A 113,195-nucleotide genomic window follows, 5' to 3' on the forward strand; every position below is an offset into this window, starting at 1 on the left:
GCTCCGGCGGGGGCTGACTCTCACCCCGGGCGGAGCTGACTGTCCCCAGGGCGGGGGCTTGTCTCCCCGGCGGTGGCCGCCACTCGCCCGAGCGGGGGCGGACTCGCGTCTGGGTGGGGAGCTGTTCTCCCCGGTGGGGGCTGACTCGCGCCTGGGCGGTGGCCGACTCTCGTCCGGGCGGGGGCTGATCTCTCCGGCGGGGGCTGACTCTCACCCCGGGCGGAGCTGACTGTCCCCAGGGCGGGGGCTTGTCTCCCCGGCGGTGGCCGCCACTCGCCCGAGCGGGGGCCGACTCTGACCTGGGCGGTGGCCGACTCTCGTCCGGGCGGCGGCCGCCACTCGCCGGAGCGGGGGCCGACTCCCACCCCGGCGGGGGCCGACACTCGTCCGAGCGGGGGGCCGACCCTCACCCCGGCGGGGGCCGACTCCCGCCCAGGCGGGGGCGCACCCTCACCCCGGCGGTGGCCCCGCCGCCGTCTTTGGTAGGCGCATCGCCAGCAGCGCCCCCGCCGCCACGAAGCCCGCCGTCACCAGGACCGCCACGCGGTACGGGCCGGCGTCCGTGAAGCTCACTCCGTGGCCGCCGATCACCGCCGCGCACGCCGCGATGCCGAGCGCGCCGCCCAGTGTGCGGACGATCTGGAAGAGGCCCATCGCCTGGCCCATGTCGGCGGGGGCGATGTCCTCGAAACCGGCGATCTGGATGGTCAGTACCGCCGTGCCGAGGACCAGGCCCACCGCGAACATCAGCGCCCGCACGGCCCAGGCGTTCTCCGCCACCCCGGGCGCGGCCAGCGCCGCGAAGACGCCCGCCGCGAGGAGCAGCGCCGGGACCGCGAGGCGGCGCGGGCCGAGCCTCGGCAGCAGGCGGTCCACCGCCTGGGACGCCAGCATCAGGCCGAGCGCCTCGGGGAAGACGCTCAGCCCGGCGTCCAGCGCGGACGCCCCGAGCGCGGCCTGGTAGAGCAGCGGGAAGACGAAGAGGACGCCCATCAGGCCCGCCGCGCTGACCAGGGCGAGCCCGGAGGCCGCTCCGTACACGCGGTCGCCGAGCAGCCGGAGGCGCAGAAGCGGCTCGCGTACGCGGAGTTGGTGGACGGCCGTGGCGACCAGCAGGGCCACGCCCGCCACCGCGCTGACGGCCACCGACGGCTGGGACCAGCCGTGCGAGGGGCCGAAGCCGAGCGCGTACGTGAGGAGGCCGAGCGCCGGGGTGGCGAGGAGGAAGCCGACGCGGTCGAAGGGGCCCGGCGCGCCCTCGACGTGCTCACGCAGGGACACGGCACCCAGCAGCACGGCCGCCGCGCCGACCGGCACGTTCACGAAGAACAGCCAGTGCCACGAGAGGTGTTCTGTGAGGAAGCCGCCGAGCGGCGGGCCGAGCGCGGGCATCAGCGCGGTCGGCACGATCAGGACCTTCGACAGCCTCACCCGCTCCTCCGGCGGGAACGCGCGGAAGAGCAGCGTCATGCCGACCGGCGTGAGCAGCCCGCCCGCCAGGCCCTGCGCCGCCCTCGCCACCACCAGGGTGGTGAGGTCCGGCGCGAGACCGCAGACCGCGGAGGCCGCCGTGAAGACGGCCAGCGAGCCGAGGAAGACCCGCTTCGTGCCGAGGCGGTCGCCGAGCCAGCCCGCCACGGGGAGGGCGAGGGCGAGCGCGACGAGGAACGCCGTCTCGACCGTGTTCGCCGCCGACACCGGGCGGCCGAAGTCGCCCGCGATGGTGAACAGGGCCGGGTTGACGATCGTCGAGTCCAGGCCGTTCATGCACATCGCGGCCGTGTAGACGAGGACGACGGCGACCTTCGGGCGTATCCGGGGTCTGACCAGCAGGCCGCCGCTCACCGGCTGTTGACCCAGTCCAGGGCGTCCTGACGCGGGCACGGGCCGTGGGCCGTGGACCAGCCCTCGGGCACGGCGGCGAAGAGCGGCCACAGCGAGTGCTCGCCGCGGTCGTTGGCCAGGACCAGGAACTCCCCTTCGCGGTCGAAGGGGTTGGCGGGGGCGTCACTCATGATCGCGGGGTCTCCAGCTCGGTCAGTCGGTCGGCGAGTACGCGCGCGATGTGCGCGATCGGCTCGGGCAGGGTCATGTCCTTGTGCGAGCAGGCGACGTTCGTGTTCGCGATGCGCCCGCCGACGTACGGTGCCCACGTCTCGGGCGTGAGCGTCTCGTCGATCGTGTCGACGGTCGCCCGGAAGAACAGCACGTCGCCGTCGAAGCGGCGGTGGTCGTAGGCCCGTACGAGATGGTTCGTGTTGAGGTAGATGTCGCGCAGCGCCTCGAACGTGACGGGCGGCAGGGCGGCCAGCGGGCTGCCTTCGCGGCGCAGTACGTCGATGACATTCCCGGTGGTCAGCTCCTTGCCCGCGAGACTGTCGGGGCCGTAACCGCCCATCGTGAGCAGCGACTCCAGGGCCTCGGCCTCGTCGGACTCGGGCAGTTCGCGGAAGCCCTCCGCCGGGTAGGCGTCGAGGATGGCGAGGAGCTCCACCTCGTGGCCCAGCTCCTGGAGGTACGTGGCCATGGCGTGCGCGATGATGCCGCCGGTCGACCAGCCGAGGAGGCGGTAGGGGCCGGTGGGCTGCACCTCGCGAAGGCGGGAGACGTAGTGGGCGGCCAGCTCCTCCAGGGTGCGGGGCAGCGCGTCGGCGGCGGTGGCCGCTCCCACGCCCTGCGCCTGGAGGCCGTAGATCGGCACGTCCGGCGGGAGGTGGCGGATCAGGCCCGCGTAGCACCAGCTCAGGCCGCCCGCCGGGTGGACGCAGTGGACCGGCGCGCGGTCGCCGTCGCGGGCGGGGCGCAGGGGCAGCAGAACGTCCAGGGGGTCGGCCTGCCCGCTCCCGGAGTCCAGGAACGCGTCGAGCCCGGCAGGTGTCGGCGACTGGAAGACCGTACCGATGGAGACCTCCGTGCCGAACGCGGCCCTGACGCGGCCCGCGAGGCGCACGGCGAGCAGCGAATGCCCGCCCAGCTCGAAGAAGTTGTCGTCGATGCCCACGGTCGTGACGCCGAGCACCTCCGCGAAGATCGCACAGAGCTGTTCCTCGCGCGGGGTGCGCGGGGCGCGGCCCGCGTCGGTGGCGGCGGGCCGCTCCGGCGCGGGGAGGGCCTTGCGGTCCAGCTTGCCGTTGCTGGTGAGCGGCAGCCGGTCCAGGAGGACGACGGCGGAGGGGACCATGTGGACGGGCAGTTCGCCGGCCGTGTGTTCACGCAGTTCGACGGCGGTCGTGGTCGCGGTCGTGGTCGTGGTTGTGGTCCCGCCGTCGGAGACGACCGCGTAGCCGACGAGCCGCTTGTCGCCGGGCACGTCCTCGCGTACGACGACGGCCGCGTCCGAGACGGCGGGGTGCGCGGCGAGGACGGCCTCGATCTCGCCGAGTTCGATGCGGAAGCCGCGGATCTTCACCTGGTGGTCGGCGCGCCCGAAGTACTCCAGGTTTCCGTCGGCGCGGCGGCGCGCGAGGTCGCCCGAGCGGTACATGCGGGCGCCGCGCTCGCCGAAGAGATGCGCGTACGGGTCGGCGACGAAGCGGGTCGCGGTCAGGTCGGGCCGGCCCAGATAGCCGCGGGCCAGGCCCTCACCGGCGACGTACATCTCGCCGGTGACGCCGGGCGGGCACGGCTGGAGGCGGTCGTCGAGGACGTAGACGCGCAGGTCGGGAATGTTGACGCCGATGGTGCTCGACGTGGAGGCGGCGGCTTTCGCGCGGTCGAGCGCGAAGTAGGAGACGTGCACGGTCGTCTCGGTGATGCCGTACATGTTGACGAGGGTGGGCGCGGCGTCGCCGTGCCGTTCGTACCAGTCGTCGAGCCGGGCCAGTTCGAGCGCCTCACCGCCGAACACCACGTAGCGAAGGGCCAGTGCACGGCCGTCGCGCGCCTCCCGGTCGGCGGCGGCGAGCTGGTAGAAGGCGGACGGTGTCTGGTTGAGGACGGTGACGCCCTCGTCGGCGAGGAGCGTACGGAAGGCGCCAGGGTCGCGGCTGGTCAGATGCGGTACGACGACGACCTTGCCGCCGTGACTGAGCGCGCCCCACAGCTCCCACACCGAGAAGTCGAAGGCGTACGAGTGGAAGAGCGTCCACACGTCGTTCTCGTCGAAGCCGAACCAGTGGTCGGTCGCGGTCAGCAGCCGCGTCACGTTGTGGTGCGTGACGACGACTCCCTTGGGGCGGCCCGTCGATCCCGAGGTGTAGATGACGTACGCGGGGTCGTCGGGGGTGAGCGGGCGGGTGCGGTCGCTCTGGGCCAGGGGGGTCTCGTCGTACGCGGCCGGGGCGTCGCCGTCGACCGCGATCACGGGCAGCGCGTGGGCCTCGGTGGGCAGCCGGGGCGCCGTCGCGGTGTCGGTGAGCAGCGCGGCGGGGCGGGCGTCGCCGAGCATGTACGAGAGGCGGTCGGCGGGGTAGTCCGGGTCCAGGGGGAGGTAGGCGGCGCCGGAGAGCGCGGCCGCGAGCAGGCCCGTGACCAGGTCGGCGGAGCGGGGCAGGGCGAGCGCCACGATGGAGCCGGGGCCGATGCCGCGGGCGGCGAGGAGGCGGGCCAGGCGGTGGGCGCGGGCGGACAGTTCGGCGTAGGTGAGGGCGTGGCCGTCGTGGGAGACGGCGGTGCGGTGCGGGTGCCGGGCGGCGGCTGATTCGTAGACGTCGGCGAGGGTGGCGGGTTCTTCTGTACGTGCCTGTACGGCCTGCTGGTTGACGGCGACCAGGGCGTGGTGGTGCTCCTCGGCACTGAGGAGGGGGAGGAGGCCGAGGGGGGTGTCGGGGGCCTCGGCCGCGGCGGTGAGGAGGCGGGCCAGGCGGGCGGCCAGGGCCTCGGCGGTGGCGCGGTCGAAGAGGTCCGTACGGAATTCGAGGAAGCCGGATATGCCCTGCTCGTCGGCCAGTTCGCCGGCGTTCAGGGTCAGGTCGAACTTGGCCGTGCCCGACGGGACGGCGGTCAGCCGGGCCGTGGTGTCCGGGCCGAGCGCGAACCGCCCGTCCGGGATCGACTGCCAGGCCAGCATCACCTGGAAGAGGGGGTGACGGGCGAGGGAGCGGGGCGGGTTCAGCTCCTCGACGAGCTGGTCGAAGGGGAGTACGTCGTGCTCGTACGCGGCGAGTGTCCCGCCCCGCACGCGGTCGAGGAGCGCACGGAAGCCGGGGTCGCCGGAGGTGTCCGTGCGCAGCACGACGGTGTTGGTGAAGAACCCGACGAGGTCGGCGGTCGCGTCGTCGTCGCGCCCGGCGACGGGCGTGCCGAGCGGGATGTCGGTGCCGCAGCCGTGCCGGGTGAGGAGCGCGGCAAGACCGGCCTGGACGGTCATGAAGACGGTGGTGCCGGTGGCGGCCGCGAGACGCTTCAGGGCGCGGTGGGTGGCGGGGGTGAGGCGGAAGGGTACGGTGCCGCCCTGGGACGAGGCGACGGGCGGGCGCGGCCGGTCGGCGGGCAGCTCCAGCTGGTCGGGCAGGCCCGCGAGGGCGCCCTTCCAGTACGCGAGGTGGGTCTGCGCCAGGCCGTCCGCGAGGAGTTTCTGCTGGTGGGCGGCGAGGTCGGCGTACTGGAAGGGGAGCGGCGCGAACTCCGGCGCCCGGCCGGCCGCGCGGGCGGTGTAGGCGGTCGCGAGGTCGCGGGCGAGGGGGGTGGTGGAGGCGCCGTCGCCCGCTATGTGGTGCAGGAGGAGCAGCAGGGTGTGACGGGCGGGGTTCGCCGGGTCGGTGAACAGGGTGGCGCGGAGCGGGGGTTCGGCGCCGAGGTCGAAGCAGTGGCGCACGGCGTGGCTGAGGGCGTCCGCGTCGTCCGCGCCGAGGGGCTCGCGGTGCAGGGTCGGGCGGGCCAGGGGGTGGTCGGCGGCGAGAATGCGCTGGTGGGGCTGGTCCTCAGGGGCGTTGTCAGTGGCGGGATATACCGTTCTGAGTGTCTCGTGGCGCGCGGTCAGATCGTGCAGGGCGAGCTGGAGCGCGGCGTGGTCGACGGGGCCGTTCAGGGTGAGGACGAGCGGGATGTTGTAGGTGGGGCTGGGTCCTTCGAGGCGGTGCAGGAACCACAGGCGCTGCTGGGCGGGGGAGAGGGGGAGGGTGTCGGTGCGGGGGACGGGGACGAGCGGGGCCGCTTCGCTGCCGGAGGCGGCCGAGGCGCGCACCAGCGCGGCGAGAGCGGCGGGAGTCGGCGCCTTGAAGACGTCGGCGATACCGACGGCGGCGGTGAACCGCTCACGAATACGGGCGGCCAGGCGCCCCGCGAGCAGCGAGTGACCGCCGAGATCGAAGAACCCGGCGTCGGCTGAGGGCCACCCGGACTCCAGCCCGAGGACATCGGCGAAGAGCCCGCGGAGGATCTCGGTGTACGGGTCGCTCGGGCGCCTGCCGGCGTCCCCTCCGGGGGTGACCGCGGGCTCCGGGTCGGGCAGGGCCCGATGGTCCAACTTGTCGTTGGCGGTGCGCGGCAGCTCGGCGAGGAGGGTGACCGTGGCCGGGACCATGTGCTCGGGGAGGGCCGCGGCGAGGTGGGCGCGGAGTTCGTCGGGGGTGACGGTGGGGGGTCCGTCCGGGGTGACGGTGGAGACTCCGTCCGGGGTGACGGCGCGGGCGTCGCGCGGCACCGCGTAGGCCAGGAGTCGCTTGCCATGCGCGGTGTCGCGGGCGATTACGGCGGCCTGGGCGACCGCCGGGTGGTCCGCCAGGCGCGCCTGGATCTCGCCGAGTTCGATGCGGAAGCCGCGGATCTTCACCTGGTCGTCGCCGCGTCCCAGGAACTCCAGGGTGCCGTCCGCGCGACGGCGCACGAGGTCCCCGGTGCGGTACATGCGGCCGCCGGGGTCGCCGTGCAGCGCCCCGAACGGGTCGGCGACGAAGCGCTCGGCGGTCAGGTCCGGGCGCCCGAGATAGCCGCGGGCGAGGCACGCCCCGGCGACGTACAGCTCACCGGTGACGCCGGGGGGCGTCGGACGGAGGGAGGAGTCGAGGACGTAGACGCGCGAGGCGCGCACCGGGTGCCCGGTGGTGCTCCCGTCGGGCTCCGGCAGCCAGTAGTACGCGTCGACGGTCGTCTCTGTCGGTCCGTACAGGTTGATGGGCCGCGACCCTGCCGTGGACGCGAGCCGCTCCCACAGCGGTGCGGGGACGCTCTCGCCGCCCACGACCAGGACGGCGGGGTGGTGCCTGCCCTCGTCGAGGAGGCCCTCGGCGACGAGCGCCTCGGCGTAGGACGGGGTGACGTCGAGGTAGTCGACGCGGTGCTCGTCGACGTACGCGGCGAGCACCGACGGATCGCGGTACGCGGCGTCGTCGAGGAGATGCAGCTCGTGGCCGTGGACCATCCACAGGACGGGGTCCCACGACGCGTCGAAGGCGAACGACGCGCTGTGCGCGACCCGCAGCCGCTCCCGGCCCGCGCGCTCGACCGCGGGCGCGATGTGGTCGGAGCCGTGCCCGGCGAGGAGGTTGGCGAGCGAGGCGTGGGTGACGACGACGCCCTTGGGGCGTCCCGTGGAACCGGAGGTGTGAATGATGTAGGCGGGGTCAGCGAGGCGCGGGGAGGCGGCGGGCGCGTCACAGGGGAGGGCGGCGAGCGCGGCCGACGTGTCCGGGTCGTCGAGCGCCAGTACGGGCAGGCCGTGGTCCGGGAGCGCGGCGAGCGTCGCCCGGGTCCCGATGACGTACGCGGGGCGGGCGTCGGCCAGCACGTCCAGGGTCCGCGCGGCGGGATGGCCGAGGTCCAGCGGCTGGCAGACGCCGCGCGCCTTCAGTACGGCGAGCAGCGCCACGACCGTGTCGGTGCTGCGGGGCAGGGCGAGGGCGACGGGCGTGCCGGGTGCCACGTCGGCGGCCAGACGGTGGGCGAGCCGGTTCGCCGCCGCGTCGAGCCCGCCGAAGGTCAGCGTGGCGCCGCCGCTGCGGACGGCCACCGCCTCGGGGGTGCGGGCGGCCTGCGCGGCGAACACCTCGGGCAGCGTGTGCTCGGCGGGCGCCTCCGCGCGCCCGGCGGTGGCCGCGCGGACCTCGTCGGGGGTGAGCAGGTCGAGGGTGCCGATGGGCCGGTGCGGGTCGCAGAGGAGCAGCTCGGCGAGACCGTCCAGGTACGTGACCAACGCACGCTCGTGACGGGCGAGTTCGGCGTCCTCGTACCGTCCTGCGTTGGCGTCCAGGGTGATGCGCAGGGTGCCGTCGGCGCGGGGTGCGGCGCCGACGGCGAGGTCCTCGACGGGGCCCGCGGCGAGGTTGCGGACGGTGCCGGGCAGGCCCGCGAAGTCCAGGTCGGTCTCGAACGGCTTGATGTTGACCATGGGCCCGGTCAGCGGCTCGCCCGCCGTGCCGAGTGCGAGGTCGCGGCGCAGGTCGGCCTGCGGGTAGCGCTGGTGGCGGCGGACGGCGCGGACCTCCAGGACGACGCGGCGCAGGAGTTCGGCGCCGGTGTCGCGGGGGCGTACGGCGATGCGCAGCGGCAGGACGTTGACGGTCATCGCCGGGGTGCGCAGGGCGGCGGGGCCGCGGCGGTTGGTCAGCGGAAGGCCGAGCACGATGTCCTTGGCGCCGGTGACGCGGTGCAGATGCCCGGCGGTGGCGGCGATGACCAGCTCGGCCCAGGTGGCCTTCACGGCCTGCGCGGCACGGCTGACGCGGTCGAAGGAGCCGTCGAGCAGGTCGGTGGCGCGGCGGTGCGGCAGATCGGAGGTTCCGGCGCGGGCGGCGAGGGTGGCGGGGGTGGTGTGCCCGGCGGTGCGCTCGGCCCAGAAGGCGCGGTCGGTGGCGTACTGCTCGCTGCCGAGGTAGTGCCGCTCCTCGTCGGCCAGCTCGGCCAGCGGCGCGAACCGGCGTTCGGGCAGCTCCTCCTGCCCGGTCGCGAGGGCGGTGTACAGCTCGGCGACGCGGCTGCCGATGAGCTGGAGGGCGTAGGCGTCGACGGCGAAGTGGTGGACGCGCTGGTACCACCAGTGGCGGTCGTCGGCGAGGCGGATCAGGGCCTGGGTGACGAGGCCGCTCGCGGCATGGCCCTGGGCCTGACCCTGGGCCTGCGCTTGGGCCTGGGCTCGGTCGCCGGTGAGGTCCACGGGTCTCGCGAGGTCGGCGCGCATCCAAGCCTCGGCGGCCTGCTCCGGGTGTGCCTCGGCGCGCAGGTCCAGGTGGTGCAGCGTCACCGGCACGGCGTCGGGGCGGACCTCCTGCCAGGGGGTACCGGCCGCGTCCTCGCCCGCCCGCAGCGACAGCGTCTCGGCCTCGGCCATGGTGCGCAGGAGCGCTGCCTCGAAGAGGCCGGTGTCCAGGGGGCCTTGGATCTCCACGCGGTCCGCCGTGTTGAGCGCGGTGCTCTGCGGGGCCAGCTGCTGCGCGTAGAGGATGCCGGCCTGCGCGGTGAGCAGGGGAAGGCGGTCAGGGCGCTGATGCATGTGTGTGACGACTCCCGTGAACCTGAACATGAACCTGGACCTGGACCTGGACCGGAACCTGGACCTACCGGTATGAACTTAGGTTAGCCTAAGTTATCTTGCTCGCCATGGAGAAGACGACCGCCCCCACGGACATCAAGACCGCCCTGCGCAAGGGCGTTGAGGCCCACCGCGACGCCCTGCTCGCCCTCAGCGGCCGCATCCACGCCCACCCCGAGACCGCCTTCGAGGAGCACCGCGCCGCCGCCTGGTGCGCCGAACTCCTCGCCGGACACGGCTTCGCCGTGACCACGCCCGCCTTCGGCCTGGAGACCGCCGTGAGTGCGACCGTCGGCTCCGGACCCGTCACGGTCGCCATCGTCTGCGAGTACGACGCGCTGCCCGGCCTGGGCCACGCCTGCGGCCACAACCTGATCGCCGCCGCCGGTGTCGGAGCGGCCCTCGCCCTCGCCCCGTACGCCGATGAACTCGGGCTCACCGTACGCGTGCTCGGGACACCCGCCGAGGAGCGCGGCGCGGGCAAGGCGCTGCTCATCGACGCGGGCGCCTTCGACGGCGTGGACGCGGCGATGATGGTGCACCCCTGCCCGTTCGAGATGGCCGACTTCCGCTCCTTCGCGCTCGGCACGCTCTCGGTGACGTACACGGGCAGGTCCGCGCATCCCAGCCTCAACCCGCACGAGGGCCGCAACGCCGCCGACGCCCTGACCGTCGCGCAGGTCGCGCTCGGCCTGCTGCGCCAGCAGCTCCCGCCGCAGTGGCGGGTGCACGGCATCACCACCGCCGCGGGCACGGCACCGAACGCGATACCGGACCGCGCCACGGCCGAGTACGAGATCCGCGCCCTGGCCGCCGAGGACCTGCGCGAACTGCGGGAGCGGGTCGAGAACTGCTTCCGCGCCGGGGCTCTCGCCACCGGCTGCGACGTCACCCTGGAGCGGCCCGAGCCCGACTACCTCGACTTCCGCGGCGACCCGGAACTGATCGCCCTGTGGAAGGCGAACGCCCGGACGCTCGGCCGTGCCGAACCCGTCGAGCGCGAGCCGTTCGCCTGCACGGACATGGGCAACGTCTCGCACCTCGTGCCGTCCATCCACCCCGTCCTGGACATCAGCGGCGGCGCCTGCGGCCCGCACGAACCGGAGTTCGCGGCGGCCGCCGTCTCGCCGGCCGCCGAGCAGGCACTGCTCGACGGCGCGCTGGGGATGGCCTGGACGGCGGCGGACTTCGCGAACGCCCGCTCCGGGCGCGCTACTTCTTCTTGAGCGCCTCGCTGATGTCGTTCATGACCTCGTCGGCGGCCAGCGGGCCGCCGCGGGTCGACCAGACCGAGCCGTCCACGGTCACGACCTGCTTCTTCTTGACCGCGCCGAGGTCCTTGTAGGCGGGCTTCTTCTGGACGTCCTTGAGGGCCTTCTCGCCGTCCGACGTGAGCGTGGAGAGGAACAGCCAGTCGCCGTCGATCTCGTTGATCTTCTCCAGGCTGAGCGAGGGGGTGTGCGCGTTGCCGTCCTTGTTCTGGTTCTTGGGCCGCTTCAGGCCCATCTCCAGGGCGACACCGCTGGCGAACTGCTTGTTCTCCATCCAGCTCGGGCCGTCCGGGTTCCAGCGGACGATGGAGACCTCGGCGCCCTTGTTCGCGCCCAGCTCCTTGCCGGCCTTCTTGGCGGCGGCCTCGTGGTCGCCGATGACCTTGTTGGCCTTGGGGAGTTCGCCCACGGCGTTGCCGATGCCCCGCAGGGTCAGCTTCCAGTCGTCGGTGGGCGCCATCGTGACGACGGTCGCGGGCGTGATCTCGCGCAGCTGCTTGAGCACCTGCTCGTCCTGCATGTCACCGGCGAGGATCAGGTCGGGCTTGGCCGCGACGACCTTGTCCATGACGGGCTGCAGCAGATTGCCGACCACGTCGATGCCCTCGACCTTGTCGGCGAGGTAGGCCGGCGGCTTGTCCAGGCCCTGGCCGTTGGTGATGCCGACCGGCTTCACGCCGAGCGCGAGGACGGCGTCCAGGTCCTCCTGGGTCAGCGTCACGACGCGCTTGGGGTGGGCCGGGACCTTCACGGCCTTGCCGGTGGCGTCCTTGATGGTGCGGGTGTCCGAGGAGCCGGAGCCGCCCTTGGCGGAGTCCTTGTCGGAGCCGTCGTCCGAGCCGCAGCCCGTCAGGAGCAGCGCCGCCGCGCCGAGCGCGGCGACCGACTGGGTCGCGCGTCGGGAGGCGGTGGAGAGGGGGCGGCGGGGGACGGTCATCAACAGCTCCGGGTTCAAGGGGACATGATGGAGTGGTCGTCAGCGACCATGGTTTTGGCTAAGGTTAGCCTTACCTTAGGTCAAATTGGCAAGGGGTGAGCCCCTCGAAGCCGGAAAGGCACATCCGTGGAACTCCGCGTCGAGCAGCTCACCGCCGGATACGGCGGCACGCACACCGCCGTCGACGGCGTCGACCTCACGGTCGAATCCGGCCAGGTCGTGGCCATCGTCGGCCCCAACGGCTGCGGCAAGTCCACACTCCTGCGCTGCATGGCGCGGCTCCACCAGCCCCTGTCCGGGCGGGTGTTCGCGGGCGACGCGGACCTCTGGAAGCTCAAGCAGCGCGAGACGGCGCATCGCGTCGCCCTGCTCCCGCAGTCGCCGCAGGCGCCCGAGGCGGTGACCGTCGCGGGTCTCGTACGGTACGGGCGCCACCCCCACCAGGGGCTGTTCCGCCAGTGGTCCGCCGAGGACGAGCGCGCCGTGACGCGGGCGCTCGAAGCCACCGGCACGGCGGAACTCGCCGAGCGGCGCCTCGACCAGCTGTCCGGCGGGCAGCGGCAGCGGTGCTGGCTCGCCATGGCGCTGGCCCAGGAGACGCCGGTCGTCCTCCTCGACGAGCCGACCAGCGCGCTCGACATCGGGCACGCGGTGGAAGTACTCGACCTGGTGCGGGAGGTCGCGGCGGAGGGCCGGACCATCGTGATGGTCGTCCACGACCTCGCGGCGGCGGCGCGGTACGCGGACGTCGTCGTCGCCATGCTGGCGGGGCGGATCGTGGCGACGGGCGCGCCGCGGGACGTGGTCGACGCGGGGCTCGTCAAGACGCTCTACGGGATCGACGCGGAGATTCTGCGGTCGGCGGTGGATGGGGCGCCGGTGGTGGTCCCGGCGGTTCGGGCTCCCGCCCGGGGGTGACCTTGCTCTGAACCCGCCGCTTCGCGGCGGGGTGTTCCCCGCCCACCTGCCCGTTGCTCCGCATCATGCGGCGGCGTAGGGCTTTTTCGGTGCGTGCGCGTTCTTCGTCTCGTGTGCTACCTTGCCATCAGTACGTGTGTACGCCCCGGCTCGTATCAGGGCGCCCGTACCGGTTTTTCTTCTCCCTCTTCCGGGATCCGGCAGGCCGATCAGGCCTTCTCCCTCACTGCTCACGCAGCAGTTTCCCTTCTGCCCGTCGTACGGGGCGTGGTCATCGCCGCCCCGTCGGGCCCCCTCATTCGCATGTCCGCGAAAGGACCACTCTCATGACCGCCACCGCGACCGAACGAGTCACGCGTACCGCTTCCACCACCCGCTCCACCGTCCTGACCTGCACCGGGGTTCTCGACATCGCCCGCGACGGGCGCGGGTTCCTCCGCGGTGACGGGTGTCTGCCCGGCTCCGACGACGTGCAGGTGCCCGCCCCGCTCATCCATCAACTGGCCCTGCGCGGCGGTGACTTCGTCGAGGGCGAGTGCGCCGGGCGGGCCCGGACCCTCACCGGCGTCCACCGGGTCAACGGGCGCGTGCCCGAGGAGCTGCGGGGGCGGCCCCGCTTCGGGGACCTCACCCCGCTGCACCCCCGCGAAAGGCTCCGCCTGGAGACCACCGGCGCGGGCGTCGCCGGGCGGCTCGTCGACCTCGTCGCGCCCGTCGGCAAGGGGCAGCGCGGCCTGATCGTCGCGCCCCCGAGGACCGGCAAGACCGTACTGCTCCAGCAGATCGCCGCGGCGGTCGCGGAGAACCACCCCGAGTGCCACCTCATGGTGGTCCTCCTCGACGAACGGCCCGAGGAGGTCACCGACATGCGGCGCTCGGTCCACGGCGAGGTGCTCTCCTCGACCTTCGACCGGCCCGCCAGGCAGCACATCGCGCTCGCCGAACTCGCCGTGGAGCGCGCCAAGCGCCTGGTCGAGCAGGGACGCGACGTCGTCATGCTCTTCGACTCGCTGACGCGGCTGTGCCGGGCGTACAACAACGCGGCGGCCGGCGGCGGCAAGACCCTCAGCGGCGGCGTCGACGCGGCGGCGATCCAGGGCCCGAAGCGGCTCTTCGGTGCCGCACGCCTCGCTGAGGAGGGTGGCTCCCTGACGATGCTCGCGACCGTCCTCGTGGAGACCGGATCGCGCGCCGACGACTACTACTTCGAGGAGCTGAAGGGCACCGGCAACATGGAGCTGCGGCTCGACCGCACCCTCGCCGACCGGCGCCTCTTCCCGGCCGTCGACGTCACGCCCTCCGGCACGCGACGCGAGGAACTGCTCGTGCCGGGCGATGAGTTGACTGCCGTACGCGGGCTGCGGCGCGCCCTGCTCGGCCGGGACGGCGCGAGCTCCCTGGAGACGCTGCTGGACCGCATCAAGAAGACCCCGAGCAACGCCGCGTTCCTGCGGCAGGTGCAGCAGACCGTGCCGGGAGCGGGCACGAACGCCGGGGCAGGAAGCGGAAACGGCGCTACGGCCGCGTGACGTGCACGCGGTAGTCGCCGTCGTCCGTCACGTCCGCCACCGCGACCCGCACGCCCGTCTCGCGGTCGGTGAAGGTCTCGCCGGCCCCGTAGGGGGCGTCGGAGAGTTCGGCGTGGACGTTGGGCCGGCGGGTGCAACCGCCGCTCTCCGCCGTGGAGTCGGAGACCGTGACCGGGCCGTGGCCCGTGTCGACGTCCGCGTCCACGCGGTAGACCAGGACGCCCGCCTTGCAGACCGCCTCGTCGTTGCCGTCCCGGGTGCGGACCTCGACCGCGTACCCCGTCTTCGCGTTCAGCGGGACGAAGGCGAGCTTGGTGCCGCCGGAGCGGGCCAGCGGGGTCAGGACGTGCTGGGTGGTGCCGGGCTTCGACGCGCAGCCGACCTGGTCGTCGTCGAGCCAGCCCAGCTTCCACTTGTGCCAGGCGAGCAGGTCGTTGTTGGCGCCCCAGTCCTCGCTCATGATGTCCCAGTGGCCGACCGCGCCGCCGCCGTCCTGCGTATAGAGGTCGGGCAGGCCGAAGACGTGGCCGTTCTCGTGGGGCAGGACGCGGTAGCCCGTCTCGTGGTAGCTGCCCGATCCGTCGTCCTGACGGCTGTAGACGAAGGACGCGTTGGAGACGGGCACGCCGTCCGCGACCGGCGCCTCGTGGTTGCCCGCGAAGGTCACCGACAGGACCGTGTCGAGCGCGGAGGGCCCCGCGTTCGGGGTGACCAGGATGTTCACGAGGTCGTACGACCGGAAGTCCACGTCCGGGTCGGCGGCCGCCACGATGTCCTCCACGAGTCCCCGGTAGCCCGGGTCGAAGGGGGCGCCGCGCTCTATCCCGTACTCCGCGAAGGGCTTCGGCATCCGCAGCCAGTCCGGCACGGGGGATTCGGGGCGGTAGTCGAGGCGCCCGTAGGAACTGGTGCGGAACCACTGCGCGGTCTGCGGGAAGAACTCCGCGAGACGGTCCATCGCGCTGCCCTGACCGGGCGCGTCGGAGAAGTCGACCATGAGGTTCAGGGCCCGGACGGTGCCGGTGGAGCGGGTGTAGCCGGGCGGAGTGGGCACGCCCTCCGACATCTGTACGCCCATCGCGCCGCTGATCATGCACGGGCCGAGCGTGGTGCCCCGGGCCATCGACACCGGGCCCGCCGCGCTGGGCGAGTCCTCCATCAGGCGTCCGGTGCTCGCCGAGGTCGTGACCGCGAGGGCGAGTGCCGTGACCGAGGCGAGGGCGACACCGCGGCGGGTGGAGCGTATCCGCCGCCAAATCGGCTGCTGCATACGTTGCCCTTCACTCCGCGGCAGCCGCCGGTCCTGGCTGCACCCTGTCCGATCACCCTGTGCCGGGGGGTGCGCGGGCGCTCGCTGGGCGGGACCGATCGTGGGTTTCTCGCCGGTTCATATGTGACTCAGGTCACATGAAGTTCAGGGCGGGGCGGGAAATATCCGGGGAGTCCTTCCCCGTTTAGAAGTGTGTTCGCGCGAAACGGGGACTGGCTCCCCGCATCGTCCGCGGCCCCCCGCACCGCCCGCATCGCACCGCCGACATCCGACGACCAGAGGAGAAGCCGCAGTGGACACCGCCACCGCCCCGCAGCGCCGGGCCCCCCGCCCGCGGGCCGACGCCCTGCGCAACCGGGAGCGGATCGTCGCCGCCGCACGCGAGATGTTCGTGGAGTACGGACCCGACGTACCCCTCGACGAGGTCGCGCGCCGGGCGGGCGTCGGCAACGCCACGGTCTACCGCAACTTCGCCGACCGCGCCGAGCTGGTGCGCGAGGTCGTCCTCTTCGTCACCGACCGCGTCGCGGCCCACGCCGAGCAGGGCATCGCCACGGCCGCCGCCGACGCGAGCGCCTCCTTCGCGGCGCTGCGCACCTTCGTGCACGCCGCGGCCGACGAACGGATCGGCGCCCTGTGCCCGATGCTGTCGTCCGTCTTCGACCACGACCACCCCGACCTGCTGGATGCCCGTGAGCGCCTGGAGCAGTCCATCGAGGACCTCGTGGGCCGGGCCCGCGCGGCCGGACAGCTGCGCACCGACATCGCCGTCGGCGATCTCATGATCGCCCTCTCCCAGCTCGGACGGCCGCTGCCCGGCACGGCCTGCCCGAACATGGACCGCTTCGTCCACCGCCATCTCCAGCTGTTCCTGGACGGCCTGATGGCTCCCGCCCGTTCGGAGCTTCCGGGGGAGGCGGCGACCTTGGAAGACCTCCGGCGGAGCTGACTTTCCGCGAACGCTCATCACCGTTACCGCCGTTACTGACTCATCACTTTCGTACCGCTAGGTGGCCACCTCCATGTCTGAAACAGATCCGAGGCGCTGGAAAGCCCTCGTCTTCATCGCGCTCGCGCAGCTGATGGTCGTCCTCGACGCGACCATCGTGAACATCGCGCTGCCCTCCGCCCAGCAGGACCTCGGCATATCCGACGGCAACCGCCAGTGGGTCATCACGGCCTACGCGCTCGCCTTCGGCGGCCTGCTGCTCTTCGGCGGCCGCATCTCCGACCTGTGGGGCCGCAAGCGCACCTTCGTGACCGGCCTCATCGGCTTCGCCGCGGCCTCCGCCCTCGGCGGCGCCGCGACCGGCGAGGCCATGATGCTCGGCGCCCGCGCCCTCCAGGGCGTGTTCGGCGCGCTGCTCGCGCCCGCCGCGCTCTCCCTGCTCGCGGTGATGTTCACCGACGCCAAGGAGCGCGCCAAGGCCTTCGGCATCTACGGCGCGATCGCCGGTGGCGGCGGCGCCGTCGGCCTGATCCTCGGCGGCTTCCTCACCGAGTACCTGAACTGGCGCTGGACCTTCTTCGTCAACATCCCGTTCGCGGTGGTCGCCGCCCTCGGCGCGTACTTCGTCATCCGTGAGCCGGCCGGCGGCCGCAACCGCTCGCCGCTCGACATCCCCGGCGTGGTCCTGTCCACCCTCGGCCTGGTCGCGCTCGTCTACGGCTTCACCCGCGCCGAGTCCGAGGGCTGGTCGGACACCGTGACCATCACCATGTTCGTGGCGTCGGTCGTGCTGCTCGCCGCGTTCGTCCTCACCGAGGCCAAGGTCAAGTCGCCGCTGCTCCCGCTGCGCGTCCTGACCGAGCGCAACCGCGGTGGCGTCTACCTCTCGCTGGGCCTCGCCATCATCTCGATGTTCGGCCTGTTCCTGTTCCTCACGTACTACCTGCAGATCGTCGAGGGCTACTCGCCGGTCAAGACCGGCTTCGCCTTCCTGCCGATGATCGCGGGCATGATCGTGGGCTCCACGCAGATCGGCGCCCGCCTCATGACGCGCGTACCGCCGCGTCTGCTGATGGGCCCGGGCTTCCTGCTCGCCGCCGTCGGCATGCTGCTCCTGACGCAGCTGGAGGTCGGCTCCTCGTACACCGGGCTGATCATGCCGGCGCAGCTGATGCTCGGCCTCGGCATGGGTACGGCGTTCATGCCCGCCATGTCGCTCGCCACGCACGGCGTCGAGGCCCGTGACTCCGGTGTCGCCTCCGCGATGGTCAACACCTCGCAGCAGGTCGGCGGCGCCATCGGCACGGCCCTCCTGAACACCATCGCCGCCTCCGCGACCTCCGCGTACATCGCGGACCACGCGGCCGGTGCCGCCAACCCGAAGCTCGTCCAGGCGCAGGCCATGGTCGAGGGGTACACCAGTGCCATCTGGTGGGCGGTCGGCATCCTGGCGGTCTCCGCGCTGATCGCGGCGACGTTCATCAACACCGGGCACCAGGGCGGCCCCTCGGCCTCCGGGGACCCGGCGGAAGGCGCCGAGGACGAGGTGAAGATCCCGGTGATGGCCCACTGAGCCCGGCGGCCTCCTAGCGGAGCCAGGGGAGGTCGGCTCCGGCCTCCTCCGGCTGAAGTCCCTCGGCGACGATCGTCATGATCTCGCCGAGGGACTTCTGCTGTTCCGGGGTGAGCCGGTCGAAGAGGGCCTGGCGTACGGCGGTGACATGGCCGGGGGCGGTCCTGCCGAGCACCTCGAAGCCCTGGTCGGTCAGGATCGCGAGCTGCCCGCGCTTGTCGGAGGGGCAGTCCTCGCGCCGCACCCAGCCGCTCTTCTCCAGACGCGCGATCGCGTGCGAGAGCCGGGAGCGGGTGATCTTCATGAGCTTGGCCAGCTCGGTCATCCGCAGCCGCCGCCGGGGGGCGTCGGACAACTGGACCAATAGCCCGTAATACATGTGCGGCATTCCCGCGTCGCGCTGCAGCTGACGGTCGAGGAAGTCGTCGAGGAGCGTCGTCGCCTGGAGGTAGGCCCGCCAGACGCGCTGCTCGTCGCGGTCCAGCCAGCGCGGCTCGCCGTCCGGGGAAGGAGTGGGTGCCATATCCATGTACTCCACTGTACGAGGCCCTTCCTTGAACTTTGAACGAACCACGCGTACGGTCGCACCATAGAGCTTGAGACTTCAAGTAGCTACCCTCACGAAGAGCCCTGAGCCCTGGAGGCGCGCGATGACCCGCATGCCCGCCCTGTACCTCAGCCACGGCGCCCCACCGCTCGCCGACGACCCGCTGTGGCCCGCCGAGCTGGCCGCCTGGTCCGCGCGGCTGCCGCGCCCCCGGGCGATCCTCATGGTCTCCGCCCACTGGGAAGAGGCCCCGCTGGCGCTGGCCGCCACCGGGACGCTGCCGCTCGTGTACGACTTCTGGGGCTTCCCCGAGCACTACTACCAGGTGACGTACGCGGCCCCGGGCGCGCCGGAACTGGCCGAGTCCGTACGCGGACTGCTGCGCGCACCCGGCGTTCCCGTACAGGACGTGCCGGACCGGGGACTCGACCACGGCGCGTACGTCCCGCTGGTGGAGATGTACCCCGACGCGGACATCCCCGTACTCCAGATCTCCCTGCCGACCCTGGACCCGCGCCGCCTCATGGACCTCGGCCGCAGGCTCGCGCCGCTGCGCGACGAGGGCGTACTGGTCGTCGGCAGCGGCTTCTTCACCCACAACCTGGCCGCGCTGCGACAGGGCGGCGTCCCGTCCTGGTCGGCCGAGTTCGACGCCTGGGGCCAGGAGGCCCTGGCGGCGGGCGACGTCGACGCGCTGCTCGACTTCGCCCACAAGTCCCCGTCCGGACAGCTCGCGCACCCCCGCACCGAGCACTTCGCCCCACTCTTCGTGACGCTGGGCGCGGCGGAGGCCACGGGGGACCTCGCTGGGCAGCGCAGTGTGATCGAGGGTTTCTGGATGGGTCTGGCGAAGAGGTCGGTGCAGTTCGGCTGAGGCAAGGGGGCCGACGGGGAGTACCTAACTGAGCGGCTCGCTCAGTTCAACCGCCCGCAGGGCCGCTGCCAGAGCCCGCTCGTCGCCGACGTCCAACGCGGTATCCGTCAGCTTGATGACATGCTCGTCACCGTGCGCGAGTGCCCGCTCCACAACCTCTTCGGGGGAGAACGTGCCGGGCGGCTCATACGCGAGGGGCGCGTCCGGCGCGTACATGGCCGTGACCGCCGCCGAGGCCGTCCAGGCCGCCCGCAGGCTGGGCACCCACAGGCCGCGCGGCAGGGCGGGCAGCACACGGAGCACGGCGTTGGGCGCGGTCGCCGCGTGCACCAGCATCGTCTCCTCGCCGTGGCCGTGCGTGGCGTACCGGTGGGTGGCCGCCCGCACCAGCTCGGTCAGCCTGCGCCGCGCCTCCTCGGGGCCGTCCACGGAGGCCGCCCACACCGGCAGCCCCCGGACGCGGCCGAGGCGGGCGGGGAAGCCGCCTTCGGTCCGGTCGGCGATGGGCGGCACCGCGTCCAGGGCGTCGGCCGCGCTGTCGGCGCCCGGCAGCGGGGTGACGCCGGTGACCGGGCGGTGCCGGGCGGCCCAGTAGCCGAGGCCGTGCGCGAGTTCGGCGAGGCGGGGCCCGGTGGCGCCCCGCTCCAGGGACCGCGCGGCGTGACCGACCCGGATCACCGGGTGCGTCGAACCTCCGTACATCCCGGGCAGCAGCAGCGGCCACCACTCGGCGAGCACGTCGCGCCAGGGCCTCTCCTCGACCTCGCGGCGGAAGTGGGCGATCCAGTCGGCCGCCCGGCGCGGATCTCCGAGCGCGGTGTGCCGGTCGGCGCCGGTGATCGGTGCGACGGGAGCGGGAAATTCCTCCAATTTCGGGGCGTAGAGATCGAGCCACCGGTGGACCGCCCCCGACTGCCCGCGCGCGGCGAGCGCCTCGACGGCCATCGGCGCGTGATTGGTGAGCCGCCCCAGCCGCTCGGGCCCGAAGCCGTGCAGCCGCTCAAGGGCTTCGTCGAGGACGCCTGTGGTGTCGGTGCCGGTGTTGGCATCGGTGCCGGTCTCGGTGTCGGTCATGCGGGGACGGTAGGCCCTTGACGCGTCGGCCCGTAACGGCCTTGCGCCCTAGGTCCGGGGGCCGAGGGGACGCTCGTACCAGTCGACGTCCCAGTACCGCCCGAACTTCCTGCCGACTTCCTCGTACGTCCCCACGTGCCGGAACCCGAAGCGTTCGTGGAGCCGGACCGAGGCCTCGTTCGGCCGGGCGATCCCCGCGTAGGCGCGGTGCAGATCCTCCCCCTCCAAGGCCTCGAAGAGTGCCTTGTAGAGCAGCGTGCCGATGCCGCGGCCCGCGGCGTCCGGCGCGCAGTAGACGCTTGCTTCCACGGAAGTGGAGTAAGCGGGCTTCGGGCGGAAAGGGCTACTGGTCGTGTACCCGAGCAGCCGGCCCGGGTGGGCGCCGGAATCCCGCTCCTGAGCAACCAAGAGGCGGTGAGGGCCGTCTTCGGGATGGGAGAGCAGCCAAGGGCGGCGCTCTTCCGGCAGGAAGACGACGGTGTCGAAGGTGACGGCCGTCTCACGTACGTAGTGGTTGTAGAGGTCGGTGAGAGCTTCGAGATCGCTCTCGACCCCCGGCCTGACCTGCACCTCTGTACGCTCTGACATCATCCGGCCTCCCCCTGTGGCGCGACAGGGTACTGCACCGTCAGGAAAAAAGATGTGCGGCTTGGGAATTCTGTCCGGATTCCAGTCGTTGTTTCCATCGGATGCAGGGCACCCGAGGGTGTGCCATCCGCCACAGAGGTCCCAGTAAAGGGCCGACCAGGACAACCACACGCAAGGGAGCACGCATGGCAACCCGTGCCGTCGCCCGTCGCAAGTCCGCCTCCGGCGAGACCAACGCGGCACGCAGTGTTCGCGCTGTAGGCGGGGAGATCGCCGACCGCGACCTGGTCGGCATGTACCTCGACGAGATCGCCCGTACGCCACTGCTCGACGCCGCCAAGGAAGTGGAGCTGTCCCAGATCATCGAGGCGGGTGTCTACGCCCGCAAGATCCTGGACGGCGAGGTCGAGGAGAGCAGGATCACCGCGGACCGCGAGGAGCTCGAAGCCCTCGTCGCCGACGGTGAGCGCGCCAAGGACGTCTTCATCCGCTCGAACCTCCGCCTCGTCGTCGCGGTCGCCCGCCGCTATCCGCGCAGTGGACTGCCCCTCCTCGACCTCATCCAGGAGGGGAACGCGGGCCTGGTGCGAGCGGTCGAGAAGTTCGACTACGCCAAGGGCTTCAAGTTCTCCACGTACGCCACATGGTGGATCCGCCAGGCAATCACCCGCTCGATAGCCGACCAGTCCCGCACCATCCGCCTCCCCGTCCACCTGGTGGAGGAGCTGGGCCGCATCCGCCGCGTGCAGCGCGAGTTCAACCGCGAGCACGGCCGGGAGCCGGAGCCCGCGGAGATCGCCGCCGAGCTGGCCTCGACGCCCGCGCGCGTCATCGACGTCCTGGACTGGGCGCGCGACCCGGTCTCGCTGAACATGGGCGTGGACGACACGGGCGACACCCAGTTCGGTGACCTCCTTGAGGACACCTCGGCCGTCTCGCCCGAGCAGTCCGTCCTCTCGCTGCTGCGCAGCGAGGAGCTGGGCGGCCTCCTCGGCCGCCTCGACCAGCGCACGGCCTCCATCATCAAGATGCGGTACGGCATCGAGGACGGGCGGGAGCGGACGCTGACGGAGGTCGGCAAGGAGCACGGGCTCACCCGTGAGCGGATCCGGCAGATAGAGAAGCACGCGCTTCTCGAGCTGAAGAAGCTGGCGCGGGACACCGGGTTCGACGCGGTGGCCTAGGCGGCCGGCCTTGGGCGGGCCATTGGCTGGGCCGCCCCGGGTTTTGCCGTTCGGGTACGGCGCTTGTGCTGCCGGGGGCGTTGGTGGCTGCCTCCTCACCCCGGCGGGCCCGGCGGCTGTTCCGTCGCCCGGGACAGGCGGGTGCCCAGGTCTCTGAGGCAGCTCACCAGGTCCGCGGGGCCGTGCGCCGTGAAGTCGCAGTCCACCAGGGCCAGGCGGACCGCCAGCCATTCGATGGAGTCCGTCGCCGTGCCGCGCAGACGGCAGCGGTGCTCGTCCAGCGGTTCCACCGTGCCGAGCGCCGAGGGCAGCCGCGCCACGACGAACTCCGCGGGCGCGGCGAAGGTCACATCGATCTCGTACGACTGCTGCCCCCGCCAGACCGACTGGCGGATGAACTCCGCGGCGTCCCCCTTCGGCAGCTCCCGCGGCACGAACCGCGCCCCCGTGGCGAACGGGTCGGCCACCCGGTCGACGCGGAAGGTCCGCCAGTCCTCGCGGTCGATGTCGTACGCCACGAGATACCAGCGCCGCCCCGTCGAGACCAGGCGGTACGGCTCCGTCAGGCGGCGCGACTCCGTCCCGTCACCCGCCCGGTAGGCGAACCGCAGCCGTTCCTGGCCCGCCGCGGCCGACGCCATCACCGTCAGCGTCTCCGGCGCGATACTCGCCCCGTCTCCGCTGGTCAGCGGGGTCGTCGCGATCTGTAGCGCGGAGACCCGGTGGCGCAGACGGGCGGGCAACACCTGCTCCAGCTTGGCGAGCGCCCGTACGGACGCCTCCTCCACGCCCTCCACCGCGTGCCCCGCCCCGGCCCGCAGCCCCACCGCGATCGCCACCGCCTCCTCGTCGTCGAGGACCAGCGGCGGCATGGCCTTGCCCGCGACCAGCCGGTAGCCGCCGGCCGCGCCCTGACTGGCCCGCACCGGATAACCGAGGTCCCGCAGCCGGTCGATGTCCCGCCGCACGGTACGCCTGCTGACACCGAGCCGCTCGGATAGCTCACCGCCGGGCCACTCCCGGGGCGTCTGAAGAAGGGACAGCAACTGGAACAGCCGCGCGGGGGTATCGGCCCCGGCCGCGCTCACGCGGCGCCCCCCGGGCTGCCCGAAGTCACGGCCTCCGGGCCGCCCCAAGTCACGGCGTCCGGGAAGGCCGAAGCCGCGTCCGTCGTCACGCCCGCCATCTCATCCATCGTCATGACGTCCACGATGCCGCAGAACTAGGACACGAGCTGACCTATACGCGTCCTAGCCTCCTCCCATGACTTCACCGAGCACCACTTCCGCCCCCGTGGGGCAGGAGGCCACCGCCGACCGGCGACGTTGGTTCGCCCTGGCCATCGTGATGACCGCCGCCTTCATGGACCTGGTCGACGTCACGATCGTCAACATCGCGATTCCGTCGATCCAGCGGGACGCGGGCGCCTCGTTCAGCCAGATCCAGTGGATCACCGCGGGTTACACCCTCGCCTTCGCCGCCGGGCTCATCACGGGCGGGCGGCTCGGAGACATCCACGGACGCAAGCGGCTCTTCCTGATCGGCATCACCGGCTTCACCGTCGCCTCCGCGCTCTGCGGCTTCGCCGCCAACCCGGAGATGCTGGTCGCCTCGCGCATCCTGCAGGGCGGCATGGCCGCGCTGATGGTCCCGCAGGTGCTGTCCATCGTCCACGCGACCTTCCCCGCCCACGAGCGCGGCAAGGTCTTCGGGCTCTTCGGCATGGTCGTCGGGCTCGGCGCGGTCTCCGGACCGCTGCTGGGCGCGCTGCTCACCGAGTGGAACATCCTCGGCCTGGAGTGGAGGCCGATCTTCCTCATCAATCTGCCGGTCGGCATCGCCGGAATCATCCTCGGCCGGAAGTTCATCACCGAGTCCAAGGCCCCGAGGGCCCTCAAGCTCGACCTCGTCGGCGTCGTCCTGGTCACGCTCGGCCTGCTCATGCTCATCTACCCCCTGACCCGTGGGCGCGAGCTGGGCTGGCCGACCTGGGGATACGTCATGATGGCCGGCGCGCTCGTCGTCTTCGGCGCCCTCATCGCGTACGAGAAGTGGAAGACCGCGAAGGACGGCTCGCCGCTCATCGAGCTGTCGCTGTTCAAGGTGAAGAGCTTCGCCGCGGGCATCGCCGTACAGACCGTCTTCGGCGTCGTGATGGGCATCTTCTTCCTCGTCTGGACCCTGTACATGCAGTTCGGCCTCGGCTGGACCCCGCTGCGCGCCGGCCTGACCGGTGTGCCGTTCTCGATCGCCGTCTCGGCGGCCGCCGGCCTGTCCGTACAGAAGCTCGTGCCCCGCTTCGGCCGCAAGGTCCTCCAGGCCGGGGCCCTGGCCATGGCCGCCGGCCTGCTGATCTACATCTGGGAGGCGGACCGGTACGGCGCGGACATCGCGCCCTGGCAGATGACGCTGCCACTGGTCGTGATGGGCGTCGGCATGGGCCTGATCGTGGCGCCGCTGACGGACGCGGTCCTCTCGGACGTGCCGCAGGAGCACGCGGGTTCGGCCTCCGGGCTCATCAACACCGTGCAGCAGATGGGCACCGCGCTCGGCCTCGGCCTGGTGTCGGTGGTCTTCTTCGGGGTGATCGACGAGCGGGTCGCGCCGAGCCGGCTCCCCGCGGAGTACATGGCCGGGTTCCAGAACGCGCTGTGGTGGGCGGCGGGCGTGCTCGCGGTCATCTTCCTGATCATGTTCGCGCTCCCGGCGAAGCCGAGGCAGCACGTGGAGGGCGGCGACGAGCCGATGCCCGCGGCCGAACTCCCGGAGAAGGAGCCGGCACTGGTTCCCTGACCCTTGGCCCCTTGGCCCCTTGACCGGGAGGCCGAGGCCGCCCGCGCCCCGAAAGGGGCGCGGGGCTGACCCGGCCGAGCCCGGCGGAGCGCTAGAGCTCTGCCTGGGCCGCCGTCGTGTCCAAGGACTCCAGAACAGCCTTCGGGCTGCCGCCCTTGGCCACCGCCTCGCCGATCCGCGCGCGCACGGCGGCCCTGACCTCGGGCCACGAGCCGAGGTTCGTCGGCTGGAAGCGGGCCTGCGGCATCTGGTCGATGAAGTCCCACATCGGCCGCTGCCCGGGGTCCTTGCGCAGGGCGTCCGACGCCGAACTGGTCACCGGCAGCGCGGACTGCCCGCCGCCGTACGCCACCGCGGACTTGCTGCCGTACAGATAGCTCAGGAACGTGCCGCACTGCTCGCGCCGCCCGTTCCGCTTGAACGCCATCAGCCAGTCGTTCAGCCCCACCGGCGGCGCGGCGCCGCCGAGCTTCTTGGGGAACGGGGCGTGCGCGTAAGGGAACTTGGCCTGGTCGGCGGCGCCCATCAGGACCGGATGCGCGATCATCATGCCGATCCTGCCGCGCAGGAACTGGGCGTACGCGTCCGTCCTGGAGAGCTTCGAGGGGTCCGCGCCCGCCAGGCCCTCACCGACGAGGTTGTCCCGCAGCCAGGTCAGCGTGTCGATGTTGCTGGGGTTGGCGAAGTCGTAGCCGGTGAGGCCGGAGTAGCCGCCGCCGTCCGCGAGCAGCCAGGCCAGCGCCTCGTCCTCGGCGGCCTCCGGGCCGAGCTGAAGCCCGTAGGGGGTCGGGACGCCGATCGCCTTCAACGCCTTGGCGGCGTCGTGCAGTTCGGCCCAGGAGCGGGGGGCCTTGGTGCGGGCCTGCTTGAAGAGGGCCTTGTTGTAGAAGAGCCGCGGGGTGCTGGCGAGGAAGGGCAGGCCGTACTGGACGCGGTTGACCATGCCCGCCTCCGCGTACGAGCGGATGAAGTCGCCCTCGGTGCGTACGTCGAAGAGGTCGTCGGCGCCGTAGAGCCTGTCGTCCTCGGCGTACGGGGCGAAGAAGTTGGACTGCGCGATGTCGGGGGCGTCGCCGTCCTTCACGCGCCGGGCCAGGGTCTGGTCGAGCTTGGCGAACGGGACGCGTTCAAGGTCGACTTGGATGTCCGGGTGCGCCTTCTCGAAGGCGGCGACGACCTTGCCCCACTGGTCGCCGATCGAGGAGCCGACGCTGTCGTCGTAGCTGGCGACGAGGAGCTTGAGGGGCGTCCCGGTCTCCGCGGAACAGGCGCTGAGCCCGGCGGTGCCGAGAGCGGTGGCGCCGGTGAGCCCGGCCGTGTGGAGAAGGAACTGCCGACGACGCACCGCTGTTGCCACCTCTGCCTCTACGGTTCTACGGGCCTGGCCGGTCCCGTAGCCTTCGTGTTGGCAGATTCTGCCATAGGGGCAACTTGTGCCCGTGAGGCCCCCGGGTGGGCGCTGGCATAACGTGCCTGTCATGTCCGCTCGTTCGCCGCAGTCAGTTCAGTCAGAGTCAGACCAGTCAGCTCAGTCCCGGCAATCCCCGCAGCCTTCACTCACGGAGCGGCGGAAGACCGAGACCCGCCTCGACATCGCCCGCACGGCTGCCTCGCTCTTCGCCGCCGACGGACTCCGCGCCACCCGCGCCGAGGACATCGCCCGCGCCGCGGGCGTCGCGCCGCGCACCTTCTACCGCTACTTCGCCACCAAGGAGGAGGCGGTCGCCCCGCTCTTCACCGCCGGTGCCCAGCAGTGGGCGGAAGCGGTGCGGCAGGCGCCGGACGGCCTCTCGGTGCCGGACGCGCTGCGGCGCGCGGTGGCCCACACGCTCGCCGCCGGGGACGCGGGTGAGGCGGAATCCCTGGAGTGGGTGCGCTCGCTGCTGCGGATGTCGGAGCAGAGCGCGGCGCTGCGCGCGGTGTGGGCGGACACGTGCCACGCCTCGGAGCAGACGCTGCTGGCGGTCCTCGTGGAGCGGACGGGCGGGGACGGGCCGCCGGCCCTTGAGCTGAGCCTCGCCGCGGCCGTCGCGAGCGCGGCGGTACGGGTGGCCGTCGAGACCTGGGCCGCGGGCGACGCCCCCGCCGATGGCCCCGATGGCCCGACCGCGCTGGCGGCACGCTGCCTGGGTGCACTGGACGCGTTTCCCTGGCCGTAGAACCGTGAGGTCACGCAACGCCAGAAGTCCGTCCGTGTCCACATCACGCCCGAAGGTGTTTACTTTCCCGAAAACCAGCCGTACTCTCCGACTGAAACCACAGACTCGGGCATGCGGCGGAGGCAAACGGACATGTACGCACCGGAGCGGCAGCAGGAGATCCTGCGGCTCGCGCGGGACGGCGGGCGGGTCGACGTGCTGTCGCTGGCCGAGGAGTTCAAGGTCACCGCGGAGACCATCCGCCGCGACCTGAAGGCCCTGGACCGCGCCGGGCTCGTACGCCGCGTGCACGGCGGGGCCATACCGGCCGGGCGCCTGGACTTCGAGCCGGACCTCGCCGAGCGCGAGGGCACCGCCGCCGACGAGAAGGACCGCATCGCCCGCGCCGCCCTCGCCGAGCTGCCCGCCGAGGGCAGCGTCGTCCTCGACGCCGGGTCGACCGTCGCGCGGCTCGCGGCGGCCCTCCCGCTGGAGTCGACGCTCACCGTCGTCACGCACAGCCTGCCGACCGCCGCCCGCCTCGCCGACCACCCCGGCATCCAGCTCCACCTCATCGGCGGCCGGGTCCGGCAGCGTACGCGCGCGGCCGTCGACGCCTGGGCCCTGCGGGCGTACGGAGAGATCCGCGCCGACGTCCTCTTCCTCGCCGCCAACGGCTTCTCCGCCGAGGCCGGGCTCACCACCCCCGACCTCGCCGAGGCCGCCGTGAAACGAGCGGCCGTCGCCGCGGCCCGCCGGGTCGTCCTGCTGGCGGACTCCGCCAAGCACGGCCAGGAACACTTCGCCCGCTTCGGCGACCTCACCGACGTGGACCTACTGATCACGGATACCGGCCTCGCCCCCGACGAAGCCGCCACCATCGAACGGGCCGGCACGGAAGTGGTACGCGCATGATCCTCACCGTCACTCCGAACCCCTCCCTCGACCGCACCTACGAGGTGCCCTCCCTCGACCGGGGTGAGGTCGTCCGTGCCACCGGTGACCGTATGGACCCGGGCGGCAAGGGCGTCAACGTCTCGCGGGCCGTGGCGGCGGCGGGCGTGCGGACCGTCGCCGTGCTGCCGCTCGGCGGAGCGCCCGGCGCGTTGGTCGCCCGGCTCCTCGACGAGCAGGGCATCGAGGCGGCCCCGGTGCCGGTGGCCGGGCAGACCCGTTCCAACATCGCGGTCGCGGAGCCGGACGGCACTCTGACGAAGATCAACGCCCTCGGCCCCGAACTCTCCGTGGGAGAGCAGGAGTCCCTGCTCGCCACCGTCGGCGAGAAGTCCGTCGGCGCCGACTGGGTCGCCTGCTGCGGCAGCCTCCCGCGCGGGCTCGCGCCCTCCTGGTACGCCGAGTTGGTGTCCCGCGCCCACGCGGCGGGCGCCCGTATCGCCCTGGACACCTCGGGCCCCGCCCTGCTCGCCGCCCTCGCCGAACGCCCCGACGTCGTCAAGCCCAACGCCGAAGAACTCGCAGGAGCCGTCGGCCGCCCCCTCGCCACCGTCGGCGACGCGGTCAAGGCGGCGGAGGAACTCCGGGAACTGGGCGCGCACGCCGTACTCGCCAGCCTCGGCGCGGACGGCCAACTCCTGGTCGACGCCTCGGGCGCGTACTTCGCGAGCGCCCCGGTCGACACCGTACGCAGCAACGTCGGCGCCGGTGACTCCTCCCTGGCCGGTTTCCTGATCGCGGGCGGCACGGGCGCGCGCGCCCTCGCCTCGGCCGTGGCGCACGGCGCCGCCGCGGTCCAGCTCCCGGGCAGCGTGATGCCGTCGCCCTCGGACCTGAGGCCGGACGCGGTCACCGTGACGGCCGACGTCCCGCTGGACCGCGTACTGACAGAGCCGGCCTCATGAGCCGCCCCTACGCCTACGCCCCCCACGCCCCCCGAACGAAGCCAAGGAGCCCGCGATGACCGACGTGATCACCGCGGATCTGGTCGACCTCGATCTCGACCTGTCCGCAGAAACCAAGGAAGCCGCGGCCCGCTCCCTCGCCGAGCGCATGGTGGCCCTCGGGCGCGTGACCGACCTGGACGGATTCCTCGCCGACGTCGCGGCCCGCGAGGCGCAGATGCCGACCGGCCTGGACGGCGGCATCGGCATCCCGCACTGCCGCAGCGCCCACGTCACCGAGCCGACCCTCGCCTTCGGCCGCTCGGCCCGCGGCATCGACTTCGGGGCGCCGGACGGCCCGGCGGACCTGATCTTCCTGATCGCGGCCCCGTCGGGCGCGGACGACGCCCACCTGACGATCCTGTCGTCGCTGGCGAGACAACTGACGAACGCGGACTTCACGGCCGCACTGCGGGCCACGACGGACGCGGAGACGGCAACAGCCCTTGTCCGCGGCGACACGCACGCGGATGGGAAGACACCCGCGCCGCAGCCCTTCCGCATAGTCGCCGTCACCTCCTGCCCCACAGGCATCGCCCACACCTACATGGCGGCCGAGTCCCTGGAGAACGCGGCCCGCGAGGCAGGCATAGAGCTGGCCGTGGAGACGCAGGGCTCGGCAGGCTTCACCCGCCTGGACCCGGCGGTCGTAGCCGCCGCGGACGCGGTGATCCTGGCCCACGACATCCCCGTAAGGGAAAAGCCCCGCTTCGCGGGCAAGCCCACGGTCGACGTAGGCGTGAAGGCGGCCATCAACCGCCCGGCGGAACTGATCGCACAGGCCCGCGCGAAGGCGGCCCGCGGCGAGACGACCGCGGACGCCAAGGACCCGAGCCCGGTGGACGACACCGGTGAGAGCGGCGACGGCTACGCCACCAAGCTCCGCAAATGGCTGATGTCCGGCGTGAGTTACATGGTCCCCTTCGTCGCCGCGGGCGGCCTCCTCATCGCCCTCGGCTTCGCCATCGGCGGCTGGAAGATCGACAAGGCGCCGTCCGTCGCCGAGCACTTCATCTGGACGGACCACACCAGCTGGGCCGCGCTGCTCTTCCAGATCGGCGGGCTGGCCTTCGCCTTCCTGGTCCCGGTCCTCGCGGGCTACATCGCGTACGGCATGGCCGACAGGCCGGGCCTCGTCCCCGGATTCGTCGGCGGCTCGGTCGCCGTCACCATCAACGCCGGCTTCCTCGGCGGTCTCGCCGCGGGCCTGATCGCGGGCGCCGTGGTCATGGGCGTCCAGCGGGTCCGCGTCCCGGCCGTGCTGCGCGGCATCATGCCGGTCGTGGTGATCCCGCTGATCTCCTCGGCGGTGGTCGGCTTCCTGATGTTCCTCGTCGTCGGCAAGCCCATCGCGTCCCTGCAGAGCGCGCTGACCGACTGGCTGGAGGGCCTCTCCGGCGCCAACGCGATCATCCTCGGCGTCATCCTCGGCCTGATGATGTGCTTCGACCTCGGCGGCCCGCTGAACAAGGTCGCGTACGCCTTCGCGGTCGGCGGCCTCGCCCATCCGACCGACGGCAGCCTCAAGGTCATGGCCGCGGCGATGGCGGCCGGCATGGTCCCGCCGCTCGCCATGGCGCTCGCCACGACCGTGCGCGGCGGGCTCTTCACCAAGACCGAGCGGGAGAACGGCAAGGCGGCCTGGTTCCTGGGCGCCTCCTTCATCACCGAGGGCGCGATTCCGTTCGCGGCCGCCGACCCGCTGCGGGTGATCCCCGCGTCGATGGCGGGCGGCGCGGTCACCGGCGCCCTGTCGATGACCTTCGGCTGCACCCTGCGCGCCCCGCACGGCGGTGTCTTCGTGGTCCCGCTGATCGGGCAGCCGCTGCTCTACCTCGTGGCGATCGCCGCCGGTGTCTGCGTCTCCACGGTCGTGGTGGTCCTGCTCAAGGGCGCGGGCGCGCGCAAGACGAAGCCTGCGGACGCGGGGGCGGCCCCGGCCGACGGGAAGGGCGTCCCGGCGACCGCCTGACGCCGCAGCTCGGCACGTTGACGCGCGACGGGGATTTGGCGACCACTTGTGCGACTTGCGTCACTTCAGGACCTAAGCCCCATAACCCCCCTGTCGGAAGTCCCTGCCCTTGTTGTCTACTGGGCCGCATGTTCCGGGATGTCTCGATCGTTCAGCAGATAGGCGTGACCGTGCTCGCCGTGGCGACCGTGGCCTGGGCCGTCGGTCTGGTGCGGGTGATGCGCAGGGACCAGGCCTCCCCAAGCTCTCCACTCCGTTCGAGCAGGGGAGGCCCCATCCCGGCCCAGCAGGGCCCACCGCGCGCGGAGACCGTGGAACTCACGGCGGACGAACGGGCCGCCTTCGCCGGACTCGTACGCCAGTACGGCGACGGACGCTCATAGCTCCCGGCCCGGAGCCCTCCTACTGGCCCGGCGTCGCGCCCGTCGCCCTGCGTTCCATCGCGGCGCGGGCCGCCTCCTCGGTGGCGTACACCTCGCACATATGGCGTCCGTCGGGCGTCAGCGTGTGCTCGACCTCCCACAGGCTGATCTCGCCGCCGTCGAAGAGCAGGAACGCGTGCTCGTAGAGCGAGAAGCTCAGCCGCGCCTCGCCGCTCAGGCCGGGGCGGCCGAAGGCCTGCGTTATCTGGTGGGCGAACGCCGCGCGCAGCAGGCGCGCGATGTCCTCGCCGGGGCGGTCGTCGTTCTCCGCGCGCCGCAGCAGCCGGCGCGCGTGGTCCGCCGAGTCGTCGGGGACGTACGAGTGACGGGGCACGGAGTCGGCCGGCATCTGGAGCACGACGGGCCGGCCGCAGACGGGCGGGTCGGGCGGCAGCGGCAGCCGCGACGTGGCGACGCCCGCCTCCTCCTCGTCGGCGTAGATCTCATACGTCGGGGCGCTGCCCGGCGTCGTGTTGTGCACGAGCTCCCAGAGCGTGAGCACGGACGCGTCGGCGAGCAGCCAGGTGTGTCTGTACGTCTCGCGGTGCAGCCCCGCGCTGTGGTGCGCGGAGTGCAGGGAACTGTCGTACGCGAGGGCCGAGTCGAGGCGGCCTATCACCTCGTCCGGCAGGTCGAAAGAGTTCAGGGCGCGGCCGAGGAGTCGCTCGAGGTGCTCCTCCGGAGAGTGTGGCTCGGGCGACTCGGGTGGCTGGTACGCCGTTTCGTACGGAACGCTCAAGGCTTCTCCCGGCGTTGCTGCATGTCACCTGGTGAGTGCATACCGTAGCCCCTGGGTCCGACATCATGCCCGGGAACGGGAAAACGCGCGAGCCACGTGGGAAGTTCCCACGTGGCTCGCTCAGTTGAGGGGTGCGCGAGGTGCGCGCCGGGGCGGGCGCCGGAGGCGCCGGAGCCGCCGAGAGGGTGTCAGCTCGCGCTGCCCGCCGTCCACTCGCTCCACGACATGTTCCAGCCGTTGAGGCCGTTGTCCGGGGCGATCGTCTTGTCGGGGGAGCCCTTGACCGTCACGATGTCACCGATCAGGGAGTTGTTGTAGAACCAGGCGCCCTGCGTGTTGGGGTCGCCGGCGCCCCGCGCGTCCTGGAGACCGACACAGCCGTGGCTGGTGTTGGTGCTGCCGAAGATGGACGGCGAGCCCCAGTAGTTGCCGTGGATGAAGGTGCCGGACTGGGAGAGCCGCATGGCGTGCGGCACGTCCTTGATGTCGTACTCCCCGCCGAAGCCGACCGTGTCGCCGTTCATACGGGTCTGGGTGAACTTCTCGGAGATCACCATCTTGCCGTTGTACGTCGGGTTCGACGCGCTGCCCGCGGAGATCGGGATGGTCTTGATGACCTTGCCGTCCCGCTCGACCGTCATCTTCTTGGCGTTGACGTCGACGGTGGAGACCTGCGCGCGGCCGACGGTGAAGGTGACCGTCTTGTGCTGCACGCCGGTGATGCCGTTCCCGCCCTTCACGCCGTCCAGGTCGATCTTCATGGTGACCTTGGAGCCGGCCTTCCAGTACTCCTCGGGCCGGAAGTCGAGGCGCTGGTTGCCGAACCAGTGGCCGACGACCTTCTGGCCGCTGGTGGACGTCACCGTGATGTGCGACTGGACGTCCTTCTTCTCCGTGATCGCCTTGTCGAAGTTGAAGGAGACCGGCATGCCGACGCCGACCGTGGTGCCGCCGTCCGGGGTGTAGCTGCCGATGAAGCTGTTGGCCGAGGAGACGGTGGTGAACGTCGCGTTCTCCGTCGCCGCGTTGCCCTTGGGGTCCTTGGCGTTGGCGGTGACCTTGTACTTCGTGCCGCGCTCCAGCTGGCCCTTGGGCTTCCAGGTGGTGCCGTCGCCGGAGATGGCCCCCTCGACCGCGGCGCCGGACGTCACCGACGTCATCTTCACGCTGGTCAGCTTGCCGCCCTTGACCTTCACGCCGGTGGCGTTGATCGAGGCGTCGGTGGCGCCGTCCTTCGAGGAGATGGTGATGTCGGCGCCCTTGGCGGCGGAACTCCCGCCCTTCTTGTCGTCCTCGGCGCCCGCGTCGCCCCCGCAGGCCGTGAGGGTCAGCGCGCCCACGGCGGCGAGCGCGGTGGCGGCCAGCAGGGCACGGCGCCGGGGGTTGACTATGACCGACCTTGTCACGGGCTGCTCCAAGTACGTGTTCTGATCCAGTACGTTCTGATCCAGTACGACTGAAGAGCGCCCCACGGCGCAGAGTGGTTCCCTCCGGAGGGTGTGAGAACGGGCACATCAGGTGCCCAACGCGCGCTCCTTCTCGTAGAGATCGAGATACGCGGGGAACGTACCGCCCGGCGTCCGGACGGACTCCGCGGCCAGCATCGCCCGCACGATCGCGGCCGTCACCAGGTCGGCGCCCGCGGCGAGGATCTCGTTGAGCGCGAGCGGGCTGCGGGCGTCCAGTGGGCGCTCCCCCGTGGCGAGGGCGAAGACCGTGTCACCGTCGTTCAGGAGATGGACGGGCCGTACGGCGCGCGCCATGCCGTCGTGCGAGGTGCCGGCGAGCTTCTGCGCCTGCGCCTTGGTCAGTTGGGCGTCGGTGGCGACGACGGCGAGTGTGGTGTTGAGGGGCGGCGGCCCGTTCCCGGCGGCGGCCTCGGCGAGGCGCCGCGCGGCCTCTTCGTGCACCTCCGGCGCGGGGTAACCGACCCGCTGCCCCGCGAAGTACTGCCCGTACAGCGCACCCGTCTTCGGATCGAACCCCGACCCCGCGGCGTTCGCCACGACCAGCGCCGCGACCGTGATGCCCGAGTCGAGGCGGACACTCGCACTGCCGATGCCCCCCTTCATCTTGCCGACCACCGCGCCGGTCCCCGCGCCGACGTTGCCCTCCTCGACGGGCGTGAACGGCTCGGTGCGCGCGGCCGCCTCCACCGCGGCCCGCCCGGTCGCCGCGTCCGGACGGGCCCTGAAGTCGCCGCCCCGGCCCAGGTCGAAGACACAGGCGGCGGGGACGACGGGCACCACGTGGGAGGGGTCGGCGCCGACCCGCACCCCTCGGCCCCGCTCCTCCAGCCACGCCATCACCCCGGACGCGGAGTCCAGACCGTACGCGCTGCCGCCGGTGAGGACGACGGCCTCGACACGCTGCACGAGGTTGCGCGGGTCGAGGGCGTCCGTCTCGCGGGTGCCGGGCCCGCCGCCACGCACGTCCACGGCGGCGACGGCGCCTCCCTCGGGCGCCAACACGACGGTCGTCCCGGTCAGTTGTCCGTCGCCGGTGAGCGTGGCATGCCCGACGCGCAGGCCCGCGACATCGGTCAGGGAGTCAGTAGTCATACGCCGATGCGTATCACGCGCGACGGGTTCACGAGGCCCGGGCGGCGCGTTTCATGCGGGCGGTGAGCGTCACCCCCGTCACGACCGTCGCCGTCGCCACGAGACCCGCCACGAGCACCGCCCAACGCCCCGCGAACGTACTCGCCAGCGTCGCCAACGCGCTCACCGGCAGCACCATTTGCTGGGCGAGCCCCACCTTGAAGTACCGGGCGTGCAGCGCCCACACGGTGATCAGATAGAGCGCCGTCGGGACCGTCACGGCGGCGGACGCGGCCAGCGTCGAGAGGTGCGGCGCCTGGCCCACGGCCTGCTCGACCGCCACCTCGATCCCGGCGCCGATCGCCGCGGCCGAGCCGAGGATCACGTAGTGGCCGTAACCCCACAGGAAGGCCTGGTGGTTGCCGTGCAGCCGCCCGTGGGCGGGCACGACGAAGTAGATCCACCACGCGGCGAAGACGATGAGCAGCCCGCCCGCGGCGATGGGCAGGAGTTCGTCGAGCGCGTCGTTCTCCTCGATGCCCGACTTCACCGCGACCGTCGCCGCCGCGATCGTCTCGCCGAGCACGATGATCGTGAACAGTCCGTACCGCTCCGAGATGTGGTGCGGGTGCCAGGCCGTGGTGTACTTCCGCTCCGCGATCACCGGCACGCACATCTCGGCGACCGCCATCACGAGGAACAGCCATGGCCGGGCGTCCTCCGGCAGGAACAGCAGCCCCGACCAGCCGATCTGGCAGATCACCACCCCGATCGCGTACCGCAGAGCCGTCGTCCGCTCGGCACCGGTCGCCGCCCCGGCCGCGCGCAGCCACTGCGAGGAGAGCGCGATCCGCATGATCAGGTAGCCGAGCCAGATCAGCAGGAAGTCGTGGTCCTGGAAGGCCCGGGAGACCCCGGCGGCGAAGACGAGGACACCGGCGATCTGGATCAGCGTGACCACGCGGTACAGCACGTCGTCGTTGTCGTACGCCGAGGAGAACCAGGAGAAGTTGACCCAGGCCCAGAACAGCGCGAAGAACACCATCGCGTAACTGAGGATGCCCTCGCCCGCGTGCCCCTCTGCGATCGCGTGCACCAGCTCGGCACCGGCCTGCGCGACCGCCACGACGAAGCAGAGGTCGAAGAAGAGCTCCAGCGGTGTCGCGGCGCGGTGCTTCTCGTCCCGTCGGCGGGCGAGGAGCGGCCGCAGCGGCTTGGAGAAGCCCGGCGGCGTGGGGCGGGAGGTGGGGCTGCCGGGAGTGCCGGGAGTGCCCGGGGTGCCGGGGGAGTCGGCGGAGTGGGGGGATGACGTCATGCGCCCAGAACACCAGAAGACGGACGTCGATCCGGGCCGCGCCACACGCGTATCCCGCCCGGCCCCGCTCGGCCTCGCAGGTCAGGGCCTCGGGGGCGTCTGACGGCGGCTGTCCGGTGCGGCCGACGTACCCTGGAGGCATGAGTACCGCCCCCGCCCACGGATCGCGTGATCCGGAGGAGCCGAAGAAGCCGAAGAACACGCTGGTCTTCGACGATCCGCTGTCGCAGCAGTCTTCGGACGATACGGACCGAGGGTGGGGCGAGCGGGCCGAGTCCGGTGGCGACAGCGCCGCCGACCTGGCGCGCTTCCTCGACGAGAAGCCGCCCCACCACCTCTGAGCCCACCAGCTCTGAGGCCGGGGCCGGGCCACTCCTCGCCGGGCTACTCCTTGCGGGGCTACTCCTTGCGGGGCCCGGAGCCGCGCTGTGCCACCAGGGCGTCGCGGATCTCCTTGAGGACCTCCAGCTCGGAGACCTCCATGACCTCCTTCGTCCCTTCCTTCTCGGCCTTCCTGGCGGCCGCCCGCGCCAGGTACTTGGCCATCGGCAGCACCATCAGGAAGTACACGACGGCCGCCGTGATCACGAAGCTGAGGATCGCGCTCAGCACGGAACCCCACATGATCGGGATGCCCGAGACGACCTCGCCGGTGGCGTTCGTCTCGCAGGGCGACTTCAGGCACGAGCTGTAGTGGTCGAGGTCCTTCGTCCCGAAGGCACCGACCAGCGGGTTGATGACGCCCTTCACGACCGAGTTCACGATGTTCGTGAACGCGGCGCCGATGACCACCGCGACCGCCAGGTCGACGACATTGCCGCGCATCAGGAAGGCCTTGAAGCCCTCCCAGACGCCCGGTACCTTCTTCTCGCTCACCACGAGGCCTTTCGTTGCGTGTGCGGGCTGCGGAACAGACGGCTTCGCAACCTACGTCAGACCGTGGACGGCCTGTCCAATCCGCTCTCCCGGACGAGCGACGCGACCGGGTGTCAGTGCGATCGTGAACAGGGACGCTCATCGCAGCGTCACCGCCAGGCGGGCACTCGCCCCGGCTCCGGCCAGTCGCGCCGCCGTGTCGCGCGGCACCGAGAGCACCACCAACGCCCCGCTCTCAGCGGGCCCTTCCGCCTGCTCGGGCACCTCGGAGACCCGCGCCCCCGCCGCCACGACGCGCGGCTTCGCGCCGCTCCCGGGCGGCCCTTCGGCGGCGATCACGTCGACCCGGTCGCCGGGGCGCAGCAGCCCCACGGCGGCCCCGTCCGCGATCCGCACGGGCGCGGTCACCGTCTCCGGGGGCGGCGGCTGCGCCGAGGGCTCAGCGGCCGCCGCGGAGTCCCGCGCCCGACCCGTGTCCGGCGGGGCCGAGGCCGCGAGGGTGGCGGCGGTCATCGCCAGCCCCACGGCCAGGGCCCGCCGCCGGTGGCGCAGCAGGCGCCGCAGCCGCGGGTGCCCGCCGCGCACCCGCACGGGCGGGAAGTGGGGGACCGGGCAGCCGTCAGCCGGCCGGGCCTGAGTAGGTACGTGGGTCACGACAACCACCGCCTGCGATACGAGGAGCTGGACTTCCGCTCTCACGATGCAGGCCCGCGCCGATTCCCGCTGAGGCCCGTGGACTACTCCCCGGTTGTGGACAACTCCCTCACTCGAAGGGGAAGTTCCGCCGCCCGAAGGGGGCGTTCCGCCCGGTCCTCAAGCCTCACGGCAGCCGAATCCCCGGATCCATCCCACCCAGCGCCCCCACGCACAGGCACTCCCGCGCCCCCTCGGCCGACACCGACACCGGCAACCCCGCGATCGCGTCGAACAGCACACCCCGCAGCCGGTCCACATTCGCGGCGAACACCTGGAGCACCTCCTCGTGGGAGACCCCCTCACCGGTCTCCGCGCCCGCGTCCAGGTCGGTGACCAGCGTCAACGACGTGTAGCAGAGTTCAAGCTCCCGCGCGAGCACCGCCTCGGGATGCCCGGTCATGCCCACCACCGACCAGCCCTGGGCCGCGTGCCAGCGCGACTCCGCCCGGGTCGAGAAGCGCGGTCCCTCGATCACGACGAGCGTGCCGCCGTCCACCGCCTCCCAGCCACGGCCGCGGGCGGCCTTCAGCGCGGCCGCCCGCCCAGTGGGGCAGTACGGGTCGGCGAGCGAGACGTGCACGACGTTGGGAACGCTGCGGTCCGGCAGCGGCACCCCGTCGAAGTACGTCTGCGTACGCGCCTTGGTGCGGTCCACCAGCTGATCGGGTACGAGCAGCGTCCCGGGCCCGTACTCGGCGCGCAGCCCACCGACCGCACACGGCCCGAGCACCTGGCGTACGCCGACGGAGCGCAGCGCCCAGAGGTTGGCGCGGTAGTTGATGCGATGCGGCGGCAGATGATGGCCCCGGCCGTGCCGGGGAAGGAACGCGACCCGCCGCCCCGCGGCCTCGCCGAGGAAGAGCGAGTCGCTCGGGGCTCCGTAGGGGGTGTCGACCTGGACCTCGGTCACGTTGTCGAGGAAGGAGTAGAGACCGGAGCCGCCGATCACGCCGATCTCGGCCCGCGTCGCGTTCGCCGTGTTCACCATGGACCGCACAGTATCCGGGCACGGACACGCCGAGGACCCCGCCGTCGGTGAACGGCGGGGTCCCGGAGAAAAGCCTTGAAGCCGGAAGAATCCCTACGCGGCCGAGCTCGTAGACGTCGACGACGTCGAACCCGAAGACGACGAGGAAGCCGATGAGGACTTCGTGTCGGACGTGGACTTCGTGTCGGACGAGGACTTCGCGTCGGACGCGGACTTCGACGACGCCGTCGACGGCGTGCTGCTCGACGACGAGCCGCGGCTGTCGTTGCGGTAGAAGCCGGAGCCCTTGAAGACGATGCCGACCGCCGAGAACACCTTCTTGAGGCGTCCCTCGCAGCTCGGGCACGCCGTCAGGGCGTCGTCCGTGAACTTCTGCACCGCCTCGAGGCCCTCGCCGCACTCGGTGCACTGGTACTGGTACGTCGGCACTTGCTTCCTCCTGGCACTCTCACTCGATGAGTGCTAACGACGGTCCATAGTGACTTATTCCGCGAGATCAGTCCACCGTGACCGGCACGCGGTGACCGACGCCACGCGCCACGGTGCGGCCCGAGGTCTTGGGAACGAGCCGCGAGCGCAGCGTCACGAGGACCACCAGGGCCAGTGCCGTGCCGCCCAGCGGGACCAGGAACCCGGCCCCGTCCCAGAAGCGGTCCTCCAGCTGTCCGGCGACCGTGACGGCCGCCGCCTGCCCGAGCGCGACCGCGCCGGTCAGCCAGGTGAAGGCCTCGGTGCGGCCGGTCGGCGCGACGAGCTTGTCCACCAGGGTGTAGCCGGTGATCAGCGCGGGCGCGATGCAGACGCCGACCAGCAGGCCGAGCCCGGCGAGGAGCGGCGCGGAGTGCGCGGCCCACAGCCCGGAGGCCATCAGCGTGAGCGCCGCGTAGGCGACGAGGAGGCGCCGCTGCGGGGAGACCTTCCAGGCGATGGCGCCGCAGACGACGCCGGAGAGCATGTTGCCCGCCGCGAACGTGCCGTACAGGACGCCGTTCAGGCCGGGCTCGCCGATCGACTCGGAGAAGGCGGCCAGCGAGACCTGCATCCCGCCGAAGACGGCGCCGATCCCGACGAACGTCACGATCAGGACCCGGATGCCGGGGACCCGCAGCGCCGAGACGTGCTCCACGCGCGCGTGGCCCTCGTCCTGCGAGGACGGCTTCGGCTGGGTGCTCTTCTGCGCGGCGAACAGCAGACCGCCGATCAGCGTGAGCCCGGCCTCCGTGAGCAGGCCGGCGGAGGGGTCGATGCCGGTGCACAGTGCGGTCGCCACGAGCGGGCCGAGGACGAAGGTCAGTTCGTCGGTGACCGACTCGAAGGCGGCCGCGGTGGTGGCCAGGGGCGAGTCCTGGAGCTTGACGCCCCAGCGGGCCCGCACCATGGGGCCGATCTGCGGCGTCGACGCGCCCGCGGGCACGGCGGCCACGAAGAGCGCCCACAAGGGGGCGTCGGAGAGCGCGAGCACCGTCAGGGCGACGACGGCCGCGGAGTGCACGAGCACGCCGGGCACCAGCACGGCGCGCTGCCCGAACCGGTCGGCGAGCTTGCCGCTGAAGGGGGCGAACAGCGCCATGGAGACGCCGGTGGCGGCCGAGACGGCGCCCGCGGCACCGTACGAGCCGGTGGTGTGCTGCACCAGCAGGACGATGGAGATGGTCAGCATCGCGAACGGCTGTCGCGCCGCGAAGCCGGGGAGCAGGAACGTCCAGGCGCGAGGGGTGCGCAGAAGCTGTCCGTAACCCGGGCGGGATTCGGTGACCGTGGATGCCACGGCCCGTGCCTTTCTGCCGCCTGGTAGCGCGGCCCCCCTTGTGGGGCGGCGGCGCCGAGAGCTGTCCTCTTGCGCGGAACTGCGGTAGATGCCGGGGCCCACTGCGGGGGCGCCACGACCGCCATACGGTCGCGCCAGCTCTGCTTCAGGCAGAGTTGGTTCGATCAGGTGGTTCGATTGATTGCCTTTATCGTACAGGGAAGAGCCTCATCCGCCCCTGTGATCACAGCCGATGAGACCCCTGCCACCTACGATTGGTGTTTTTCTCCGTCGGTTCCCAGCCAGCCGGCGAGCTTTCCGCCGTGCCCGACCGCACGCAGCCGCCTCTCGGCCGCGTCCCGCACCGGGTCGGTCGCCACCACCAGCAGCTCGTCGCCGCGTCGCAGCACCGTCGTCGGCAGCGGCACGAACGATTCGCCGTCCCGCACGATCAACGTGACAGCCGCCCCCGTGGGCAGCCGCAGCTCGCCGACCTCGACGCCGTGCATGCGCGAGCCCTTGGGGATGCCCACCGACAGAAGATGGCCGCGAAGCCGCTCCAGGGGCGCCGATTCGATCCCCAGGTCGGCGGCCTCCGGGGAGCCGCCGATCCGCAGCGTCCGGGCCAGCCAGGGCAGCGTGGGGCCCTGGATGAGGGTGTAGACGACGACGAGTACGAAGACGATGTTGAAGATCCGCTGGCTGTCCTCGACGCCGCTCACCATCGGGATCGTCGCCAAGATGATGGGCACGGCGCCGCGCAGGCCCGCCCAGGAGAGCAGCGCCTTCTCCTGCCACGGCATGCGGAACGGCACCAGGCTCAGGACGACCTCCAGCGGGCGCGCCACCATCGTCAGGATCAGGCCGATGACGATCGCGGGCCAGGTGTCGGCGAGCAGGTCGTGCGGGGTGACCAGGAGGCCGAGCAGGACGAACATGCCGATCTGGGCGAGCCAGCCGAGCCCTTCGGCGAAGCCTCGGGTGGCGGGCCAGTGCGGCAGCCTGGCGTTGCCGAGGGTCATCGCGGCGAGGTAGACGGCGAGGAAGCCGCTGCCGTGCGCCATGGCGCCGGCCGCGTAGGCGGCGACGGCGATCGCCATCACGGCGATGGGGTAGAGGCCGGAGGCGGGCAGTGCCACGTGCCGCAGGCCGTAGGCGCCGAGCCAGCCGACCGCGATGCCGATCGCGGCGCCGATCGCCAGCTCCAGGGCGATCTTGCCGAGCAGTACGTACCAGTCGTCCACCGGTCCCGCCGTGGAGAAGGCCACGACGAGGATCACCACAGGGGCGTCGTTGAACCCCGACTCCGCTTCCAGGACGCCCGTGATGCGTGAGGGGAGCGGCACCTTCCGCAGCACCGAGAAGACCGCCGCGGCGTCCGTGGAGGAGACGACCGCGCCGATGATGAGCGCCGGCCGCCAGTCCAGACCCACCAGATAGTGGGCACCGGCCGCCGTGACGCCCACGCTCACCGCGACACCCACGGTCGAAAGGACGGCGGCCGCCGGCAGCGCGGGCCTGATCTCTTTCCACTTCGTCCCGAGGCCGCCCTCGGCGAGGATCACGACCAGGGCGGCATAGCCGATGACCTGCGTCAGCTCGGCGTTGTCGAAGTGCACGTCGCCGATGCCGTCCTGGCCCATGACGACGCCGATGCCGAGGTACAGGAGCAGGCTGGGGAGCCCGCTGCGCGACGAGATGCGGACCGCCGCCACCGCGACGAGCAGAACGAGCGAGCAGACGAGCAGGAGCTGGTTGAGGTGGTGGACAGTCAGGGGCCGTTCCTTCCTCCATGCGCGCGCAAGCACCTCTTGCGAGCCAAGTACTTCGTTACCTTACCTAATTGTTAACGCCTTCTTGATGCCTTCGAACGCGCTTACGATCTTCAGGGGTCCGGTTCCCGACTCCGCGTCCGGAGCCGGGACGCCCTGCGCCTATGGTTGCTCCAGCGCTCCCAGAGCCGCCCACTCGACAGCACAGCCCGCCCTGCCGCTCGCGTAAGGACAGCAAGGACAGCGATGCCCTCCAACACCAACGCCTCTTCCGGTCATAAGTCCGGCAAGAAGAAGGGGCGCCGAGCCCGACTCGTCGTGATCGTCCTGGTCCTGGCCATCGTCGGAGGCATCGGCTTCGGCGCGTACTGGAGCGTCAGCACCGTGCGCGCCTCCTTCCCGCAGACCAAGGGAACGATCAAGCTCGACGGCCTCTCGGGCCCCGTCGACGTGAAGCGCGACGGGAACGGGATCCCGCAGATCTACGCCGAGTCCGACGCCGACCTGTTCATGGCGCAGGGCTACGTCCAGGCGCAGGACCGCTTCTGGGAGATGGACGTACGGCGTCATATGACCTCCGGGCGGCTCTCCGAGATGTTCGGCAAGAGCCAGGTCAAGACGGATGAGTTCCTGCGCACGCTCGGCTGGCACCGGGTGGCGAAGAAGGAGTACGACTCCAAGCTCTCCCCGGAGACGAAGAAGTACCTCCAGGCCTACGCCAAGGGAGTCAACGCCTACCTCGACGGCAAGGACGGCAAGGACATCTCCGTCGAGTACGCGGCGCTGGGCTTCGAGAACGACTACGCGCCGCAGGAGTGGACCCCCGTCGACTCCGTGGCCTGGCTCAAGGCCATGGCCTGGGACCTGCGCGGCAACATGCAGGACGAGATCGACCGCTCCTTGATGACGAGCCGCCTCGGCCCCTCGCAGATCAAGGACCTGTACCCGGAGTACCCGTACAAGCGGAACAAGCCCATCGTCCAAGAGGGCGCGTACGACGGCATCACCGAGGAGTACGACGCGAAGGGCACCCCCGGCACCCAGTCCGGGGCCAGCGGCACAGCTGGGACACCTGGGACCGGTGGGACTGCCGGGACCGGCAGCGCCACAGGCACGGGCGGCACCGCCGGCACCGGCCTCGCGGGTGGCGCCCAGGCGCCCGACGGGCTCCAGTCGCAGCTCTCCGGGGTCTCCGACGCCCTGGACGAGGTCCCCGCGATCCTCGGCCCCAACGGCAACGGCATCGGTTCGAACTCCTGGGTCGTCGCCGGTGACCACACGATCACCGGCAAGCCGCTCCTCGCGAACGACCCGCACCTGGCGCCGCAGCTGCCCTCCGTCTGGTACCAGATGGGCCTGCACTGCCGGTCGGTCTCCGACAAGTGCCAGTACGACGTCTCGGGCTACACCTTCTCGGGTATGCCGGGCGTGGTCATCGGCCACAACAACGACATCGCGTGGGGCATGACGAACCTCGGCGCCGACGTCACGGACCTGTACCTGGAGAAGTTCGCCGGGGACGGCTATCAGTACGACGGCAAGGTGAAGCCCTTCACCTCGCGCGAGGAGACCATCAAGGTCGCGGGCGGCAAGTCGAAGAAGATCACGGTCCGCGAGACCAACAACGGCCCGCTCATCTCCGACCGCGACGACGAGCTGGTCAAGGTCGGCAAGAAGGCCCACGTCGACACCGCGGCCCCCGACCGGGGCGACGGCTACGGAGTGGCGCTGCGCTGGACCGCGCTGAGCCCCGGCAAGTCCATGGACGCCGTCTTCGACCTCAACAAGGCGGAGAACTTCAAGGAGTTCCGCAAGGCGGCCGCTTCTTTTGAAGTGCCCTCCCAGAACCTGATCTACGCCGACCGTGACGGTCACATCGGCTACCAGGCGCCCGGCAAGATCCCGACCCGCGGCAAGGGCGACGGCTCGCTCCCGGCGCCCGGCTGGGACCCCGAGTACCGCTGGACCGGCTACATCCCGCAGGACGCGCTGCCCTACGAGTACGACCCCAAGCGCGGCTACATCGTCACCGCCAACCAGGCCGTGATCGACGACACCGACAAGGCCAAGTACCCGTACAAGCTCACCTCGGACTGGGGCTACGGCGCGCGCAGCCAGCGCATCGACGACCTCATCCAGTCGAAGATCAAGAACGGCGGCAAGATCTCGACCGAGGACATGCGCCTCATGCAGACGGACAACAGCAGCGAGATCGCCAAGCTGCTGGTGCCCAAGCTGCTGAAGATCGACGTCAAGGACAAGTACGTCCGCGAGGCGCAGAAGCTCCTGGAGGGCTGGGACTACACCCAGGACGCCGACTCGGCGGCCGCCGCGTACTTCAACTCGGTCTGGCGCAACATCCTCAAGCTCGCCTTCGGCAACAAGCTCCCCAAGGAGCTGCGCGTCAAGGGCCAGTGCCTGAACGTCGAGCCGGCCGGCAACACCGGCCCCGCCGACGAGGGCAAGAAGGTGCGCGAGTGCGGTCAGCGTGACGCCGACTCGGCGCAGCCGGACGGCGGCGACCGCTACTACGAAGTGGTCCGCAAGATCCTCGACGACGAGACCAACGACTGGTGGAAGACGCCGGCGACCCGCACCGACGGGAAGACCAAGACCCGCGACGGGCTGTTCGCGCGGGCCATGGAGGACGCGCGCTGGGACCTGACGGCCAAGCTGGGCAAGGACATCGACACCTGGAGCTGGGGCCGGCTGCACCGCCTCACGCTGAAGAACCAGACGCTCGGCACCGAAGGCCCCGGCTGGCTGCAGTACGTGCTCAACCGCGGCCCCTGGAACCTCGGCGGCGGTGAGGCGGCGGTCAACGCCACCGGCTGGAACGCGGCGGGCGGCTACGGCGTGGTCTGGGTGCCGTCGATGCGCATGGTGGTGAACCTCAAGGACCTCGACAAGTCCAAGTGGATCAACCTCACCGGCGCCTCGGGGCACGCGTACAACGCGCACTACACCGACCAGACCGACAAGTGGGCCAAGGGCGAACTCCTGCCGTGGGCCCACACGGAGAAGGCGGTCGAGCGCGGCACCAGCGACAAGCTGGTCCTGCGCCCCTGACCGGGATCGGCAGACAGTGAAAGGGCCCTCCACGCGCGCGTGGAGGGCCCTTTCGGCGTTCCAGGGGTCAGCGGAAGCGGTGCACTCCGGAGGGCGTCACCACGGCGTGCACCGGGTGGTCGTGAGCCTCCGCCGGGACGCGGGCGACCACTTCGGAGTCGTACAGGAGCACCACGAGCGCGGGATCGGCGCCCGCGCGCTCCAGACGGGCCAGGACGCGGTCGTACGACCCGCCGCCGCGTCCGAGCCGTGTCCCGCGCGCGTCCACGGCCAGCCCCGGCAGCAGCACGGCGTCCGCCTCCAGGACGGCCTCCGGCCCGAGCCGAGCCCCGGCGGGCTCCAGCAGCTCGATCTTCCCCGGGTGCCGCACGCGGACGAGGGAGCCCTCTCCGTCGTACGCGGCCCAGTCCAGGTCGTTGTCCGCGAGCAGCACCGGCAGCAAAACGCGCGTCCCGCGCGTGTGGAGGGCGTCGAGCAGCACGCGTGTGCCGGGCTCGCTCCCCACGGAGACGTACGCCGCGACCGTCCGCGCCCCGGCCAACTCGTCCAGCTCCAGCGCGTGCTCGGCGAGAACCGCGGCCGCCTTCTCCGCGTCATCCCCAGTCAACCCGCTTCTCACCGTGAGGAAGTCCCGCCGCAACGTGCGCTTGGTTGGCTGGCCGTCGGCCTCGGTTCCGCTCATGGGATGCTCACAAATCCTTTCTGATGGGCTCATATGCCGTTCAATTATCTGGACCCACAGATTCCGCACATACGTACCGGATATGGTGGCCGCATGACTGAGTCTCACCCCCCCCACCCCCGGATCACCAAGGCGGTCATCCCGGCGGCAGGCCTCGGCACGCGCTTCCTGCCGGCCACCAAGGCGACCCCCAAGGAGATGCTGCCGGTCGTCGACAAGCCGGCGATCCAGTACGTGGTCGAGGAGGCCGCGTCCGCGGGTCTCGACGACGTCCTCATGATCACGGGCCGCAACAAGCGCCCGCTGGAGGACCACTTCGACCGCAACTACGAACTGGAGTCGGCCCTCCTGAAGAAGGGCGACGAGGCGCGGCTGTCCAAGGTCCAGGAGTCCAGCGACCTCGCGACGATGCACTACGTCCGCCAGGGCGACCCCAGGGGACTCGGTCACGCCGTCCTGTGCGCGGCTCCGCACGTCGGCAACGAACCGTTCGCCGTCCTCCTCGGCGACGACCTCATCGACCCGCGCGATCCCCTCCTCGCCCGCATGGTCGAGGTCCAGGAGAGCCACGGCGGCAGCGTCATCGCCCTCATGGAGGTGGCCCCGGAGCAGATCCACCTCTACGGCTGCGCCGCCGTGGAGGCCACCGAGGAAGGCGACGTCGTCAAGGTCACCGACCTGGTCGAGAAGCCCGACACCGCCGACGCCCCCAGCAACTACGCGATCATCGGCCGCTACGTCCTGGATCCCAACGTCTTCGACGTCCTGCGCAAGACCGAGCCGGGCCGCGGCGGCGAGATCCAGCTCACCGACGCCCTCCAGCAGCTCTCCGCGGACGAGAAGGTCGGCGGCCCGGTGCACGGCGTCGTCTTCAAGGGCCGCCGCTATGACACCGGCGACCGGGGTGACTACCTGCGTGCCATTGTCAGACTCGCGTGCGAACGTGAAGATCTGGGGCCGGACTTCAAGGCCTGGCTTCGCAGTTACGTCACCGAGGAGATGTAGCACTTTGAGCAGCAGCACGACGACACCGCCCACCGGCCAGGACGCGCTCTGGTCGGTGGAAGAGCATCTGGACGACATCCTCACGACGGTCCGTCCGCTCGAACCCATCGAGCTGCAACTCCTCGACGCCCAGGGCTGCGTCCTCGTCGAGGACGTCACGGTGCCCGTCTCGCTGCCGCCCTTCGACAACAGCTCCATGGACGGGTACGCGGTACGGGTCGCCGATGTCGCGGGCGCGAGCGAGGAGTTCCCCGCCGTCCTGCGCGTCATCGGCGACGTGGCCGCGGGTGCGGGCGAGCAGCCCACCGTCGGCGCGGGCCAGGCCGCCCGCATCATGACCGGCGCGCCGCTGCCGCCCGGCGCCGAGGCCGTCGTCCCCGTGGAGTGGACCGACGGAGGCCTCGGCGAGGGCCCCGTCTCCGGGATGCGCGCCCACAGCGCGGCCCCCGAGGGAGCCTCCGGCGAGGTCCGCGTGCACCGCCCGGCCGACGCACGCGCGCATGTACGCGCGCGGGGCAGCGACGTCCGGGCCGGCGACCGCGCCCTGTCCGCGGGCACGGTCCTCGGGCCGCCGCAGATCGCCCTGCTCGCCGCGGTCGGCCGCGGCACGGTGATGGTGCGCCCGCGCCCGCGCGTGGTCGTCATGTCCACCGGGAGCGAACTCGTCCAGCCCGGCGAACCCCTGGCCGACGGTCAGATCTACGACTCCAACAGCTTCGCCCTCACCTCCGCGGCCCGCGACGCCGGAGCCATCGCCTACCGCGTGGGCGCGGTCGCCGATGACGCCGAGACGCTGCGCTCCACGATCGAGGACCAGCTGATCCGCGCCGACCTCATCGTCACCACGGGCGGCGTGAGCGTGGGCGCGTACGACGTCGTGAAGGAGGCCCTGACCTCCGTCGGCGACCCGGACGAGGAGACCGGCATCGGGGCGGGCAGCGGTGTGGAGTTCCGCAAGCTCGCCATGCAGCCGGGCAAGCCGCAGGGCTTTGGCTCCATCGGCCCCGACCACACCCCGCTGCTCGCGCTGCCGGGCAACCCCGTCTCCTCGTACGTCTCCTTCGAACTCTTCGTACGCCCCGCGATCCGCACCCTGATGGGCCTCCCCGACGTCCACCGGCCCGCCACGCGCGCGCGGCTGGCCGCGGACAAGGCACTGCGCTCGCCCCAGGGGCGCCGCCAGTTCCTGCGGGGCGGCCACGACACCGAGGCGGGCACCGTGACGCCCGTCGGCGGCTCCGGCTCGCATCTGATCGCCGCGCTCGCGCACGCGAACGCGCTGATCGTCGTCCCCGAGGACACCACATCGGTGGAGCCGGGCACGGACGTCGAGGTGGTCCTGCTCGGCTGAGGACGCCGTTCGCGCGGTACCGTGTCGCGCACAACAGGCCCGCGCGCGCCGCACCGCGCGGGGCCCGGACCGGGAGCGCCACAGCACATGACCGCGATTTCCCGGGGGGACACCCCCGGATCCCCTGAGCAGCAGCGACTGACGCACATCGACGAGGCGGGCGCGGCCCGCATGGTCGACGTCTCCGCGAAAGGCGTGACCGCGCGCACCGCCCGCGCGAGCGGCCGAGTCCTCGTCTCGCCGCGGGTGATCGAGCTTCTGCGGGGCGAGGGCGTCCCCAAGGGCGACGCCCTGGCCACCGCCCGGATCGCCGGGATCATGGGAGCCAAGCGCACCCCTGATCTGATCCCGCTCTGCCACCCGCTGGCCGTCTCCGGAGTGAAGCTCGACCTCTCCGTGACGGACGACGCCGTAGAGATCCTCGCCACGGTGAAGACGACAGACCGTACGGGCGTCGAGATGGAGGCCCTCACCGCGGTGAGCGTCGCGGCCCTCACAGTGATCGACATGGTGAAGGCCGTCGACAAGGGCGCCGTCATCACGGACGTACGCGTGGAGGAGAAGACGGGCGGCAAGTCCGGGGACTGGAGCCGCGAAGGAGCGGGCGCATGAGCGGACGGCACGGGCACACGGACGGCCACGCGCACGGGCACGCGGACGGGGAGCGGGAGCACGGGCCGTCGGCGGCGACCGTCCCGGGGCCGGGCACTCCGTACAAGGCGCTCGTCGTCACCGCCTCCAACCGCGCCGCCGCCGGGGTCTACCCCGACCGCGGCGGCCCCCTGATCGCCGAGGGCCTGGCCGCGCTCGGCTTCGCCGTCGACGGGCCGCGGGTCGTGCCCGACGGCGACCCCGTCGAGCAGGCCCTGCGCGCCGGCGCGCAGACGGGCTACGACGTCATCGTCACCACCGGCGGCACCGGCATCTCGCCCACCGACCGCACCCCGGAAGCCACCCGCCGCGTCATCGACCACGAGGTGCCGGGCATCCCGGAGGCGATCCGCGCGTACGGCAGGGAGAAGGTCCCCACGGCCGTGCTCTCCCGGGGCCTCGCGGGGGTCGCGGGCAGGACGCTCATCGTGAACCTGCCGGGTTCCACGGGCGGGGTGCGCGACGGCCTCGCCGTCCTGGAGCCGCTGCTGCGGCACGCCGTCGACCAGCTGCGCGGCGGCGACCATCCCGGACCCGCGGGGGGTGCGAGCTGAACAGCCCTTCCTGGCCCGTCGAGCTGACGGACGGCGATGTCACCCTCCGCCCGATAAAGATGCGCGACCAGCGCGCGTGGCGCGAGGTCAACCGGCGCAACCGCGACTGGCTGCGCCCCTGGGAGGCGACGATTCCGCCGCCCACGGCCAGCGGCCCGATCGTGCACCGCCCCACCTACCGCCAGATGGTCCGCCATCTGCGCGCCGAGGCGGCCGCGGGCCGGATGCTGCCGTTCATCATCGAGTACCAGGGCCGCCTCGTCGGGCAGTTGACGGTCGCCGGCATCACCTGGGGATCGATGTGCTCGGGCCACGTCGGCTACTGGGTCGACGAGTCCGTCGCGGGGCGCGGGGTCATGCCGACCGCCGTCGCGCTCGCCGTGGACCACTGCTTCCGCGCGGTCGGGCTGCACCGTATCGAGATCTGTATTCGCCCCGAGAACACGCCGAGTCGGCGGGTCACGGAGAAACTCGGATTCCGCGAGGAGGGGCTCCGTCCACGGTATCTTCACATCGACGGGGCCTGGCGCGATCATCTCGTCTTCGCGCTCACCGCCGAAGAGGTTCCCGAGGGGTTGTTGCACCGCTGGCACCAGGCGCGACCTCGGAACACCGCCTAGTCGGCACCGGTCCCCGCCCCGACCGCCGTAAATGAAATACGTGTTCGAAATTGATCGGTGATCGACCGTCTGAGGTCCATCTGAGGTTCCTCTCGGGATCGTATGAGGCTCGTATGAGCCTTGTCTCACACTTTAATTTCACGCTCTTCGCACCCTGTTGATCGCATCAGTCACAAAAAAAGTTCGAGATATCAGCCAGATCGTGCGACACACCGGCGCAATTGGCAGATGGCCTCAACGAAACCCCTCTACCGTGTGAGCGTGAGCAGCAGCGGCCTCATCTACGCAATCATCGTCGGGGCCTGGGCCGCCTACTTGGTGCCGATGTGGCTCCGTAGGCAGGACGAGCTGAACGAAGCCCGTCCGACGGAACGCTTCAGCACCGCCATCCGGCTGCTGTCCGGACGGGCGGGGATGGAGCGCCGATACGCCAAGGACCTGCAAGCCCGCTCGCCCGAAGAAGGCGAGACGCGCGGCGACCCGGACTTCGTCACCGGCTCGGTGGACGTCCGGGCCTTCGTCGCGCCTCCGGTGGAACCCAAGGCGGTCCCGGTGGAACCCGAGCGGGTCCCGGTGGAGCCCCCGGTGGTCCCGGTGGAGTCTCCCGCCGCCCGGGTCGAGCCCCCGGCCCGGCAGAAGGCGCGCCCCGCACCCGAACCGGAACCCGCACCGGAATCCGCGTCCGAACCTGAACCCGAACGCGAGCAGCCCTCGCACGCCCAGCCCTCGCACGCCCAGGCGTCGCGCGCTCGGCGTGCCGCCTCGGCGGAGGCCGCCGCGCGCGCCCGGCGCTCGAAGGTCCTCGCGCGGCGCCGGCGTACGACGGTGATGCTCTTCGCCGCCTTCACGGCCGGGACGGTCGTCGCCGCGATCGGTGGCCTCGCGTTCCTGTGGGCGCCCGCGGCGCCCGCCGTGCTGCTGAGCGCGTACATCGTCTATCTGCGGGGCCAGGAGCGGCGCCGCTTCACGTACACGATGGACCGGCAGCGGGCCGAGGCCGCGGCGCGGCGGCTGCGGGAGCGCCAGCCCCGGCGCAGGCCCGTCGGCGCGGAGCCCGTCGTCGACGAGGCGCGGGAAGGCGCGGACCCCGGGACGGAGACGGGCCTGTCGGCGCTCGCCGCCGACCGCCGCGCCCTCGTCGAGCAGACCGACCACGCGGAGTGGGTCGACCAGCAGCGCGAGCGGCAGCGCGGGCCCGGCCGCGGCGACAGCTGGGACCCGGTCCCGGTGCCCCTGCCGACGTATGTGACCGCGCCGGTCGCCCCGCGCGCCACCGGCAGCGTCGACCTGGGCGCCCCCGACGCCTGGAGCTCGGCGCGCTCCAGCACCGCCGAACCGGCCGCCGACGAGCCTCGGCGGTCCGCCGAGGGCACCGAGGGCACCGAGGGCACCGAGGGCACCGAGGGCGTCGGAGGCGTCGGAGGTGCCGGGGATATCGACGGGGCCGAGGGCGCCGACGCCGCGGGCGGGCGCAGCGACAAGCGCCGGGCCGCGTCCGCGCGACGGTCCCGCGAGCGCGGGCGTACGCCGCTCTTCGATCAGTACGAGGACGGGGACCGGCCCCGCGCCGCCAACGAGTGAGGCGCCGTGGGGTCCGCCCCCGCTGACCAGCGAGGAGCGGATTTCCGAGCACCCGGATCGGGATGCTAGAGTTTCACTCGTTGCAAGGGCCTGTGGCGCAGTCTGGTAGCGCACCTCGTTCGCATCGAGGGGGTCTGGGGTTCAAATCCCCACAGGTCCACCGCACATGAGATCCCGTCCAGTTCATCGAACTGGACGGGATCTTTGCGTTGTGCCCCCGTCGGCCCCCGTCGGCCCCCGTCGGCCCCGGGACCGGAGCCCCCGGCTGGAGCGCCTGGCTAGAGCGCCTTCACGTAATGCAGGCTCAGCTCCTCGAAGCGGTAGTGGCCGAACTTGGTCGGGGCGGGGGCGTAGCCGCTGGAGAGGTAGAGCGCTATCGCCTCCGGCTGCTTCGTGCCGGTCTCCAGGACCATGCGGGCGCGGCCCGCCGCCTTCGCGTCGTCCTCCAGGACCGCCAGGATGCGGCGGGCGAGGCCCAGGCCGCGCGCCTCGGGTGTGACATACATCCGCTTCAGCTCCGCGTCACCGTCGTCGTACCCCTCGCCGTTCGCGTCCATCGCGCGCCAGCCGCCGGTGGCCAGCGGGGTGCCGCTCTCGTCGTACGCGATGAGGTACAGGCCGCGTGGCGGCTCGAACATGGACGGGTCGAGGTGGGTGGCGTCGCCCTCGTCGCCGTAGCGCTGCGCGTATTCGAGCTGGACGCGGTCGTTGAGCTCGACCGCGTCGGGGTGCGCGAACGTGACCGCGCGCAGGTGGACGGGGGTGGCGGTGGCCGCGGTGGCATCTTGGATAGTCATGCGAGGCATCGTACTTCTATGCGATGAGCGGGGGGTGCGTGGGGAACGCGGGTCCAGTGTGCCGGGGCGGTGAGCCGCCGAGCCACCGAAAATGAGGCGGCGCGGTCCCCGCGTGCCCCGTGTGGGAGCCTGACCCCTGGCCCGAGGAGGAAGTGGCCAAGGACGAGTAAGGCGAGTGTTGTGCTGACAGTGACCTCTGTGAATGTGAACGGGCTGCGTGCCGCCGCCAAGAAGGGCTTCGTGGAGTGGCTCGGCGGCAGTACGGCCGACGTGCTGTGCCTGCAGGAGGTGCGCGCCGAGCCGCAGCAGCTGCCGGACGAGGTCCGCGCGCCCGAGGGGTGGCATGTCGTGCACGCGCCCGCCGCCGCGAAGGGGCGCGCCGGTGTCTCCCTCTACACGCGCCGCGAGCCGGACCGGGTGCGGGTCGGCTTCGGGTCAGTGGAGTTCGACGGCAGCGGGCGGTATGTGGAGGCCGATCTGCCGGGTGTCACGGTCGCGAGCCTGTATCTGCCCTCGGGGGAGGTCGGCACCGAGCGGCAGGACGAGAAGGTGCGGTTCATGGGGGAGTTCCTCGTGTATCTGAAGGAGCTCAAGGAGCGGGCCGCCGCCGAGGGGCGCCATGTCGTCGTCTGCGGTGACTGGAACATCGCCCACCAGGAGGCAGACCTCAAGAACTGGAAGGGCAACAAGAAGAACTCCGGCTTCCTGCCCGAGGAGCGCGCCTGGCTGAGCGAGGTCTTCGAGGAGTACGAGGATGTCGTGCGGGGCCAGCACCCCGGCGTGGAGGGCCCTTACTCGTGGTGGTCCTACCGGGGCCGCGCCTTTGACAATGACACGGGCTGGCGCATCGACTACCACGTCGCGACGCCGGGTCTCGCCGGGCGCGCGGTGAAGGCGTACGTGGAGCGCGCCGCGAGCCACGCCGAGCGGTGGAGCGACCATGCGCCCGTCACGGTGGTCTACGACCTGTAAAGGGTCGCCCTTGTGTGCCGCCCGCGGCAGAAGCGGCGCGCGGTCATAAAGTCCGGCAGAGGGCTGTCCCGGGCCCGTGCGGCATGGCAGATTGCGATCGCGCCATGTCCAACTGCCGAGGCTTCGGGGGGACTTCATGTCGTCGATGCTGTCGAGACGTGCCGTGGTGCTGGGCGCCGCGGGTGCCGGGGCCGGGGCGGCGCTGCCCGCCGCGGCGGCGTATGGGGCGAGCGGGGGCGGGGTCCCCGCCGGGACGCCGCCCGTGCTGCTGACCGAGCAGGCGAGCAGGCGCGTCCTCGTCCTCGACCCGCGGCGGCGCGTGTGGGACCCGGCCGTCGACCCCTCGGCGGTGCGGTGGCAGTTCTCGCCGCTCGGCGACCCTCGGTACAAGGACCTTCGCCCGGACGTGAGCTGGGTGTATCCGTGCGAGGCGAAGGTGCGGCTGCACCGCAGGCGTACGTACGTCCTGACGACGGCGTCGTTCGGTTTCGTGGCCGTCGTCGAACATCCGACGGGCAGGCGGTACTGGGGCGCGGCGCTCGGGCCGGGCGACGACCTGTTCAACCCGCACAGCGCCGAGATCCTGCCCGACGGCAATGTGGCCGTCGCGTGCAGCACGGGCGCGCTCGTACGGCTGTACGCGGCGTCGCGGGGCCCGCGCGCCACGCGGTACGCGGAGGCGCGGCTCAAGGGCGCGCACGGGCTGCACTGGGACGGCGGGCGCCGGGTGCTGTGGGCGATCGGCGACGACGAGCTGGTGACGTACGCGGTGGGCGGGACGGCCGCGCGGCCGGTGCTGACGCGGACGTCCGCGGTCGGGCTGCCGGCGGGGACGCCGGGGCGGTCGCCCGGCGGGCACGATCTCTTCCCCGTGGCGGGGCGGCCGGGGCGGCTGTGGGTGACGACGAACGCGGCCGTCTTCCAGTACGAGATCGGCAGTGGGGTCTTCTCGCGGGACTTCGCCGGGGCCGGGGAGATCTCCCGGAAGTCCGTCAAGGCCGTCGGCGACGATCCGCGCACCGGGCAGGTGGTGACCACCGTGCCGGAGAGCGGGCTCGGCGAGACGTGGTGGACGACGACGGTGAGCGTCCACCGTCCGGCCGGCAGTTATAAGTACGTCAACGGTGGGATCTACAAGGCGCGTTGGTGGCTGCCGCGATGATCCTTAAGCCCGTCAGGGCTGCTTGAGGCGGCGGTCCAGGGCCATCGACAGCTCCGCCTCCACCACGCTCTTGGCCACCGGGCGCAGCTGCTCGATGTCCACCTCGGCGGTGTCGGGGGTGTGGGTGCGCATGACGGTGATGAACAACTCGGCGAGCGCGTCCGCGTGTTCGCGTACGCGCTGACCCGCCTCCAGGACCGCCGCGAGCGGGACTCCCTTGCGTACGAGTGTGGATGAGGCGTCGAGCAGTCGGCGGCTGATGTGGACGAGCTCGTCGCCGTCGGTGCCCAGATAGCCGAGGTCGAGGGCGGCGACGAGGTTCTCCGGGGTGACCTCGCCCGCGAAGTGGTCGGCCAGTTCCTCGGGGGTGAGGCGGACCGGCTGTTCCTCGGTGGGCTCGCCGATGCCGAGGAGTTCGCCGACGTCGCGGCCCTTCTCGAAGGCGTCGGCCAGCTCCGCGATGCCGTTCAGGGTGTGGCCGCGCTCCAGGAGGGCGGCGATGGTGCGCAGCCTCGCCAGGTGGTGCTCGTCGTACCAGGCGATGCGGCCCTCGCGGCGTGGTGGCGGGATCAGCCCGCGCTCGCGGTAGAAGCGCACGGTGCGCACGGTGATGCCGGCCTCCTTGGCCAACTCCGCCATGCGGTACTCGCGTACGCCGCTCTTGCCGTCGCCCACAGGTAGGTCTCCCACGCGGGAAGCCTATGTTGTACCGCCGGTAACTTTCTCCGGCCACACCCCTACCCATCAGTACGAGGGTGTTCTACGCTCCCCATTGCGCCAGTGGTTACTGGCAGAGTCGTGTACTTCGGGAGGCGGCGGCATGGCCGAGCGCGAGCGTGGCCCTGAGCAGGGGCGCGAGCACGAGCACGTACGGGTGGCGGTGATCGGTTCCGGGTTCGGTGGTCTCGGGGCCGCCGTGCGGCTGCGCCGCGAGGGCATCACCGACTTCGTCGTCCTGGAGCGGGCCGGCGCGGTCGGCGGCACCTGGCGGGACAACAGCTACCCGGGCTGCGCCTGCGACGTGCCCTCGCACCTGTACTCGTTCTCCTTCGCGCCCAACCCCGACTGGCCGCGCACCTTCTCGGGGCAGGAGCACATCCAGGAGTACCTGGAGCGCGTCACCGACACCTTCCGGCTGCGCTCGCACATCCGCCTCGACACCGAGGTCGAGCTGGTGCGGTGGGACGCCGCGGAGCTGCGCTGGGAGGTCCGGACGAGCACCGGTACCTTCACCGCCGACGTCGTCGTCTCCGCCACCGGGCCGCTCTCCGACCCCAAGACCCCGGACATCCCCGGCATCGACACCTTCCCCGGCGAGGTCTTCCACTCCGCCCGCTGGGACCACGGCTACGACCTGCGCGGCAAGCGCGTCGCGATGATCGGCACCGGCGCCTCCGCCATCCAGATCGTGCCCGAGATCCAGAAGCGGGTCGGCAGGCTCACCCTCTTCCAGCGCACGCCCCCGTGGGTGATGCCGCGCGCGGACCGCCCCATCACCGGCGCCGAGCGCTGGCTGCACAGGCGGCTGCCGTTCACCGCGCAGGCGCGGCGCGGGATCCTCTGGGGCATCCGGGAGTTGCAGGTCCAGGCGTTCACCAAGCGGCCCGACGAACTCGGCATGGTGGAGCAGCTCGCCAAGCGGAACATGTACCGGGCGATCAAGGACCCGGCGCTGCGGGCCAAGCTGACGCCGACGTACCGCATCGGCTGCAAGCGCATCCTGCTCTCCAACACCTACTATCCGGCGCTCGCCAAGCCCAATGTGGACGTCGTCGCCAGCGGTCTGGCCGAGGTGCGCGGCAGCACCGTCGTCGCCGCGGACGGCACCGGGACAGAGGTCGACGCGATCATCTTCGGCACCGGCTTCCACGTCACGGACATGCCGATCGCCGAGCGCGTGGTGGGCGACGAGGGGCAGACCCTCATGGAGAGCTGGAAGGGCGGGATGAACGCGCTGCGCGGCGCGACCGCGGCAGGCTTCCCCAACTGGATGACGATCATCGGGCCCAACACCGGGCTCGGCAACTCCTCCATGATCCTGATGATCGAGTCCCAGCTGAACTACATGGCCGACTATCTGCGCCAGCTCGACGTCCTCGGCGGGCGCGCCGCGCTCGCCGCCCGGCCCGACGCCGTCAGCGCGTGGAACCGCCGGGTGCAGGAGCGGATGAAGCGCACCGTGTGGAACACCGGTGGCTGCAACAGCTGGTACCTCGACGCGAACGGCGTCAACACCACGGTCTGGCCCGGCACCACCACCGAGTTCAGGGCGGCGACGCGGCGGGTCGACCTCTCCGAGTACGAGGTGCTGCGGGCGCCGAAGGCGGCGCCGTCCTCCCCTGCCAGGAAGCCCGTGAGCGCCAAGGTGGAGGCAGGGACATGAGCCGGCTGACCCACGCGGTGAGCGGACCCTACGCGCCGCCCGCCGCCGCCCGTGAACTGACCGCCGTCTCCGCGGACGGAGCCCGTCTCCACGTCGAGGCGCACGGTCCGGAGGGGGCGCCCGCCGTGGTGCTCGCGCACGGGTGGACATGCTCGACGGCCTTCTGGGCCGCGCAGATACGTGCGCTCGGCGACGGCCACCGGGTGATCACGTACGACCAGCGGGGGCACGGGCGCAGCGCCGCGCCCGCGGACGCCGACGGGTACAGCACGCGGGCGCTCGCCGACGACCTCGAAGCGGTCCTCGCGGCGACGCTCGCGCCGGGCGAACGGGCCGTCCTCGTCGGCCACTCCATGGGCGGCATGACGATCATGGCCGCGGGCGGACGCGACCTGGTGCGGGAGCACACGGCCGCCGTCCTGCTGTGCAGCACGGGCAGTTCGAGCCTGGTCGCCGAGTCGCTGGTGGTGCCGCTGCGGGCGGGGCGGGTGCGGACGCGCGTCACGCGCTCCGTGCTCGGCTCGCGGGCGCCGCTCGGACCGGTCACGCCGCTGGCCAAGCGGATCCTCAAGTACGGGACCATGGGGCCCGGCGCGTCGCCGGACAAGGTCGACGCGTGCGCGCGGATCGTGCACGCGTGCCCGACGGCCGTGCGCCACGGCTGGTCACATGTGCTGGGCACGCTCGAACTGGACGTCGAGGTCGCGGCGTTGAAGGCGCCCACCGCCGTCCTCGCCGGCCTGGCCGACCGGCTCACGCCCGTCGTGCACGCGCGGCGGATCGCAGCCGCGCTGCCCCAGTGCGTGGGGCTCACCGAGCTGGCCGGGGTCGGGCACATGACGCCCATCGAGGCGCCGGAGGCCGTCACGGCGCGCATAACGGAACTCGTCGGAACGTACGTACAGGTGAAGCACGTACAGCCGGAGCACGTACAGCCGAAGCACGTACAGGTGAAGGAGGGCGCATGAGCAGGGTCAGCCTGGAGGGGCAGGTCGCGGTCGTCACGGGCGCGGCGCGCGGAGTCGGCGAACTGCTCGCGCGCAAACTGTCCGCGCGCGGCGCGAAGGTCGCGCTCGTGGGCCTGGAACCGGACGAGTTGAAGCAGGTCGCGCAGCGGCTGCACACCGAGTCCGACCACTGGCACGCGGACGTCACCGACCATGTGGCGATGGCCCGGGTCGCGCGGGAGGTCAAGGAGCGCTTCGGGAAGGCCGACATCGTCGTCGCGAACGCGGGCGTGGCGAGCGGCGGGCCGTTCATGGAGTCCGACCCCGACGCGTGGCGCCGGGTCATCGAGGTCAACCTGATCGGCAGCGCGGTCACCGGACGGGCCTTCCTGCCCGTCCTGATGGAGAGCCGCGGCTATCTGCTCCAGATCGCCTCGCTCGCCGCGATCACGCCGGCGCCGATGATGACGGCGTACTGCGCGTCGAAGTCGGGCGTCGAGGCGTACGCGCACGCGCTGCGGGCCGAGGTCGGCTACAAGGGCGTCAAGGTCGGCGTCGGCTATCTGTCCTGGACGGACACCGACATGGTGCGGGGCGCGGACCAGGACGACGTGATGCGGGAGCTGCGGCAGCGGCTGCCGTGGCCGTCCAACAAGACGTATCCGCTGGGTCCCGCGGTGGACAGGATCGTCGCCGGGATCGAGCGCCGCTCCAGCCATGTGTACGCGCAGTGGTGGCTGCGGGGCATGCAGGGCATACGCGGCTATCTGCCGGGGGTCATCGGCGCGGTCGGGCAGCGCGAGATGCGGCGCTTCGAGCCGCGGCTCGGGAGCGTTTCGACCGGGCTGGTCGGGGCGGGCGGCTCGGCGGACGAGCGGGCGCGGGCCGGGGGATGACGGCTGACGGAGCGCTCTGTCTCCATTGAAAAGGAGGCCCCCGGCGTCCCGGGGGCCTCCTTCACTCAAGTGCGGCGCGATGCGGCGCGGTGCGACGTCAGGCGTCGTAGTCCAGGTCGAACGTGTCCTGCCGCTCGCGCGCCGCGTCACGGGCCCGGTCCTGGGCCTGCGAGGACCGCTCCGACGCCTCGTCCCGGGCCCGCGTGCCGCGCTCGCGCGCCTGGTCCTGGCGCTCGGAGGCACGGTCGCGCGCCTTGCCCGCGAGGTCGTTGGCCTTGTCCTGGAACTGGTCCTTGATGCCCATGCGATTCACTCCCGTTGTGGGTGAGGGGATTGGGGCCTCGACCAGATTCACACGGTCGGACATGTCACGCATTTCGATCAAGTACGGAGCGTCGGGGGGGGGAGCGTCAGGGGGAGAGTCAGGAGCGGGGCGGCAGCGGTGGGCGGCGGCGGTCCGGGACGTCCGAGTAGCCCGGCGGGACCGCCGCCGGGTGCCGTTCGAGGAGGTCCAGCGCCAGCCTCACCGCGTCGTCGAGTTGGGCGTGCCGCCCCTCCGCCCAGTCCAGCGGCGTGCGCAGGACCTCCAGGTCCGGGGCCACGCCGTGGTTCTCCACGGACCAGCCGTACGCGTCGAACCAGCCCGCGTTCATCGGCACCGTGATCACCGTCCCGTCACCGAGCCGGTGCCGCCCCGTCATGCCGACCACGCCGCCCCAGGTGCGCTGCCCGACGACCGGCCCGAGCCCGAGCAGCTTGAAGGCCGCCGTGATCATGTCGCCGTCCGAGGACGTCGCCTCGTCGGCCAGCGCCACGACCGGGCCGCGCGGCGCGCTGGAGGCGTAGGAGACGGGCTGGGCGTTGCGCGTGAGGTCCCAGCCGAGGATCTTGCGGGTGAGCTTCTCCACGACCAGCTCGCTGATGTGGCCGCCCGCGTTGCCGCGCACGTCCACGATGAGAGCGGGCCGCGACACCTCGAGGCGCAGGTCCCTGTTGAACTGCGCCCAGCCGGAGCCGCCCATGTCGGGGATGTGCAGATAGCCGCACTTGCCGCCGCTCGACTCCCGTACCACTTCGCGGCGTTTGGCGACCCAGTCCTGATAGCGCAGGGGGCGTTCGTTGACGAGGGGGACGATCGCGACCCGCCGCGCGCGCCCCCCGCCCTCCGCCGGGCGGAACGTCAGCTCGACGGTCGTGCCGCCCGCCGCCGCGAGGAGGGGGTAGGGCCCGGCCACGGGGTCGACCGGACGGCCGTCGACGTGCGTGAGGACGGCGCCCTCGCGGATGCCCGCACCGGCCAGCGGGGAGCGCGCCTTGGAGTCGGAGGAGTCGCCCGGCAGGATCCGTTTGACGGTCCAGCCGCCGTCCCTGTGTACGAGGTTCGCGCCGAGCAGGCCCATCGCGCGCTGGTAGTGGGGCGGGCCCTCGTTGCGGCGGGCCTGGGAGACGTACGCGTGGGAGGTGCCCAGTTCGCCGAGTACCTCCCGCAGCAGGTCCGCGAACTCGTCGGGGGACGCGACGCGTTCGACCAGCGGGCGGTACTGCGCGAGGACCCCGTCCCAGTCGATTCCGCACATCAGCGGGTCCCAGAAGTAGGAGCGGATGATGCGGCCCGCCTCCTCATAGGCCTGGCGCCACTCGGCGGCAGGGTCGGCCTCGTGCAGGATGCGGCGCAGGTCGATCCAGACCGTGGTGTCGCTGTCGCCCTGCTCGGTGGCGGGCACGGCGCTCAGGTCGCCCTCGTCGACGACCACGAGACGTGAGCCGTCGCCGCTCGGCGCGAACCAGTCCAGGTGTTCGACGAGCTGGGACTTCTTCGCCTTGGCGATGTTGAAGTGCTCCAGGGTGGGGCGGCCCGAGGTGTCGGCCGGGTTGACGAAGGTCTCGCCGAGCGCGCCGGAGATCGGCCAGCGCAGCCAGACCAGGCCGCCGCCGCTGACGGGGTGCAGGGCCGAGTACTTCGACGCGGTGACGGGGAAGGGCGTGACCCGCGCTTCCAGGCCCTCGGTCTCCACGGTCGTCGTGCCGTCGCTCTCGCCGCTGTCGGCCGGGTCGAGGCCGCCCGCCGCCGGGCGCCCGTCGGGCAGCAGCGCGAAGGGGGAGGGGGTCGCCGAGGAGAGGGGTACGAGATAGGGGCGGCAGCCCAGGGGGAAGGACAGGTCGCCGGTGTGCACGTCGTAGACGGGGTCGAAGCCGCGCCAGGAGAGGAAGGCGAGGTAGCGGCCGTCGCGGGTGAAGACGGGGTTCTCGTCCTCGAAGCGGCCATTGGTGACGTCGACGATCGTGCGGGGGCCGGGTCCCGCGATGCGGGCCAGCTTGATCTGCCGCAGGGAGCGGCCGATGCCGGGGTGCGACCAGGTCAGCCACTTGCCGTCGGGGGAGAAGGCGAGGTCCCGGACGGGCCCGTTGACGGAACGGATCAGCTCGGTGACCTCACCGCCGCCCTCCTGTGCCGTGTCCGCGGCCTCGTGGATCTCCCCCAGCTCATGGATCTGCCGGTTCAGCTCCGCGGTGACCGCCTCGTCGGACACCGTGAGGAGCAGGAGGCGGCCGTCGTTCGAGGCGATGGCGAGCCGCTCGCCCTCGGGGTCGGACACCATTTCCAGGATGTGGCCGAGATCCCCGCCCGCCAGCCTGCGCGGCGGGCGGTCGCCGGTGGCGCGCGGCAGATAGGCGACCTCGACGGCGTCCTCGCCTGCCGCGTCGGTGACGTACGCGACCTGACCGCCGGTGCCGAGCATTTCCGGGAGGCGGACACGCACGCCCGGCGTGTCGGCGATGGTGCGGGCCGGGCCGTCCCGGTGGGTCAGCCAGTAGAGGCTGCCGCGCACCACGACGGCGCTGGCCCGCCCCGTCGTGTCCACGGAGAGCGCGTCGAGGTGCTGCGCGGCCGGGACCTGGTAGACCCGCCGCCCCGCGCGCGGCCCGCCGAGCCGCACGTCGAGGCGGCGCGGCACGGAGTCCGCGGTGAGCTGGTCGACCAGCCAGATGTCGCCCGCGCACTGGTAGACGACGCGCGCGCCGTCGCTGGCGGCGTGCCGGGCGTAGAAGGCGTCGTGGTCGGTGTGGCGCCGCAGGTCGGAGCCGTCGGGCAGACAGGAGTAGAGGTTGCCGACGCCTTCGTGGTCGGAGAGGAACGCGATGCGCCCGGCCACGAACATGGGTGAGTCGAGATGCCCGCCGAGGTGGCCGAGGATCTGCTCGCCGTGCATCCACAGGCGCCCCGTCGCCCCGCCCCGGTACCGCTTCCAGGCGGCCGGTTCGTGGGGCGGCTTGCCGGTGAGGAGCAGCGTCTTGCGGTCGCAGTCGCCGTCGGCGAGGGTGTCGGTGATCGCGATGTCGGCGACCGGGCCCCAGGGCAGCTTGCCGCCGGGGGAGCCGTCGACGGGCACGCTGTAGGCCCAGCAGAAGTGCGAGAAGGGCTGGCCGTGCGAGGAGACGGCGAGGACGTCGCCGTCGGGGGACCAGCCGCAGACCCGGGTGTCGGTGCTGCCCCAGTAGGTCAGACGGCGCGAGGGCCCGCCGTTCACCGGCGCGAGATGGATCTCCGGGTCGAGGCTGCGCCAGGTCGTGTACGCGATGTGGCGGCCGTCGGGCGAGAAGCGGGGGTGACCCACCTTGGTCCGGTCGACGGTGAGCCGCCAGGCCCGGTCGGCCGGGACGCCCTCGGGGGTGAGGGGAGCCACCCACAGGTCGTCCTCGGCGGCGAAACAGAGGCGGTCGCCGCTGAGGTGGGGGAACCGCAGATAGCCCTTCTCTGCCTGGTCCGCCTGGCCTGTCCGCTCTGCCTGGTCCGCCTGGCCTTCCTGGTCCGTCTGCTCTGCCTGGGCATCGTCGCGCTCATCGGTCACCTCACCATGCTTTTCCGCCCCGGGGGCCCCGGCAACTCGTGGCCGGGGCGTGACGCAGCACACGTACGAAACGGTTTCGTTTCGCTAAGGGCCGACGTACAGTCATGGCGTACGAAACCGTTTCGTTCAGAGGGGTAGGAGGTGCGGACCATGGCTGACGCGGCGACGGCGCGGCGCAGCAGGATCACGCCCGAGCGCGAGGCCGAGCTGTACGAGGCCGTGCTCGACCTGCTCCGCGAGGTCGGTTACGACGCCCTCACCATGGACGCCGTGGCCGCCCGTACGCGCTCCAGCAAGGCCACCCTCTACCGCCAGTGGGGGAGCAAGCCCGAGCTGGTCGCCAAGGCGCTGCGGCACAACAAGCCGGTGTCCCTGGCGGACATCGACACCGGATCGCTGCGCGGCGACCTGAACGAGATGGTGAACCGCTCGGACGACTGCCAGATGGAGAAGGACGCCGCGCTGATGCGGGGCCTGTTCCATGCCGTCCACGACAACCCCGAACTCCACCAGGCGCTGCGGAACCTGCTCATAGAGCCGGAGCTGACCGGCCTGAGCGACCTGCTGCGCAGAGCGGTGGAGCGCGGCGAGGTCGCCGCGGACAATCCGGCGTTGGAGTACGTCGTCCACATGATGGTCGGCGGTTTCGTCGCCCGGGACCTCATCGAGGACCGCCCGGTCGACCGCGCGTTCCTCGCCTCGTACGTCGATGCCGTGATTCTCCCCGCTCTCGGCGTCTGACCCACCGCTAGAACCTCGCCCCCTCGCCCCCTCGCCCCCGACCCCTACCTGACGCGCCACCGCTCACGTCGTCGGGCTGATCCCCCCTGCCCAATCCGGACACCACGACCTGACCGGGAGTACGCCCTCGTGGCCACTTTCCTCTACAAACTCGGCAAACTCGCCTTCAGGCGACGCCACTTCGTCGCCCTCATATGGTTGGCGCTCCTGACCCTCGCCATGGTGGGCGCGGCCTCCGCGCCCACCGCCGCCTCCAGCAGCTTCTCCATACCGGGCACGGAGGCGCAGAAGGCCTTCGACCTCCTGGAGAAGCGCGCCCCCGAGGCCAGTGCTGACGGCGCCAGTGCCCGCGTCGTCTTCAAGGCGCCGGACGGCGAGAAGGTGACGGACCCGGCCAACAAGGCCGAGATCGTCAAGACCGTCGGCGCCCTCAAGTCCGGCTCGGACCACGTGGCCCGCGCGGACAGCCCCTTCCAGGCCAAGACCGTCAGCAAGGACGGCTCCACGGCGTACGCCTCGGTCTCGTACAAGGTCACCTCGATGGAGCTGACCGACGAGGACCGCGACGCGCTGGAGAAGACCACCGACGAGGCGCGCGAGTCCGGTCTCACGGTCGAGGTCGGCGGTGACGCGCTGCAGGCCATGCCGGAGACCGGGTCCACCGAGATCATCGGCATCGCGGTCGCGGCGGTCGTCCTCGTCATCACCTTCGGTTCGCTGATCGCGGCCGGGCTTCCGCTGCTCACCGCGCTCATCGGTGTCGGCATCGGCGTCTCGTCGATCACCGCGCTCGCGAGCGCCCTGGACCTCGGCACCACCACCTCGACGCTCGCCATGATGATCGGCCTCGCGGTCGGCATCGACTACGCGCTCTTCATCGTCTCGCGCTACCGCGGCGAACTCGCCGACGGCCGCGACCGCGAGGAGGCGGCGGGCCGGGCCGTCGGCACCGCGGGCTCCGCGGTCGTCTTCGCCGGGCTCACCGTGGTCATCGCGCTGGTCGGCCTCGCCGTGGTCAACATCCCGATGCTCACCAAGATGGGCTTCGCCGCGGCCGGCACGGTCGTCATCGCCGTCCTCATCGCGCTGACCCTCATCCCGGCGCTGCTCGGGTACGCGGGCAGGCGTGTCATGCCGATGGGGGAGAAGAGCCGGCTCTTCGGCGGCGCCAGGAAGGCGGCCGCCGGGGACGAGAAGCCGAACATGGGCACCCGCTGGGCCCGCTTCGTCGTGCGCCGCCCGATCGCGGTGCTGCTCGTCGGCGTCGTGGGCCTGGGCGCCGCGGCCATCCCGGTCTCGCAGCTGGAGCTCGGTCTGCCGGACGACGGCGCGCAGCCGACGTCCACGACACAGCGCAAGGCGTACGACCTGGTCTCGGACGGCTTCGGACCGGGCTTCAACGGCCCCCTGATGGTCGTCGGCGATCTCAAGGGCGCCGACGACCCGGAGGCCGCCGCGCAGCGGATCACCAGGACGATCTCGGGCCTTGACGACGTCCTGACCGTGGCCCCGCCGATGTTCAGCGAGGCCGGCGACACCGCGATCATCAGCGTCGTGCCGTCCTCCAAGCCCAGCGGCGTCGAGACCGAGAACCTGGTCCACTCGATCCGCGACACCGGCGCGAGGATCACATCCGACACCGGTGCCGAGATCATGGTCACCGGTACCACCGCCATGAACATCGACGTCTCGCAGAAGCTCAACGACGCCCTGCTGCCCTATCTGGCGCTGGTCGTCGGCCTGGCCTTCCTGCTCCTGATCGTCGTCTTCCGTTCGATCCTGGTCCCGCTCAAGGCGGCCCTCGGCTTCCTGCTCTCGGTCCTCGCGGCCCTCGGCGCGGTCGTCGCGGTCTTCCAGTGGGGCTGGCTCGGATCGCTCTTCGGCGTGGAGCAGACCGGCCCGATCATGTCGATGATGCCGATCTTCATGGTGGGCGTGGTCTTCGGCCTCGCGATGGACTACGAGGTCTTCCTCGTGACGCGGATGCGGGAGGCGTACGTCCACGGGGAACGGCCCGGCCAGGCGGTCGTGACCGGCTTCCGGCACGGGGCCCGGGTGGTCTCGGCGGCGGCCGTCATCATGATCGCGGTGTTCGCGGGCTTCATCGGGTCCGGTGAGCAGATGGTCAAGATGATCGGCTTCGGCCTCGCGATCGCGGTCTTCTTCGACGCGTTCGTGGTCCGTATGGCGCTGGTGCCCGCCGTCCTCGCGCTGCTCGGCGACAAGGCGTGGTGGCTGCCGAAGTGGCTGGACCGCGCGCTGCCGAACGTCGACGTCGAGGGTGAGGGGCTGCGTTCGGCGGCCGACAAGGACGCCGACCCGGACGCGGACCGGGAGCTGGCACGCGTCTGACGCGTCGTCCGGCCCCGCGGGGGGTCACCGGGCTCAGTGGGTGACAGGGGTGGCGGCCGCGTACGTACGGCGCAGGAAGCGGATCAGCGCCGAGGCGTCGAACTGGACGACCGTCACCCCGTCCCGCGCGTGGTGCTCCACGACCGTCTGCACCCGGCCGCACGGCCAGACGTGCGTGTCACCGGCGGTGACGGGTCCCCGTAGGCCCTCTTCGAGCAGATGCCGGGCGAAGACCCACTCGCGGGAACCCGGGAGGCCGATCCGCACTGTTTGCGGGTCGGCCTCCGGGTCGTAGCGCAGGACGACGTGGACGGCGCGGTGCCCCTCGGAGGAGTCCGTGACGAGGTGGGCTCGTGCGTACTGCTCGACTACCGACATCGCTGAACTCCTCCACGTGCGAACACTTCCCCTACTTCCTCACCAATGTCCCATATGTACGGAAATCCGCCCTGAGGGGGCGCGCGGGGCGCACCCGGGGGGCGTGGCCGTATCGGGACCTCAGTGCTCTTGCAAACCGTTCGCAACAAGGCCCTATCATTGAACGGTTCACGAGCGTCATCGAACGGTTCACGAGCGATCTGCCCTCCCTGCAAGGGCCCCTGCCCAGGAGTGCGCGCATGCATGTCCCCGACGGATTCATCAACGCCCCCGTCTCCGCGGCGGCCGGTCTCGTCGCCGCGGGCGCGGTGGCGGTCAGCCTCAAGGGCGCGCGGCGCGAACTGGACGAGCGGACGGCCCCGCTCGCCGGTCTGGTCGCCGCCTTCATCTTTGCGGTGCAAATGCTGAACTTCCCGGTCGCGGCCGGGACCAGCGGGCATCTGCTCGGCGGTGCGCTCGCCGCGATACTCGTCGGCCCCTTCACCGGGGTCCTCTGCGTCTCCGTCGTCCTGCTCATGCAGGGCGTCCTCTTCGCGGACGGCGGCCTGACCGCGCTCGGCGTCAACATCTCCGACATGGCGATCGTCACCACCGTCGTCGCCTATCTCGTCTTCCGCGGCCTGGTGAAGGTCCTGCCGCGCGGCCGCCGCTCGGTCACCGTCGCCTCCTTCGTCGCGGCGCTGCTCTCCGTGCCCGCCGCCGCGGTCGCCTTCACCCTCATCTACGCGGTGGGCGGCACGACCGACGTCTCCCTCGGCAAGGTCGCCACCGCCATGGTCGGCGTCCACGTCCTCATCGGCATCGGCGAGGCCGCGATCACCGCGCTCACGGTGGGCGCGGTCATCGCCGTACGGCCCGACCTCGTGTACGGGGCGCGGGGCCTGACCCGGCCGCTGAAGCTGCGGGTCGGCGGAGAACTGGTGGACGCGCCGGCCGCCGAACCGGCCCCCGTCGCCGCCCGCTCCCACCGGAAGGTGTGGCTCGCGGGCCTCGCCGCCTCCCTCGTCCTCGCGGGCTTCGTCAGCTTCTACGCCTCGTCGAACCCCGACGGCCTGGAGAAGGTCGCCCACGACAAGGGCATCGACAAGAAGGCCGAGGACCACGCCACCGCGGACTCGCCCCTCGCCGACTACGGCGTCAAGGACATCACCGACGCCCGCCTCTCCGGCGGCCTGGCGGGCGTGATCGGCGTGGGCGTCACGGTCGTGGCGGGGACGGCGGTGTTCTGGACGCTGCGGCGTCGACGGACGGGGGACGCGGGGCCGACGTCGACGGCGGTCGAGTCCGAGGACTCCGCGTCCGGCGCTTCTCCAGTGGAGCCCGGGGCCTGCGCCCCCGAGAAGATCTGACATGGGCGCGGGTCACGCTCACCGGCTCTACCGGCGCGGCCACTCGGCGGTGCACCTGCTGCCTCCGCACACCAAGCTCGCCGCCGTCTTCTGCTTCGTCGTCGTGGTCGTCTCCACGCCGCGCGAGGCGATGTGGGCCTTCGGGCTGTACGCCGTACTGCTGGGCACCGTCGCGTACGCGGCCCGCGTCCCCGCCGGGTTTCTCCTCAAGCGGCTGCTGATCGAGATCCCGTTCGTGGCCTTCGCCGTCCTGATGCCGTTCGTCGCGCAGGGCGAGCGCGTCGACGTGCTCGGCATGTCCCTGAGCGTGAACGGCCTCTGGGGCGCCTGGAACGTCCTGGCCAAGGGGACGCTCGGCGTCGCCGCCTCCGTGCTGCTCGCGTCCACGACCGAGCTGCGCGCACTGCTCCTCGGGCTCCAGCGGCTGAAGCTCCCTCCGCTGCTCGTGCAGATCGCCTCGTTCATGATCCGGTACGGCGACGTCATCACGGACGAGATGCGCCGCATGAAGATCGCCCGGGATTCGCGCGGCTTCGAGGCGCGGGGCGTGCGGCAGTGGGGCGTCCTCGCCAAGTCCGCGGGCGCGCTCTTCATCCGCTCGTACGAGCGTGGGGAGCGGGTGCACCTGGCGATGGTCAGCCGGGGCTACTCCGGGTCGATGCCGGTCATCGACGAGGTGACCGCGGACCGCGCCCAGTGGACGTACGCGTTGACCCTTCCGTTCGCCGCTCTCCTCGTATGCCTGTTGGGATGGACCCTGTGACCGCAGCACCCTCGCTGGAAGTGGCCGGCCTCGCCTTCGCCTACCCCGACGGGCACCAGGCCCTCTTCGGCGTCGACTTCCGCGTCGGACGCGGCGAGCGCGTCGCGCTGCTCGGGCCGAACGGCGCGGGCAAGACGACCCTCGTCCTGCATCTGAACGGCATCCTGACCGCCGGCGCGGGCACGGTGACCGTCGCCGGGCTGCCCGTCGGCAAGAAGCACATGGCCGAGATCCGCCGCAGGGTCGGCATCGTCTTCCAGGACCCGGACGACCAGCTGTTCATGCCGACGGTCCGCGAGGACGTGGCGTTCGGCCCCGCGGCGGCCGGGATGCGCGGCCCGGAGCTGGAGACCCGTGTGCTGAAGGCTCTGTCCCAGGTCGGCATGGCGGACTTCGCGGACCGCCCCCCGCACCACCTGTCCTTCGGGCAGCGCCGCAGGGTCGCGGTCGCGACGGTGCTCGCGATGGAGCCGGAGATCCTCGTCCTCGACGAGCCCTCCTCCAACCTCGACCCGGCCGCGCGCCGCGAACTGGCCGACATCCTGAGGTTGTTGGACATCACCGTCCTGATGGTCACGCACGACCTGCCGTACGCGATGGAACTGTGCCCCCGCGCCCTCGTCCTCAGCGAGGGCACGATCGCCGCGGACGGCCCGACGGGCGAACTCCTCGCCGACCAGGCCCTGATGAGCGCTCACCGCCTGGAACTGCCCTTCGGCTTCGATCCGAAGACAGTGAAGGGCGCAGGGCAGGGAATCAGCGGCTGACAGTGGCTGTTGGGCATGACATGGACGACGTCATGGGTGGGGTGCAGGGCACGGTCGCCGACGGTTTCGAGGCGGTCCGGGCGGCCTTCGTACGCAACTTCGGTGAGCGCGGCGAGCGAGGAGCCGCCGTCACGGTCTACCGGCACGGGCGCAAGGTCGTCGACCTGTGGGGCGGCGCGAAGGACGCCGACGGGGACCTCGCCGCCGGGGACGCCCCGTGGGAGCCCGGCACCGCGCAGATCGTCCGCTCCGCGACCAAGGGGGTGGCGTCCGCCGCGCTGCTCCTGCTCCATCAGCGCGGGGAGCTGGACCTGGACGCGCCGGTCGGCGCCTACTGGCCGGAGTTCAAGGCGCGCGGCAAGGAAGGCGTCCTGGTGCGGCACGTGCTCGCGCACCGCGCGGGCGTCCCCGCCCTGGACCGTCCGCTGACGCCCGCCGAGGCGCTCGACCCGGACCTCGCCGCGGCGGTGGTCGCGGCGCAGACTCCCTTCTGGGACCCGGGCACGGACGACCACAGCACCCACAACAGTACTCACGGCAGCCACAGCACTCACGGCAGTCACAGTGCCCACGGCAGCCACAGTGCCCACGACAGGCACAGCAGCACCCACGGCTACCACGCGCAGACCTACAGCTGGCTCACCGGCGAGCTGGTGCGGCGCGTGACGGGCAAGGGCGTCGGGGAGTGGATCGCCGCCGAGATCGCCCGGCCGCTCGGCATCGGCCTCTGGGTCGGGCTGCCGGAAGCGGAGGCGGCGCGGGTCGGCCGGCTGGGTCGTATCGAACCGCCCGCCGGGGTGAGCGGCCTGCGGATGCGGCCCAAGCGGAACGTCGCCGAGGCCTACGCCGACCCGGACTCGCTGACCCGCCGCGCCTTCGGGGCGATCGACCCCCTGCCGGACGAGAACGACCCGGCGTACCGGGCGGCGGCCCTGCCCGCCTCCAACGGCATCGCCACCGCCGACGGCCTGGCCCGCTTCTACGCCGCGCTCATCGGCGACGTGGACGGCGCGGCCCGGCTGTTCACCCCGGAGACGGTGGAGGCGGCGCGGACGGAGGCGTCCGCCGGTCCCGACCGCGTCCTGGTCGTCCCCACCCGCTTCGGCCTCGGCTACATGCTGCACGGCGCCGCCTCCCCGCTCCTCGCCCCCGGCTCCTTCGGCCACCCCGGCCGCGGCGGCGCCCTCGGCTTCGCCGACCCGGAGTCGGGCATCGCCTTCGGGTACGTCACGAACGGGATGAACAAGGGCGTCACGGCGGACCCCCGCGCCCAGGCGCTCATACGGGCGCTCCGGGATCAGGAGGCGTAGGTGGCGCACGTGGCGTAGGCCAGGGTCAGTGCGCGGGGGCACGGCCCTCGACCCGGCGCAGGGCGAGCAGCCCACCGACGCCCGGGACGAGGGCGCGCCACCGGGCGCCCGGCGACACGGCCGACGGGACCGACGCGACCGACGCGACCGTCCACGTAGTGGCGATGACGACGAGATACGCCGTGCCGTGCAGCGGGCCGAGGAGGGCCGAGAGCGCGGGCGCGTGGACGGTGAACAGGTTGACCAGCAGGAGGACGAGCGAGGCGGCCTCGGCGGCGGCCGCGACGCGTAGGGTGCGCATGGTTCTCACGCCCCGGTCGTGGAGCCGGGGCGGACGATCATCAGGACCACGACGATCGCCCAGAGGAGGTTGAAGACGCCGGTGAGCATCGCCAGCCGGGTGGCGACGGGCCGCGCCGCCGCCGTCTCCGCCTCGCGTGACGCCGCCCCCTTCTCCGCCCCCTTCTCCGCCACCGCCGCGAGCAGACTCCGCTGTCCGGGCAGGATGGCGAGCGCCAGCAGCGCCGCCGCGCCCGCCGTCAGGACGAGCGAGACGATCAGCCACGCGTCACCGAGGACGCCCAGCTGGGCGCCGGTCGCGATGCCGAACACCGGTACGGCGATGCCCGCGACCGCGTAGCCGCGGCAGACCCGGTGCAGGAGCGCGGCGACCCCCGGCCCCTCGCCGCCGATCGCCCGCAGCGCCTGGCGCGGGAACATCGAGGCGGCCACGGTGATCGACCCGACGGCCAGGATCGCCACGAGGACGTGTACGGACAACAGCAGCTTGGTCACGGCGGGGCCTCCAGGGCGGACGACGAACCCAAATAAGTTGGCTGCCAATACATACACTGCCTACGCAGACTTTGTGTAGGCTGCCTACCCATGAAGGCGGATGCGGTGCGAGGGCACCTCGACGGACTGCTGCTGGCCGTACTGGAGCCGGGCCCGCTGCACGGGTACGCGATCATCGCCGCGGTGCAGCGCCGCAGCGGTGGCGTACTGGAGCTGCGTACGGGCACGATCTACCCCGCGCTGAACCGCCTGGAGCGGCTCGGCCTGCTCAGCAGCAGCTGGCAGTCCTCGGGTGAACGGCGGCGCCGGTGCTATGAGTTGACGGACGCGGGGCGGGCGACCCTGGCGGGGGAGCGGGCGGCGTGGAGCGAGTTCACCGCGGCGATCGGCTCGGTCCTGAACCCCGGCGGCGCGCGTCCCGGGCTCGCGACGTGAGCGCCACCGGCCGGCTCATCGAGGAGTACGCGGCCGACCTGACCGCCGCCCTGCGCGGTCCCGCCAAGGCCAAGGCGCGGCTCATCGACGAGGTACGGGACGGCCTCGCCGACACGGCCGCGGCGTACGCCGACGCCGGGCTTTCCGAGGAGGAGGCCGCCCGCCAGGCGGTACGGGAGTTCGGGACCGTCGACGAACTCCTGCCCAGCTGCCAGCGGGAGCTGACCGTCGCCCAGGCCCGGCACACCGCACGCGCCGTCACGCTCACCGCCCCCTTCCTGGTCGGCTGCTGGTACCTGGCCAGGACCGGGGGCCATGACCTGGCCTGGCAGCTGCCGCGCACGGCCCAGCTGCTCGCCGTCCACCTGGCCTTCGTCGCGACCGTCGCCGCGGTGCTCGCCGCGGCGACCCTGGCCGCCACCGGCGGCCTCGCCCGCCGGCTGCCGACGTCGGACCGGCTGCCGCTCCCGCTCGTGGTCGCCTGGGCCGGCACCACCGCCAGCGGAGCCATGGCGGCCTCGGCGCTCGCTCTCGCGACGGCCGCCGCCCTGGCCACGGACTGGCCCCTGCTCGCCTCCGCCGGGACGCTCGCCGCCGCCTCCCACGCGACGATCGCGGCCTCGGCCCGAGCCTGCCGCCACTGTGCCCGCCTGCCGACCGCGGAGCCGACGGGGCGGGCTGCCGCGGGGTGAGCCTGTGCCCACCGTCCGCCGGGCGTCGGTCTCCTGCCGACGCGCTCCACGTCAACCCGCGTGCAGCATCAAGCCGATGCCCGCCACCATCAGGCCCGCCGCCACCAGCCGCGGTGCCCCGAACCGTTCCTTGAAGAAGACCGCGCCGATCGCCGCGCCGACGATGATCGAGGACTCCCGCAGGGCGGAGATCGGGGCCAGTTCCGCCTTCGTCTGGGCCCACAGGACCAGGCCGTACGCGGAGACCGACAGGGCCGCGCCCAGGAGGCCAACCGCCGCGAAGGGGCGGAGTTTCGAGGGGAGTTCGCCGCGCCAGCGGTACGCCGCGTAGAGCGGGACCGCGATGCCCTCCAGGACCATCAGCCACGCGATGTAGCCCAGGGGCGAGTCGGAGGCGCGTACGCCCAGGCCGTCCACCACCGTGTACGCCGCGATGGAGACGCCCGTCGCGAGGGCCGCGCCGATCGCCGCCCAGTCCGGGCGGCGCCCCGACCCTCGTATGCCCCACAGGGCGAGGCCCGTCAGACCCGCGCACGACACCGCGACGCCCGCCGCCTGCCAGCCGTCCGGGATCTCGCCCGCGAAGACCGCCGCGAGGACGGTGACCACCAGCGGCGCCGTGCCGCGCGCGATGGGGTACGCCTGGCCGAAGTCACCGAGCTTGAACGACCGCATGAGCAGGGCGTAGTAGCCGACGTGGAGGAGCGCGGAGAGGACCAGGTACGGCCACGCCTGAGCCGCCGGGACCGCGACGAAGGGGGCGAGGAGCAGGCCGATCAGCGTGCCGCCGCCGGATATGAGCGTGAAGCCGACCAGCTTGTCCGTGATGTGGTGGGCGATCGCGTTCCAACTGGCATGCGTGACGGCGGCGAGCAGCACCGCCGCCGCGACCAGCGGGGTCACTTCCCGGTCTCGCGCACGTCCACCAGCGCGCCGCCCGCGTGGGCGATCAGCGTCTTGGGGTCCATGGGGAAGACGGCGTAGGGGGTGCCCGCCGCCGCCCACACCACGTCGTGGCCGAGGAGCGAGCGGTCGGCGAGGACGCGGGTCCTGGTGGCGTGACCGAAGGGCGGCACGCCGCCGATGGCGTAGCCGGTGGTCTCCCGGACGATGTCCGCCTTGGCGCGGGTGACCTTCTCGGCGCCCAACTCCCGGCGTACGAGTTCCACGTCGACACGGGACGCGCCGTCCATCAGGACCAGCACGGGGACCCCGTCCGCCGCGAAGATCAGGGACTTGCAGATCTGGCTCAACTCGCAGCCGATCGCGGCCGCCGCCTCCTGCGCGGTACGGGTCCGCTCCGGGAAGCGACGGGCCCGCCCGACCACTTCGGCGAGCCCCAGCTCGCGCAGCGCGGCGGCGAAACGGGGGTGGGCCGCGGACTCGGCGGCCTCGGCGGACGTGGCGTGCTCGGCCGGTTCGGCGGGTTCTGTGGCGCTCATGTCCGGCACGCTAGCGGTCCGTGTACGGGACATGCGACCGCGTATCCGCATGGCGGACAGGGGGGGCCATGCAGTACGCCGGGCACGCCGACGCTCCGTACGGCGTACGCCGTACGCCCCCCGGCTCAGCCCCCGGCCACCAGCATCGCCCGCACCAGCGGTCCCGCCGACTCCCCGCCGTGGCCGCCCTGCTGCACGACCGCCGCCGACGCCAGGTCACCCCGGTACGCGGTGAACCAGCCGTTCGGCTTCTTCTGGCCGTCGACCTCCGCCGAACCGGTCTTCGCGCCCATGTCGGAGCCGAGGCCCCGCATCGGCTCGGCCGCGGTGCCGGCCACCGCCGTGTAGTGCATGAGGTCCCGCAGCGCCGCCACTGTCGCGCCCGACATCTTGCGCGGGGCCGTCGCCAGAGTGCGGTCGTCCACGTCGGGCGAGACCAGGTAGGGCTGCCTGAACGTGCCCGACTTCACCGTCGCCGCGACCGACGCCATGTTGAGGGGGTTCATGCGCACACCGCCCTGACCGATCAGCGAGGCCGCCATCTGGGCGTCGCTCTGCACCGGGACCGCGCCGTCGAAGGACGGCACGCCGATCGACCAGTTGTCGCGGCCGAGACCGAAGACGTCCTGCGCCTGCACGGTCAGGGAGTCGTTCTCCAGCTTCTTGGCCTGGCTGATGAAGGCCGTGTTGCAGGAGCGCGCGAAGCTCGCCCGGAACGTGCCGTTCTTGATCTGGAACTTGTCGTCGTTCTGGAACTTCCAGCCGCCGTACGTCTCGTACTTCGGACACGGGTGCTTCTTGTCCACCCCGGCGAGCTTCTTCTCCAGGAGCATCGACGCGCTGACGACCTTCATCGTGGAGCCGGGTGCCAGGGAGCCCTGGAAGGCCGTGTTGAAGCCGGTCGGGTTGGAGTTGGCGGCGGCCAGGATCTCGCCGGTGCTCGGCTTGACGACGACCACGGACGCGCGCTGCCGCTTGGCCGTCTCACGCTCCGCCGCGGCCTGCAACGAGCCGCTGAACGTCGTCTTCAGCGTCCCCGGGGTGCCGGGGGAGAGCGTAAGGAGCGTCTTGTCGGGCGTCGACTTCGCGTCGGCCTTCTTCGTCGAAGCGGAGTCCCCCTTCGAGGACTTCGAGGACTTCGAGGACTCGCCGTCCGCCCGCACCACCCTCAGCTCCACGCCCGCCTTGCCGCCCGCCTTCTTGCCGTACCTCTCGCGCAGCCCGTCCAGAGCCGTGCCCAGCGAGGGGTACTTCGCCGCCGTCAGCTCGGCGCCGTCCCGGTCCACCGCCTTGATGGGCGGATCGCCCGCCTCACCGGTGACCAGGCGGTCGCCCGCCCTCAGTTCGGGGTGCAGGACCGAGGGACGCCAGCCGACCAGCGTCTTGCCGTCGCTCTTCCTGCGTACGACCGTCAGCTCGGACTCATAGGCGAAGGGCTCGCTCCTGCCCTTGTACGAGACCGTGGCCGCCGCCTTGAACGGCACCTCGGAGCGCGACCGCTTGCCCGCCTTGCCTACGGCGCCTGCCTTGCCCGGCGTCAGCCGCACCCGCGTGAGGTGGCCCTCCTCGCGGTAGGAGGTCAGGGCCTTCTTCGCCGCCGCCCGGTCGTCCGTCAGCGCGGCGGCATCGGCCACGTCACCCTTGGCCCACGCGGCGAGGAACGCCCGCGAGGTGGCGCGCACCTCGGCGGAGGTCGGCGGCCCCGAGGCCACCGGCTTCTCGCCGACCGTCGAGTCGCCGCCCGGCTCCGAGCCGCCGGAGAGTGCGAACGCGGCGGCTCCCGCACCGCACAGGACGACGGCCGCCGCCCCGCCGAGCACACCCTGGCGCACCCGCACGTTCCTGAATCCGACGCCGCCCTTGCGCTCGGTGGCGCGCCTTCGCTTGCCCACAAACCCTCCGCAGTTCCCCGGAGCCCCCATGCTCCTCACCGGAAGGCCACCTTAGAGGCGTACGGAGAAGCACTTGACCACTTTTTCCCCCGGCCGGACGCCTGTCCCACGGGCCATCTACCCTGCGCCCCCGACCGATGTGCCCCGATGTGCCCTCTACCCCGCGCGCAGTACGTCCGCGACGATCGGCCCGGCCGCGTCGCCGCCGTGCCCGCCCTGCTGCGTCATCGCGGCGGCCGCCACATCGCCCCGGTAGCCGGTGAACCAGCTGTCGGACTCCGCCCGGCCGTCCACCTCCGCCGACCCGGTCTTCGCGCCGATGTCCCCGGTGAGGCTCGCCATGGTCCGCGCCCCGGTGCCGCTGACCGCCGTGCGGTGCATCATCTGGCGCAGCTGCGCGACGGTGGAGGCGGGCAGACCGCGGGCGGTGGCCAGTTCACGGCCGTCGAGGGACCTCGGCACGATCACCGGCTGCCGGAACGTGCCCGTCATCGCGGTCGCCGTGACCGACGCCATGTTCAGCGGGTTCATCTGGACCTTGCCCTGGCCGATGGCGTTGGCCGCGCGGTCGGGGCCCGGGGAGGCCGGGACGGCGCCGTCGAAGGAGGGGACGCCGACCTTCCAGTTGCCCCGGCCGAGGCCGAAGCCGTTCTGCGCCTCCTCGGTGAGGGAGGCGTCCGTGAGGCCGTCCTCGTCGACGAGCTTCACGAACGCGGTGTTGCAGGAGCGCGCGAAGCTCTCCGAGAACGTCGCGGACTCGTTCGGTGCCATGCCCTTGAGGTTGGGGAAGGTCTGGCTCTGCCAGGTCGCGGTGGCCGGACACGGCGCGGCGCCGCCCGCCTTGGTGACGCCCTTGTCGATGAGCATCGCCGCCGACACGATCTTCATCGTCGAGCCGGGCGCCACCTTGCCGAGGAACGCCGCGTTCCAGGCGTCCTCGCGGTTGTTGGCGACCGCGAGCACCTCGCCGGTGCTCGGCTTCACCGCCACCACCGACGAGTCGTCGTACCGCAGGACCGCCCGCTCCGCCGCCTTCTGCACGCCCGCGCTGAGCGTCGTGCGCAGCTTGCCCGGCCTGCCCTTGGCGAGGGTGAGCAGCGTGCGCGTCCCCGCGTCCTCGTCGGCGTGCTGGACGTACAGCTCCACGCCGGCCGTGCCGCCCGCGCTCTCCCCGTACTTCGCCCGCAGCTCGTCCAGGACCGGGCCCAGCGAGGGGTACTCCTTCTCGCGCAGGACGGCGCCCGCGCGGTCCACCGCCTGGATGGGCGGCGCCGCGGCCTCGCCCGTCACCAGGGTGTCGCCCTCCTCCAGGGAGGGGTACAGGACGGCCTCCGACCAGTCGACGAGCGCGCGCCCCGTGCTCTCGCCCCGCACCACGGTCAGCCGGGAGTCGTAGGCGAAGGGCTTGCTCTTCCCCTTGTACGACACCGTGGCGGAGACGGAGAACGGCACGCGCGTGCCGGACGCCTGCTTCGGGGTGAGCTTCACCTCCGTCAGACGCGCGTCGTCGCGGTAGCCGGTCAGGGCGCGCGAGGCCGCCGCGTCGTTGTTCGTGTACGCCGCCGCCCGCCGGACATCACCGTCGGCCCACGCCGCGAGGAACTTCCGCGTGGTCTCCCGGACCTCACCGCTGCTGGGCGGCCCGGTCCTCACCGGAGCCGGACCCGCCCCCGGCGAACCGCCGCCACCGGTCACGCCGTTCACCAAGTTGTACGTGCCATAACCGGCGCCCCCCACCATGACGGCGAAGACCCCGCCGACCAGAGCGGCCTTTGCTCCCTTGCGCACGATGCGCCCCCTCCCCAGGAGCCTTCCCGAAAGGAGAGTCCGGGAAGGTCATTCGTCCGGCACCTTATGGGGAGGCGTCCAGAACCGCGCCACTACACCCACGTATCGAGCCACATCCGGGACCGCCAGGAATCGATGGGGATCGCGGTGCCGGTGTAAATGGGCCAGAAGTAGATGAAGTTCCAGAAGATGAGCAGGACGACGACACCCGACGCCGCGGCTCCCGCCACCCGGCGCCGCTCACTGGACCCCGCCGGCCCCAGCACCGCGCCGATCAGCATCGCCACGGCGAGACAGAGGAACGGCACGAAGACGACCGCGTAGAAGTAGAAGATCGTCCGCTCCTGGTAGAAGAACCAGGGCAGATAGCCCGCGAGCACCCCGCACAGGATCGCGCCCGCCCGCCAGTCGCGCCGGAACGCCCACCGCCACAGGACGTAGAGCAGCGCGAACGCCGCGACCCACCACAGCAGCGGGGTGCCGAGCGCGAGGACCTCACGGGCGCACTTCTCGGTCGTGCCGGCGGGGCAGCCGTCCTTGCCGGGCAGCGGCGACTCGTAGAAGTACGAGACGGGGCGGCCGTCGACGATCCAGCTCCAGGGGTTGGACTGGTAGGTGTGCGGCGAGGAGAGACCCACGTGGAACTCGTACACCGCGTGCTCGTAATGCCACAGGCTGCGCACCCAGTCCGGCAGCCACGTCCAGCTGCCGCCGCGCCCGCTCGTCGCCGCCCAGTCGCGGTAGTAGCCGCCGGAGCCGTCCGTCGGCGAAAGGATCCAGCCGAGCCACGACACGACGTACGTCGCGAGGGCCACCGGCACCGTCGACACGAACGCCGGGAGCACGTCCCGCTTCAGGACCGCGCGGTAGGGCCGCACCGCCCCGGCGACGCGGCGCGCGCCGACGTCCCACAAGACGGTCATCAGGCAGAGGAAGACCATGACGTACAGGCCGTTCCACTTCGTACCGAAGGCCAGCCCCAGGCAGAGCCCGGCCGCCCACCGCCACGGCCGCCACCCCAGGCGCACCGTTTCGGCGACGTGGGCGTCAGGGCGTACGACACCGTCCTCGTCCACCGAAAGCGCCGCCGCCAGTCTCGCCCGCGCCTTGTCCCGGTCGATCAGGAAGCACCCGAAGGCGGCCAGCACGAAGAACATCAGGACCTGGTCGAGCAGCGCGGTGCGGCTCATCACGAAGTGCAGGCCGTCCACGGCGAGCAGCGCGCCCGCCAGACACCCCAGGAACGTGGAGCGGAACAGCCGCCGCCCGATCCGGCACAGCATCAGGACCGACAGCGTGCCGAGCACCGCCGTCATGAACCGCCAGCCGAACGGGTCGAAGCCGAACAGCCACTCGCCCGCGCCGATCACATACTTGCCGACCGGCGGATGCACCACGTACGCCGCGTCGTGCGGGATCGCGATGTCGCCGCCCTGCCGCAGCACATCGTCGTTGATCTTGTCCGGCCAGTTGACCTCGAAGCCGCGGTGGATGAGCGCCCAGGCGTCCTTCGCGTAGTACGTCTCGTCGAATATGACGGCCTTCGGATTGCCGAGATCCCAGAACCGGGTCACCCCGGCGACCAGCGTGATCAGCAGCGGGCCGATCCAGGCCGACCAGCGCACCACCTGGCCGGCGGCGGCCTTCGAGAGGCCGAGCGTCGTCCACAGCCGGGGACCGGGCTCCGTGTACGGGGGCACCAGCCGCGCCCCGACGTCTTCTCCGGGCCGCGCCACATGGCCGAATCGGCGCAGCCGCCGCTGCCAGGGGGGCTGCTGCTCCTCGGCTGCCTGGCCCTCGCGGGTGTCCGGGGAAGACGCGGTACTGGTCACCGCGCCATCGTAGGGAACCAGACTGTGCGAGTCCTGCCCGTGGCCCGGACTGTGCGAGTCCCGCCCGGGGGCCCTGCGAGGATGGAGCCGTGACAGGAAGCGCAGATTCCCCCGGAACCCTCGTGTTGGCAGGCACTCCCATCGGCGATGTCGCCGACGCGCCGCCGCGCCTCGCCGCCGAGCTGGCGTCGGCCGACGTCGTCGCCGCCGAGGACACACGGCGCCTGCGCCGGCTCACCCAGGCGCTCGGTGTGCAGGTCGGCGGCCGCGTCGTCTCCTACTTCGAGGGCAACGAGACCGCACGCACGCCCGAACTCGTCGAAGCCCTCGCGGGCGGCGCGCGCGTCCTGCTCGTGACGGACGCCGGGATGCCGTCGGTCTCCGACCCCGGCTACCGCCTGGTCGCGGCCGCCGTGGAACGGGACATCAAGGTGACCGCCGTACCCGGCCCGTCGGCCGTGCTCACCGCGCTCGCCCTGTCCGGCCTGCCGGTCGACCGCTTCTGCTTCGAGGGCTTCCTGCCGCGCAAGGCGGGCGAGCGGCTCTCGCGCCTGAAGGAGGTCGCCGAGGACCGCAGGACGCTCGTCTACTTCGAGGCCCCGCACCGCATCGACGACACGCTCACCGCGATGGCCGAGGCGTTCGGCGACGAGCGCAGGGCCGCGGTCTGCCGCGAGCTGACCAAGACGTACGAAGAGGTCAAGCGCGGTTCGCTGAAGGAGCTGGCCGAGTGGGCCGCCGACGGCGTACGCGGTGAGATCACCGTCGTCGTCGAGGGAGCCCCCGAGAAGAGCGCCGGCGAACTGGGCCCCGACGAGCTGGTGCGCAGGGTGCGTGTGCGCGAGGAGGCGGGGGAGCGGCGCAAGGAGGCGATCGCCGCGGTCGCCGCCGACGCGGGCGTTCCCAAGCGCGAGGTGTTCGATGCCGTCGTCGCGGCAAAGAATGCGGATCAGGGCAGCCCATCGGAGGGCAAAGGACTATCGTGAAAGGCAAAGTGTGGGCCGCGCACCAGGCCCTTTTCCTAAGGAATGGCCAAATCGGCTTCAACGCTCGACAGGTCTGATGCGCTCGCTCCGGGAAAGGCGTCCACTGGTCGAAGGGACGGTGGAGCTTGTCCCTCGGACAAGTGCCTGTCCCTCGGACAAGAGGAGCAGCGGCATGAGTGAGATCGCGGACACCGGCCACCCCCGGACGGCGCTGAATGTCGTTCATGAGTCCTACGCCTTCGCCTGCATGCGCTGCGGGCACGGCTGGGAACAGTCGTACGAGATCGAGCATCACGTGGACACCTCGGGCCACGAATTCGTGATGTACCGGGCGGACGGCCTCCACGTGCCCTCGCCGCTCTCCCGCCCGACCTGCCTGAACTGCGGCGGCCATGTCGTGCGGATCATGCGCGCGGGCCAGGTGTCGTCGGTGCTCGACATGATGCGGCGCCAGTACGAGGGCGGCCGGGTGGGGAAGCCGGCGGGGCCGGTGCCGGTGCCGGTCGCCGGCGGAAGCGGGCACCGGCACCACTGGCACCTGTCCGACCTGCTGCACCCCTTCCAGCACCGCAAGGCGCGGTGAGCCGCCGCCCCGATCCGTGGTGGGCCGACGCTTCGTAGGATCGGGGTATGCCTTCGAAGAACGCCGACACGAACGCCGACGCGCCGCCGCCCCTGCCCGAACCGCTCCGGGTGGCGGTCGCCGACTCCCACACCCACCTCGACATGCAGTCGGGCACGGTGGAGGAGGCCCTCGCCAAGGCCGCCTCCGTGGGCGTGGAGACGGTCGTCCAGGTCGGCTGCGACATCCGGGGTTCCCAGTGGGCGGCGCGCACCGCCGCCGAGCACGACCGCGTGCACGCGGCCGTCGCCCTCCACCCCAACGAGGCGCCGCGCATCGTGCTCGGCGACCCAGACGGCTGGTCCCGGCAGGGCGCGCGCGAGGCGGGCGGCGAGGCCGCGCTCGACGAGGCGCTCGCCGAGATCGACCGGCTCGCCGCGCTGGAGCACGTCAAGGGCGTCGGCGAGACCGGCCTCGACTACTTCCGCACCGGACCGGAGGGCATGGCCGCCCAGGAGCGGTCCTTCCGCGCCCACATCGAGATCGCCAAGCGGCACGGCAAGGCGCTCGTCATCCACGACCGCGAGGCCCACGAGGACGTGCTGCGCGTCCTGAAGGAGGAGGGCGCCCCCGAGCGCACCGTCTTCCACTGCTACTCCGGCGACGCGGCGATGGCCCAAGTCTGCGCGGAGCGCGGCTACTTCATGTCGTTCGCGGGAAACGTCACGTTCAAGAACGCGCAGGGCCTGCGGGACGCGCTGGCCGTCGCGCCGCTCGGACTCGTACTGGTGGAGACGGACGCGCCGTTCCTCACCCCTGCTCCCTACCGCGGGCGGCCCAACGCGCCGTATCTCATTCCGGTCACGTTGCGCGCCATGGCGGAGGTCCGCGGTATCGAGGAGGACGCCATGGCCGAGGCGGTCGCGGCGAACACGGCGCGCGCCTTCGATTACTGAGACGAAGCGTTGACGAAGCGTTGGTGAGGTACTAAAGCCCCCGATATCGCGACACAACGTAGCCGTACGACTTTGGAGAGTGACGAAAGCTCCGCTAGGTTCTGTCCGCCCGGTCCGGACCCCTGGAGCGTCATCGTGAGCAGTTCGCAGTACGAGACGTATGAAGCGCCGTATGCGGCGCCGCATGAAACGGCGTATGAGCCGACCGTCCCGTATGGCCACGCGTACGGCCAGGGATACGGCCACCCGTATGGCCAGGCGTACGGCCAGACGTACGCCCCGCCCGAGTCCCAGGGCGGCTTCCCCCACCCCCGGCAGACGACTACCGCCGCTACCGCCGCTACCGGTGGCGGGCGGGCCGCGGCGCGGCGGGCGGCGCGCCGCAAGGTGTTCAGGGCACCTCCCAGGGACTCCAGACCGGAGCCCCTTGAGCGGTCCGAGGTGTTGCGGCGCCTCGTGCCGCAGGCGCTCGTCGTCGCCTTCCTCGCGGGCGGCACCTCCGCGTTCGTCGCCGACGACAAGACCGTGCGGCTCAACGTCGACGGCGAGCCCCGCACCCTGCACACCTTCGCCGACGACGTCAGTGAACTCCTGGCCGACGAGGGCATCCCCGTCGGCGCCCACGACCTCGTCGCGCCCGCCGCGGGCACCGCCCTGGCCAGCGGCGACGAGATCGCCGTCCGTTACGGCCGGCCGGTCCGGCTCACCCTCGACGGCGAGTGGCGCCAGGTGTGGACGACGGCCCGCACCGTCAACGGCGCCCTGCGCCAGCTCGGGGTGCGCGCGGAGGGCGCGCATGTGTCGGCCTCGCGCAGCCGGCGCATCGGCCGCGCCGGGCTCGACCTCGCCGTCCGCACGGAACGCACCGTCACGGTCATGGCGGACGGGCGGGAGCGGACCATCCGCACGAACGCGGCGACCGTGCGGGAGGCCGTCGAGGAGGCCGGGGTCACGCTGCGGGGGCAGGACACCACGTCGGTGGCGCCCGACAGCTTCCCGCGCGACGGACAGACGGTCACCGTCATGCGGATCACCGGGTCGAAGGAGGTGCGGGAGGAGGCCATCCCCTTCGCCGTGGAGAAGACGCCGGACGCGACACTGTTCCGCGGCACGGAGGTCGTCGTGCAGACCGGACGGCAGGGCGTCCGGCGCATCACGTACGCGGTGCGCACCGTCAACGGCGTCAGGCAGAAGCCGCGGCGGCTCGGCTCCGAGGTGGTGCAGGAGCCCCGCAACCGGATCGTGAAGGTCGGTACGAAGCAGATGCCGTCGTCGGTGGCCGGCGCGGAGGGCCTCGACTGGTCCTCGCTCGCCCGCTGCGAGTCGGGCGGCCGCCCCGGCGCGGTCGACGCCTCGGGCACGTATGGCGGGCTCTACCAGTTCGACACGAGGACATGGCAGAGCATGGGCGGCTCGGGCCGCCCCCAGGACGCCCCACCATCGGAACAGACCTTCCGCGCGAAGAAACTGTACGTCCAGCGAGGCGCGACCCCCTGGCCCCACTGCGGCCGCCGCCTCCACGGCTAACCCCCCGAACCGCCATCCGCGGGGATCCCCGCCCCTACGCCCACGCACCAACGCGGGGCAGCCCACCCCCCGCCCCTACGCCCACGCACCAACGCGGGGCAAACGGGTGGGTGGGTGGGAGACATCCGCCGCGAAGCGGCGGGACAGGCGCCGCAGGCGAGACCGCACGAGGCCCAGGGGCCAGTCACAGCACCGTAACCTGGTGCGGTGAGCACTGAGCACGGCGCCCTCCTCGGCCCCGCCGACATCCGCGAACTGGCCGCTGCCCTGGGCGTACGCCCCACCAAGCAGCGCGGCCAGAACTTCGTCATCGACGCCAACACCGTACGGCGCATCGTCCGCACCGCGGGGGTAGGTCCGGACGACGTCGTCGTCGAGGTGGGCCCGGGCCTCGGGTCCCTGACCCTGGCCCTGCTGGAGAGCGCCGCCCACGTCACGGCCGTGGAGATCGACGACGTACTCGCCGCCGCGCTGCCCGCGACCATCGAGGCCCGCCTCCCCCAGAAGACCGGCTCCTTCGCACTGGTGCACAGCGACGCCATGCTCGTGGGCGAGCTGCCCGGCCCCGCCCCGACCGCCCTGGTCGCGAATCTCCCGTACAACGTCGCCGTACCCGTACTGCTGCACATGCTCGCCACCTTCCCGACCATCGAGCGCACGCTCGTGATGGTGCAGGCCGAGGTCGCCGACCGGCTCGCCGCCGCACCGGGCTCGAAGGTGTACGGCGTACCGTCCGTGAAGGCCAACTGGTACGCCGAGGTGAAGCGCGCCGGCTCCATCGGCCGCAACGTCTTCTGGCCCGCCCCGAACGTCGACTCGGGTCTCGTCTCGCTGGTGCGCCGCACCGAGCCGGTGCGGACCAGCGCCTCGAAGCGCGAGGTGTTCGCGGTCGTCGACGCCGCCTTCGCGCAGCGCAGGAAGACGCTGCGGGCCGCCCTGTCCGGCTGGGCGGGTTCCGCGGCCGCCGCGGAGGCCGCCCTGGTCGCCGCCGGGGTCTCGCCCCAGGCACGCGGCGAGGCGCTGACCGTGGAGGAGTTCGCCCGCATCGCCGAGCACAAGGAGGCCGCCGCGTGAGCGTGACGGTACGGGTTCCCGCGAAGGTCAACGTCCAGCTCGCGGTGGGCGCCGCACGCGCCGACGGCTTCCACGACCTGGCCAACGTCTTCCTCGCCGTGGGCCTCTACGACGAGGTCACGGTCACGCCCGCCGACGGGCTCCGGATCACCTGCGAGGGCCCCGGCTCCGACCAAGTACCGCTGGACCGCGCGAACCTGGCCGCCCGCGCCGCCGAACTCCTCGCCGCCCGGTACGGCATCTCCCCCGACGTCCACCTCCACATCGCCAAGGACATCCCCGTGGCGGGCGGCATGGCGGGCGGCAGCGCGGACGGCGCGGGCGCGCTCGTGGCGTGCGACGCGCTGTGGGGCACGGGGGCCTCCCGCGAGGAGCTGCTGGACATCTGCGCCGAGTTGGGCAGTGATGTGCCGTTCAGCCTGGTGGGCGGCGCCGCGCTCGGCACCGGGCGCGGCGAGAGGCTTCAGCCGCTGGAGGTCGGGGGCGACTTCCACTGGGTCTTCGCCGTCGCCGACGGAGGGCTCTCCACACCGGCCGTGTACCGCGAGTTCGACCGGCTCACCCCGGCCGCCCCCGCCCCCGAGGCGTCCCCCGCACTGCTCGCCGCCCTGCGCAAGGGCGACGTCGAGGCCCTCGCCGCCACGGTCACCAACGACCTCCAGCCGGCCGCCCTCTCCCTCTTCCCCTCACTCCACGACACCCTCGCGGCCGGCACCGCGGCGGGCGCCCTCGCCGCGCTGGTCTCCGGCTCCGGCCCGACAACGGCGTTCCTCACGGCCGAGGCCGCCTCCGCACGCGAGGTGGCCGACGCGCTGACGGCCTCCGGCACCTGCCGCACGGCACGCGTGGCGCAGTCGCCCGCTCCGGGCGCCACGCTGCTCTGAGTACTCAGACGCGAATCTGAGTACGGGCACGCTGACGCGCGGACGGCGCGGCGCGCGACCGTACGTCCATGGGATCAAGCGTTCGCGAACTGGCCGAGAAGACGCCCTCCGGGCGTGACCGGTACATCGACCTGCTGCGGGTCGCCTCGCTGGGCACGGTCGTCCTCGGGCACTGGCTGATGGCGGCCGTGACCGTCGGCGAAGACGGCCGCGCCGAGGTCGGCAACCTCCTCGCCGTCGTGCCGGAGCTGCAACTCCTCACCTGGGCGATGCAGATCATGCCGGTGTTCTTCTTCGTCGGCGGCTTCTCGCACGCACTGTCGTACCGCTCACTGAGCCGCAGGTCCGAGGGCGGACCCGAGGGCGGACCCGAGGGCGGATCGATCTACTCCGCCTTCCTCCGGGCGCGCCTCCAGAGGCTGCTGCGCCCCACCATGGTGTTCATAGGGGTGTGGGGCGCGGGCGCGCTGGTCCTGCAGCTCCTCGGTCAGGGCGGCGGCCTCCTCGACATCGCACTCCGCCTGGTCGCCCAGCCGCTGTGGTTCATCGGCATCTATCTGGCGATGGTCGCCTTCACGCCGCCGCTGCTGCGGCTGCACGAGCGGTGGGGCTGGGGCGCGTTCGGCGCGCTCGTGGCGGCGGCGGGCGCGGTGGACGTGGCGCGCTTCGCACTGGACGTGCCCTACGTCGAGTTCCTGAACTTCGCCTTCGTCTGGCTCGCGGTGCACCAGCTCGGCTTCCTGCGCGCGGACGGCCGACTGCGGCTCCCGTACGTCCTGGCGGGCGCGGGCCTGGCGGGCGCCTCGCTCCTGGTCGCCCTCGGCCCCTATCCCCTCTCCATGGTCGGCATGCCCGGCGAGCGCGTCTCGAACATGGCACCGCCCACCTTCGTCCTGCTCTGCCACGGCCTGTGGCTGGTCGGCGCGGTGGAACTGCTGCGGGGCCCGGCGACGCGTTGGCTGGCGAGGCCGCGGGTGTGGCGCGGCGTGGTGGCGGCGAACGGCATCTCCATGACGGCGTTCCTGTGGCACCTGACGGCGATGCTCGGCGTGTACGGGATGATGCTCGCCCTCGACGTCCCGCTCCCGGAGCCAGCGAGCGCCGCGTGGTGGGCGCAGGTGCCGCTGCGGATGGCGCTGGCGGCGGCCTTGACGGCGGCGCTCGTGGCGGCCTTCCGTCGCTTCGAACGCCCCGGCGCGGCGAGGGAGGCCGGTACGCCGGGAGCCGCCTCCGGCCCGACCGCGGCCCTTGGCGTCACCCTCTGCCTCTTCGGGGTGCTCGGCCTGTCGATGGTCGGCTTCGGGGGCCTGTTGGAGGGGCGTACGGCGATGCTGATCGCCGTCCATGTGACGGCACCGGCGGCGGTGGCGATGGCGCTGGCGGGGTGGCTGCTGGTGGAGCGGGCGGGGCGGGGCGCCGCCGTCCTCACAGGTCGTCGATGCCCTTGAGGTCGATGTCGATGTCGAAGGGCACGGAGACCTTGAGGCGGTCGTGATAGATGCCGGTCAGGGCGTACGTACCGGACACCGTGCCGAGTTCGTAGACCTGGACGACAGGGTGATCGTCCTGGCCCGCCATCTCCACCAGCCAGAAGTGGCGGATACCGGCAGCGGCGTACTTGAGCGGCTTGGCGTCCCGGTCGCGTGCCTCCGAGTCGGGGGAGACGACTTCCACGGCAAGAAGGACGTCGGCGGCGGGGAAGGACGTCTGATCGCGGCTCTTGACGGCTTCCTTGCGGACGACGGAGATGTCCGGCTCGGGGCCGTTGCGACGGTCGAGGACGACGGTCATCTCCCGACTCACCCGCATCTCCGTCGGCACGCTGCTGCGGAGCCCGTTCACCAGCAGATCGATGGCGAGGCTGTGGAACAGGCGTGGCGGACTCACGAAGATCAAGCTCCCGTCGATCAACTCAGTGTGCGGCGGGAGGTCGGGCAGCGTGTGCAGGTCGTCCACGGTCCAGCCCTCCGGCGGCGGCACCGGCCATCGGGGCCCGGACACCGGCTCGGAGATCTCGGAAATCGGCTCGGCGGTCATGGTTCCTCCCATGGCCGGGATTCTTCGGCCTGCGTCTCCACGGTAGCCGCGCTTTCCTCGAACCGTCATCACAAAGCGTGAGCGAGCCGGTACCCGCAGAGAGGCCGACGGCCCGTCCCCGCGGGCGACTACGCTGGAGGATCGATCGTCCCCCCTCTCAGGAGCGTTAATGGCCGTCAATCTGGTCAATGTCGAGGCAGTCAGCAAGGTGTACGGCACCCGTGCCCTGCTCGACGGCGTCTCACTCGGCGTGTCCGAGGGGGACCGGATCGGCGTCGTGGGGCGCAACGGCGACGGGAAGACCACCCTGATCCGGATGCTCGCCAAGCTGGAGGACGCGGACACCGGGCGCGTCACGCACAGCGGAGGGCTGCGGCTCGGCGTGCTGACGCAGCACGACTCCCTCGACCCGGAGGCAACCGTCCGGCACGAGGTCATCGGTGACCTCGCCGACCACGAGTGGGCGGGCAGCGCCAAGATCAGGGACGTGCTGACGGGGCTCTTCGGCGGGCTCGACCTGCCGGGCTTCCCGCAGGGACTTGAGACCGTCATCGGTCCGCTCTCCGGCGGCGAGCGGCGCCGCATCGCGCTCGCCAAGCTGCTCATCGCCGAGCCGGACCTGATCGTCCTCGACGAGCCGACCAACCACCTCGACGTGGAGGGCATCGCCTGGCTGGCCGAGCATCTGCGGACGCGGCGCTCGGCGCTGGTCTGCGTGACGCACGACCGGTGGTTCCTCGACCAGGTGTGCACCCGCATGTGGGACGTGCAGCGCGGGTCCGTCTTCGAGTACGAGGGCGGGTACTCCGATTACGTCTTCGCCCGCGCCGAGCGTGAGCGCATCGCCGCCACCGAGGAGACCAAGCGGCAGAACCTGATGCGCAAGGAGCTGGCGTGGCTGCGCCGCGGCGCCCCGGCCCGCACCAGCAAGCCGAAGTTCCGCATCGAGGCGGCCAACGAGCTGATCGCGGACGTGCCGCCGCCGCGGGACACCAGCGAGCTGATGAAGTTCGCGACGACGCGGCTCGGCAGGACCGTATTCGATCTTGAGGATGTCTCGGTCCAGGCCGGGCCCAAGCTGCTGCTGAAGCATCTGACCTGGCACCTCGGTCCCGGTGACCGCATCGGTCTGGTCGGTGTGAACGGCGCGGGCAAGACCTCGCTGCTCCGCGCCATGGCCGACGCGGCGCGCAGCGAGGGTGAGGTGCAGCCCGCCGCCGGGAAGGTGGTCGTCGGCAAGACCGTGAAGTTGGCCTACCTGTCGCAGGAGGTCGCCGAGCTGAAGCCGACGCTGCGCGTGCTGGAGGCGGTGCAGCAGGTGCGTGAGCGCGTCGACCTCGGCAAGGGCCGGGAGATGACCGCGGGCCAGCTCTGCGAGACGTTCGGGTTCAACAAGGACAAGCAGTGGACGCCGGTCGGTGATCTGTCCGGCGGTGAGCGGCGCAGGCTGCAGCTGCTGCGGCTGCTGATGGACGAGCCGAACGTCCTCTTCCTCGACGAGCCGACGAACGACCTGGACATCGAGACGCTGACGCAGCTGGAAGACGTACTCGACGGGTGGCCGGGGTCCATGGTCGTGATCTCCCACGACCGGTTCTTCGTCGAGCGGACCACGGACAAGGTCTTCGCGCTCCTGGGCGACGCCACCATGCGGATGCTGCCGCGCGGCATCGACGAGTATCTGGAGCGGCGTCGGCGGATGGCCGAAACCGCCACCGCGTCGGCCCCTTCTCCCGCCCCCGCGCGGAGCGACGCGGCGAAGACGGTGTCCGCCGCGGATGCCCGCGCCGCGAAGAAGGAACTGCAGAAGGTCGAGCGGCAGTTGGACAAGGTGTCCGAAAAGGAGTCCAAGCTGCACGCCCAAATCGCTGATAACTCCACAGACTTCGAGAAGGTGGCCAAATGGGACGCCCAGCTCCGTGAACTGATCGGCGAGCGCGAGGCGTTGGAGATGCGCTGGCTGGAGCTGGCGGAGGACGCGTAGAGCTACCGTGGAGCTCGCGTAACGGACGCATCACGGGCCGGTCCTCCCTTGGGAACAGGGGCAGGACCGGCCCCGTCCTGTACGGCATCAGGGTGATAGAAAGGCTGATCTGAGCACCATTTGGCGTGCCGAAAATCAGTGAAGGGGGAAGCGCTGATGACTCAGCCGCCCAACCAGCCGCCGCACGGCGGTTTCGGAGCTCCGCAGGATCCACCACCGGGGCCCCAGCAGCCACCGCCGGGGCAGCCGCAGCCGGGGTACGGATATCCGCAGACCCCGCCGCCGCCCACGGCCGACAATCCGTACGCGCAGCCGCCGCAGCCCGGCCCGTACGGAAACCAGCCACAGCAGCCCGGCCCGTACGGAAGTCAGCCACCGCAGTCCGGCCCCTACGGAAGTCAGCCACCGCAGCCCGGCCCCTACGGCCAGCCGCAGCAGCCCGGCCCCTACGGAGCCCAGCCCCAGTACGGGTACCCGCAGCAGCCGCCGGCGCGGCCGCAGTTCCCCGGGGGCCCCGGCGCCCCCGGCGGCGGCAACGGCGGCAAGCGCAAGAAGCTTCTGGTGATCGCCGTCGCGGCCGTGGCCGCGCTGCTCGTCGCGGGTGGTGTCACCTGGGCCGTCGTCGGCGGTGACGACGAGGGCGAGAAGAAGCCCGAGGCGAAGGAGAAGGATCCCAAGCCCTCCGTATCCGCTCCCGTCAACCCCGGCACCGGCGACGGCGACGGCAACGAAGGCAAGGAAGACCTCAACGAAGGCCGCCGGCCCGGCGAGGCGAAGGTCCTCTGGTACAAGGAGGCGCCCAAGGTGCCCGGTTCCGGCGGCGACGCCCCGGGCATGTGGGTCGAGGGCGACACCGTGGTCAAGGCCGCGTACAAGGAGCTGTACGCCTACAACGCGCAGAGCGGCGACGCCGCTTGGAAGCCGATCGAGTTCCCGCAGAAGATCTGCGCCGCGACGCCGACCGCCACCGACGACGGCAAGATCGTCGTCGCGTACAAGGACGGCACCAAGAGCAGCGCCAAGTGCAACCAGCTCCAGGTCATCGATCTGAAGACCGGCGGCAAGGGCTGGGGCAAGCCGGTCAAGGAGGAGGGCCTCTTCGACTTCTCCATGCAGAGCCACCTGGTCCTCGTCGGCGATGTGCTGATGGTCGGCCGCGACCAGTCCGGCACGGCGCTGCGGATGAGCGACGGCAAGAAGCTCTTCGTCGCGAAGAAGAAGGACGAGGGCACCTGCTTCCCCAGCGGGTTCGCCGGCGGTGACGGCAAGCTCCTGATGGCGCTGTCCTGCGGCGCAAGCACTCCCACCGAGCACGACGAGCTGCAGGAGCTCGACACGGAGACCGGCAAGGCCCTGTGGACCAAGAAGTTCCCCAAGGGCTGGCGCGTCGGCAAGGTCTACGGCACGAGCCCCACGATCGTCTACCTCCGCAACGAGGACAAGAAGAAGTGGAACATCTCGGTGCTGAAGGAGAAGAGCGACACGACCCGTTCCGAGGTCAGCTCCAAGGACAACTTCGCCCCCGAGTGCGGCACTTCGGTTCTCGACAACGCACTGGGCGGCTGCCTGGGCGTGACGAACGACGACAAGTACCTCTACTTGCCGACCGACGACAAGGGCGCCAACGCGATCGTCGCGATCAGCCTCGCCACCGGCAAGGAGGCCTGGCGCACCAAGTCACCGCTGGACGAGCGGATACTCCCGATGAAGATCGAGAACGGTGAGCTGATCGCGTACGTCGAGCCGTCGTACGACTCCGGCGGCCGCGTCGTCTCCATCGCCACGTCCGGCTCCCACAAGCCCAAGACCCTTCTGCAGCACCCGAAGGGCACATCGCAGATCGAGAGCGGCTTCTACTCGAAGGACGTCGACTACGTGGACGGGCGCTTCTACATCTCGACCACCAGCTTGACGGGCAGCACCGCCGGCCAGGCGAAGTTGATGCTCGCCTACGGCAAGTGACCGTCCCCGCCGCCCCGTTCACCCTCTCGTCCCTCAGCGTCCCCAAGGAATAGACGACGTCATGACCCAGCCGCCCCAGCCCCCGCAGCAGCCGCCGAACGAGCCCCCGCAGGGCGGCTTCGGCGCGCCCCAGGAACCCCCGGCCGGTGGTTTCGGCGCCCCGCAGGCCCCGCAGACACCGCCGCCCGCGATGCCCCCGGCACCTCCGGGACAGCCTCCGCAGGCCCCGCCGCCCGCGCCCCCGGCGGGCTACGGCTACCCCCAGGCACCCCAGCCCCCGCAGAGCTACGGCTACCCGACGCAGCCCGCCCAGCCGCAGTACCAGCAGCCCGCGTACCAGCAGCAGCCCGCGTACCAGCAGGGCTACCAGCAGCCGCCCACCATGCCGATGCAGCCGCAGCCCGGCGGCTCCGGCCCCGGTGGCGGCAAGAAGTTCAGCGGCCAGATGGCGATCATCGTCGCGGCGGTCGTCGCGATCGCGCTGATCGTCGGTGGCGGTGTGCTGTACGCGTCCTCGTCGAAGGACGACGACTCCAAGAACACCGCGCAGGACTCCGACGGCAAGGGCGGCGGCAAGAAGGGCAAGGGCGGCGGGGGCGGCGACACCCCGACCGACGCGGGCCCGGCCAAGGAGAAGGCCCCGGCCGACCCGTCGGCCAAGGTGGTCATGCAGCTGCCCCAGCCGGAGATCCCCAAGGACCAGATCTGGCAGGCCACCGGTTCGCTGCTGACCGACGACACCTACGTCAAGTCGGGCATCAACGAACTGAACGGCTACGACCCGGACACCGGCAAGGAGAAGTGGTCGATCCCGCTCTCCGGTCAGACGTGCGCCATGTCGCGGGAGACCACCGAGGACGGCATCGCGGCGATCGTCACCGAGGAGGCCAAGCGGAACAAGAAGGGTGACTACGAGCAGTGCACCAACGTTTCCGCGGTTGACCTGAAGTCCGGCAAGAAGCTCTGGACGGAGAGCGTCGACACCAACGGCGTGAAGGCGACGTTCAAGGAAGTCACCATCTCCGGCACCACGATCGCCGCCGGCGCGGGCACCAGCAGCGGCGGCGCCGCCTGGGACGTGACCGGCAAGTCCCTGTGGACGCCGAAGGTCGGCAAGTGCGAGGACGTCGGCTACGCCGGCGGCGACCAGCTGGTCGCGGTCCGCAAGTGCGGCACGTACGGCGACGAGCAGCTGAAGGTCCAGCTCCTGGACCCGAAGACCGGCGACGACAAGTGGACGTACCCGCTCGCCGACGGCATCGACAACGCCAAGATCATCTCGACGAACCCGGTCGTCTTCGGCCAGGACACCACCGAGATCACGGCGAGCGGCGCCACCGACGTCTTCTCCCTCGGCAGCAACGGCAAGCTGCGCGCCAAGATCTCGCTGGAGGACGGCAAGTACGACCACGACTGCGGCGTCAACGTGGTCAACGAGTGCAGGGCGATCACGGTCGGCAACGACCGGCTGTACGTCCCGACCCGCCAGCACGACGGCAGCGGCGAGAGCTACAACCGTACGAACGAGATCGTCTCCTTCTCGCTGGCCACCGGCAAGTCCACCAGCGACCGCGCCACCGCGGGCGACAACGGCGAGATCTTCCCGATCCGCATGGACGGCGGCAACGTCCTCGCGTACAAGGCGCACGGCTACCAGAAGGGCGCGCAGGTCGTCTCGCTCGACGGCAAGACGATGAAGGAGACCAAGCTCCTGGAGACCCCCTCGTCCGAGGCGGTCACCGACGCGGTCAGCGGCATGGTCCCGAAGTCGAACGAACTCCTCTACTCCGAAGGGCGCCTGTTCCTCGGCAAGAAGCTGCTGAGCAAGCCCTACTCGAAGGACGAGAAGGACTACGTGGCGCTCGGTTTCGTCGCGAAGTAGTCACAGGTTCCCAGGTCCACGCAGGGCGGCCGTCCCCTCGAAAGAGCACGAGGGGGCGGCCGCCGTCGTCGTCACGCCCGCCCGTACTCCCCACCGCCCCCGAAGGGTCTGGATTTCGGCATTCCGGGCCGCTTCTGGTGGGTAGGGGGCGCGCAACGTCGAACAAGCGTGTAGCTTCCGGAAGATGGAGGGCCGGGGGGCCTGCGGGAACTGGGGGGTTTCTATGGGTGTGCGGCTCATGGTGGTCGACGACCACCGACTGCTCGCCGAGGCACTCGCCTCGGCGCTGAAGCTGCGCGGGCACCGGGTGCTCGCCGCGGCCGCGCCCGCGGCGGGCGCGGCCGAGCTGGTGATCAGCAGAGCGCCCGAGGTCTGCCTCCTGGGCACGGCCACTCCCGCCGAACCGGGCATGTTCGACCCGGTGGTGAAGATCAAGCGGGAGCGGCCGCAGGTGCAGGTCCTGGTGCTCGGTCCGGTGCCGAGCCCGCGCGGGATCGCCGCGGCCTTCGCCGCCGGCGCCTCCGGATACGTACGTCATGACGAGCGCATCGAAGGAGTGGAGCGCGCCATCATGAAGGCGCGCGCCGGGGAGGCCGCCGTCGCGCCGCAGCTGCTGCAAGGCGCCTTCAGCGAGCTGCTGAATCCGGCCGCGCAACCCGACGACGAGGGGCAGCGCCTGCTGCAGATGCTCACGCCGCGCGAGGTCGAGGTCCTGGTGCGGGTGGCGGACGGCGAGGACACCCGGCTGATCGCGGCCGGGATGGGGATCGCCCCGAGCACGGCGCGTACGCACGTACAGCGGGTGCTGATGAAGCTGGGCGTCGGCTCACGCCTGGAGGCCGCCGCGCTCGCCGCGCGCACGGGCCTCCTGGACCGCGCCGAGCGCCCCGTGTCGGCGTACGCGGAGCCCGGCGACGACGCGGACACGGGGACGGGGTCCGAGCCACCGCGGTGAACCCGGGCCCCGTCCGGAGGCGGTGATCCCGGTGATCGTCACGATGATTCCGTAGACGACGGACAGGCCGCCGATGATCCGCGTGCAGTTCGGGCAGTTCAGGCATGTCTTTGGTCCTGGCCCGCGATGAGTATCGCGGCGAACGCGAAGAGCGCGGAGCCAGCAGGTGCGCGGACCTGTCGAACCGCTGGAGCAGGAACTCCGGGACGGAGTGGAGCTCGCTGCGGTAGTAGAAGGGCATCACGACCAGGCCCAGGAAGACCATGGTCTCTCGGCCAGGGTCTGTGTGGGGGCTGCGGGCATTGACGAAGCTGTTTGCTTGTGCTTTGTTATGTTCGGTTCTGTTGGGTAGTAGGTGGTGAGGAGCCCCGGACGTGAAGAAGACCTCGACCCGTCTCGCCGACGGTCGTGAGCTCATCTACTACGACGTACGCGACGACGCGGTCCGTGACGCCGTCGACCGGCGCCCGCTCCGGCCCGTCTCCACGACGTCGGAGATCCGCGAGGACCGCCTGATGGGCGACGCCGTGGCCATCGCCTCGCACCGCCAGGGCCGCACCTACCACCCGCCGGCCGACGAGTGCCCCCTGTGCCCGTCCGCCGGGGACCGGCTCAGCGAGATTCCCGACGTTTCCTACGACGTCGCGGTCTTCGAGAACCGCTTCCCCTCCCTCGCGGGCGACGCGGGCCGCTGCGAGGTCGTCTGCTTCACCTCCGACCACGCCGCGTCCTTCGCGGACCTCACGCCCGAGCAGGCCGGACTCGTCCTGGAGGCCTGGACCGACCGGACCGCCGAGCTGTCCCATCTGCCCTCCGTGCGGCAGGTGTTCTGCTTCGAGAACCGCGGCGCCGAGATCGGCGTGACGCTCGGCCACCCGCACGGGCAGATCTACGCCTATCCGTTCGTCACCCCGCGCACCGAGCTGATGCTGCGCTCGCTCGCCGCGTTCAAGGAGGCGTCGGGCGGCCACAACCTCTTCGACGACATCGTCGCCAAGGAGAGCGCGGACGAGCGGGTCGTCCTGGACGGCGAGCACTGGGTGGCGTTCGTGCCCCACGCCGCGCACTGGCCCTACGAAGTGCACCTCTACCCCAAGCGCCGCGTGCCGGACCTGCTCGGGCTCGACGAGGGCGCGCGCACGGAGTTCCCACAGATCTATCTGGAACTCTTGAGGCGCTTCGACCGGATCTTCGGCCGGACGGAGAACCCGACTCCGTACATCGCGGCCTGGCACCAGGCGCCCTTCGGCGGCCTGGAGGGACACGACGGCATCAACCGGGACGACTTCGCCCTCCACCTCGAACTTTTCACGATTCGCCGCACTTCGGGCAAGCTGAAGTTCCTCGCGGGTTCCGAATCCGGCATGAGCGTGTTCATCAACGACGTGCCGCCGGAAGCCGCGGCCGAGCGACTGCGAGAGGTAGCGAGTTCATGAGCGGTAAGTACCTGGTCACCGGTGGAGCGGGCTATGTCGGAAGCGTGGTGGCCCAGCACCTGATCGAGGCCGGGCATCAGGTGACGGTCCTCGACAACCTCTCGACCGGCTTCCGCGAAGGCGTCCCCGCAGGCGCCGCCTTCATCGAGGGCGACATCCGCGATGCCGCCAAGTGGCTGGACCCCTCCTTCGACGCCGTCCTGCACTTCGCCGCCTTCTCCCAGGTCGGCGAGTCCGTCGCCAAGCCCGAGAAGTACTGGGACAACAACGTCGGCGGCACCATGGCACTGCTCGCCGCCATGCGCGACGCGGACGTGCGCAGGCTCGTCTTCTCCTCCACCGCCGCGACCTACGGCGAGCCCGTCAGCACCCCCATCACGGAGAGCGACCCGACCGCCCCCACCTCCCCGTACGGCGCCTCGAAGCTCGCCGTCGACCACATGATCACCGGCGAGGCCGGCGCCCACGGCCTGGCCGCCGTCTCGCTGCGCTACTTCAACGTCGCGGGCGCGTACGGCGAGTTCGGCGAGCGCCACGACCCCGAGTCGCACCTCATCCCGCTGGTCCTCCAGGTCGCCCAGGGCAGGCGCGAGGCGATCAGCGTCTACGGCGACGACTACCCCACCGATGACGGCACCTGCGTACGCGACTACATCCACGTCGCCGACCTCGCCCAGGCCCACCTCCTCGCCGTCGAGGCCGCCACCCCCGGCGAGCACCTCATCTGCAACCTCGGCAACGGCAACGGCTTCTCCGTCCGCCAGGTCATCGAGACCGTCCGCCAGGTCACCGGGCACCCCATCCCCGAGGTGATGGCCCCGCGCCGCGACGGCGACCCGGCGGTGCTCGTCGCCTCCGCCGCCACCGCGCGCGAGAAGCTCGGCTGGCACCCGTCCCGCGCGGACCTCGCGGGAATCGTCGCCGACGCCTGGGCCTTCGCCCAGCGAAAGGGGTAACAGCGCATGGCCACGGCATCCGAAGTCGCCGCGCAGTTCCAGGAGTTGTACGGGTACGAGCCCGACGGCGTCTGGTCGGCCCCCGGCCGCGTCAACCTCATCGGCGAGTACACGGACCTCAACGAAGGCTTCGTGATGCCGCTGGCCCTCCCGCACACCGCGGTCGCCGCCGTCGCCCGGCGCGCCGACGGCGTCCTGCGGCTGCACTCCGCCGACGTCGACACCCCGCTCGCCGAACTGCGCGTCGACGAGCTGACCCCGCTCTCCGACGGAGGCTGGGCCGCCTACCCCGCCGGGGTCGTCTGGGCGCTGCGGGACGCCGGGCACCCCGTCACCGGCGCCGACCTGCACCTGGCCTCCACCGTACCGACGGGCGCGGGCCTGTCGTCCTCGGCCGCCCTGGAGGTCGTCACCGCGCTCGCCCTCGACGAACTGTTCGGGCTCGGCCTCACCCGGCCCGGACTCGCCGTCCTCGCCCAGCGCGCCGAGAACGCCTTCGTCGGCGTGCCCTGCGGCGTCATGGACCAGACGGCATCGGCGTGCTGCACCGACGGCCACGCCCTGCACCTGGACTGCCGCGACCTGTCCATAACACAGGTCCCCTTCGACCTCGCGGCCCAGGGGCTGCGGCTCCTCGTCGTCGACACCCGGGTGAAGCACGCGCTCGGCGACGGCGCCTACGCGGAGCGCCGCGCCGGGTGCGAGGCGGGCGCGCGGGCCCTCGGAGTCAGCCACCTGCGCGACATCTCGTACGAGGAACTGCCGCAGGTGCTCGGGAAAGTGCCGGACGAAAAGGTCCGCCGCTACGTACGCCACATCGTCTCCGACAATCACCGCGTCGAGCAGGTCATCGGCCTCCTCGACGCGGGTGACGTCCGCGCGATCGGCCCCGTCCTCACCGACGGCCACGCCTCGCTCCGTGACGACCTGCGCATCTCCTGCCCGGAGTTGGACCTGGTGGTGAGCGCCGCGAACACGGCGGGCGCGCTCGGCGCCCGGATGACCGGCGGCGGCTTCGGCGGCTCGGCGATCGTACTGGTGGAGACCGGGGACGCCGACGCGGTGACCAAGTCGGTCCTGGAGGCCTTCGCCGCGGCGGGCTTCACGGCGCCGCGCGTGTTCCCGGCGGTGGCGTCGGCGGGGGCGCGCCGGGAAAAGTAGCGACCAGTTCTGCCGAGCGGTCACATTCGCCCGGAGCGGATCGTCATGGCAGTGAACAACCCCCCGGCCGGGGCGTCACCGCGCTCCGCCGCCTGCCTGATGAGGAGCATCTCTGATGTCCACCGCTCACGTCGTCGTCACGCTCCTGGCCGCCGCGATGGTCGGCTTCTCGGCCGCCTCGGTCTTCCTGGGCTCCAAGTGGGTCCTTGAGCCCATGGGCGACTACGGCATCCCCATGACGTGGCTGCCCTGGCTCGGCGCCGCCAAGGCCGCGGGCGCCGCGGGTCTGCTCGCAGGCCTGTTCGTGCCGTTCGTCGGGGTCGCCGCCGGGATCGCTCTGGTCCTGTACTTCACCGGGGCCGTCGTCACCGTGGTGCGGGCCCGCTGGTACGCGCACATCCCCTTCCCCCTGATCTACGCGGCACCGGTGATCGGCGCCCTCGCCCTGGGCCTCGCGGCCTGAACCGGCCCGTCAGCCAAGCCGCTTGGTGAGCGTGAACTCCTTGACGCCCTCCGGGTAGTCGGGGATCACGCACACCAGCTCGTACCCCCGGTTCCGGTAGAAGCCCGGCGCCTGGAAGTCCCACGTCTCCACCCGCGACGCCCCGCAGCCACGCTCCTCGCGGGCCACGCGCTCCGCCTCCCCGAGCAGCCGGGATCCGAGGCCCGCACCGCGATGACATCCGTCGACCCAGAGGTGGTTCACATGCAGCCAGCCACCCCAGGTGTGCGCGGCGAGCCCGGCCGCGAGGCCGTCCGCCTCGTCCAACACCCAGAGCGCGAGCGGGACTTCCTGGTCCGCGGCCGTGCCGCGCAGGGCGCTTAGCTCGGGGGACGCCGCCGTGTTCGCCTCGGTGAGCCGTGAACGAAGCTGAGCCAGCCGCTCCTTGTCGACTCCTGTCTCCATACGAAACATACGGCTCACCATAAACGCGCCGGGCAATCAGTTCTGCAAATCACCTTCCGCTCCCGGCGTCCGGCCCTACTCTGAAGAACAGTGCCGGTGGGGGCCGGCGCCGATCAGGGGGCGAGACAGTCGGGTACGACGCCCGGCATGGGGGTGGCGGTGCACGCGCGGCGGCGGCCGTGCGGCTGCGTCGATCCCTGTTCCGGGCGCCGTGCCCGCGCCGATCGTTCTCCGACGGTTCGTTCTCCGACGGTATTCGACGGGGGTATCCCCTGCTCCTTCGGGGAGCGCGGGGAAGGGGGTTTCTGTGGTTCGCATTCGAGTTCTGGTCGTGGACGACCATCGCATCTTCGCCGAGTCGCTGGCGGCCGCGCTGGCGGCCGAGCCCGATGTGGAGGTGTCGGCGGCCGGCAGCGGCCCCGCTGCGCTGCGCTGCCTGGAGCGGTCGGTCGCCGAAGGACGCAGATACGACGTGCTGCTCGTCGACGCGGACCTCGGCGCCACCGCGAGCGCCCTCCAGGGCACCCGCCCCCAAGCTCTCGGCTTCGCTCGGGCAGGGGGGACCCCCACCGCGGTCCCCGTCCAGGACGGCAACGCCGACGGGCTCGTCGACGGCATCTCCCTGGTCGCGGGCGTCCGTACGGGCCAGCCCGCCGTGCGCACCGTCGTGCTCGCCGAGAAGGACGACCCGCGCCGCGCGGCCCTCGCGCTGCAGGCGGGCGCCTCGGGCTGGGTCGCCAAGGACTGCTCGCTCTCCCGCCTCCTCACGGTCATCCGAGGCGTGCTGCGGGACGAGACGCATCTGCCGCCCGCCCTGCTCACCGGCGTCCTGCGCGAGCTGACGGCGGCCCGCAAGCACCGCACCGAGTCCGAGCGGCTTGTGGAGTCCCTGACCCCGCGCGAGCGCGAGGTGCTGCGCTGCATGGTGGCGGGCCTGGGCAGGAAGGCCGTCGCCGAGCGTCTCTTCCTCTCCCCGCACACGGTGCGTACGCATATGCAGAACGTGCTCGGGAAGCTGGGCGTCCACTCGACCCTGGCGGCGGTCGCCCTGGCCCGGCGCGCGGGCGTCGGCCCGGTCGACCTAGCCGGGGATGTTGTCGAACGGGGCGGTCAACTGGCGTAGCAGGCCCGCCAGTTCACCGCGCTGGGCGCGGGACAGCTCACCGAGGATCGCCCGCTCCTGCTCAAGGAGGCCGGCCAGGGCCTGGTCCGCGCGGTCCTGGCCCTCGGTGGTGAGCCGCACGAGCACGCCCCGCCGGTCGCTCGGGTCGGGCAGGCGCTCGACGAGGCCCTTCTTCGCGAGGCGGTCGATGCGGTTCGTCATCGTGCCGGACGTCACCAGGGTCTGCGTCAGGAGCTGGCCGGGGGAGAGCTGATAGGGGGCGCCCGCGCGGCGCAGTGACGTCAGGACGTCGAACTCCCACGGCTCCAGTTGGTGCTCGGAGAACGCGAGTCTGCGGGCCCGGTCCAGATGGCGCGCGAGTCTGCTGACGCGGGAGAGTACTTCAAGTGGTTCCACGTCGAGGTCCGGGCGCTCCCTGCGCCACGCCGCGACCAGTCGATCGACCTCGTCCTCCATGACGATCAGTGTAGGGGGTCTGTCGACGTGAAGTCTCTTGACGTCAAGATACTTAGGGGTGAGGATGCGGAGGCAGCGCGTCGCGTGGAGCGCGTACGCCGCCGTTTCCGAGGAGGCCCTTCATGCCCGCACCCGCATCCAACGCCGAAGTCGCGGCCGATGCCGGCTGGGATCCGCTTCAGTACCTGCGCCACTGCGACCACCGGGCCCGGCCCTTCCTCGACCTGCTGAGCCGCGTCCCCGACCCGCCCGCCGCCGAGGACCGCCCGCCGCGCATCGCCGACCTCGGCTGCGGGCCCGGCAACGTCACGCGGCTGCTCGCGCGGCGGTGGCCCACCGCGCACATCACCGGCTATGACAACTCCCGGCAGATGCTCGCCGAGGCCGAGCGGTACGCGGGGCCCACGGAGGGCGGCGGGCGCCTGGACTTCGCCGCCGCCGACGCGAGGGAGTGGGCGCCGGCCCCGGGCACGTACGACCTGATCCTCTCCAACGCGACGCTCCAGTGGGTGCCGGGCCACCCGGCCTCCTTCCCCGCCTGGACCGCCGCGCTCGCCCCCGGCGGCACCCTCGCCTTCCAGGTTCCCGGCAACTTCGACGCCCCCAGCCACGTCCTGATGCGGGAGCTGAGCGAGTCCGCGCGGTGGCGGGGACGCCTGGGCGGGCGCCTGCGGCACGGGGACGCGGTGCTGACGCCCGGGGCGTACCTGGAGCGGCTCGCGGGGCTCGGCTGCGAGGTCGACGCCTGGGAGACGACGTACCTCCACCTCCTGGCGGGCGAGGACCCCGTCCTGGACTGGGTCAAGGGCACGGGCCTACGTCCTGTCCTCACCGCCCTCGCGGACGACCCGGAGGCGACGGAGGCGTTCCTCGCCGAGTACCGGGCCCTCCTGCGCGAGGCCTACCCGGCGACCGCCGGCCACGGCACGGTCTTCCCCTTCCGGCGGGTGTTCGCGGTGGCGCGTAAGGGCGGTGCCTGATGCTCACGTCCGTCGACCACGTCCAACTGGCCGCCCCGCCGGGCAGCGAACCGGTCCTGCGTACGTACTACGTCGACGTGCTCGGCATGACGGAGACGCCCAAGCCGCCCGCGCTCGGGGCGCGCGGCGGCTGCTGGTTCCAGGCGGGCGGCGTACGCCTCCACCTGGGCATCGAGGAGGACTTCATCCCGGCCCGCAAGGCCCACCCGGGGCTGCTCGTGCGGAACATAGAGGCGTACGCGGACCGGCTGGCCGCGCGCGGCGCCGAGGTCACCTGGGACGGGAACCTGCCGGGGCACCGGCGGTTCTACTCGCGGGACCCCGTCGGGAACCGGCTGGAGTTTCTGGAACGGCTGCGGGCCGCTACGGAACCGTTTCCCCCGGCGTGATCCCCTGCCCCGCCGCTCCGCGGCGGATGTTTCCCACCCACCCACCCGTTTGCCCCGGGTCGGCGCCCACTGTGGGCGGTGCGCCCAGTGCTGAGCGTGCCCGAGGCGTCACCGCGTACCGGGAAGCGGGGGCCGTCAAGTCGGCCCAAGGCGCTCCGCCCGGCGTCAGTTCTTCCGGTGGCCTATCAGCCGCGGCTTCGGCTCCAGGCCGTCCAGGCCGTGCCATGCCAGGTTGACGAGATGCGCCGCCACCTCCGCCTTCTTCGGCTTGCGGACGTCCAGCCACCACTGGCCCGTCAGCGCGACCATGCCGACCAGCGCCTGCGCGTACAGCGGCGCCAGTTTCTGGTCGAAGCCGCGGCCCTTGAACTCCTGGCCCAGGATGTCCTCCACCTGCGTCGCGATGTCGGAGATCAGGGACGCGAAGGTGCCCGTGGACTGTGCCACCGGCGAGTCGCGGACCAGGATGCGGAAGCCGTCCGTATACGTCTCGATGTAGTCGAGGAGGGCGAACGCGGCCTGTTCGAGGAGTTCCCGGGGATGCCCGGCGGTGAGCGCGCTCGTCACCATGTCCAGGAGCTGACGCATCTCCCGGTCCACCACCACCGCGTACAGCCCCTCCTTGCCGCCGAAGTGCTCGTACACCACCGGCTTGGAAACCCCGGCCTTCGCCGCGATCTCCTCCACCGACGTGCCCTCGAAGCCCTTCGCGGCGAAGAGCGTGCGGCCGATGTCCAGCAACTGCTCCCGGCGCTCGGCACCCGTCATCCGGGTCCGGCGGGTACGCCGGGGCTGCTTCTCTTTGCCGGCAGGGCTGGGATTGCTGGAGTCGGTCGCCACGTCGTCCATCATGCCGCGTCAGCGGCCTGCGGCCGTCGGCGGGAGTCGATGCGTGACTTCGACGGCCACCGCACGTCGTACGCCCAGCCGAGCCGCTCGCACCAGCGGATGATCCGCGCGGAGGAGTCGACCTGGCCCCTCATGACGCCGTGCCGCGCCGACGTCGGGTCGGCGTGGTGGAGGTTGTGCCAGGACTCGCCGCAGGACAGCACCGCGAGCCACCACACGTTGCCCGAACGGTCACGGGACTTGAAGGGCCGCTTGCCGACCGCGTGGCAGATGGAGTTGATCGACCAGGTCACGTGGTGCAGCAGCGCCACACGGACCAGCGAACCCCAGAAGAACGCCGTGAAGGCGCCCCACCAGGACATCGTCACCAGGCCGCCGACCAGCGGCGGGATGGCGAGCGAGACGATCGTCCAGAACAGGAACTGCCGCGAGATGCGGCGGATCGTCGGGTCCTTGACCAGGTCCGGCGCGTACTTCTCCTGCGACGTCCGCTCCTCGTCGAACATCCAGCCGATGTGCGCCCACCACAGGCCCTTCATCAGGGCGGGCACCGTCTCACCGAAACGCCAGGGGGAGTGCGGGTCCCCCTCCGCGTCGGAGAACTTGTGGTGCTTGCGGTGGTCGGCCACCCAGCGCACGACCGGACCCTCCACGGCCATCGAACCGGCGACCGCCAGCGCGATCCGCAGCGGCCGCTTCGCCTTGAAGGCGCCGTGCGTGAAGTAGCGGTGGAAGCCGATCGTGATGCCGTGACAGCCCAGGTAGTACATGAAGACGAGCAGGCCGAGGTCCAGCCAGCTCACGCCCCACCCCCAGGCCAGCGGCACCGCCGCGAGCAGGGCGAGGAACGGGACGACGATGAACAGGAGCAGCGTCAGCTGTTCGAGCGAACGCTTCTTCTCACCGCCCAGCGTCGCGGGCGGCAGGGCCCCGGCGGGGCCCGCTCCCTGTGCGGGAGCGTCGTCGATCACATCGGTCTCGGAGGGCGCATCGGAAGTTGTCGTCATGGGCACGTCCCCTGTGGGGTCGAGGGTTGGGGTGGAAGAGGGTGCACGGGCACGGCTGCGCAAGAGCGCTGTGACCGCGGCTGCCAGTTCCGCCACGACACACGCGTTTCCCGCCTTCCCTACGGTTCCGTAACCTACGGCGTCGTAAGTATGGCAGCGAGGAGCGTCTCGGCAAGTGGCCGAAACTTCCCCGCCGCGGAGTGACACCTATCCTTGGAGACGGTCGGACAGCGCGGTCCGCTCTGTATCTCCCCGGATCCTTACCGGGACCCCTCCCAGACGTGCTTCAAACACTGCAAGGAGCCGCACCTGTGAGCAGTGCCGACGACCAGGGCCGCCAGGCCACCAGTACAGCCAGCAGCGAGCTGCGCGCCGACATCCGCCGCCTCGGCGACCTGCTGGGCGAGACCCTCGTACGCCAGGAGGGTCCCGAGCTCCTCGAACTGGTCGAGAAGGTCCGCCGCCTGACGCGCGAGGACGGCGAGGCCGCCGCCAAGCTGCTCGGCGGCACCGAACTGGAGACCGCGGCCAAGCTGGTCCGCGCCTTCTCCACCTACTTCCATCTGGCGAACGTCACCGAGCAGGTCCACCGCGGCCGCGAGCTGCGCGCCCGCCGCGCCGCCGAGGGCGGGCTGCTCGCCCGCACCGCGGACCGCCTCAAGGACGCCGACCCCGAACACCTGCGCCAGACCGTGCGGCACCTGAACGTGCGGCCCGTCTTCACCGCGCACCCCACCGAGGCCGCCCGCCGCTCGGTCCTGAACAAGCTCCGCCGCGTCGCCGAGCTCCTGGAGACCCCGGTCATCGAGTCCGACCGGCGCCGCCACGACATCCGCCTGGCCGAGAACATCGACCTGGTGTGGCAGACCGACGAGCTGCGCGTCGTACGCCCCGAACCCGCCGACGAGGCCCGCAACGCCATCTACTACCTCGACGAGCTGCACGCCGGCGCCGTCGGGGACGTACTGGAAGACCTCACCGCGGAGCTGGAGCGCGTCGGCGTCGAGCTGCCCGAAGGCACCCGGCCGCTCAGCTTCGGCACCTGGATCGGCGGCGACCGCGACGGCAACCCCAATGTGACGCCCGCCGTCACCTGGGACGTCCTGATCCTCCAGCACGAGCACGGCATCAACGACGCGCTCGACCTGATCGACGAGCTGCGCGGTTTCCTCTCCAACTCCATCCGCTACACCGGGGCCACCGACGAGCTGAAGGCCTCCCTCCAGGCAGACCTGGAGCGGCTCCCCGAGATCAGCCCCCGCTACAAGCGGCTCAACGCCGAGGAGCCCTACCGCCTCAAGGCCACCTGCATCCGGCAGAAGCTGGAGAACACCAAGCAGCGCCTCGCCAAGGGCACCGCCCACGTCCCGGGCCGCGACTACCTCGGCACGAGCGAGCTGCTCGACGACCTCACGCTCATCCAGACCTCCCTGCGCGAGCACAAGGGCGCCCTCTTCGCCGAGGGCCGGATGAACCGCACCATCCGCACGCTGGCCGCCTTCGGCCTCCAGCTCGCCACCATGGACGTACGCGAGCACGCCGACGCCCACCACCACGCGCTCGGCCAGCTCTTCGACCGCCTCGGCGAGGAATCCTGGCGCTACGCGGACATGCCCCGCGAGTACCGCCGGAAGCTGCTCGCCAAGGAGCTGCGCTCACGGCGTCCGCTCGGCCCGCAGCCCGCCCCGCTGGACGCGGCGGGCGAGAAGACCCTCGGCGTCTTCCTCACCGTCAAGAAGGCCCTCGAAGTCTTCGGACCCGAGGTCATCGAGTCGTACATCATCTCGATGTGCCAGGGCGCCGACGACGTCTTCGCCGCCGCCGTCCTCGCCCGCGAGGCCGGTCTCGTCGATCTGCACGCCGGCTGGGCCAAGATCGGGATCGTGCCGCTCCTGGAGACCACCGACGAGCTGCGCGCCGCCGACGTCATCCTCGACGAGATGCTCGCCGACCCCTCCTACCGCAAGCTCGTCTCGCTCCGCGGCGACGTGCAGGAGGTCATGCTCGGCTACTCGGACTCCTCCAAGTTCGGCGGCATCACCACCAGCCAGTGGGAGATCCACCGCGCCCAGCGGCGGCTGCGTGACGTCGCGCACCGCTACGGGGTCAGGCTCCGCCTGTTCCACGGCCGCGGCGGCACCGTCGGCCGCGGCGGCGGCCCCTCCCACGACGCGATCCTCGCCCAGCCCTGGGGCACCCTGGAGGGCGAGATCAAGGTGACCGAGCAGGGCGAGGTCATCTCCGACAAGTACCTCGTGCCGTCACTGGCCCGCGAGAACCTCGAACTGACCGTCGCCGCCACGCTCCAGGCATCCGCCCTGCACACCGCGCCGCGCCAGTCCGACGAGGCCCTCGCCCGCTGGGACGCGGCCATGGACGTCGTCTCCGACGCCGCCCACTCCGCCTACCGGCGCCTGGTCGAGGACCCCGACCTGCCCGCGTACTTCTTCGCCTCCACGCCGGTCGACCAGCTCGCCGACCTGCACCTGGGTTCCAGGCCGTCCAGGCGGCCCGACTCCGGCGCCGGACTGGACGGGCTGCGCGCCATTCCGTGGGTCTTCGGCTGGACCCAGTCGCGGCAGATCGTGCCCGGCTGGTTCGGCGTCGGCTCCGGCCTCAAGGCGCTCCGCGAGGCGGGCCTGCGGCAGAGCGGCGCCACCGTGCTCGACGAGATGCACGAGCACTGGCACTTCTTCCAGAACTTCCTCTCGAACGTCGAGATGACCCTGGCCAAGACCGACCTGCGCATCGCACGGCACTACGTCGACACGCTCGTCCCCGACGAGCTCAAGCACGTCTTCGCCACGATCGAGGAAGAGCACGAGCTGACCGTCCGCGAGGTTCTGCGGATCACCGGCGGGGACGAACTCCTCGGCTCCCACCAGGCGCTCCGGCAGACCTTCGCGATCCGCGACGCCTATCTGGACCCGATCTCGTACCTCCAGGTCGCCCTGCTGAAGCGGCAGCGCGACGCCTCCGCGGCGGGCGTGGAGCCGGATCCGCTGCTCGGGCGGGCGCTGCTGCTCACCGTCAACGGGGTGGCGGCGGGCCTGCGCAACACGGGCTGACGCACCCTTCGGGGCGCTCCTGACGGGGCGCCCCTTACGGGGCTCTAGGAGTTGTACGTGCTCTGCGCCCGCTCAAGGCCCTCGATGATCAGCGCCTCGACCGCGTCGGTCGCCCGGTCCACGAAGTAGTCCAGCTCCTTGCGCTCCGTCGACGAGAAGTCCTTCAGTACGAAGTCCGCGACCTGCATCCGGCCCGGCGGACGCCCGATGCCGAACCGCACCCGGTGGTAGTCGGGGCCCATCGCCTTCGTCATCGACTTCAGACCGTTGTGGCCGTTGTCGCCGCCGCCCAGCTTCAGCCGCAGCGTGCCGTAGTCGATGTCCAGCTCGTCGTGGACCGCGACGATGTGCTCCGTCGGCACCTTGTAGAAGTCGCGCAGCGCCGTCACGGGGCCGCCCGAGACGTTCATGTACGACATGGGCTTCACGAGGATCACCCGACGGCTCGCCGGACCCGGCGCCCCGATCCGGCCCTCGACCACCTGAGCCTGCGCCTTCGCGGCCCGCTTGAACTTGGCGCCCATGCGCCGCGCGAGCAGGTCGGCCACCATGAAGCCCACATTGTGCCGGTTCATGGCGTAATCGGGGCCCGGATTGCCGAGGCCCGCGATCAGCCAAGGGGCGTTGGCGTCGGTCGTCACGTGCATGTCTCCTTCATACGCGGCAGCCGCCGCCCCCGGAGGGAGCGGCGGCTGCCGTGCCGGATGTACGTCGCGAGGATCAGGCCTCGGTGGACGCGGCCTCGGCACCCTCGGCCGGGGCCTCCTCGGCCTGCGCGGACAGGACCTGCAGGACCACGGCGTCGCCGTCGATGGCCAGCGTGGAACCGGCGGGCAGCGGGATGTCCTTGGCGAGGATGGACGCGCCGGAGTCCAGGCCCGCGATGGAGACGGTGACCTCGGTCGGGATGTGCGTGGCCTCGGCCTCGACCGGCAGCGTGTTCAGGACGTGCTCGAGAAGGTTGCTGCCCGGGGCCAGCTCGCCCTCGGTGTGGACCGGGATCTCGACCGTGACCTTCTCGCCGCTGCGCACGAGGAGCAGGTCGACGTGCTTCAGGATGCCCTGACGCATGGCGTCACGCTGCACGGCCTTCGGGATGGCCAGCTGGGTCTTGCCGTCGACGTCCAGGGAGATCAGGACGTTCGGGGTACGCAGGGCCATGAGCAGCTCGTGGCCCGGCAGCGACAGGTGGACCGGGTCGGCGCCGTGGCCGTAGAGGACGCCGGGAACCTTGTTCTCGCGGCGGATGCGGCGCGAAGCGCCCTTGCCGAACTCCGAGCGGGTCTCGGCGGAGATCTTGACCTCGGACATGTGCACTCCTCGTACAACAGGTGTCGGATGGGGTTACCCGGCCATACGACTGGCCTGCTACGAAGAGCGCGTCGATAACGGACCGCCGCACACAAGTGCGGCCTCCCTCGCCGAGCAACTCAGTGAGTCTACCCGGCGGGGAGGCCGCTCCAGAAATCGATCTTCCGACCGCCTGTGCCTACTGCTCCTCGAAGAGGCTCGTCACCGAGCCGTCCTCGAAGACCTCACGCACCGCGTTCGCGATCGTCGGCGCGATCGAGAGCACCGTGATCTTGTCGAGCTCCAGCTCGCCCGGCGTCGGCAGCGTGTCCGTGAACACGAACTCGCTCACCTTCGAGTTCTTCAGCCGGTCCGCGGCGGGACCGGACAGCACGCCGTGCGTGGCCGTCACGATGACGTCCTCGGCGCCGTGCGCGAACAGGGCGTCGGCGGCGGCGCAGATCGTGCCACCCGTGTCGATCATGTCGTCGACCAGGACGCAGACGCGGCCCTGGACCTCACCGACCACCTCGTGCACGGTGACCTGGTTCGCGACGTCCTTGTCACGGCGCTTGTGGACGATCGCCAGCGGCGCGCCCAGACGGTCGCACCAGCGGTCGGCCACGCGCACACGGCCGGCGTCCGGGGAGACCACCGTCAGCTTCGAACGGTCGACCTTCGCGCCCACGTAGTCCGCGAGGATCGGCAGCGCGAAGAGGTGGTCGACCGGGCCGTCGAAGAAGCCCTGGATCTGGTCCGTGTGCAGGTCGACCGTGAGGATGCGGTCGGCGCCCGCGGTCGCCATCAGGTCGGCGATCAGACGCGCCGAGATCGGTTCACGTCCGCGGTGCTTCTTGTCCTGGCGCGCGTAACCGTAGAACGGCACGATGACGGTGATGGAGCGGGCCGACGCGCGCTTCAACGCGTCGATCATGATCAACTGCTCCATGATCCACTTATTGATCGGAGCGGTGTGGCTCTGGATCAAGAAGCAGTCGGCGCCACGCGCCGACTCCTGGTAGCGGACGTAGATCTCACCATTGGCGAAATCAAAAGCCTTCGTCGGCACGATGCCGACACCCAGCTTGTGTGCGACCTCCTCGGCCAACTCGGGGTGGGCGCGGCCGGAGAAGAGCATCAACTTCTTCTCGCCGGTCGTCTTGATCCCGGTCACAGCACTGTCTCCTCAGAGAGTTCTTCCCGCTGCCGTACTCACGCGTCCCGATGCGACGAGTCGGCCGAATGTGTGCACCTATCACGGTACGCCGTGTCAGACGCACCTGTTTCCGGTCAGCTTGCGCTGTCCGCCTCCCGGGACGCCGCCTCCGCCGCCTTCGCGGCCGCGCTCCCCGGACGCTTGCGGGCCACCCAGCCCTCGATATTCCGCTGCTGGCCCCGGGCGACGGCCAGCGAACCCGCCGGCACATCCTTCGTGATCACGGACCCGGCGGCGGTGTAAGCACCGTCCCCCACCGTGACAGGAGCCACAAACATGTTGTCCGAACCCGTACGGCAGTGGGACCCCACCGTCGTGTGGTGCTTCGCCTCGCCGTCGTAGTTCACGAAGACACTCGCCGCGCCGATGTTGGAGTACTCACCGATCGTCGCGTCACCCACGTACGACAGATGCGGCACCTTCGAACCGTCGCCGACCGTCGCGTTCTTCATCTCCACATATGTACCCGCCTTGGCCTTCACCCCAAGCCGGGTGCCGGGCCGCAGATACGCGTACGGACCGACGCTCGCCCGCTCCCCGACCTCCGCGCCGTCCGCCACGCTGTTGTCGACCCGCGCCCCCGGGCCGACCTTCGTGTCCTTCAGACGCGTGTTGGGCCCCACCTCGGCGCCCTTGCCCAGATGCGTGGCGCCGTGCAGCTGCGTACCGGGATGCACGACCGCGTCCCGCTCGAAGGTGACCGTGGCGTCGACCCAGGTGGAGGCGGGGTCGACGACGGTGACGCCGGCGAGCATGGCCTCCGTCAGGAGCCGGTCGTTCAACGTCCGCCGGGCCGCGGCGAGTTGGACGCGGTTGTTGATACCCGCGATCTCCTCGTGGTCCTCGGCGACGGACGCGCCGACGCGGTGCCCGGCCTCGCGCAGAATCCCCAGCACGTCCGTCAGGTACTCCTCGCCCTGACTGTTGTCCGTACGCACCTTGCCGAGCGCCTCCGCCAGGAGCCGGCCGTCGAAGGCGAACACCCCGGAGTTGATCTCACGGATCGCGCGCTGCGACTCGGTGGCGTCCTTGTGCTCGACGATCGCGGTGACCGCGCCGTTCGCGCTGTCGCGCACGATGCGGCCGTAGCCGGTCGCGTCCGGCACCTCGGCGGTCAGCACGGTCACGGCGTTGCCGTCTCCGCTGTGCGTGGCGGCCAGGTTCTGGAGCGTCGCGCCGGTGAGCAGCGGGGTGTCGCCGCATACGACGATGACGGTGCCGTCCACCGAACCGCCGAGCTCTTCGAGACCGATGCGGACGGCGTGGCCCGTGCCGTTCTGCTCGGCCTGGTAGGCGGTGCGGACCTGCGGGGCGGTGGCGCGGAGATGGTCCTTGACCTGGTCGCTCTGGAACCCGACGACGGTGACGAGCTGCTCGGGGGTGAGCGCGTAGGCCGCCTCCAGCACATGGCCGATGAGGGAACGGCCACAGAGCTCGTGCAGGACCTTGGGAAGGTCCGACTTCATACGGGTGCCCTCACCCGCTGCGAGGACGACGACGGCTGCCGGGCGGTTGGCGCTCACGGGGATGCCCTTCGGCTTCGGATGGCTAGTGCCTCTGTGGGGTGGACATCCGCAGGATACCGGGGCGTAGGGGGCTGGAAATGGGGGCGGGTCCCGACCTGGCGGTCAGGACCCGAACCTGTGGCTCCCGGAGAAGGATTCGAACCCTCATTCAACGGACCAAAACCGTTTGTCCTGCCCTTAGACGATCCGGGATGGCGCGCGCCTTATGTCCGGTGTGATCAACCGGATCGAGGCGCGGACAACACTATGCCGTACCGGGCGCCTTCCGTGCGACGGTACGGATCGGGGTGCCGCGTTCCACGCCGAGCAGCTCGGCCAACGCGGGAAACTCACCGGAAAACCGGGGTGGAACGCCCGTACGCTGGAAGGCATGACCACGACGGGGGACAACCACACCATGGCCATGACCGGGCCATGGTGGTGGGAGAGGCGACGCGGGGCCGCGTTGGATGTGGGGCTCGCGGTGGTGTCCGCGGCGGAGTGCGGGGCCGAGGGGGTGGCCTTCGCGGGGGACGCGGGGCTGCCGACGGCGGTGGGGGTCGGTTTCGGGGTCCTCGCGGGCTCCGCGCTGCTGGTCCGGCGGCGGTGGCCGGTCGCCGTGGTGCTCATAGCCATCGCGATCACGCCCGCCCAGATGGGCTTTCTGCTGACGATCGTCGGCCTCTACACGCTGGCGGCCTCGGAGCTGCCGCGCCGGGTGACGGGCGCGCTCGCGGGCATGTCGATGGCGGGGACGCTGATCGTCGCGCTGGTGCGGGCGAGCCAGGATCTGGCGGAGGAGGGTTCGCATCCGCCGATCGGGAGCGAGTTCGTGCCGTTCTTCGCCGTCGCGGCGTCGATCGGGGTGACGGCTCCGCCGGTGCTGCTCGGTCTCTATGTGGGGGCGCGGCGGCGGTTGATGGAGAGCCTGCGGGAGCGTGCGGACGATCTTGAGCGGGAGCTCCAGTTGCTCGCCGAGCGTGCGGAGGAGCGCGCGGAGTGGGCGCGGAACGAGGAGCGGACGCGGATCGCCCGTGAGATGCACGACGTGGTGGCGCACCGGGTGAGCCTGATGGTCGTGCACGCGGCGGCGTTGCAGGCGGTGGCGCGGAAGGATCCGGAGAAGGCCGTGAAGAACGCGGCGCTGGTCGGTGACATGGGGCGGCAGGCGCTGACGGAGTTGCGGGAGATGCTGGGGGTCTTGCGGGCGGGCGACGGCGTGCAGAGCGCGAAGCCCGTGCGGCCCGCGGAGCCGGTTCCGTTGGCCGCGGTGGGGTACGCGGCGGCGGCCGCGGCGTCGCGTGCGGTGGACGAGGACGGCCCGTCCCTGGCGGAGCTGGACGAGTTGGTGGGGCAGTCGCGGGCGGCGGGCATGGCGGTCGATCTGTCGGTGCAGGGCGAGCCGCGTGGTTACGCCGCCGATGTGGAGCAGACCGCGTACCGCGTGGTGCAGGAGGCGCTGACGAACGTGCACAAGCACGCGGCGGGCGCGAAGACGTATGTCCGGTTGGCGCATCGGACGGCGGAGATAGCGATGCAGGTGGAGAACGAGCCACCGCCGGACCCCGGTTCGACGACGGACGCGCGGCTGCCGAGCGGCGGCAACGGCTTGGTGGGCATGAAGGAACGCGTCACGGGGCTCGGCGGAGTCTTCGTGTCGGGCCCGACGGACGACGGCGGCTTCCGGGTCTCGGCGGTACTGCCGGCGGCGGTGGTTCCGGCGGCGGGGTAGCGGGGGGCGGCTGCGGGGTGCGGGCTGCGGCGGGCTGTGGGCTGGTGTGCTGGGCGGGCTGCGTGCGCTGTGCGGCTCGTGGCCTGCGACCGCAGGGTTCGTGGTGCGGGCTGCGGGTGTCGTGCGGGCTCGTGGCCCTGTGGCCGCGGGGTTGGTGGGGGCTCGTGTCGCGGCGTACGGCGGCCGCAGATGTCGTGTGGGTCCGTGCGGCGCGCGCGGCGTGCGTTGGTCAGCTTGCCGTCAGGCGGGTCGGCTGGGCGCCGGTGATCAGGGTGGCCAGGGCCTGGTCCATGTGGGCGCCGAGGAACCAGTCGCCGCTGTGGTCGAGGCTGTAGACGCGGCCCTCCGTGTCGATGGCGAGCAGCGCCTGCGTGTCCGTCTCCTCGCCGATCGGGCAGACCTCGGTGTCGAGGGCGCGGCCGAGGTCGCCGAGGGTGCGGGCGAGGTGCAGACCGTACAGGGGGTCGAAGTGCACGGTGGCGGGCGCGATCTGGCGGCCGGGGCCCTGAGGGGTGATGTGCAGTCCGCCGAATTCGGCCCAGGCCTCGACGGCGGCGGGGAAGACGGCGTGGCGGTGCCCGGCGGGTGAGGTGTGGCGGCGCAGGACGTCCGCCCAGATCTCGGCCTGTTTGATGTCCCAGCGCCCGGGGCGCCAGCCGGCGGTGCGCAGGGCGGCGTCGACGGGGACGGGGAAGCGGGTGCTGCCGCCGGCCGGGGCGGTGGCGGTGTGGTCGGCGTGCATGGGGTGGCCCTTGTTCGGTCGGAGACGGTCGGATGGGACGGGCGGAGGGACGGCGGGGCGTCGGTCGGCTGGTGTCCGGGCGACGGTCAGGCCTCGGTGCTCGTCGGGTCCACGACCCGTACGCCGAAGTGCGCCGTGAGAGCGGTGCAGGAACGGCAGGGCTGGGCGAAGGAGCCGTGCAGGGGGTCGCCGTCCTCGCGGATGCGGCGCGTGGTCAGTTTGGCGTGTTTCAGCGCCTTGCGGGCCTCGCCGTTGGTCATGGGTTTGCGTGCGGCTCGTTTGGAGCGGCTCGCGTCGGCCGCCGTGAGGTGGCGGGAGACGAGGATGGCCTCGGCGCAGCGGCCGGTGAAGCGTTCGCGCTGGCCGCTGGTGAGGGCGTCGAGGAAGTCCTGGACGAGCGGGTGGAGCGTGGGGGGCTCCTCGCCGCGGCTCGGAGTGCAGGTGAGTGTGGTCTGGCCGCGTGCGGAGAGGGCGGCGGCGACGGTCGGCAGTATGC

At 71.7% G+C, this 113,195-nt stretch carries 98 protein-coding genes and 2 tRNA genes (1 of these 100 running past the window's edge); 55 read left to right on the plus strand and 45 right to left on the minus strand.

All coding sequences use genetic code 11. The features are described from left to right. Positions 1-450: 450 nt before the first annotated feature. From ACWDZ7_RS14960 to ACWDZ7_RS14970, 3 genes are read right to left on the minus strand one after another with little or no spacing between them, the layout of a single operon-like run. A complete protein-coding gene (locus ACWDZ7_RS14960; protein ID WP_451797168.1) occupies positions 451-1,845 on the minus strand; it encodes a DHA2 family efflux MFS transporter permease subunit in 1,395 nt (464 codons plus the stop codon). After that, complete coding sequence (locus tag ACWDZ7_RS14965; RefSeq protein WP_451797170.1) at positions 1,842-2,015, minus strand: MbtH family protein; 174 nt, start codon at positions 2,013-2,015, stop codon at positions 1,842-1,844. Before ACWDZ7_RS14965 ends, ACWDZ7_RS14960 begins: the two co-directional genes overlap by 4 nt. After that, the gene (locus ACWDZ7_RS14970; protein ID WP_451797171.1) at positions 2,012-9,367 is read right to left on the minus strand and encodes an amino acid adenylation domain-containing protein; all 7,356 of its coding nucleotides are present in this window, start codon (positions 9,365-9,367) and stop codon (positions 2,012-2,014) included. Before ACWDZ7_RS14970 ends, ACWDZ7_RS14965 begins: the two co-directional genes overlap by 4 nt. Before the next feature lie 107 nt (positions 9,368-9,474). Between ACWDZ7_RS14970 and ACWDZ7_RS14975 the strand changes: the two genes are divergently transcribed. Then, positions 9,475-10,632, plus strand: a complete 1,158-nt coding sequence (locus ACWDZ7_RS14975; RefSeq protein WP_451797173.1) for a M20 family metallopeptidase — start codon at positions 9,475-9,477, stop codon at positions 10,630-10,632. On the opposite strand, the gene ACWDZ7_RS14980 is transcribed toward ACWDZ7_RS14975, so the two are convergent. Beyond that, a complete protein-coding gene (locus tag ACWDZ7_RS14980) occupies positions 10,619-11,614 on the minus strand; it encodes an ABC transporter substrate-binding protein (RefSeq protein WP_451797175.1) in 996 nt (331 codons plus the stop codon). The genes ACWDZ7_RS14975 and ACWDZ7_RS14980 overlap by 14 nt on opposite strands. 126 nt (positions 11,615-11,740) lie before the next feature. Between ACWDZ7_RS14980 and ACWDZ7_RS14985 the strand changes: the two genes are divergently transcribed. Together ACWDZ7_RS14985 and rho are read left to right on the plus strand one after the other, a co-directional pair. Continuing rightward, complete coding sequence (locus tag ACWDZ7_RS14985; RefSeq protein ID WP_451797176.1) at positions 11,741-12,532, plus strand: ABC transporter ATP-binding protein; 792 nt, start codon at positions 11,741-11,743, stop codon at positions 12,530-12,532. 326 nt (positions 12,533-12,858) lie between these two features. Beyond that, entirely contained in the window at positions 12,859-14,061 is a 1,203-nt protein-coding gene (gene rho, locus ACWDZ7_RS14990) for a transcription termination factor Rho (RefSeq protein WP_451797177.1), read from the plus strand. Here rho and ACWDZ7_RS14995 read toward each other — a convergent pair. After that, entirely contained in the window at positions 14,048-15,331 is a 1,284-nt protein-coding gene (locus ACWDZ7_RS14995) for a M6 family metalloprotease domain-containing protein (protein WP_451797179.1), read from the minus strand. The two genes, rho and ACWDZ7_RS14995, sit on opposite strands and share 14 nt — an antisense overlap. A gap of 292 nt (positions 15,332-15,623) precedes the next feature. Between ACWDZ7_RS14995 and ACWDZ7_RS15000 the strand changes: the two genes are divergently transcribed. After that, complete coding sequence (locus ACWDZ7_RS15000) at positions 15,624-16,280, plus strand: TetR/AcrR family transcriptional regulator (protein ID WP_451517414.1); 657 nt, start codon at positions 15,624-15,626, stop codon at positions 16,278-16,280. A gap of 73 nt (positions 16,281-16,353) precedes the next feature. Next, a complete protein-coding gene (locus ACWDZ7_RS15005) occupies positions 16,354-17,853 on the plus strand; it encodes an MFS transporter (RefSeq protein ID WP_451797181.1) in 1,500 nt (499 codons plus the stop codon). Between the two features lie 13 nt (positions 17,854-17,866). On the opposite strand, the gene ACWDZ7_RS15010 is transcribed toward ACWDZ7_RS15005, so the two are convergent. Further along, positions 17,867-18,376 carry a MarR family winged helix-turn-helix transcriptional regulator gene (locus ACWDZ7_RS15010; protein WP_451797446.1) on the minus strand — a complete coding sequence of 170 codons (510 nt, stop codon included), beginning with the start codon at positions 18,374-18,376 and terminating at the stop codon, positions 17,867-17,869. A gap of 127 nt (positions 18,377-18,503) precedes the next feature. On the opposite strand from ACWDZ7_RS15010, the gene ACWDZ7_RS15015 reads away from it, so the two are divergent. Further along, on the plus strand, positions 18,504-19,274 hold the full coding sequence (locus tag ACWDZ7_RS15015) for a dioxygenase family protein (RefSeq protein WP_451797182.1): 771 nt from the start codon (positions 18,504-18,506) through the stop codon (positions 19,272-19,274). A 24-nt stretch (positions 19,275-19,298) separates the two neighbouring features. Here the strand turns inward: ACWDZ7_RS15015 and ACWDZ7_RS15020 are convergent, their stop codons facing one another. Continuing rightward, positions 19,299-20,348, minus strand: coding sequence for a questin oxidase family protein (locus ACWDZ7_RS15020; protein WP_451797184.1), 1,050 nt, complete (start codon positions 20,346-20,348; stop codon positions 19,299-19,301). Positions 20,349-20,396: 48 nt separating this feature from the next. Next, positions 20,397-20,939, minus strand: coding sequence for an N-acetyltransferase family protein (locus ACWDZ7_RS15025; protein ID WP_451797185.1), 543 nt, complete (start codon positions 20,937-20,939; stop codon positions 20,397-20,399). Between the two features lie 182 nt (positions 20,940-21,121). On the opposite strand from ACWDZ7_RS15025, the gene ACWDZ7_RS15030 reads away from it, so the two are divergent. After that, positions 21,122-22,120, plus strand: a complete 999-nt coding sequence (locus ACWDZ7_RS15030; protein WP_451797187.1) for a sigma-70 family RNA polymerase sigma factor — start codon at positions 21,122-21,124, stop codon at positions 22,118-22,120. A 95-nt stretch (positions 22,121-22,215) separates the two neighbouring features. On the opposite strand, the gene ACWDZ7_RS15035 is transcribed toward ACWDZ7_RS15030, so the two are convergent. Beyond that, complete coding sequence (locus ACWDZ7_RS15035; RefSeq protein ID WP_451797188.1) at positions 22,216-23,208, minus strand: helix-turn-helix transcriptional regulator; 993 nt, start codon at positions 23,206-23,208, stop codon at positions 22,216-22,218. A 175-nt stretch (positions 23,209-23,383) separates the two neighbouring features. On the opposite strand from ACWDZ7_RS15035, the gene ACWDZ7_RS15040 reads away from it, so the two are divergent. Continuing rightward, on the plus strand, positions 23,384-24,913 hold the full coding sequence (locus ACWDZ7_RS15040) for an MFS transporter (protein WP_451797190.1): 1,530 nt from the start codon (positions 23,384-23,386) through the stop codon (positions 24,911-24,913). Between the two features lie 91 nt (positions 24,914-25,004). Here ACWDZ7_RS15040 and ACWDZ7_RS15045 read toward each other — a convergent pair whose 3' ends face one another. Continuing rightward, on the minus strand, positions 25,005-26,258 hold the full coding sequence (locus tag ACWDZ7_RS15045; RefSeq protein ID WP_451797192.1) for an extracellular solute-binding protein: 1,254 nt from the start codon (positions 26,256-26,258) through the stop codon (positions 25,005-25,007). 133 nt (positions 26,259-26,391) lie between these two features. Between ACWDZ7_RS15045 and ACWDZ7_RS15050 the strand changes: the two genes are divergently transcribed. From ACWDZ7_RS15050 to ACWDZ7_RS15070, 5 genes are all read left to right on the plus strand, one after another. After that, positions 26,392-27,072 (plus strand): TetR/AcrR family transcriptional regulator, encoded by a 681-nt coding sequence (locus ACWDZ7_RS15050; RefSeq protein ID WP_451797194.1) that lies wholly within the window; start codon positions 26,392-26,394, stop codon positions 27,070-27,072. Positions 27,073-27,204: 132 nt separating this feature from the next. After that, positions 27,205-27,966: a DeoR/GlpR family DNA-binding transcription regulator gene (locus ACWDZ7_RS15055; RefSeq protein ID WP_451797196.1), complete on the plus strand. Its 762-nt coding sequence runs from the start codon at positions 27,205-27,207 to the stop codon at positions 27,964-27,966. After that, entirely contained in the window at positions 27,963-28,910 is a 948-nt protein-coding gene (pfkB, locus tag ACWDZ7_RS15060; protein ID WP_451797198.1) for a 1-phosphofructokinase, read from the plus strand. The genes ACWDZ7_RS15055 and pfkB overlap by 4 nt, the downstream gene beginning before the upstream one ends. 55 nt (positions 28,911-28,965) lie before the next feature. Further along, a complete protein-coding gene (locus tag ACWDZ7_RS15065; RefSeq protein ID WP_451797199.1) occupies positions 28,966-30,921 on the plus strand; it encodes a PTS fructose transporter subunit IIABC in 1,956 nt (651 codons plus the stop codon). A 128-nt stretch (positions 30,922-31,049) separates the two neighbouring features. Further along, complete coding sequence (locus tag ACWDZ7_RS15070) at positions 31,050-31,304, plus strand: hypothetical protein (protein ID WP_451797200.1); 255 nt, start codon at positions 31,050-31,052, stop codon at positions 31,302-31,304. Positions 31,305-31,323: 19 nt separating this feature from the next. Here ACWDZ7_RS15070 and ACWDZ7_RS15075 read toward each other — a convergent pair whose 3' ends face one another. The 4 genes from ACWDZ7_RS15075 to ACWDZ7_RS15090 form a co-directional block, all read right to left on the minus strand. After that, positions 31,324-32,082, minus strand: a complete 759-nt coding sequence (locus tag ACWDZ7_RS15075; RefSeq protein WP_451797201.1) for a DUF6227 family protein — start codon at positions 32,080-32,082, stop codon at positions 31,324-31,326. Between the two features lie 188 nt (positions 32,083-32,270). After that, on the minus strand, positions 32,271-33,500 hold the full coding sequence (locus ACWDZ7_RS15080) for a L,D-transpeptidase (protein WP_451797447.1): 1,230 nt from the start codon (positions 33,498-33,500) through the stop codon (positions 32,271-32,273). Between the two features lie 96 nt (positions 33,501-33,596). After that, positions 33,597-34,643, minus strand: a complete 1,047-nt coding sequence (locus ACWDZ7_RS15085) for a P1 family peptidase (protein WP_451797203.1) — start codon at positions 34,641-34,643, stop codon at positions 33,597-33,599. Between the two features lie 28 nt (positions 34,644-34,671). Beyond that, positions 34,672-35,937: a low temperature requirement protein A gene (locus ACWDZ7_RS15090; RefSeq protein ID WP_451797205.1), complete on the minus strand. Its 1,266-nt coding sequence runs from the start codon at positions 35,935-35,937 to the stop codon at positions 34,672-34,674. Between the two features lie 140 nt (positions 35,938-36,077). On the opposite strand from ACWDZ7_RS15090, the gene ACWDZ7_RS15095 reads away from it, so the two are divergent. Further along, positions 36,078-36,278 carry a hypothetical protein gene (locus tag ACWDZ7_RS15095; protein ID WP_451797206.1) on the plus strand — a complete coding sequence of 67 codons (201 nt, stop codon included), beginning with the start codon at positions 36,078-36,080 and terminating at the stop codon, positions 36,276-36,278. A gap of 58 nt (positions 36,279-36,336) precedes the next feature. On the opposite strand, the gene mscL is transcribed toward ACWDZ7_RS15095, so the two are convergent. From mscL to ACWDZ7_RS15125, 6 genes are all read right to left on the minus strand, one after another. Next, complete coding sequence (mscL, locus tag ACWDZ7_RS15100; protein WP_451797208.1) at positions 36,337-36,816, minus strand: large conductance mechanosensitive channel protein MscL; 480 nt, start codon at positions 36,814-36,816, stop codon at positions 36,337-36,339. 135 nt (positions 36,817-36,951) lie between these two features. Then, a complete protein-coding gene (locus ACWDZ7_RS15105) occupies positions 36,952-37,467 on the minus strand; it encodes an RcpC/CpaB family pilus assembly protein (RefSeq protein WP_451797209.1) in 516 nt (171 codons plus the stop codon). 166 nt (positions 37,468-37,633) lie between these two features. Beyond that, the gene (locus tag ACWDZ7_RS15110) at positions 37,634-38,497 is read right to left on the minus strand and encodes an S-methyl-5'-thioadenosine phosphorylase (protein ID WP_451797210.1); all 864 of its coding nucleotides are present in this window, start codon (positions 38,495-38,497) and stop codon (positions 37,634-37,636) included. Positions 38,498-38,590: 93 nt separating this feature from the next. Then, entirely contained in the window at positions 38,591-38,926 is a 336-nt protein-coding gene (locus ACWDZ7_RS15115; protein ID WP_451797211.1) for an FmdB family zinc ribbon protein, read from the minus strand. A gap of 67 nt (positions 38,927-38,993) precedes the next feature. Continuing rightward, entirely contained in the window at positions 38,994-40,265 is a 1,272-nt protein-coding gene (locus tag ACWDZ7_RS15120) for an MFS transporter (protein WP_451517391.1), read from the minus strand. Positions 40,266-40,513: 248 nt separating this feature from the next. Then, a complete protein-coding gene (locus tag ACWDZ7_RS15125) occupies positions 40,514-42,052 on the minus strand; it encodes a potassium/proton antiporter (RefSeq protein WP_451797212.1) in 1,539 nt (512 codons plus the stop codon). Between the two features lie 210 nt (positions 42,053-42,262). On the opposite strand from ACWDZ7_RS15125, the gene ACWDZ7_RS15130 reads away from it, so the two are divergent. Continuing rightward, the gene (locus ACWDZ7_RS15130; RefSeq protein WP_451797214.1) at positions 42,263-45,085 is read left to right on the plus strand and encodes a penicillin acylase family protein; all 2,823 of its coding nucleotides are present in this window, start codon (positions 42,263-42,265) and stop codon (positions 45,083-45,085) included. A 67-nt stretch (positions 45,086-45,152) separates the two neighbouring features. On the opposite strand, the gene ACWDZ7_RS15135 is transcribed toward ACWDZ7_RS15130, so the two are convergent. Then, positions 45,153-45,767, minus strand: a complete 615-nt coding sequence (locus tag ACWDZ7_RS15135; protein WP_451797215.1) for a 5-formyltetrahydrofolate cyclo-ligase — start codon at positions 45,765-45,767, stop codon at positions 45,153-45,155. A 93-nt stretch (positions 45,768-45,860) separates the two neighbouring features. Between ACWDZ7_RS15135 and galU the strand changes: the two genes are divergently transcribed. The 7 genes from galU (at position 45,861) to ACWDZ7_RS15170 (ending at position 51,689) form a co-directional block, all read left to right on the plus strand. Further along, positions 45,861-46,772, plus strand: a complete 912-nt coding sequence (gene galU / locus ACWDZ7_RS15140; RefSeq protein WP_451797217.1) for a UTP--glucose-1-phosphate uridylyltransferase GalU — start codon at positions 45,861-45,863, stop codon at positions 46,770-46,772. Positions 46,773-46,776: 4 nt separating this feature from the next. Further along, on the plus strand, positions 46,777-48,123 hold the full coding sequence (glp, locus tag ACWDZ7_RS15145) for a molybdotransferase-like divisome protein Glp (RefSeq protein ID WP_451797219.1): 1,347 nt from the start codon (positions 46,777-46,779) through the stop codon (positions 48,121-48,123). An 87-nt stretch (positions 48,124-48,210) separates the two neighbouring features. Then, entirely contained in the window at positions 48,211-48,735 is a 525-nt protein-coding gene (gene moaC / locus ACWDZ7_RS15150; protein WP_451797220.1) for a cyclic pyranopterin monophosphate synthase MoaC, read from the plus strand. Beyond that, positions 48,732-49,328 (plus strand): MogA/MoaB family molybdenum cofactor biosynthesis protein, encoded by a 597-nt coding sequence (locus tag ACWDZ7_RS15155; RefSeq protein ID WP_451797222.1) that lies wholly within the window; start codon positions 48,732-48,734, stop codon positions 49,326-49,328. The genes moaC and ACWDZ7_RS15155 overlap by 4 nt, the downstream gene beginning before the upstream one ends. Next, positions 49,325-49,948, plus strand: a complete 624-nt coding sequence (locus ACWDZ7_RS15160) for a GNAT family N-acetyltransferase (protein ID WP_451517434.1) — start codon at positions 49,325-49,327, stop codon at positions 49,946-49,948. Before ACWDZ7_RS15155 ends, ACWDZ7_RS15160 begins: the two co-directional genes overlap by 4 nt. Before the next feature lie 261 nt (positions 49,949-50,209). Next, a complete protein-coding gene (sepX, locus tag ACWDZ7_RS15165) occupies positions 50,210-51,529 on the plus strand; it encodes a divisome protein SepX/GlpR (protein ID WP_451797223.1) in 1,320 nt (439 codons plus the stop codon). Positions 51,530-51,615: 86 nt separating this feature from the next. Next, positions 51,616-51,689 (plus strand) — tRNA-Ala (locus ACWDZ7_RS15170). Between the two features lie 118 nt (positions 51,690-51,807). On the opposite strand, the gene ACWDZ7_RS15175 is transcribed toward ACWDZ7_RS15170, so the two are convergent. Further along, positions 51,808-52,326, minus strand: coding sequence for a GNAT family N-acetyltransferase (locus tag ACWDZ7_RS15175; RefSeq protein ID WP_451797225.1), 519 nt, complete (start codon positions 52,324-52,326; stop codon positions 51,808-51,810). A gap of 180 nt (positions 52,327-52,506) precedes the next feature. Between ACWDZ7_RS15175 and ACWDZ7_RS15180 the strand changes: the two genes are divergently transcribed. Beyond that, positions 52,507-53,298, plus strand: a complete 792-nt coding sequence (locus ACWDZ7_RS15180; protein WP_451797227.1) for an exodeoxyribonuclease III — start codon at positions 52,507-52,509, stop codon at positions 53,296-53,298. Positions 53,299-53,443: 145 nt separating this feature from the next. Beyond that, the gene (locus ACWDZ7_RS15185; protein ID WP_451797228.1) at positions 53,444-54,460 is read left to right on the plus strand and encodes a DUF6528 family protein; all 1,017 of its coding nucleotides are present in this window, start codon (positions 53,444-53,446) and stop codon (positions 54,458-54,460) included. A 12-nt stretch (positions 54,461-54,472) separates the two neighbouring features. Here the strand turns inward: ACWDZ7_RS15185 and ACWDZ7_RS15190 are convergent, their stop codons facing one another. Further along, positions 54,473-55,099: a MerR family transcriptional regulator gene (locus ACWDZ7_RS15190; RefSeq protein WP_451797449.1), complete on the minus strand. Its 627-nt coding sequence runs from the start codon at positions 55,097-55,099 to the stop codon at positions 54,473-54,475. Between the two features lie 181 nt (positions 55,100-55,280). Between ACWDZ7_RS15190 and ACWDZ7_RS15195 the strand changes: the two genes are divergently transcribed. Genes ACWDZ7_RS15195 through ACWDZ7_RS15205 form a run of 3 tightly spaced genes read left to right on the plus strand, consistent with a single transcriptional unit; the run spans position 55,281 to position 58,686 of the window. After that, the gene (locus ACWDZ7_RS15195) at positions 55,281-56,843 is read left to right on the plus strand and encodes a flavin-containing monooxygenase (protein WP_451797229.1); all 1,563 of its coding nucleotides are present in this window, start codon (positions 55,281-55,283) and stop codon (positions 56,841-56,843) included. Next, positions 56,840-57,811, plus strand: coding sequence for an alpha/beta fold hydrolase (locus tag ACWDZ7_RS15200; RefSeq protein ID WP_451797231.1), 972 nt, complete (start codon positions 56,840-56,842; stop codon positions 57,809-57,811). The genes ACWDZ7_RS15195 and ACWDZ7_RS15200 overlap by 4 nt, the downstream gene beginning before the upstream one ends. Next, entirely contained in the window at positions 57,808-58,686 is an 879-nt protein-coding gene (locus ACWDZ7_RS15205; protein WP_451797232.1) for an SDR family oxidoreductase, read from the plus strand. The genes ACWDZ7_RS15200 and ACWDZ7_RS15205 overlap by 4 nt, the downstream gene beginning before the upstream one ends. 97 nt (positions 58,687-58,783) lie before the next feature. Here ACWDZ7_RS15205 and ACWDZ7_RS15210 read toward each other — a convergent pair whose 3' ends face one another. Both ACWDZ7_RS15210 and ACWDZ7_RS15215 read right to left on the minus strand, forming a co-directional pair. Continuing rightward, positions 58,784-58,990, minus strand: coding sequence for a hypothetical protein (locus tag ACWDZ7_RS15210; RefSeq protein WP_451797234.1), 207 nt, complete (start codon positions 58,988-58,990; stop codon positions 58,784-58,786). Between the two features lie 118 nt (positions 58,991-59,108). Beyond that, positions 59,109-62,432 carry a S41 family peptidase gene (locus tag ACWDZ7_RS15215; RefSeq protein WP_451797450.1) on the minus strand — a complete coding sequence of 1,108 codons (3,324 nt, stop codon included), beginning with the start codon at positions 62,430-62,432 and terminating at the stop codon, positions 59,109-59,111. Positions 62,433-62,687: 255 nt separating this feature from the next. Between ACWDZ7_RS15215 and ACWDZ7_RS15220 the strand changes: the two genes are divergently transcribed. Together ACWDZ7_RS15220 and ACWDZ7_RS15225 are read left to right on the plus strand one after the other, a co-directional pair. Further along, positions 62,688-63,278 (plus strand): TetR/AcrR family transcriptional regulator, encoded by a 591-nt coding sequence (locus ACWDZ7_RS15220; RefSeq protein ID WP_451797235.1) that lies wholly within the window; start codon positions 62,688-62,690, stop codon positions 63,276-63,278. A gap of 129 nt (positions 63,279-63,407) precedes the next feature. Next, positions 63,408-65,630 carry an MMPL family transporter gene (locus ACWDZ7_RS15225; RefSeq protein WP_451797236.1) on the plus strand — a complete coding sequence of 741 codons (2,223 nt, stop codon included), beginning with the start codon at positions 63,408-63,410 and terminating at the stop codon, positions 65,628-65,630. A 33-nt stretch (positions 65,631-65,663) separates the two neighbouring features. On the opposite strand, the gene ACWDZ7_RS15230 is transcribed toward ACWDZ7_RS15225, so the two are convergent. After that, positions 65,664-66,008 carry an SsgA family sporulation/cell division regulator gene (locus ACWDZ7_RS15230; protein WP_451797237.1) on the minus strand — a complete coding sequence of 115 codons (345 nt, stop codon included), beginning with the start codon at positions 66,006-66,008 and terminating at the stop codon, positions 65,664-65,666. A gap of 239 nt (positions 66,009-66,247) precedes the next feature. On the opposite strand from ACWDZ7_RS15230, the gene ACWDZ7_RS15235 reads away from it, so the two are divergent. Genes ACWDZ7_RS15235 through ACWDZ7_RS15250 form a run of 4 tightly spaced genes read left to right on the plus strand, consistent with a single transcriptional unit; the run spans position 66,248 to position 70,197 of the window. Beyond that, positions 66,248-67,357, plus strand: coding sequence for an energy-coupling factor ABC transporter permease (locus ACWDZ7_RS15235; protein WP_451797239.1), 1,110 nt, complete (start codon positions 66,248-66,250; stop codon positions 67,355-67,357). A gap of 1 nt (position 67,358) precedes the next feature. Beyond that, positions 67,359-68,120, plus strand: coding sequence for a cobalt ECF transporter T component CbiQ (gene cbiQ / locus ACWDZ7_RS15240; RefSeq protein WP_451797240.1), 762 nt, complete (start codon positions 67,359-67,361; stop codon positions 68,118-68,120). Continuing rightward, entirely contained in the window at positions 68,108-68,887 is a 780-nt protein-coding gene (locus ACWDZ7_RS15245; RefSeq protein WP_451797241.1) for an energy-coupling factor ABC transporter ATP-binding protein, read from the plus strand. The genes cbiQ and ACWDZ7_RS15245 overlap by 13 nt, the downstream gene beginning before the upstream one ends. A 32-nt stretch (positions 68,888-68,919) precedes the next feature. Further along, positions 68,920-70,197 (plus strand): serine hydrolase domain-containing protein, encoded by a 1,278-nt coding sequence (locus ACWDZ7_RS15250; protein WP_451797243.1) that lies wholly within the window; start codon positions 68,920-68,922, stop codon positions 70,195-70,197. Between the two features lie 25 nt (positions 70,198-70,222). Here ACWDZ7_RS15250 and ACWDZ7_RS15255 read toward each other — a convergent pair whose 3' ends face one another. Both ACWDZ7_RS15255 and ACWDZ7_RS15260 read right to left on the minus strand, forming a co-directional pair. Continuing rightward, positions 70,223-70,498, minus strand: coding sequence for a DUF3817 domain-containing protein (locus tag ACWDZ7_RS15255; protein WP_451797245.1), 276 nt, complete (start codon positions 70,496-70,498; stop codon positions 70,223-70,225). 5 nt (positions 70,499-70,503) lie between these two features. Beyond that, on the minus strand, positions 70,504-70,992 hold the full coding sequence (locus ACWDZ7_RS15260; protein WP_451797247.1) for a hypothetical protein: 489 nt from the start codon (positions 70,990-70,992) through the stop codon (positions 70,504-70,506). Positions 70,993-71,082: 90 nt separating this feature from the next. On the opposite strand from ACWDZ7_RS15260, the gene ACWDZ7_RS15265 reads away from it, so the two are divergent. Together ACWDZ7_RS15265 and ACWDZ7_RS15270 are read left to right on the plus strand one after the other, a co-directional pair. Beyond that, positions 71,083-71,427 (plus strand): PadR family transcriptional regulator, encoded by a 345-nt coding sequence (locus ACWDZ7_RS15265; RefSeq protein WP_451517368.1) that lies wholly within the window; start codon positions 71,083-71,085, stop codon positions 71,425-71,427. Then, the gene (locus tag ACWDZ7_RS15270; RefSeq protein WP_451797249.1) at positions 71,424-72,119 is read left to right on the plus strand and encodes a permease prefix domain 1-containing protein; all 696 of its coding nucleotides are present in this window, start codon (positions 71,424-71,426) and stop codon (positions 72,117-72,119) included. The genes ACWDZ7_RS15265 and ACWDZ7_RS15270 overlap by 4 nt, the downstream gene beginning before the upstream one ends. A gap of 51 nt (positions 72,120-72,170) precedes the next feature. Here ACWDZ7_RS15270 and ACWDZ7_RS15275 read toward each other — a convergent pair whose 3' ends face one another. The 5 genes from ACWDZ7_RS15275 to ACWDZ7_RS15295 all read right to left on the minus strand — a co-directional run bounded on the left by ACWDZ7_RS15275 (position 72,171) and on the right by ACWDZ7_RS15295 (position 79,073). Then, positions 72,171-73,022, minus strand: coding sequence for a DMT family transporter (locus ACWDZ7_RS15275; protein ID WP_451797250.1), 852 nt, complete (start codon positions 73,020-73,022; stop codon positions 72,171-72,173). Then, positions 73,019-73,561 carry a YbaK/EbsC family protein gene (locus ACWDZ7_RS15280; protein WP_451797252.1) on the minus strand — a complete coding sequence of 181 codons (543 nt, stop codon included), beginning with the start codon at positions 73,559-73,561 and terminating at the stop codon, positions 73,019-73,021. Before ACWDZ7_RS15280 ends, ACWDZ7_RS15275 begins: the two co-directional genes overlap by 4 nt. Positions 73,562-73,686: 125 nt before the next feature. Further along, positions 73,687-75,453, minus strand: coding sequence for a penicillin-binding transpeptidase domain-containing protein (locus ACWDZ7_RS15285; protein WP_451797254.1), 1,767 nt, complete (start codon positions 75,451-75,453; stop codon positions 73,687-73,689). A 156-nt stretch (positions 75,454-75,609) separates the two neighbouring features. Further along, positions 75,610-77,241, minus strand: a complete 1,632-nt coding sequence (locus ACWDZ7_RS15290; protein WP_451797256.1) for a penicillin-binding transpeptidase domain-containing protein — start codon at positions 77,239-77,241, stop codon at positions 75,610-75,612. 92 nt (positions 77,242-77,333) lie between these two features. Continuing rightward, positions 77,334-79,073: a dolichyl-phosphate-mannose--protein mannosyltransferase gene (locus tag ACWDZ7_RS15295; RefSeq protein ID WP_451797258.1), complete on the minus strand. Its 1,740-nt coding sequence runs from the start codon at positions 79,071-79,073 to the stop codon at positions 77,334-77,336. Between the two features lie 89 nt (positions 79,074-79,162). Here ACWDZ7_RS15295 and rsmI point away from each other — a divergent pair, with 89 nt between their 5' ends. From rsmI to ACWDZ7_RS15330, 7 genes are all read left to right on the plus strand, one after another. Then, a complete protein-coding gene (gene rsmI / locus ACWDZ7_RS15300) occupies positions 79,163-80,059 on the plus strand; it encodes a 16S rRNA (cytidine(1402)-2'-O)-methyltransferase (RefSeq protein WP_451797259.1) in 897 nt (298 codons plus the stop codon). A 172-nt stretch (positions 80,060-80,231) separates the two neighbouring features. Beyond that, positions 80,232-80,642 (plus strand): hypothetical protein, encoded by a 411-nt coding sequence (locus ACWDZ7_RS15305; protein ID WP_451797260.1) that lies wholly within the window; start codon positions 80,232-80,234, stop codon positions 80,640-80,642. Between the two features lie 47 nt (positions 80,643-80,689). Next, on the plus strand, positions 80,690-81,577 hold the full coding sequence (locus tag ACWDZ7_RS15310) for a TatD family hydrolase (RefSeq protein WP_451797262.1): 888 nt from the start codon (positions 80,690-80,692) through the stop codon (positions 81,575-81,577). 135 nt (positions 81,578-81,712) lie between these two features. Next, a complete protein-coding gene (locus ACWDZ7_RS15315) occupies positions 81,713-83,104 on the plus strand; it encodes a ubiquitin-like domain-containing protein (protein WP_451797264.1) in 1,392 nt (463 codons plus the stop codon). Between the two features lie 207 nt (positions 83,105-83,311). Beyond that, positions 83,312-84,178 (plus strand): 16S rRNA (adenine(1518)-N(6)/adenine(1519)-N(6))-dimethyltransferase RsmA, encoded by an 867-nt coding sequence (gene rsmA, locus ACWDZ7_RS15320; RefSeq protein WP_451797265.1) that lies wholly within the window; start codon positions 83,312-83,314, stop codon positions 84,176-84,178. After that, entirely contained in the window at positions 84,175-85,062 is an 888-nt protein-coding gene (locus ACWDZ7_RS15325) for a 4-(cytidine 5'-diphospho)-2-C-methyl-D-erythritol kinase (RefSeq protein WP_451797266.1), read from the plus strand. Before rsmA ends, ACWDZ7_RS15325 begins: the two co-directional genes overlap by 4 nt. Positions 85,063-85,130: 68 nt before the next feature. Beyond that, positions 85,131-86,510, plus strand: coding sequence for an acyltransferase family protein (locus ACWDZ7_RS15330; protein WP_451797267.1), 1,380 nt, complete (start codon positions 85,131-85,133; stop codon positions 86,508-86,510). Here ACWDZ7_RS15330 and ACWDZ7_RS15335 read toward each other — a convergent pair. Beyond that, positions 86,488-87,111 carry a Uma2 family endonuclease gene (locus ACWDZ7_RS15335; RefSeq protein WP_451797268.1) on the minus strand — a complete coding sequence of 208 codons (624 nt, stop codon included), beginning with the start codon at positions 87,109-87,111 and terminating at the stop codon, positions 86,488-86,490. The two genes, ACWDZ7_RS15330 and ACWDZ7_RS15335, sit on opposite strands and share 23 nt — an antisense overlap. A 157-nt stretch (positions 87,112-87,268) precedes the next feature. Between ACWDZ7_RS15335 and ACWDZ7_RS15340 the strand changes: the two genes are divergently transcribed. From ACWDZ7_RS15340 to ACWDZ7_RS15375, 8 genes are all read left to right on the plus strand, one after another. After that, complete coding sequence (locus tag ACWDZ7_RS15340) at positions 87,269-89,083, plus strand: ABC-F family ATP-binding cassette domain-containing protein (protein ID WP_451797270.1); 1,815 nt, start codon at positions 87,269-87,271, stop codon at positions 89,081-89,083. Positions 89,084-89,239: 156 nt separating this feature from the next. After that, the gene (locus tag ACWDZ7_RS15345) at positions 89,240-91,045 is read left to right on the plus strand and encodes an outer membrane protein assembly factor BamB family protein (RefSeq protein ID WP_451797272.1); all 1,806 of its coding nucleotides are present in this window, start codon (positions 89,240-89,242) and stop codon (positions 91,043-91,045) included. A gap of 61 nt (positions 91,046-91,106) precedes the next feature. Continuing rightward, entirely contained in the window at positions 91,107-92,927 is a 1,821-nt protein-coding gene (locus ACWDZ7_RS15350; protein ID WP_451797273.1) for an outer membrane protein assembly factor BamB family protein, read from the plus strand. Positions 92,928-93,150: 223 nt separating this feature from the next. Then, positions 93,151-93,882, plus strand: a complete 732-nt coding sequence (locus tag ACWDZ7_RS15355; protein ID WP_451797275.1) for a helix-turn-helix transcriptional regulator — start codon at positions 93,151-93,153, stop codon at positions 93,880-93,882. Between the two features lie 374 nt (positions 93,883-94,256). After that, positions 94,257-95,318 (plus strand): galactose-1-phosphate uridylyltransferase, encoded by a 1,062-nt coding sequence (galT, locus tag ACWDZ7_RS15360; RefSeq protein WP_451797277.1) that lies wholly within the window; start codon positions 94,257-94,259, stop codon positions 95,316-95,318. Next, positions 95,315-96,274 carry a UDP-glucose 4-epimerase GalE gene (galE, locus tag ACWDZ7_RS15365; RefSeq protein WP_451797278.1) on the plus strand — a complete coding sequence of 320 codons (960 nt, stop codon included), beginning with the start codon at positions 95,315-95,317 and terminating at the stop codon, positions 96,272-96,274. The genes galT and galE overlap by 4 nt, the downstream gene beginning before the upstream one ends. 6 nt (positions 96,275-96,280) lie before the next feature. After that, positions 96,281-97,435: a galactokinase gene (gene galK, locus ACWDZ7_RS15370; protein ID WP_451797280.1), complete on the plus strand. Its 1,155-nt coding sequence runs from the start codon at positions 96,281-96,283 to the stop codon at positions 97,433-97,435. A gap of 115 nt (positions 97,436-97,550) precedes the next feature. Continuing rightward, a complete protein-coding gene (locus ACWDZ7_RS15375; RefSeq protein WP_451797281.1) occupies positions 97,551-97,898 on the plus strand; it encodes a DoxX family protein in 348 nt (115 codons plus the stop codon). Positions 97,899-97,907: 9 nt separating this feature from the next. Here the strand turns inward: ACWDZ7_RS15375 and ACWDZ7_RS15380 are convergent, their stop codons facing one another. Next, complete coding sequence (locus ACWDZ7_RS15380; protein ID WP_451797282.1) at positions 97,908-98,363, minus strand: GNAT family N-acetyltransferase; 456 nt, start codon at positions 98,361-98,363, stop codon at positions 97,908-97,910. Positions 98,364-98,649: 286 nt separating this feature from the next. Here ACWDZ7_RS15380 and ACWDZ7_RS15385 point away from each other — a divergent pair, with 286 nt between their 5' ends. Continuing rightward, positions 98,650-99,465 carry a LuxR C-terminal-related transcriptional regulator gene (locus tag ACWDZ7_RS15385; protein WP_451797283.1) on the plus strand — a complete coding sequence of 272 codons (816 nt, stop codon included), beginning with the start codon at positions 98,650-98,652 and terminating at the stop codon, positions 99,463-99,465. Here ACWDZ7_RS15385 and tamR read toward each other — a convergent pair. Further along, the gene (gene tamR / locus ACWDZ7_RS15390; protein WP_451517989.1) at positions 99,424-99,921 is read right to left on the minus strand and encodes a MarR family transcriptional regulator TamR; all 498 of its coding nucleotides are present in this window, start codon (positions 99,919-99,921) and stop codon (positions 99,424-99,426) included. The genes ACWDZ7_RS15385 and tamR overlap by 42 nt on opposite strands. A 122-nt stretch (positions 99,922-100,043) precedes the next feature. On the opposite strand from tamR, the gene ACWDZ7_RS15395 reads away from it, so the two are divergent. Beyond that, positions 100,044-100,901: a trans-aconitate 2-methyltransferase gene (locus tag ACWDZ7_RS15395; RefSeq protein WP_451797285.1), complete on the plus strand. Its 858-nt coding sequence runs from the start codon at positions 100,044-100,046 to the stop codon at positions 100,899-100,901. Beyond that, the gene (locus ACWDZ7_RS15400) at positions 100,901-101,290 is read left to right on the plus strand and encodes a VOC family protein (RefSeq protein WP_451797287.1); all 390 of its coding nucleotides are present in this window, start codon (positions 100,901-100,903) and stop codon (positions 101,288-101,290) included. Before ACWDZ7_RS15395 ends, ACWDZ7_RS15400 begins: the two co-directional genes overlap by 1 nt. 165 nt (positions 101,291-101,455) lie before the next feature. On the opposite strand, the gene ACWDZ7_RS15405 is transcribed toward ACWDZ7_RS15400, so the two are convergent. Next, a complete protein-coding gene (locus tag ACWDZ7_RS15405) occupies positions 101,456-102,142 on the minus strand; it encodes a TetR/AcrR family transcriptional regulator (protein WP_451517992.1) in 687 nt (228 codons plus the stop codon). Then, positions 102,139-103,146 carry an acyl-CoA desaturase gene (locus ACWDZ7_RS15410; protein ID WP_451797289.1) on the minus strand — a complete coding sequence of 336 codons (1,008 nt, stop codon included), beginning with the start codon at positions 103,144-103,146 and terminating at the stop codon, positions 102,139-102,141. The genes ACWDZ7_RS15405 and ACWDZ7_RS15410 overlap by 4 nt, the downstream gene beginning before the upstream one ends. 311 nt (positions 103,147-103,457) lie before the next feature. Here ACWDZ7_RS15410 and ppc point away from each other — a divergent pair, with 311 nt between their 5' ends. Next, positions 103,458-106,214, plus strand: a complete 2,757-nt coding sequence (ppc, locus tag ACWDZ7_RS15415; protein ID WP_451797290.1) for a phosphoenolpyruvate carboxylase — start codon at positions 103,458-103,460, stop codon at positions 106,212-106,214. Positions 106,215-106,258: 44 nt separating this feature from the next. Here ppc and pth read toward each other — a convergent pair whose 3' ends face one another. From pth to ACWDZ7_RS15440, 5 genes are all read right to left on the minus strand, one after another. Continuing rightward, positions 106,259-106,861, minus strand: a complete 603-nt coding sequence (pth, locus tag ACWDZ7_RS15420; protein ID WP_451797292.1) for an aminoacyl-tRNA hydrolase — start codon at positions 106,859-106,861, stop codon at positions 106,259-106,261. A gap of 73 nt (positions 106,862-106,934) precedes the next feature. After that, a complete protein-coding gene (locus ACWDZ7_RS15425) occupies positions 106,935-107,525 on the minus strand; it encodes a 50S ribosomal protein L25/general stress protein Ctc (RefSeq protein ID WP_451797294.1) in 591 nt (196 codons plus the stop codon). Between the two features lie 178 nt (positions 107,526-107,703). Next, positions 107,704-108,678 carry a ribose-phosphate diphosphokinase gene (locus tag ACWDZ7_RS15430; RefSeq protein WP_451797296.1) on the minus strand — a complete coding sequence of 325 codons (975 nt, stop codon included), beginning with the start codon at positions 108,676-108,678 and terminating at the stop codon, positions 107,704-107,706. A gap of 116 nt (positions 108,679-108,794) precedes the next feature. Continuing rightward, positions 108,795-110,243, minus strand: coding sequence for a bifunctional UDP-N-acetylglucosamine diphosphorylase/glucosamine-1-phosphate N-acetyltransferase GlmU (gene glmU, locus ACWDZ7_RS15435; protein ID WP_451797298.1), 1,449 nt, complete (start codon positions 110,241-110,243; stop codon positions 108,795-108,797). A 121-nt stretch (positions 110,244-110,364) separates the two neighbouring features. Continuing rightward, positions 110,365-110,438, minus strand: a tRNA-Gln gene (locus ACWDZ7_RS15440). 178 nt (positions 110,439-110,616) lie between these two features. Between ACWDZ7_RS15440 and ACWDZ7_RS15445 the strand changes: the two genes are divergently transcribed. Continuing rightward, positions 110,617-111,957, plus strand: a complete 1,341-nt coding sequence (locus ACWDZ7_RS15445; protein ID WP_451797299.1) for a sensor histidine kinase — start codon at positions 110,617-110,619, stop codon at positions 111,955-111,957. A gap of 229 nt (positions 111,958-112,186) precedes the next feature. Here ACWDZ7_RS15445 and ACWDZ7_RS15450 read toward each other — a convergent pair whose 3' ends face one another. Together ACWDZ7_RS15450 and ACWDZ7_RS15455 are read right to left on the minus strand one after the other, a co-directional pair. Continuing rightward, positions 112,187-112,699: an SUKH-3 domain-containing protein gene (locus ACWDZ7_RS15450; RefSeq protein ID WP_451797300.1), complete on the minus strand. Its 513-nt coding sequence runs from the start codon at positions 112,697-112,699 to the stop codon at positions 112,187-112,189. A gap of 86 nt (positions 112,700-112,785) precedes the next feature. Then, a protein-coding gene (locus ACWDZ7_RS15455; RefSeq protein WP_451797451.1) for a YwqJ-related putative deaminase crosses the window boundary here: on the minus strand, positions 112,786-113,195 show its 3' portion. 124 nt of this gene lie beyond the right edge of the window; the window shows 410 of its 534 coding nt (coding positions 125-534); its start codon lies off the right edge, out of view — the gene reads right to left on this strand; it ends in the stop codon at positions 112,786-112,788.

It is taken from the genome of Streptomyces sp. NPDC003032, assembly GCF_053591415.1.

Excerpts from the sequence above, each read along its gene's own strand:
- ACWDZ7_RS14965 (WP_451797170.1), bottom strand. The coding sequence starts at position 2,015 with ATGAGTGACGCCCCCGCCAACCCCTTCGACCGCGAAGGGGAGTTCCTG.
- ACWDZ7_RS14970 (WP_451797171.1), bottom strand. The coding sequence starts at position 9,367 with ATGCATCAGCGCCCTGACCGCCTTCCCCTGCTCACCGCGCAGGCCGGC.
- ACWDZ7_RS14975 (WP_451797173.1), top strand. The coding sequence starts at position 9,475 with ATGGAGAAGACGACCGCCCCCACGGACATCAAGACCGCCCTGCGCAAG.
- ACWDZ7_RS14980 (WP_451797175.1), bottom strand. The coding sequence starts at position 11,614 with ATGACCGTCCCCCGCCGCCCCCTCTCCACCGCCTCCCGACGCGCGACC.
- rho (WP_451797177.1), top strand. The coding sequence starts at position 12,859 with ATGACCGCCACCGCGACCGAACGAGTCACGCGTACCGCTTCCACCACC.
- ACWDZ7_RS14995 (WP_451797179.1), bottom strand. The coding sequence starts at position 15,331 with ATGCAGCAGCCGATTTGGCGGCGGATACGCTCCACCCGCCGCGGTGTC.
- ACWDZ7_RS15005 (WP_451797181.1), top strand. The coding sequence starts at position 16,354 with ATGTCTGAAACAGATCCGAGGCGCTGGAAAGCCCTCGTCTTCATCGCG.
- ACWDZ7_RS15010 (WP_451797446.1), bottom strand. The coding sequence starts at position 18,376 with ATGGCACCCACTCCTTCCCCGGACGGCGAGCCGCGCTGGCTGGACCGC.
- ACWDZ7_RS15015 (WP_451797182.1), top strand. The coding sequence starts at position 18,504 with ATGACCCGCATGCCCGCCCTGTACCTCAGCCACGGCGCCCCACCGCTC.
- ACWDZ7_RS15020 (WP_451797184.1), bottom strand. The coding sequence starts at position 20,348 with ATGACCGACACCGAGACCGGCACCGATGCCAACACCGGCACCGACACC.
- ACWDZ7_RS15025 (WP_451797185.1), bottom strand. The coding sequence starts at position 20,939 with ATGATGTCAGAGCGTACAGAGGTGCAGGTCAGGCCGGGGGTCGAGAGC.
- ACWDZ7_RS15030 (WP_451797187.1), top strand. The coding sequence starts at position 21,122 with ATGGCAACCCGTGCCGTCGCCCGTCGCAAGTCCGCCTCCGGCGAGACC.
- ACWDZ7_RS15040 (WP_451797190.1), top strand. The coding sequence starts at position 23,384 with ATGACTTCACCGAGCACCACTTCCGCCCCCGTGGGGCAGGAGGCCACC.
- ACWDZ7_RS15050 (WP_451797194.1), top strand. The coding sequence starts at position 26,392 with ATGTCCGCTCGTTCGCCGCAGTCAGTTCAGTCAGAGTCAGACCAGTCA.
- ACWDZ7_RS15055 (WP_451797196.1), top strand. The coding sequence starts at position 27,205 with ATGTACGCACCGGAGCGGCAGCAGGAGATCCTGCGGCTCGCGCGGGAC.
- pfkB (WP_451797198.1), top strand. The coding sequence starts at position 27,963 with ATGATCCTCACCGTCACTCCGAACCCCTCCCTCGACCGCACCTACGAG.
- ACWDZ7_RS15065 (WP_451797199.1), top strand. The coding sequence starts at position 28,966 with ATGACCGACGTGATCACCGCGGATCTGGTCGACCTCGATCTCGACCTG.
- ACWDZ7_RS15070 (WP_451797200.1), top strand. The coding sequence starts at position 31,050 with ATGTTCCGGGATGTCTCGATCGTTCAGCAGATAGGCGTGACCGTGCTC.
- ACWDZ7_RS15085 (WP_451797203.1), bottom strand. The coding sequence starts at position 34,643 with ATGACTACTGACTCCCTGACCGATGTCGCGGGCCTGCGCGTCGGGCAT.
- ACWDZ7_RS15090 (WP_451797205.1), bottom strand. The coding sequence starts at position 35,937 with ATGACGTCATCCCCCCACTCCGCCGACTCCCCCGGCACCCCGGGCACT.
- ACWDZ7_RS15095 (WP_451797206.1), top strand. The coding sequence starts at position 36,078 with ATGAGTACCGCCCCCGCCCACGGATCGCGTGATCCGGAGGAGCCGAAG.
- ACWDZ7_RS15110 (WP_451797210.1), bottom strand. The coding sequence starts at position 38,497 with ATGGTGAACACGGCGAACGCGACGCGGGCCGAGATCGGCGTGATCGGC.
- ACWDZ7_RS15130 (WP_451797214.1), top strand. The coding sequence starts at position 42,263 with ATGCCCTCCAACACCAACGCCTCTTCCGGTCATAAGTCCGGCAAGAAG.
- ACWDZ7_RS15135 (WP_451797215.1), bottom strand. The coding sequence starts at position 45,767 with ATGAGCGGAACCGAGGCCGACGGCCAGCCAACCAAGCGCACGTTGCGG.
- galU (WP_451797217.1), top strand. The coding sequence starts at position 45,861 with ATGACTGAGTCTCACCCCCCCCACCCCCGGATCACCAAGGCGGTCATC.
- moaC (WP_451797220.1), top strand. The coding sequence starts at position 48,211 with ATGACCGCGATTTCCCGGGGGGACACCCCCGGATCCCCTGAGCAGCAG.
- ACWDZ7_RS15155 (WP_451797222.1), top strand. The coding sequence starts at position 48,732 with ATGAGCGGACGGCACGGGCACACGGACGGCCACGCGCACGGGCACGCG.
- ACWDZ7_RS15175 (WP_451797225.1), bottom strand. The coding sequence starts at position 52,326 with ATGACTATCCAAGATGCCACCGCGGCCACCGCCACCCCCGTCCACCTG.
- ACWDZ7_RS15185 (WP_451797228.1), top strand. The coding sequence starts at position 53,444 with ATGCTGTCGAGACGTGCCGTGGTGCTGGGCGCCGCGGGTGCCGGGGCC.
- ACWDZ7_RS15190 (WP_451797449.1), bottom strand. The coding sequence starts at position 55,099 with ATGGCGGAGTTGGCCAAGGAGGCCGGCATCACCGTGCGCACCGTGCGC.
- ACWDZ7_RS15195 (WP_451797229.1), top strand. The coding sequence starts at position 55,281 with ATGGCCGAGCGCGAGCGTGGCCCTGAGCAGGGGCGCGAGCACGAGCAC.
- ACWDZ7_RS15200 (WP_451797231.1), top strand. The coding sequence starts at position 56,840 with ATGAGCCGGCTGACCCACGCGGTGAGCGGACCCTACGCGCCGCCCGCC.
- ACWDZ7_RS15205 (WP_451797232.1), top strand. The coding sequence starts at position 57,808 with ATGAGCAGGGTCAGCCTGGAGGGGCAGGTCGCGGTCGTCACGGGCGCG.
- ACWDZ7_RS15210 (WP_451797234.1), bottom strand. The coding sequence starts at position 58,990 with ATGGGCATCAAGGACCAGTTCCAGGACAAGGCCAACGACCTCGCGGGC.
- ACWDZ7_RS15220 (WP_451797235.1), top strand. The coding sequence starts at position 62,688 with ATGGCTGACGCGGCGACGGCGCGGCGCAGCAGGATCACGCCCGAGCGC.
- ACWDZ7_RS15230 (WP_451797237.1), bottom strand. The coding sequence starts at position 66,008 with ATGTCGGTAGTCGAGCAGTACGCACGAGCCCACCTCGTCACGGACTCC.
- ACWDZ7_RS15235 (WP_451797239.1), top strand. The coding sequence starts at position 66,248 with ATGCATGTCCCCGACGGATTCATCAACGCCCCCGTCTCCGCGGCGGCC.
- cbiQ (WP_451797240.1), top strand. The coding sequence starts at position 67,359 with ATGGGCGCGGGTCACGCTCACCGGCTCTACCGGCGCGGCCACTCGGCG.
- ACWDZ7_RS15245 (WP_451797241.1), top strand. The coding sequence starts at position 68,108 with ATGGACCCTGTGACCGCAGCACCCTCGCTGGAAGTGGCCGGCCTCGCC.
- ACWDZ7_RS15250 (WP_451797243.1), top strand. The coding sequence starts at position 68,920 with ATGGGTGGGGTGCAGGGCACGGTCGCCGACGGTTTCGAGGCGGTCCGG.
- ACWDZ7_RS15255 (WP_451797245.1), bottom strand. The coding sequence starts at position 70,498 with ATGCGCACCCTACGCGTCGCGGCCGCCGCCGAGGCCGCCTCGCTCGTC.
- ACWDZ7_RS15265 (WP_451517368.1), top strand. The coding sequence starts at position 71,083 with ATGAAGGCGGATGCGGTGCGAGGGCACCTCGACGGACTGCTGCTGGCC.
- ACWDZ7_RS15280 (WP_451797252.1), bottom strand. The coding sequence starts at position 73,561 with ATGAGCGCCACAGAACCCGCCGAACCGGCCGAGCACGCCACGTCCGCC.
- ACWDZ7_RS15305 (WP_451797260.1), top strand. The coding sequence starts at position 80,232 with ATGAGTGAGATCGCGGACACCGGCCACCCCCGGACGGCGCTGAATGTC.
- ACWDZ7_RS15310 (WP_451797262.1), top strand. The coding sequence starts at position 80,690 with ATGCCTTCGAAGAACGCCGACACGAACGCCGACGCGCCGCCGCCCCTG.
- ACWDZ7_RS15330 (WP_451797267.1), top strand. The coding sequence starts at position 85,131 with ATGGGATCAAGCGTTCGCGAACTGGCCGAGAAGACGCCCTCCGGGCGT.
- ACWDZ7_RS15335 (WP_451797268.1), bottom strand. The coding sequence starts at position 87,111 with ATGGGAGGAACCATGACCGCCGAGCCGATTTCCGAGATCTCCGAGCCG.
- ACWDZ7_RS15340 (WP_451797270.1), top strand. The coding sequence starts at position 87,269 with ATGGCCGTCAATCTGGTCAATGTCGAGGCAGTCAGCAAGGTGTACGGC.
- ACWDZ7_RS15345 (WP_451797272.1), top strand. The coding sequence starts at position 89,240 with ATGACTCAGCCGCCCAACCAGCCGCCGCACGGCGGTTTCGGAGCTCCG.
- ACWDZ7_RS15350 (WP_451797273.1), top strand. The coding sequence starts at position 91,107 with ATGACCCAGCCGCCCCAGCCCCCGCAGCAGCCGCCGAACGAGCCCCCG.
- ACWDZ7_RS15355 (WP_451797275.1), top strand. The coding sequence starts at position 93,151 with ATGGGTGTGCGGCTCATGGTGGTCGACGACCACCGACTGCTCGCCGAG.
- galE (WP_451797278.1), top strand. The coding sequence starts at position 95,315 with ATGAGCGGTAAGTACCTGGTCACCGGTGGAGCGGGCTATGTCGGAAGC.
- galK (WP_451797280.1), top strand. The coding sequence starts at position 96,281 with ATGGCCACGGCATCCGAAGTCGCCGCGCAGTTCCAGGAGTTGTACGGG.
- ACWDZ7_RS15375 (WP_451797281.1), top strand. The coding sequence starts at position 97,551 with ATGTCCACCGCTCACGTCGTCGTCACGCTCCTGGCCGCCGCGATGGTC.
- ACWDZ7_RS15380 (WP_451797282.1), bottom strand. The coding sequence starts at position 98,363 with ATGGTGAGCCGTATGTTTCGTATGGAGACAGGAGTCGACAAGGAGCGG.
- tamR (WP_451517989.1), bottom strand. The coding sequence starts at position 99,921 with ATGGAGGACGAGGTCGATCGACTGGTCGCGGCGTGGCGCAGGGAGCGC.
- ACWDZ7_RS15395 (WP_451797285.1), top strand. The coding sequence starts at position 100,044 with ATGCCCGCACCCGCATCCAACGCCGAAGTCGCGGCCGATGCCGGCTGG.
- ACWDZ7_RS15400 (WP_451797287.1), top strand. The coding sequence starts at position 100,901 with ATGCTCACGTCCGTCGACCACGTCCAACTGGCCGCCCCGCCGGGCAGC.
- ACWDZ7_RS15405 (WP_451517992.1), bottom strand. The coding sequence starts at position 102,142 with ATGATGGACGACGTGGCGACCGACTCCAGCAATCCCAGCCCTGCCGGC.
- ACWDZ7_RS15410 (WP_451797289.1), bottom strand. The coding sequence starts at position 103,146 with ATGACGACAACTTCCGATGCGCCCTCCGAGACCGATGTGATCGACGAC.
- pth (WP_451797292.1), bottom strand. The coding sequence starts at position 106,861 with ATGCACGTGACGACCGACGCCAACGCCCCTTGGCTGATCGCGGGCCTC.
- ACWDZ7_RS15425 (WP_451797294.1), bottom strand. The coding sequence starts at position 107,525 with ATGTCCGAGGTCAAGATCTCCGCCGAGACCCGCTCGGAGTTCGGCAAG.
- ACWDZ7_RS15445 (WP_451797299.1), top strand. The coding sequence starts at position 110,617 with ATGACCACGACGGGGGACAACCACACCATGGCCATGACCGGGCCATGG.
- ACWDZ7_RS15450 (WP_451797300.1), bottom strand. The coding sequence starts at position 112,699 with ATGCACGCCGACCACACCGCCACCGCCCCGGCCGGCGGCAGCACCCGC.